Annotated in this window: 115 protein-coding genes and 2 tRNA genes (2 of these 117 only partly in view); 49 read left to right on the forward strand and 68 right to left on the reverse strand. The window is 53.5% G+C overall.

Going from position 1 to position 114451, the window contains the following annotated elements:
* Together FCS97_RS16590 and FCS97_RS00495 are read right to left on the reverse strand one after the other, a co-directional pair.
* Window positions 1-675, reverse strand: partial view of a hypothetical protein gene (locus FCS97_RS16590; protein WP_212746415.1) — the 5' portion only. 216 nt of this gene lie to the left of the window's left edge; the window shows 675 of its 891 coding nt (coding positions 1-675); the start codon lies at window positions 673-675; the stop codon falls past the left edge of the window.
* Window positions 676-681: 6 nt separating this feature from the next.
* The gene (locus FCS97_RS00495; RefSeq protein ID WP_212746416.1) at window positions 682-2307 is read right to left on the reverse strand and encodes a type II secretion system protein GspD; all 1626 of its coding nucleotides are present in this window, start codon (window positions 2305-2307) and stop codon (window positions 682-684) included.
* A gap of 139 nt (window positions 2308-2446) precedes the next feature.
* On the opposite strand from FCS97_RS00495, the gene FCS97_RS00500 reads away from it, so the two are divergent.
* Genes FCS97_RS00500 through FCS97_RS16500 form a run of 3 tightly spaced genes read left to right on the forward strand, consistent with a single transcriptional unit; the run spans window position 2447 to window position 4355 of the window.
* Complete coding sequence (locus FCS97_RS00500) at window positions 2447-2917, forward strand: DsrE family protein (protein ID WP_138515613.1); 471 nt, start codon at window positions 2447-2449, stop codon at window positions 2915-2917.
* A 12-nt stretch (window positions 2918-2929) separates the two neighbouring features.
* Complete coding sequence (locus FCS97_RS00505) at window positions 2930-4216, forward strand: MFS transporter (protein WP_138515615.1); 1287 nt, start codon at window positions 2930-2932, stop codon at window positions 4214-4216.
* Entirely contained in the window at window positions 4191-4355 is a 165-nt protein-coding gene (locus FCS97_RS16500) for a hypothetical protein (protein ID WP_171035103.1), read from the forward strand. Before FCS97_RS00505 ends, FCS97_RS16500 begins: the two co-directional genes overlap by 26 nt.
* 12 nt (window positions 4356-4367) lie before the next feature.
* On the opposite strand, the gene FCS97_RS00510 is transcribed toward FCS97_RS16500, so the two are convergent.
* Together FCS97_RS00510 and FCS97_RS00515 are read right to left on the reverse strand one after the other, a co-directional pair.
* Complete coding sequence (locus FCS97_RS00510) at window positions 4368-5117, reverse strand: LrgB family protein (RefSeq protein ID WP_138515617.1); 750 nt, start codon at window positions 5115-5117, stop codon at window positions 4368-4370.
* Entirely contained in the window at window positions 5110-5484 is a 375-nt protein-coding gene (locus FCS97_RS00515; RefSeq protein ID WP_138515619.1) for a CidA/LrgA family protein, read from the reverse strand. The genes FCS97_RS00510 and FCS97_RS00515 overlap by 8 nt, the downstream gene beginning before the upstream one ends.
* Window positions 5485-5590: 106 nt before the next feature.
* On the opposite strand from FCS97_RS00515, the gene FCS97_RS00520 reads away from it, so the two are divergent.
* Complete coding sequence (locus FCS97_RS00520) at window positions 5591-6259, forward strand: OmpA family protein (RefSeq protein ID WP_138515621.1); 669 nt, start codon at window positions 5591-5593, stop codon at window positions 6257-6259.
* Between the two features lie 64 nt (window positions 6260-6323).
* Here FCS97_RS00520 and FCS97_RS00525 read toward each other — a convergent pair whose 3' ends face one another.
* The 7 genes from FCS97_RS00525 to FCS97_RS00555 form a co-directional block, all read right to left on the reverse strand.
* Window positions 6324-8093 carry an AMP-binding protein gene (locus FCS97_RS00525; protein ID WP_138515623.1) on the reverse strand — a complete coding sequence of 590 codons (1770 nt, stop codon included), beginning with the start codon at window positions 8091-8093 and terminating at the stop codon, window positions 6324-6326.
* 245 nt (window positions 8094-8338) lie between these two features.
* A complete protein-coding gene (locus FCS97_RS00530; RefSeq protein WP_171035104.1) occupies window positions 8339-9340 on the reverse strand; it encodes a CaiB/BaiF CoA transferase family protein in 1002 nt (333 codons plus the stop codon).
* A 284-nt stretch (window positions 9341-9624) separates the two neighbouring features.
* Complete coding sequence (locus FCS97_RS00535; protein ID WP_138515627.1) at window positions 9625-11970, reverse strand: acyl-CoA dehydrogenase; 2346 nt, start codon at window positions 11968-11970, stop codon at window positions 9625-9627.
* A 14-nt stretch (window positions 11971-11984) separates the two neighbouring features.
* Window positions 11985-14129, reverse strand: a complete 2145-nt coding sequence (locus tag FCS97_RS00540; RefSeq protein WP_138515629.1) for a 3-hydroxyacyl-CoA dehydrogenase NAD-binding domain-containing protein — start codon at window positions 14127-14129, stop codon at window positions 11985-11987.
* Window positions 14130-14150: 21 nt separating this feature from the next.
* The gene (locus tag FCS97_RS00545; protein WP_138515631.1) at window positions 14151-15356 is read right to left on the reverse strand and encodes an acetyl-CoA C-acetyltransferase; all 1206 of its coding nucleotides are present in this window, start codon (window positions 15354-15356) and stop codon (window positions 14151-14153) included.
* 147 nt (window positions 15357-15503) lie between these two features.
* Window positions 15504-15938, reverse strand: coding sequence for a type II toxin-antitoxin system VapC family toxin (locus FCS97_RS00550; protein ID WP_212746417.1), 435 nt, complete (start codon window positions 15936-15938; stop codon window positions 15504-15506).
* Entirely contained in the window at window positions 15926-16120 is a 195-nt protein-coding gene (locus tag FCS97_RS00555) for a type II toxin-antitoxin system VapB family antitoxin (protein WP_138515633.1), read from the reverse strand. The genes FCS97_RS00550 and FCS97_RS00555 overlap by 13 nt, the downstream gene beginning before the upstream one ends.
* Before the next feature lie 99 nt (window positions 16121-16219).
* On the opposite strand from FCS97_RS00555, the gene FCS97_RS00560 reads away from it, so the two are divergent.
* From FCS97_RS00560 to FCS97_RS00570, 3 genes are all read left to right on the forward strand, one after another.
* Complete coding sequence (locus FCS97_RS00560) at window positions 16220-16846, forward strand: TetR/AcrR family transcriptional regulator (protein ID WP_138515635.1); 627 nt, start codon at window positions 16220-16222, stop codon at window positions 16844-16846.
* 57 nt (window positions 16847-16903) lie between these two features.
* Complete coding sequence (locus FCS97_RS00565) at window positions 16904-18157, forward strand: hypothetical protein (protein WP_138515637.1); 1254 nt, start codon at window positions 16904-16906, stop codon at window positions 18155-18157.
* A 114-nt stretch (window positions 18158-18271) separates the two neighbouring features.
* On the forward strand, window positions 18272-19477 hold the full coding sequence (locus FCS97_RS00570) for an ammonium transporter (RefSeq protein WP_138515639.1): 1206 nt from the start codon (window positions 18272-18274) through the stop codon (window positions 19475-19477).
* A 13-nt stretch (window positions 19478-19490) separates the two neighbouring features.
* Here FCS97_RS00570 and FCS97_RS00575 read toward each other — a convergent pair whose 3' ends face one another.
* The 4 genes from FCS97_RS00575 to FCS97_RS00590 are packed head-to-tail and all read right to left on the reverse strand — an operon-like array spanning window position 19491 to window position 29269.
* Entirely contained in the window at window positions 19491-20192 is a 702-nt protein-coding gene (locus FCS97_RS00575) for a DUF599 domain-containing protein (protein ID WP_138515641.1), read from the reverse strand.
* Window positions 20193-20207: 15 nt separating this feature from the next.
* On the reverse strand, window positions 20208-23486 hold the full coding sequence (locus FCS97_RS00580; RefSeq protein WP_138515643.1) for a glycosyltransferase: 3279 nt from the start codon (window positions 23484-23486) through the stop codon (window positions 20208-20210).
* A gap of 12 nt (window positions 23487-23498) precedes the next feature.
* Window positions 23499-27542 (reverse strand): translocation/assembly module TamB domain-containing protein, encoded by a 4044-nt coding sequence (locus FCS97_RS00585; protein WP_138515645.1) that lies wholly within the window; start codon window positions 27540-27542, stop codon window positions 23499-23501.
* Window positions 27539-29269 (reverse strand): autotransporter assembly complex protein TamA, encoded by a 1731-nt coding sequence (locus FCS97_RS00590; RefSeq protein WP_171035106.1) that lies wholly within the window; start codon window positions 29267-29269, stop codon window positions 27539-27541. The genes FCS97_RS00585 and FCS97_RS00590 overlap by 4 nt, the downstream gene beginning before the upstream one ends.
* A 572-nt stretch (window positions 29270-29841) precedes the next feature.
* Between FCS97_RS00590 and FCS97_RS16595 the strand changes: the two genes are divergently transcribed.
* Entirely contained in the window at window positions 29842-32928 is a 3087-nt protein-coding gene (locus FCS97_RS16595; RefSeq protein WP_212746418.1) for a hypothetical protein, read from the forward strand.
* Window positions 32929-33044: 116 nt separating this feature from the next.
* Window positions 33045-33872: a hypothetical protein gene (locus FCS97_RS00600; protein ID WP_138515649.1), complete on the forward strand. Its 828-nt coding sequence runs from the start codon at window positions 33045-33047 to the stop codon at window positions 33870-33872.
* A gap of 75 nt (window positions 33873-33947) precedes the next feature.
* On the opposite strand, the gene FCS97_RS00605 is transcribed toward FCS97_RS00600, so the two are convergent.
* The gene (locus tag FCS97_RS00605; protein ID WP_138515651.1) at window positions 33948-35021 is read right to left on the reverse strand and encodes a 2Fe-2S iron-sulfur cluster-binding protein; all 1074 of its coding nucleotides are present in this window, start codon (window positions 35019-35021) and stop codon (window positions 33948-33950) included.
* Between the two features lie 12 nt (window positions 35022-35033).
* The gene (locus FCS97_RS00610; RefSeq protein WP_138515653.1) at window positions 35034-36236 is read right to left on the reverse strand and encodes an alkane 1-monooxygenase; all 1203 of its coding nucleotides are present in this window, start codon (window positions 36234-36236) and stop codon (window positions 35034-35036) included.
* Between the two features lie 179 nt (window positions 36237-36415).
* On the opposite strand from FCS97_RS00610, the gene FCS97_RS00615 reads away from it, so the two are divergent.
* From FCS97_RS00615 to FCS97_RS00645, 7 genes are all read left to right on the forward strand, one after another.
* Window positions 36416-37060: a TetR/AcrR family transcriptional regulator gene (locus tag FCS97_RS00615; RefSeq protein WP_171035107.1), complete on the forward strand. Its 645-nt coding sequence runs from the start codon at window positions 36416-36418 to the stop codon at window positions 37058-37060.
* A gap of 126 nt (window positions 37061-37186) precedes the next feature.
* The gene (locus FCS97_RS00620; RefSeq protein ID WP_138515657.1) at window positions 37187-37930 is read left to right on the forward strand and encodes a response regulator transcription factor; all 744 of its coding nucleotides are present in this window, start codon (window positions 37187-37189) and stop codon (window positions 37928-37930) included.
* Window positions 37931-37984: 54 nt separating this feature from the next.
* Window positions 37985-39253 carry a glutamyl-tRNA reductase gene (gene hemA / locus FCS97_RS00625; RefSeq protein ID WP_138515659.1) on the forward strand — a complete coding sequence of 423 codons (1269 nt, stop codon included), beginning with the start codon at window positions 37985-37987 and terminating at the stop codon, window positions 39251-39253.
* Window positions 39254-40336, forward strand: coding sequence for a peptide chain release factor 1 (gene prfA, locus FCS97_RS00630; RefSeq protein WP_138515661.1), 1083 nt, complete (start codon window positions 39254-39256; stop codon window positions 40334-40336).
* A complete protein-coding gene (gene prmC, locus FCS97_RS00635) occupies window positions 40333-41256 on the forward strand; it encodes a peptide chain release factor N(5)-glutamine methyltransferase (protein WP_138515663.1) in 924 nt (307 codons plus the stop codon). Before prfA ends, prmC begins: the two co-directional genes overlap by 4 nt.
* 12 nt (window positions 41257-41268) lie before the next feature.
* Window positions 41269-41613, forward strand: coding sequence for a Grx4 family monothiol glutaredoxin (grxD, locus tag FCS97_RS00640; protein ID WP_138515664.1), 345 nt, complete (start codon window positions 41269-41271; stop codon window positions 41611-41613).
* A gap of 53 nt (window positions 41614-41666) precedes the next feature.
* Window positions 41667-42269 (forward strand): UbiX family flavin prenyltransferase, encoded by a 603-nt coding sequence (locus FCS97_RS00645; RefSeq protein ID WP_138515666.1) that lies wholly within the window; start codon window positions 41667-41669, stop codon window positions 42267-42269.
* On the opposite strand, the gene FCS97_RS00650 is transcribed toward FCS97_RS00645, so the two are convergent.
* The 8 genes from FCS97_RS00650 to FCS97_RS00685 form a co-directional block, all read right to left on the reverse strand.
* Window positions 42270-43136 (reverse strand): class I SAM-dependent methyltransferase, encoded by an 867-nt coding sequence (locus FCS97_RS00650; RefSeq protein WP_138515671.1) that lies wholly within the window; start codon window positions 43134-43136, stop codon window positions 42270-42272.
* Between the two features lie 633 nt (window positions 43137-43769).
* A tRNA-Thr gene (locus FCS97_RS00655) sits at window positions 43770-43845 on the reverse strand.
* A 14-nt stretch (window positions 43846-43859) separates the two neighbouring features.
* Complete coding sequence (locus tag FCS97_RS00660) at window positions 43860-44402, reverse strand: ClpXP protease specificity-enhancing factor (RefSeq protein ID WP_171035108.1); 543 nt, start codon at window positions 44400-44402, stop codon at window positions 43860-43862.
* A 37-nt stretch (window positions 44403-44439) separates the two neighbouring features.
* Window positions 44440-45042: a glutathione S-transferase N-terminal domain-containing protein gene (locus tag FCS97_RS00665; RefSeq protein ID WP_138515675.1), complete on the reverse strand. Its 603-nt coding sequence runs from the start codon at window positions 45040-45042 to the stop codon at window positions 44440-44442.
* 75 nt (window positions 45043-45117) lie between these two features.
* Window positions 45118-45876, reverse strand: a complete 759-nt coding sequence (locus FCS97_RS00670; RefSeq protein WP_138515677.1) for a cytochrome c1 — start codon at window positions 45874-45876, stop codon at window positions 45118-45120.
* A gap of 26 nt (window positions 45877-45902) precedes the next feature.
* Entirely contained in the window at window positions 45903-47168 is a 1266-nt protein-coding gene (locus tag FCS97_RS00675; RefSeq protein WP_138515679.1) for a cytochrome b, read from the reverse strand.
* A gap of 25 nt (window positions 47169-47193) precedes the next feature.
* Window positions 47194-47799, reverse strand: a complete 606-nt coding sequence (gene petA, locus FCS97_RS00680; RefSeq protein ID WP_138515681.1) for a ubiquinol-cytochrome c reductase iron-sulfur subunit — start codon at window positions 47797-47799, stop codon at window positions 47194-47196.
* 145 nt (window positions 47800-47944) lie between these two features.
* Window positions 47945-48697: a Nif3-like dinuclear metal center hexameric protein gene (locus FCS97_RS00685; RefSeq protein WP_138515683.1), complete on the reverse strand. Its 753-nt coding sequence runs from the start codon at window positions 48695-48697 to the stop codon at window positions 47945-47947.
* Window positions 48698-48729: 32 nt separating this feature from the next.
* Here FCS97_RS00685 and FCS97_RS00690 point away from each other — a divergent pair, with 32 nt between their 5' ends.
* Window positions 48730-49884: a S1C family serine protease gene (locus FCS97_RS00690; RefSeq protein ID WP_138515685.1), complete on the forward strand. Its 1155-nt coding sequence runs from the start codon at window positions 48730-48732 to the stop codon at window positions 49882-49884.
* Between the two features lie 23 nt (window positions 49885-49907).
* On the opposite strand, the gene tatC is transcribed toward FCS97_RS00690, so the two are convergent.
* The 23 genes from tatC to FCS97_RS00805 form a co-directional block, all read right to left on the reverse strand.
* Window positions 49908-50645 carry a twin-arginine translocase subunit TatC gene (tatC, locus tag FCS97_RS00695; RefSeq protein WP_138515687.1) on the reverse strand — a complete coding sequence of 246 codons (738 nt, stop codon included), beginning with the start codon at window positions 50643-50645 and terminating at the stop codon, window positions 49908-49910.
* A 15-nt stretch (window positions 50646-50660) separates the two neighbouring features.
* Entirely contained in the window at window positions 50661-51086 is a 426-nt protein-coding gene (gene tatB / locus FCS97_RS00700; protein ID WP_138515689.1) for a Sec-independent protein translocase protein TatB, read from the reverse strand.
* Between the two features lie 24 nt (window positions 51087-51110).
* On the reverse strand, window positions 51111-51347 hold the full coding sequence (tatA, locus tag FCS97_RS00705) for a Sec-independent protein translocase subunit TatA (protein WP_138515691.1): 237 nt from the start codon (window positions 51345-51347) through the stop codon (window positions 51111-51113).
* A gap of 36 nt (window positions 51348-51383) precedes the next feature.
* Window positions 51384-51740, reverse strand: a complete 357-nt coding sequence (locus FCS97_RS00710; protein ID WP_138515693.1) for a histidine triad nucleotide-binding protein — start codon at window positions 51738-51740, stop codon at window positions 51384-51386.
* Window positions 51737-52072, reverse strand: a complete 336-nt coding sequence (locus FCS97_RS00715; RefSeq protein ID WP_138515695.1) for a phosphoribosyl-ATP diphosphatase — start codon at window positions 52070-52072, stop codon at window positions 51737-51739. Before FCS97_RS00715 ends, FCS97_RS00710 begins: the two co-directional genes overlap by 4 nt.
* A gap of 13 nt (window positions 52073-52085) precedes the next feature.
* Window positions 52086-52511, reverse strand: a complete 426-nt coding sequence (hisI, locus tag FCS97_RS00720; RefSeq protein ID WP_138515697.1) for a phosphoribosyl-AMP cyclohydrolase — start codon at window positions 52509-52511, stop codon at window positions 52086-52088.
* 12 nt (window positions 52512-52523) lie between these two features.
* The gene (gene hisF / locus FCS97_RS00725) at window positions 52524-53288 is read right to left on the reverse strand and encodes an imidazole glycerol phosphate synthase subunit HisF (RefSeq protein WP_138515699.1); all 765 of its coding nucleotides are present in this window, start codon (window positions 53286-53288) and stop codon (window positions 52524-52526) included.
* Window positions 53288-54037, reverse strand: a complete 750-nt coding sequence (gene hisA, locus FCS97_RS00730) for a 1-(5-phosphoribosyl)-5-[(5-phosphoribosylamino)methylideneamino]imidazole-4-carboxamide isomerase (RefSeq protein WP_138515702.1) — start codon at window positions 54035-54037, stop codon at window positions 53288-53290. The genes hisF and hisA overlap by 1 nt, the downstream gene beginning before the upstream one ends.
* 53 nt (window positions 54038-54090) lie before the next feature.
* Entirely contained in the window at window positions 54091-54723 is a 633-nt protein-coding gene (gene hisH, locus FCS97_RS00735) for an imidazole glycerol phosphate synthase subunit HisH (protein ID WP_281283824.1), read from the reverse strand.
* Window positions 54720-55307 carry an imidazoleglycerol-phosphate dehydratase HisB gene (hisB, locus tag FCS97_RS00740; protein WP_171035109.1) on the reverse strand — a complete coding sequence of 196 codons (588 nt, stop codon included), beginning with the start codon at window positions 55305-55307 and terminating at the stop codon, window positions 54720-54722. Before hisB ends, hisH begins: the two co-directional genes overlap by 4 nt.
* A gap of 14 nt (window positions 55308-55321) precedes the next feature.
* Window positions 55322-56422 (reverse strand): histidinol-phosphate transaminase, encoded by a 1101-nt coding sequence (gene hisC / locus FCS97_RS00745; RefSeq protein WP_138515704.1) that lies wholly within the window; start codon window positions 56420-56422, stop codon window positions 55322-55324.
* 7 nt (window positions 56423-56429) lie between these two features.
* Complete coding sequence (hisD, locus tag FCS97_RS00750) at window positions 56430-57752, reverse strand: histidinol dehydrogenase (protein WP_138515706.1); 1323 nt, start codon at window positions 57750-57752, stop codon at window positions 56430-56432.
* A 20-nt stretch (window positions 57753-57772) separates the two neighbouring features.
* Window positions 57773-58426: an ATP phosphoribosyltransferase gene (gene hisG / locus FCS97_RS00755; RefSeq protein ID WP_138515707.1), complete on the reverse strand. Its 654-nt coding sequence runs from the start codon at window positions 58424-58426 to the stop codon at window positions 57773-57775.
* Entirely contained in the window at window positions 58423-59679 is a 1257-nt protein-coding gene (gene murA / locus FCS97_RS00760) for a UDP-N-acetylglucosamine 1-carboxyvinyltransferase (protein WP_138515709.1), read from the reverse strand. The genes hisG and murA overlap by 4 nt, the downstream gene beginning before the upstream one ends.
* 15 nt (window positions 59680-59694) lie before the next feature.
* On the reverse strand, window positions 59695-59937 hold the full coding sequence (locus tag FCS97_RS00765) for a BolA family protein (RefSeq protein ID WP_008247876.1): 243 nt from the start codon (window positions 59935-59937) through the stop codon (window positions 59695-59697).
* A gap of 33 nt (window positions 59938-59970) precedes the next feature.
* Entirely contained in the window at window positions 59971-60726 is a 756-nt protein-coding gene (locus tag FCS97_RS00770; RefSeq protein WP_138515711.1) for an ABC transporter permease, read from the reverse strand.
* Entirely contained in the window at window positions 60723-61631 is a 909-nt protein-coding gene (locus FCS97_RS00775; RefSeq protein ID WP_138515713.1) for an ABC transporter ATP-binding protein, read from the reverse strand. The genes FCS97_RS00770 and FCS97_RS00775 overlap by 4 nt, the downstream gene beginning before the upstream one ends.
* 34 nt (window positions 61632-61665) lie before the next feature.
* On the reverse strand, window positions 61666-61917 hold the full coding sequence (locus FCS97_RS00780; RefSeq protein WP_138515715.1) for an STAS domain-containing protein: 252 nt from the start codon (window positions 61915-61917) through the stop codon (window positions 61666-61668).
* A 1-nt stretch (window position 61918) separates the two neighbouring features.
* On the reverse strand, window positions 61919-62542 hold the full coding sequence (locus FCS97_RS00785; protein ID WP_138515717.1) for an MlaC/ttg2D family ABC transporter substrate-binding protein: 624 nt from the start codon (window positions 62540-62542) through the stop codon (window positions 61919-61921).
* A gap of 72 nt (window positions 62543-62614) precedes the next feature.
* Window positions 62615-63499: an MlaA family lipoprotein gene (locus tag FCS97_RS00790; RefSeq protein WP_246065675.1), complete on the reverse strand. Its 885-nt coding sequence runs from the start codon at window positions 63497-63499 to the stop codon at window positions 62615-62617.
* 15 nt (window positions 63500-63514) lie between these two features.
* Window positions 63515-63988 (reverse strand): outer membrane lipid asymmetry maintenance protein MlaD, encoded by a 474-nt coding sequence (gene mlaD, locus FCS97_RS00795; protein ID WP_138515719.1) that lies wholly within the window; start codon window positions 63986-63988, stop codon window positions 63515-63517.
* A gap of 12 nt (window positions 63989-64000) precedes the next feature.
* A complete protein-coding gene (gene mlaE / locus FCS97_RS00800; protein ID WP_138515721.1) occupies window positions 64001-64786 on the reverse strand; it encodes a lipid asymmetry maintenance ABC transporter permease subunit MlaE in 786 nt (261 codons plus the stop codon).
* The gene (locus FCS97_RS00805) at window positions 64783-65571 is read right to left on the reverse strand and encodes an ABC transporter ATP-binding protein (RefSeq protein WP_138515723.1); all 789 of its coding nucleotides are present in this window, start codon (window positions 65569-65571) and stop codon (window positions 64783-64785) included. The genes mlaE and FCS97_RS00805 overlap by 4 nt, the downstream gene beginning before the upstream one ends.
* 167 nt (window positions 65572-65738) lie before the next feature.
* Here FCS97_RS00805 and FCS97_RS00810 point away from each other — a divergent pair, with 167 nt between their 5' ends.
* The 8 genes from FCS97_RS00810 to FCS97_RS00845 are packed head-to-tail and all read left to right on the forward strand — an operon-like array spanning window position 65739 to window position 73604.
* Complete coding sequence (locus FCS97_RS00810; RefSeq protein ID WP_171035110.1) at window positions 65739-67679, forward strand: type II secretion system protein GspD; 1941 nt, start codon at window positions 65739-65741, stop codon at window positions 67677-67679.
* Complete coding sequence (locus tag FCS97_RS00815; RefSeq protein ID WP_171035111.1) at window positions 67676-68674, forward strand: GspE/PulE family protein; 999 nt, start codon at window positions 67676-67678, stop codon at window positions 68672-68674. The genes FCS97_RS00810 and FCS97_RS00815 overlap by 4 nt, the downstream gene beginning before the upstream one ends.
* Complete coding sequence (locus FCS97_RS00820) at window positions 68658-69701, forward strand: type II secretion system F family protein (RefSeq protein WP_138515729.1); 1044 nt, start codon at window positions 68658-68660, stop codon at window positions 69699-69701. Before FCS97_RS00815 ends, FCS97_RS00820 begins: the two co-directional genes overlap by 17 nt.
* Entirely contained in the window at window positions 69698-70558 is an 861-nt protein-coding gene (locus FCS97_RS00825; protein WP_138515731.1) for a hypothetical protein, read from the forward strand. Before FCS97_RS00820 ends, FCS97_RS00825 begins: the two co-directional genes overlap by 4 nt.
* Window positions 70555-71100: a hypothetical protein gene (locus FCS97_RS00830; RefSeq protein WP_138515734.1), complete on the forward strand. Its 546-nt coding sequence runs from the start codon at window positions 70555-70557 to the stop codon at window positions 71098-71100. The genes FCS97_RS00825 and FCS97_RS00830 overlap by 4 nt, the downstream gene beginning before the upstream one ends.
* Entirely contained in the window at window positions 71097-72212 is a 1116-nt protein-coding gene (locus FCS97_RS00835; protein ID WP_212746420.1) for a hypothetical protein, read from the forward strand. Before FCS97_RS00830 ends, FCS97_RS00835 begins: the two co-directional genes overlap by 4 nt.
* On the forward strand, window positions 72209-72958 hold the full coding sequence (locus FCS97_RS00840) for a type II secretion system protein (protein WP_138515737.1): 750 nt from the start codon (window positions 72209-72211) through the stop codon (window positions 72956-72958). The genes FCS97_RS00835 and FCS97_RS00840 overlap by 4 nt, the downstream gene beginning before the upstream one ends.
* Before the next feature lies 1 nt (window position 72959).
* Window positions 72960-73604, forward strand: a complete 645-nt coding sequence (locus tag FCS97_RS00845) for a prepilin-type N-terminal cleavage/methylation domain-containing protein (RefSeq protein WP_171035112.1) — start codon at window positions 72960-72962, stop codon at window positions 73602-73604.
* Between the two features lie 8 nt (window positions 73605-73612).
* Here FCS97_RS00845 and FCS97_RS00850 read toward each other — a convergent pair whose 3' ends face one another.
* Window positions 73613-75613: a monovalent cation:proton antiporter family protein gene (locus FCS97_RS00850; RefSeq protein WP_138515741.1), complete on the reverse strand. Its 2001-nt coding sequence runs from the start codon at window positions 75611-75613 to the stop codon at window positions 73613-73615.
* 106 nt (window positions 75614-75719) lie between these two features.
* Here FCS97_RS00850 and FCS97_RS00855 point away from each other — a divergent pair, with 106 nt between their 5' ends.
* The 10 genes from FCS97_RS00855 to rapZ all read left to right on the forward strand — a co-directional run bounded on the left by FCS97_RS00855 (window position 75720) and on the right by rapZ (window position 83460).
* Entirely contained in the window at window positions 75720-76712 is a 993-nt protein-coding gene (locus FCS97_RS00855; protein ID WP_138515743.1) for a KpsF/GutQ family sugar-phosphate isomerase, read from the forward strand.
* A complete protein-coding gene (locus FCS97_RS00860) occupies window positions 76712-77251 on the forward strand; it encodes a KdsC family phosphatase (RefSeq protein WP_138515745.1) in 540 nt (179 codons plus the stop codon). The genes FCS97_RS00855 and FCS97_RS00860 overlap by 1 nt, the downstream gene beginning before the upstream one ends.
* Window positions 77248-77835 carry an LPS export ABC transporter periplasmic protein LptC gene (lptC, locus tag FCS97_RS00865; protein ID WP_171035113.1) on the forward strand — a complete coding sequence of 196 codons (588 nt, stop codon included), beginning with the start codon at window positions 77248-77250 and terminating at the stop codon, window positions 77833-77835. Before FCS97_RS00860 ends, lptC begins: the two co-directional genes overlap by 4 nt.
* The gene (gene lptA, locus FCS97_RS00870; protein ID WP_138515749.1) at window positions 77832-78374 is read left to right on the forward strand and encodes a lipopolysaccharide transport periplasmic protein LptA; all 543 of its coding nucleotides are present in this window, start codon (window positions 77832-77834) and stop codon (window positions 78372-78374) included. Before lptC ends, lptA begins: the two co-directional genes overlap by 4 nt.
* Window positions 78371-79126 carry an LPS export ABC transporter ATP-binding protein gene (gene lptB / locus FCS97_RS00875; RefSeq protein WP_138515751.1) on the forward strand — a complete coding sequence of 252 codons (756 nt, stop codon included), beginning with the start codon at window positions 78371-78373 and terminating at the stop codon, window positions 79124-79126. Before lptA ends, lptB begins: the two co-directional genes overlap by 4 nt.
* 12 nt (window positions 79127-79138) lie before the next feature.
* The gene (locus FCS97_RS00880) at window positions 79139-80659 is read left to right on the forward strand and encodes an RNA polymerase factor sigma-54 (protein WP_138515753.1); all 1521 of its coding nucleotides are present in this window, start codon (window positions 79139-79141) and stop codon (window positions 80657-80659) included.
* Window positions 80660-80699: 40 nt separating this feature from the next.
* Window positions 80700-81029 carry a ribosome hibernation-promoting factor, HPF/YfiA family gene (gene hpf / locus FCS97_RS00885; RefSeq protein ID WP_138515755.1) on the forward strand — a complete coding sequence of 110 codons (330 nt, stop codon included), beginning with the start codon at window positions 80700-80702 and terminating at the stop codon, window positions 81027-81029.
* 110 nt (window positions 81030-81139) lie between these two features.
* Window positions 81140-81610: a PTS sugar transporter subunit IIA gene (locus tag FCS97_RS00890; RefSeq protein WP_040512070.1), complete on the forward strand. Its 471-nt coding sequence runs from the start codon at window positions 81140-81142 to the stop codon at window positions 81608-81610.
* A 4-nt stretch (window positions 81611-81614) separates the two neighbouring features.
* Complete coding sequence (gene hprK / locus FCS97_RS00895; RefSeq protein ID WP_138515756.1) at window positions 81615-82598, forward strand: HPr(Ser) kinase/phosphatase; 984 nt, start codon at window positions 81615-81617, stop codon at window positions 82596-82598.
* On the forward strand, window positions 82591-83460 hold the full coding sequence (gene rapZ / locus FCS97_RS00900; RefSeq protein WP_138515757.1) for an RNase adapter RapZ: 870 nt from the start codon (window positions 82591-82593) through the stop codon (window positions 83458-83460). The genes hprK and rapZ overlap by 8 nt, the downstream gene beginning before the upstream one ends.
* On the opposite strand, the gene mutY is transcribed toward rapZ, so the two are convergent.
* Window positions 83413-84534 (reverse strand): A/G-specific adenine glycosylase, encoded by a 1122-nt coding sequence (gene mutY / locus FCS97_RS00905; RefSeq protein WP_138515758.1) that lies wholly within the window; start codon window positions 84532-84534, stop codon window positions 83413-83415. The genes rapZ and mutY overlap by 48 nt on opposite strands.
* On the reverse strand, window positions 84531-85349 hold the full coding sequence (gene mutM, locus FCS97_RS00910) for a bifunctional DNA-formamidopyrimidine glycosylase/DNA-(apurinic or apyrimidinic site) lyase (protein WP_138515759.1): 819 nt from the start codon (window positions 85347-85349) through the stop codon (window positions 84531-84533). The genes mutY and mutM overlap by 4 nt, the downstream gene beginning before the upstream one ends.
* 79 nt (window positions 85350-85428) lie before the next feature.
* Here mutM and FCS97_RS00915 point away from each other — a divergent pair, with 79 nt between their 5' ends.
* The 7 genes from FCS97_RS00915 to FCS97_RS00945 all read left to right on the forward strand — a co-directional run bounded on the left by FCS97_RS00915 (window position 85429) and on the right by FCS97_RS00945 (window position 91250).
* Window positions 85429-87207 carry a tetratricopeptide repeat protein gene (locus FCS97_RS00915; RefSeq protein ID WP_138515760.1) on the forward strand — a complete coding sequence of 593 codons (1779 nt, stop codon included), beginning with the start codon at window positions 85429-85431 and terminating at the stop codon, window positions 87205-87207.
* A gap of 4 nt (window positions 87208-87211) precedes the next feature.
* A complete protein-coding gene (locus FCS97_RS00920) occupies window positions 87212-87781 on the forward strand; it encodes a hypothetical protein (protein WP_138515761.1) in 570 nt (189 codons plus the stop codon).
* A gap of 3 nt (window positions 87782-87784) precedes the next feature.
* Window positions 87785-88702 carry a 4-(cytidine 5'-diphospho)-2-C-methyl-D-erythritol kinase gene (gene ispE / locus FCS97_RS00925; RefSeq protein WP_138515762.1) on the forward strand — a complete coding sequence of 306 codons (918 nt, stop codon included), beginning with the start codon at window positions 87785-87787 and terminating at the stop codon, window positions 88700-88702.
* Between the two features lie 16 nt (window positions 88703-88718).
* Window positions 88719-88795: transfer RNA gene (locus FCS97_RS00930), tRNA-Gln, on the forward strand.
* Between the two features lie 73 nt (window positions 88796-88868).
* Window positions 88869-89822, forward strand: coding sequence for a ribose-phosphate diphosphokinase (locus tag FCS97_RS00935; RefSeq protein WP_138515763.1), 954 nt, complete (start codon window positions 88869-88871; stop codon window positions 89820-89822).
* A gap of 101 nt (window positions 89823-89923) precedes the next feature.
* Window positions 89924-90511, forward strand: a complete 588-nt coding sequence (locus FCS97_RS00940; protein WP_138515764.1) for a 50S ribosomal protein L25/general stress protein Ctc — start codon at window positions 89924-89926, stop codon at window positions 90509-90511.
* A 106-nt stretch (window positions 90512-90617) separates the two neighbouring features.
* Entirely contained in the window at window positions 90618-91250 is a 633-nt protein-coding gene (locus tag FCS97_RS00945; RefSeq protein WP_138515765.1) for an exopolysaccharide biosynthesis protein, read from the forward strand.
* 11 nt (window positions 91251-91261) lie between these two features.
* On the opposite strand, the gene FCS97_RS00950 is transcribed toward FCS97_RS00945, so the two are convergent.
* A complete protein-coding gene (locus tag FCS97_RS00950) occupies window positions 91262-91729 on the reverse strand; it encodes an Lrp/AsnC family transcriptional regulator (RefSeq protein WP_138517740.1) in 468 nt (155 codons plus the stop codon).
* A gap of 140 nt (window positions 91730-91869) precedes the next feature.
* On the opposite strand from FCS97_RS00950, the gene leuA reads away from it, so the two are divergent.
* From leuA to ychF, 5 genes are all read left to right on the forward strand, one after another.
* A complete protein-coding gene (gene leuA / locus FCS97_RS00955) occupies window positions 91870-93540 on the forward strand; it encodes a 2-isopropylmalate synthase (protein ID WP_138515766.1) in 1671 nt (556 codons plus the stop codon).
* A gap of 92 nt (window positions 93541-93632) precedes the next feature.
* Window positions 93633-94316, forward strand: coding sequence for an FkbM family methyltransferase (locus FCS97_RS00960; protein ID WP_138515767.1), 684 nt, complete (start codon window positions 93633-93635; stop codon window positions 94314-94316).
* The gene (pth, locus tag FCS97_RS00965) at window positions 94313-94906 is read left to right on the forward strand and encodes an aminoacyl-tRNA hydrolase (RefSeq protein ID WP_138515769.1); all 594 of its coding nucleotides are present in this window, start codon (window positions 94313-94315) and stop codon (window positions 94904-94906) included. Before FCS97_RS00960 ends, pth begins: the two co-directional genes overlap by 4 nt.
* Entirely contained in the window at window positions 94903-96015 is a 1113-nt protein-coding gene (locus tag FCS97_RS00970; RefSeq protein ID WP_138515771.1) for a patatin-like phospholipase family protein, read from the forward strand. The genes pth and FCS97_RS00970 overlap by 4 nt, the downstream gene beginning before the upstream one ends.
* 46 nt (window positions 96016-96061) lie before the next feature.
* Window positions 96062-97153 (forward strand): redox-regulated ATPase YchF, encoded by a 1092-nt coding sequence (gene ychF, locus FCS97_RS00975; RefSeq protein ID WP_138515773.1) that lies wholly within the window; start codon window positions 96062-96064, stop codon window positions 97151-97153.
* Window positions 97154-97186: 33 nt separating this feature from the next.
* On the opposite strand, the gene FCS97_RS00980 is transcribed toward ychF, so the two are convergent.
* From FCS97_RS00980 to FCS97_RS01030, 11 genes are all read right to left on the reverse strand, one after another.
* Complete coding sequence (locus tag FCS97_RS00980; protein WP_138515775.1) at window positions 97187-97816, reverse strand: OmpA family protein; 630 nt, start codon at window positions 97814-97816, stop codon at window positions 97187-97189.
* Between the two features lie 15 nt (window positions 97817-97831).
* Window positions 97832-98653: a caspase family protein gene (locus tag FCS97_RS00985; protein ID WP_138515778.1), complete on the reverse strand. Its 822-nt coding sequence runs from the start codon at window positions 98651-98653 to the stop codon at window positions 97832-97834.
* A gap of 17 nt (window positions 98654-98670) precedes the next feature.
* Entirely contained in the window at window positions 98671-99330 is a 660-nt protein-coding gene (locus FCS97_RS00990) for a hypothetical protein (RefSeq protein WP_138515780.1), read from the reverse strand.
* Window positions 99327-99893: an RNA polymerase sigma factor gene (locus tag FCS97_RS00995; protein ID WP_138515782.1), complete on the reverse strand. Its 567-nt coding sequence runs from the start codon at window positions 99891-99893 to the stop codon at window positions 99327-99329. Before FCS97_RS00995 ends, FCS97_RS00990 begins: the two co-directional genes overlap by 4 nt.
* Before the next feature lie 95 nt (window positions 99894-99988).
* Complete coding sequence (locus FCS97_RS01000; RefSeq protein WP_138515784.1) at window positions 99989-102928, reverse strand: caspase family protein; 2940 nt, start codon at window positions 102926-102928, stop codon at window positions 99989-99991.
* The gene (locus FCS97_RS01005) at window positions 102925-103836 is read right to left on the reverse strand and encodes a hypothetical protein (protein WP_138515786.1); all 912 of its coding nucleotides are present in this window, start codon (window positions 103834-103836) and stop codon (window positions 102925-102927) included. The genes FCS97_RS01000 and FCS97_RS01005 overlap by 4 nt, the downstream gene beginning before the upstream one ends.
* 31 nt (window positions 103837-103867) lie before the next feature.
* A complete protein-coding gene (locus FCS97_RS01010) occupies window positions 103868-104527 on the reverse strand; it encodes a hypothetical protein (RefSeq protein WP_138515788.1) in 660 nt (219 codons plus the stop codon).
* A gap of 16 nt (window positions 104528-104543) precedes the next feature.
* Window positions 104544-106103 carry a DUF4384 domain-containing protein gene (locus FCS97_RS01015; protein WP_138515790.1) on the reverse strand — a complete coding sequence of 520 codons (1560 nt, stop codon included), beginning with the start codon at window positions 106101-106103 and terminating at the stop codon, window positions 104544-104546.
* A gap of 6 nt (window positions 106104-106109) precedes the next feature.
* Entirely contained in the window at window positions 106110-106430 is a 321-nt protein-coding gene (locus tag FCS97_RS01020; protein WP_138515792.1) for a hypothetical protein, read from the reverse strand.
* Between the two features lie 60 nt (window positions 106431-106490).
* Window positions 106491-106793: a hypothetical protein gene (locus FCS97_RS01025; RefSeq protein ID WP_138515794.1), complete on the reverse strand. Its 303-nt coding sequence runs from the start codon at window positions 106791-106793 to the stop codon at window positions 106491-106493.
* A 66-nt stretch (window positions 106794-106859) separates the two neighbouring features.
* Entirely contained in the window at window positions 106860-107759 is a 900-nt protein-coding gene (locus tag FCS97_RS01030) for a hypothetical protein (RefSeq protein WP_138515796.1), read from the reverse strand.
* A 137-nt stretch (window positions 107760-107896) separates the two neighbouring features.
* On the opposite strand from FCS97_RS01030, the gene FCS97_RS01035 reads away from it, so the two are divergent.
* A complete protein-coding gene (locus tag FCS97_RS01035) occupies window positions 107897-109171 on the forward strand; it encodes an AsmA family protein (RefSeq protein ID WP_138515798.1) in 1275 nt (424 codons plus the stop codon).
* Here the strand turns inward: FCS97_RS01035 and FCS97_RS01040 are convergent.
* The 5 genes from FCS97_RS01040 to FCS97_RS01060 are packed head-to-tail and all read right to left on the reverse strand — an operon-like array spanning window position 109108 to window position 113397.
* A complete protein-coding gene (locus FCS97_RS01040; RefSeq protein WP_138515800.1) occupies window positions 109108-109425 on the reverse strand; it encodes a YfhL family 4Fe-4S dicluster ferredoxin in 318 nt (105 codons plus the stop codon). The two genes, FCS97_RS01035 and FCS97_RS01040, sit on opposite strands and share 64 nt — an antisense overlap.
* Window positions 109426-109434: 9 nt before the next feature.
* On the reverse strand, window positions 109435-109938 hold the full coding sequence (gene coaD / locus FCS97_RS01045; RefSeq protein WP_138515802.1) for a pantetheine-phosphate adenylyltransferase: 504 nt from the start codon (window positions 109936-109938) through the stop codon (window positions 109435-109437).
* Window positions 109939-109997: 59 nt separating this feature from the next.
* A complete protein-coding gene (rsmD, locus tag FCS97_RS01050; protein ID WP_138515804.1) occupies window positions 109998-110603 on the reverse strand; it encodes a 16S rRNA (guanine(966)-N(2))-methyltransferase RsmD in 606 nt (201 codons plus the stop codon).
* A complete protein-coding gene (locus FCS97_RS01055; protein WP_138515806.1) occupies window positions 110596-111945 on the reverse strand; it encodes a M16 family metallopeptidase in 1350 nt (449 codons plus the stop codon). The genes rsmD and FCS97_RS01055 overlap by 8 nt, the downstream gene beginning before the upstream one ends.
* A 39-nt stretch (window positions 111946-111984) precedes the next feature.
* The gene (locus FCS97_RS01060) at window positions 111985-113397 is read right to left on the reverse strand and encodes a M16 family metallopeptidase (protein WP_138515809.1); all 1413 of its coding nucleotides are present in this window, start codon (window positions 113395-113397) and stop codon (window positions 111985-111987) included.
* Between the two features lie 116 nt (window positions 113398-113513).
* Between FCS97_RS01060 and ftsY the strand changes: the two genes are divergently transcribed.
* A protein-coding gene (ftsY, locus tag FCS97_RS01065) for a signal recognition particle-docking protein FtsY (protein ID WP_138515811.1) crosses the window boundary here: on the forward strand, window positions 113514-114451 show its 5' portion. It continues 4 nt past the right edge of the window; only the first 938 of its 942 coding nucleotides appear in the window; it begins with the start codon at window positions 113514-113516; its stop codon lies beyond the right edge, outside the window.

Raw genomic sequence — 114451 nt, forward strand, 5'->3', positions numbered from 1 at the left:
CACCAAGGGAACGCCACCCGCACTGGATTCCAGCGCACCAAAAAATACATTTACCCACACACCGCCGTCACTCAACCAATCCACGGTAATGTCCTGTCCTTCCACCTTGGCACGCAGAAGATAGCCACTGACATTTTCTGTTTTGCCCACTCGCAATCTCAAAGCGGCCGACGAGCGCGAGACAATCCGTGGGGCTGTGGCCACGGACGATGCCCCTTCACCGCCGCGAGCGGCTGAGTTGGCACTGGTCTGTGAAACCTGGACTGACTGTGCAGAAAGCACTTCATTGTCAACCCGTCGCATCACGATCGCACCCTGAAAATGTGCGGTTACCTGCATGTTGGCGAACAGGTTCACCAAGGGAACCGGCAACACCGGAGAATTCAAGGCCTGCTGGCGTATGTTCAAATCTTCCTGCGTAATTCGACGCTCAGCCTGCCTGCGCAACTCCGCAGTATCGCCGGTTGCAGAGGCCTCGGTTTGCTGCCGGGTGCTTGCTGCGGAATTGGCCTCGGTCGAGGTTGCACCCGCAGGCGTACCCTGCATCAAGGCAGGACGAATCAAAGGGTTGGCAATACTTTGCTGAGCCCACGCATTTGCACCGCAGGCAAACAGTGCGATGGCCACAACACCCCAGCGAACGGGATTGATAACGAACAATCGATTAATCAGCATGGATGGCTACTCCTGATACGGTGTCAGCTTGGAGATCATCTGTACTGGCGCGGGCAACACGGCCAAGCTGGTAGACAGACGCAATGGGCGATCAACTCCCATGGCCGCCACAGGCTCCACACCCACAACCGGCTTGGGTTCAATGCGACGTTTGATGGGTGCCGGAGACTCTTGGCTGCTGTTGGTATTTGTTGGGGCTACAGCTGGCTCGTCGACCTTGGCCACTTCCCCGAACAACAACAGGCGCGGTCGAATCGTCACCACCAGTTCAGTTTGCTTGGTACTCTCGGTACGGCTGCGTGTACCCAAGCCACTTTGAAAATCATCTTGAGCTCTCGACACGGTGATACCACCCAGCAAAATGGTGTCTCCCGGTCGACATCGAACCTGGGTTTTCAACTCACGGTCTGCCACTTCGGGCAAATTCAAATCAACACCGAGAGCAGTGAATCTTCTTAACGCCAGCAGCTCGGTAATCGAAATATTGATACGTGTGTAGATCGTAGAGTCGTGCGCCTCGCCCGTAAGCGACACTTCAAGACCTGTACGCAAGTTTTGCGTGTCAGCAGTGGATTGCGCGACACCATTCACAATTTGCGACCCAACGCGCGACACGAATGTGGTGGATTGGCCCACACGAATATTGCCATTCGTGCCATTCATTAATCCAATTTTTGGCTGACTTAAAGTTTTGACATCACCCTGCGATTTCAAAAAATCTATCAAAAAATTGGTGGAAAAATTTTCACCAAAAATGAGTGTTTCGATTCCAGACGCGGTGCGAGTCAACTGGGTAATCCGGTCAGCAGTACTGGAGGTTCCCGCAAGCGCCGAATCAGGTGCGGCGTTAATTCCGTTTCCGGTTTTATACAATTCCCACCGAACGCCCATATTGCTGTTGTCATTCAGATCAACCTGCAACACATTCATGTCGTACACAATCAGGGATCGTGTGGCCCGTGCCCGCTCCAGATAATTCTGAATGTCATTCAAGGCACGACGGTTTGCGCGAAACACCAGGGACCTGTTGATGCGGTCAAGGTACACGTCTCGCGCCCCCAGATACTGCATGGTGTTGGTAATGCCAGCCATGCTGTCCTCATTCAGCACAGGCGGCATGGTCACAACAAACTGTTGCTCGGGCATGATCCTCAGCACACCCGAATCGGTCACTGTCCAGAAAAACCCCATGATCTCGCCCAACTTGTTCATCACTTGTGGCAAAGTGCCGCTCAAGTTGTTTAGCGTGACCACCCCGTATCGGGACGCTGCATCCGCCCCACCCTCAAAACTCAATGGCATGTTGGTGCTTGCAAAAATAATTTGCAGCACATCAAACAAACCGCGCTCCGTCACCGACAAATTATCCACACTGCGATCTGGCAATTCACCCTCGGAAATCCGGGGGCGCACCCAGAAAGTGTCAGAAGGCAAACGCTCAATTGGCAAAGTCACCTGGGGGGCCACCTGATTGGCGCCCGTAATTTCCGGTGCTTTCAACTTGGCCCGAAATTCGTCTTCCTGCTCAAACGGCCTGAGTGATGAGCAAGCCACGACACTAAAGGCGACAGCCGCGTAAACACCAATTTTGCTCACTGCCAAAGCGGTGTTTAATACGGTGTTGTGTTTCATGATGTTGCTCATCCATTCCAATTCGGTACAGTTCAGTATCCGGACGGAGGATGGGTTAAACATCCCTCTAAGGAGTCACCTCACCGACCCCACCTTTCCGTGGGATAAGGCAGGGTTAACCGACACTCAAGGAGCAAAAATGACTTGGCTTTTGATCAGAAATACTCTGGCAGCATTTGCCGCAGGCTTGTTGTTCTCGGGCCCCTTGCATGCGCAAGAATCGGCACCCGTAAAACGGATGAACACGCAGGACATTACTTCGAAGGTGGTTTATCACATTGATGGCGCAGAGCAACCATTGAAGGCCCTTCGCAACATTCGCAACCACCTGGATGTGTCACCGAAAACCACCATCATCGTAGTAACCCATGCCAATGGTGTGGACTTTTTGCTTGAAGGCGCCAAACACGCGGAAACGGGCACTCAATACGCCCCGCTGGTGAGCGCACTCACTGCTCGCGGCGTGGTGTTTGAAATTTGTGAAATCACCCTGAAAAACCGAAAGTTGAACAAAGACCAATTTGTACTGGATGCCACATTCACGCCATCTGGCGTGGTGCGCGTGGCCGACCTGCAAACCCAACAGGGCTTTGCCTACATCAAACCTTAATTAGCGCACACCATGCAATTGACCTCCCGCAAGGCAGTTTCCCCCCTCACCGTGCTGTGGTGCGGGGCTTTCATCATGACCATTGCGCTGGGCATACGCCATTCATTCGGGCTTTTTTTACAGCCCATGAGCCTGAGCAATGAGTGGGGGCGTGAGGTATTTGCCTTTTCAATTGCCATGCAGAACCTGGTGTGGGGGGTTGCACAACCTTTTGTAGGCAGAATGGCAGATCGCTTGGGATCAGCCATCACCATGATTCTTGGTGGCGCACTGTATGCACTGGGTTTGTTTTTAATGGCCACCGTTGAAAGCCCCGGCATGCTGACCTTGAGCGCTGGCGTTCTGATTGGCCTGGGTTTAAGCGGCACCACATTCCCGGTGGTGTTTGGTGCGGTCAGCCGCGCCATGCCACCAGAAAAACGAAGCATGGCCATGGGCATTTCCATGGCCTTGGGCTCACTGGGACAGTTCGCATTTTTACCCGGGGGGTTGTTTCTGATCAACCAGGTAGGTTGGTCTTCGGCACTCACCATTCTCGCGTGTATTGCAGTAATTATCCTGGCACTGGCCTGGCAATTGATTGAACCCAAAGCCAAGCCCCTGAAAACCGACGACGCACCTTGCAGTGCCGAATGCCCGAACACGGCTGCCAATCATCAGGAAGCACCAACAGGCAAAGAACCGGGCATGTGGGCCTCGCTTGGGCAAGCCATTCGGCACCGCGCCTTTCTCATGTTGAGCGTGGGCTATTTTGTGTGCGGCTTTCAAATTTTGTTCATCAGCGTGCACCTTCCCAGCTATTTACAGGATAGCGGCATACCCGCCAGTGCGGGCAGTACAGCGTTGGCCCTGATTGGTTTGTTTAATATTCTGGGCAGCTACCTTGCTGGTCTGTGGGGTAGCAAATTCAGAAAGCCCATGCTGCTGACCGGCATTTATGGCCTGCGCGGTGTGCTCATCGTGGCTTTTGTGCTGGCACCTTTAAGCACTTGGAGTGTGTATTTATTTGCTGCGGGCATGGGAATACTGTGGTTGTCGACTGTGCCTTTGACCACAGGCACTGTATCGGCCATGTTTGGCGTGAAAAATCTTTCCATGCTGGGTGGTCTGGTATTCATGTTTCACCAAATTGGCGCCTTTGTGGGAGGCTGGCTTGGGGGCTTGTTGTTCGATGCCACCGGCAGCTACACACTGGTGTGGTGGATTTGCGTGGCTTTAAGTGCAATTGCCGCTGCGGTAAACTGGCCTATCAAGGAACAAAGCGCGACCCCGAATGAACCCACAGCACAAGCCGCCTGAGCCAACAAAAACCAACACCCCACTCATGCCACGCTGGGCAAAAGTGCTGTTGGTGGTGTTTGCCCTGCTGGTAATGCTGGGCTACGCCAGCCCCGACATGCGGGCTGTGTATGTGGCAGCCTGGGCGGCCTGTTTTTGATTACGCTTGCCCTTAACTGAAAAAACCAAACGCCCACGGAATTAACAGCGCACCAAAAATGCCATGCAAACCCATACCCAGGCTGGCGTAGCGCCCAGCTTCGGGGTGAACAGAAAATGCACGGGCAGTGCCAATGCCGTGTGCTGCAAGGCCCATGGTGAAGCCGCGCACCCACCAACGCTTCATGCCCATTGAATTGAACAACCAGGTGCCCACTGCGGCACCCAAAATTCCGGTGACAATTGCAAACAAGGCAGTCAGAGTGGGAGAAGCACCAATGCGTTCACTAACGCCCATGGCGATCGGTGCCGTAACCGATTTCGCCCACAGGCTTTGAAGAATATCCAGGTTGGCCCCCAACAAGTAGGCAGTGCCGAGGGCACTGGCAATTGAGACAGCACCACCCACCAGCAATGCCACACTAAGCAATGCCAATGTACGAAGAGTTTGCCCCTTCACGGCGGTGAGCCCTTGGTAAATGGGCACTGCCAAAGCCACAGTGGCGGTGCCCAATAAAAAGTGAACAAACTGGGCACCTTCAAAATACTGCTGGTAACTTAAACCCGTGATTTGCAAGAATGCTGCCAACAACAACACGGCAATCATGACCGGGTTGGTGAAGGGATGCTGCCCGCTTTTCCTGTAGCACCACAAACCAATTTGATAGGCCAGTAAAGTCAAAAACAGAGCGCTGAGTGGATTGCCACTGAGATACACCCATATTTCAGGAAGCTCCAGCACGCGGCGGGCTGATTCACTCATGCTTGCCCTCTTCGCTGACTTCACCAGGCATGAATCGCGCTGCCAGCCTGTCCAGCAAAAAAGCGGTGCTGACCAAAGTAAGCCCCACGCTGACCAGCAAGGTCAGCAGGATCACCACCCCGAATTCGGCCAAGATCGGCCAAAAAACGACTACCCCCACCGCTGCGGGCACAAACAGCAAACCCAGGTTGGCTGTAAACACATTGGCCGTGGATTGAATATCGGCAGGCACACCGCCCTTGATGAAGAAAAATGCCAGCAAGGCGATCAAACCCAGAACAGGCCCGGGAATGGATGGAAACAGGGCGAAACTGAGCAACTCGCCCAAAGCCTGAAAAGCAAGAAGTATCGTTAATGATTTAAGCATGTTGGAGTGTAGCGCCATGAAATTTTTATAGTCAACCTGTAATGGGGTAAGGCGTTAAAATGAAACAGACGGAAGACCGGTCAAAACAAAATTCAAGGAATACACCATGAACAAATTCAAACTTTCAGCAATCGCCCTTACCTTGTTTGCCGCAGGCTGCGCCAGCAATGGTGGCGGTGTTTTTCAACAACCGCAAGCGCCGCAACAACCAGCCCCCGGTTCACCCGTGGCTGTTGCTGGCTGCCCCGTAGCGCCTGAGCGCAAAGTAGACAACACCAAAACTGCAATTGGTACTGCAGTGGGTGCCATTGGCGGTGCCATTGTGGGCAACAGCATTGACGGCAAAGACACCGTGCGTGGTGCCGCCTTGGGTGGCCTGTTCGGTTACCTGGTGGGCAGCCAGATTGCAGTGCGTGAGCAGCGCGATGGTTCCGTGATGCTGGACATTCCAGGCGCTGCTTTGTTTGACACCAACAAAACAGCAATCAAACCCCAGTTTGCCGGCACTCTGGATCAAATTGCTGCCACCTTGCGTGACAACCCCAACACCATTGTTTGTGTGATCGGCTACACCGACAGCACCGGCAGCGATCAATACAACCAAGACCTTTCAGTACGCCGTGCACAATCGGTGACCAGCTTCCTGACGGGCAAGGGCATTGATGGTGGTCGTTTGACCGCAGCCGGTTTGGGCGAACGTTTCCCGGTGGCCACCAACGACACTGAAGCTGGCCGCACGCAGAACCGCCGCGTTGAAATGTACGTGCGCAACTAAGCGCAGTAGTAAGGCATAAAAAAAGCCACCTTCGCAGGTGGCTTTTTCATTTCACGAAGAAAACTTATGCAGTTTCTTTCGGTTTGTCGCGAAGTTCGCGGCGCAGAATTTTGCCCACTGGCGTTTTAGGCAAGTCGTCGCGGAACTCTACGAATGACGGAATTTTGTAACCAGTCAGGTTTTGGCGGCAATGTGCGATCAAATCTTCTTTGGTCACACTGGCGTCTTTCTTCACCACCACCAGTTTCACTTTTTCGCCGGTCACAGGGTCGGGCACGCCCACCACGCCACACTCCAAAACGCCAGGGTGCTGGGCAACCACATCCTCAATCTCGTTCGGGAACACATTGAAGCCGCTCACGATAATCATGTCTTTTTTGCGATCTACAATTTTCACGAAACCTTGCTCGTCCATGGTGCCGATGTCACCTGTGGCCAGCCAACCGTCTTTGTCGATGGTCTTGGCTGTTTCTTCAGGGCGGTTCAGGTAACCCAACATCACCTGCGGGCCACGCACGCAAATTTCACCGGGCTCGTTCAAACCACCCCACAAACCATCGTCCCGCTTCAAGCGCACTTCGGTGCCGGGAATCGGCAAACCTACATTGCCACGGAATGCTGGGCGCTCGCCGCCATGCAATGGGGGCACAGTCACCACGGGCGAAGTTTCGGTCATGCCGAAGCCTTCAGAAATTGCGCAGCCGGTTACTTTGTACCAACGCTCAGCGATGGGTTGTTGAAGTGCCATACCGCCGCTCATGGCGAACTTCATGTCGGAGAAATCGCGATTGCAGAATTCTTCGTTGTTCAGGAAGGCATTGAACAGCGTATTCACCGCGGTGATCACATGGAATTTTTCCTTGCGCAACACTTTCATCACAGTGCCTACATCTCGTGGGTTCGCAATCAGAATGTTGCGGGCACCAAAGGTCATGAACAGCATGCAGTTCACGGCCAGCGCATAGATGTGATACAGCGGCAGCATGGTGACCACGCAAATTGGCTCTTTGCCGATTGCTTCGCTCATCCAGGCCAGGCCCTGTTCCATATTGCTCATCAGGTTACGCTGGGTCAGCATGGCACCTTTGGACACGCCAGTGGTACCACCGGTGTATTGCAGCAAGGCCACGTCGTCCAGCTTGGGGCTGGGCTTGGGGAATGAAACACCCTTGCCAGCAGCCAGCGCCTTTTTGATAGGCACGGCCTGGGGCAAATTGTAGGCTGGCACCATCTTCTTGATCTTGCGCATCACGAAGTTGACGATGAAGCCCTTCAAGCCACCCAGCAGGTCGCCCAGCTGAGTAATCACGATGTTCTTGACTTGGGTACCCTCGAGCGATTGCTGCAAGGTATTGGCAAAGTTTTCAAACACCACAATGGTGGTTGCACCCGAGTCTTTCAACTGGTGGTTCAGTTCACGCACAGTGTACAGCGGGTTCACGTTGGTCAGTGTGCAGCCCAACTTCATGGCACCCACGAAACACACCGGGAACTGCACGCAGTTGGGCAACATAATGGCCACAACATCACCCGCTTTCACACCGATGGATTTCAGGTAGCCCGCAAACTGGTCGGACATGTCATCGACCTGTTTGTACGAGAACTCTGTGCCCGCTGAAACGAAAGCTGGGCGGTCAGCGTACTTTTTCAAGCACTCGGCCACCAGTTCCAGCATGCTGGTGTAACGCAGGGGAGGCATGTCGCCTGACACGCCTGGAGGATAACTTTTCGTCCAGTAACGGGACTCAAAAAGCTCCTGCGCTTCTTTGCTGACAAAACCATTGAATTGATCGGGCGACACCTTAGGGGCGGCCTCGTCGGGACGTGCTGACATGTACTGATCTCCTGTAAACCGAGCGAATGCGGCCAAGGAGGTGCCACTTTGGGTGGCTTTTTATGTCTCCCCGGCTGAGCCTGCGTGGGCTCGGTTTTTATAAGTGTTGTATAAGACTTCCGGCAAATTCAACAATACCATTCTTCCCGCGATTTTGGTAAGAATCGCGTAAGTTAACCCAAAGATTTCAGGATTTTAGACGCAGTACTCGATTTACCGGCGCAACTTTCCCGGCCGAAAAAGCATCAAAGTTGCAGCAAATTCCTCTGCTTGATTTCTGCTCGGGTCAGCACAGGCGTAATACAGGCATCCACCTTGCCAAACACCTGCTCCCAATAAGCCAGGGGCTGGGACGCAACCAGAGCCTTCATGTCGGCCAGCATTTGTACAGCCGGTGGGGTGCCGGGCATGGCGCCTCGGCTCCAGTGAATATTCGTCCACTCGGGCTTGCCCATGGCCTCGCAAGCCACTTTCCAGAACTTGTGTTCCAGCGAGCCCACCGCCAAGTGGCGCTGGTCTGCGGTTCTGTAGACGTTGTAACAGGCCAGGCCACCACTGAGCAAGTCATCTTGATGGCGGGCTGGTTTGCCGCTGAGCATGATCCACATTTGCTCCATGCTCTCGGGCATGATGTTTTGCTTCCACAGGTTGTGGGTCATGGACACATCCACAAAAGTGCCCTGCCCTGTGCGCTGCGCTTTCAGCAAAGCCGCCAAGATACCCTGCACAGCAGCCGAAGTGCCACCAAACAAGTCACCAAACTGCACGGCAGGCACTGGAATGTCGCCCTCGGCGGTTTGCAAACCATCGAGTACACCGCTCAAGGCCATGTAATTGATGTCGTGCCCGGCTTTCTCAGCCAGCGCACCTTGTTGCCCGTAACCGGTAATGCAGCACATGACCAGTTTGGGGTTCAAGGCTTTCAGGGTGTCATAGCCACAACCCATGTCTGCCATCACACCAGGGCGAAAACCGTCAATCAGTACGTCGGCCTTGGCTGCATGGTCTTTCAAGGCCTGAATGCCTTCAGGCGTGCGAAAGTCGGCAGTTACAATTTTTTTGCTGCTGTTCAAAGCGGCGTAAAGCATGGGCATGCTTTTGGCATCGTCGCCATGAGGCGGCTCCATCTTGATCACCGTGGCACCCATCTGTTGCAGAATCAACGATGTGGCTGGCCCGGGCAAATTGCGCGACAAATCCAGCACGGTGATGCCTTCGAGCAAGGTGGGGTCTTGAATGGGTGACATGTGTAGCAGCCTCGGTGATTGATTGGTTGTGAATAACTTTGTTGATTTTGGACAGGGGCGACCCTTGCCTGGCTTGAGGCACTGTTCGCTTCGCTCTAAGCAAGGTTTCTCGATCCGGCTTGATGCTTCTGGCTTGGGGCATGCGAAACGCCACGGCGTCTTCGCATCGATTGCTTTCAGCAATCGCCCCGCGCTGCGAATCCGCCGGGAAACCTTGCAAAGCCGGTCGAAGCGAACAGTGCCCCAAGCCAAGCCGGGGCACGTGTTCACATGGACGCCACGTCTTAAGAGTTTACAACCCTCAAGCGCTCGCCCTGCACTGCTGAGCCATGGCCAACATTGGGTACATTGGCACATTCAAAACCTGGCGCATAGGTCACTGATTCATCACCGAAGAATTCCTGCGGTGTGAACTCATCCACCATGATTGCTTCCAGGCTAATGCGGTTGGCACGGTCCAGCAGCTTTTTGTCGGCTGCTGTAATAATGCCTTTGGCCAATGCGGCTTCTGCCATTTCTTGCACAGAACCTTTGTCCACCAACTTGCTGCGGCGCGCCTGAATCACTTTCATTTGCACCACTTCAGCTTCCTGCACGGCCTGGAATGCGGCCATCAAGCGCTTCACGCCTGTGGTTTGGGCCAACACTTCGTCGCTGTCCAGATCGGCCAGGTTGAACTTGGGCATGTACAAATCGCCAGTGATGCGGCCCAGTTGTGCGCCACTCTTGGTGATTGTTTTGGCCACAGTGGGCACCAAACGATCAAGGCCTGAACCCACCAATGGGTTCACGCGCAGGCTGAAGTAACCCACGGTGCGCAGCAAAAAGCCCACTGCGTTGTTGCCGAAGTTGGCATAAATGGATTCGAATGCTTTTTGCACTTTCGCCAAGGCGTATTCGCAAGCGTACTGAACCAGCGGCAAGTCTTCCTTGATTTCACCTTCGGCCACATAGCGACGAATAGTTGAAATTGCCAACAGCTGCCATCCCAACGCATCGGCGAAATGGCCGGTCAGTTGCTGGCGTGCTTTCAGCTTGCCACCCACAGTAATCAAGGCCATGTCGGTCAGGAATGAATAGCGTGAAGACGCCCAGGCCAGCTTGCGCAGGTAAGGTGTAACGCCATCAATTTTCGGCGTGCTGGCCAGATAACCACGGGTCAGCGTGAGGCCAACCAAGCGGCTGGTGTTCACCACCATGTGACCAATCCAACCCTTCAGCGCGCTGCTGAATGTGGGCAAGTCATTGGCTTCCAGTGCGTTCGCAATTTTGAAAGCATAGGGGTGGCAACGCACTGCACCTTGACCAAAGGTAATCAGCGAACGGGTCATGATGTTGGCACCCTCCACGGTAATTGCAACCGGGGCTGAACAATAGCCGCGACCAATCACGTTGTTGGGGCCTTGCATCACGCCAGCGCCGGCCATTACATCCATGGCATTTTTTGCTTGTTCGCGTGAAAGCTCAGTGAGGTAGGCTTTCCAAACAGCCGAAACCACTGGTGGCTGCTCGCCATTGTCCAGCGCGCTCAGTGCATACACACGCGCCCCTTCACTGAGGTAAGCCATGGCTGCAATTTCAGCCAGCTTTTCCTGAATGCCTTCCATTTCAGCAATGGGCATGCCGAACTGCTGACGTACACGGGCATAAGCACCCGAAGCGGCCGCTGCTGCGCGCACACCACCCACTGCACCGGCAGGCAATGAAACCGCGCGACCACCTGCCAGCTGTTCCATCAACATGCGCCAGCCTTGGCCCGCACATTCTGCGCCACCGATAATTTCATCCGCGTCGATCACTACATCGTTACCAATGATTGGACCGTTGTAGAACGCATCACCAATTGGCTGGTGGTGCTTGCCCATTTCCAGGCCAGGCGTGCCACGGTGTACCAGTGCCACGGTAATACCAGCGTCGGTACCTTTACCCAGCAGGTTATCCGGATCGTGCAATTTAAAAGCCAAGGAAATCAAATTGGCCACAGGTGCCAAGGTGATGTAACGCTTGCGGAAGTTCAGCTTGATTTGAACTTTGCCTTCGGCGTTTTTAAACACCACGCCACGCGCCAGAATCGACGCCGCATCGGAACCCGCTGTGGGCTCTGTCAAACCAAAACAAGGCAGGTATTCACCGCTGGCCAAACGTGGCAAGTAGTGCTCTTTCTGCGCTTGTGTGCCGTAGTGCTTGATCAGTTCAGCAGCGCCCAAACTGTTGGGAATCACCACCAAAGTGGACAGCAATGGGCTGTGCGAAGTGATCATTGCCATGATGGTGGAAATCGCATTCGCGGAGAATTCCAGACCACCAAATTTTTGGGGAATCAGGAAAGAATAAAAGCCAGCTGAGGCCAGAAAATCGACTGCTTTTTTCGGAATAACGCGGGTGGTTGCGATTTCATGCGGATCGCACATTTCACACAATTGCTGCACTGGACCGTCGATGAACTCGCGCTCGCGCTGGTTCAACTTTGAATAGGGCTCAGCAAACATTTTTGCAAAGTCGGGCTTGCCGGAAAACACCTGCCCGTCGATCCACACCGTGCCTGCTTCAAGCGCTTGGCGCTCAGTCGGCGAAATTTGGGGCATGGCTTTGGCTTTGATCAAGCCATTCATGATTGCTTTGAATACCATGGTTACTGCTCCTGTTAATTCAGATTGTCTTCCAGCTTTTTGCCTTGAGCGGCCATTTCCAACAGCATGCTGGCAGGCTTGAAACGCTCGCCGTACTTGGCGGCCAGCTCTTCACAACGCTTCACAAACTGGGGCAAGCCCTTGGCGTTGATGAACTGCAACATACCGCCTGTGAATGGGGCAAAGCCCAAACCGAAAATGGAACCGATGTTGCCGTCGGCCACTGAACGCAGCACTTTTTCCTGCAAGCAGCGTGCGGCTTCATTGGCTTGGATGTACATCAAGCGGTCTTGAATTTCCTGTGAACTTGGCTGCTCTTTGGCCAGCGGGAATTCTTCGCTCAAACCTTTCCACAGGGTTTTGCCGGCGGGGGTGTAGTCGTAGAAACCTTTGCCGTCTTTCTTGCCAATGCGGCCATGCTTTTCAGCCACGGTAATCAGCGTTTTGTAGCCTGGGTGCTCTGGGAATGTTTGGCCTGCGGCTTCCATGTCTTTCTTGGTTTGCTTCATGATCAGCAAACTAAGGCTCAATGACACTTCGTCGTACAGCGCCAAAGGTGGCATGGGCATGCCGGCTTCCAGACCCGCCATTTCGATTGAACGTGGGTGAACACCCTCGCCCACCATGGCTGCGGCTTCCATCAGGAATGTGCCGAACACACGGCTTGTAAAGAAGCCGCGGCTGTCGTTCACAACAATTGGTGTTTTACCAATTTGCTGCACGTAGTCGAAGCCCTTGGCCAATGTTTCATCGTCGGTTTTTTCACCCATGATGATTTCAACCAGCGGCATTTTGTCCACCGGGCTGAAGAAGTGCAAACCGATGAACTGGTTGGGGCGCTTGGAGGCTTCGGCCAGGCCAGTGATTGGCAGGGTCGACGTGTTAGATGCGTACACTGCAGTTGCAGGAATAACTGCTTCTGCTTTGGCAGTTACATCAGCTTTCACGGCGCGGTCTTCGAACACGGCTTCGATCACCAAATCTGCGCCTTCCAATTTTGAATAATCGGTGGTGGCAGTAATCAGGTTCAGCAGTGCTTCTTTCTTTTCAGGGGTGCTGCGCTTTTTGGCAATGGCTTTGTCCAGCAGGTTGGTGCTGTAGGCCTTGCCCTTGTCTGCGCCTTCTTGCGTGGCATCGATCAACACCACTTCAATGCCCACTTTCGCAGACACATAGGCAATACCAGCACCCATCATGCCCGCACCCAGCACGCCAATTTTCTTGACCTTGCTTTTCGCGGGTGCGCTTGGGCGGCTTTGGCCTTTCTTGATGCTGTTGAGCTGATACCACAACGTGTTCATCATGTTCTTGCTTTCTTGCGACAACACGCAAGCAGCGAAGTAACGGCTTTCCACTTTCAGGCCAGTGTCGATGTCGGTAATACCGCCTTCGAACACGCAGCTTGCAATGTGGGTTAGTGCTGGGTAATTACCAAATGCCTTGGCGTTGGCCATGCTCGGTGCGATCGCCCAAATTTGCGCAATGGCTGGGTGCTTGGAATCGCCACCGGGAAACTTGAAGCCTTTCACGTCCCATGGCTGCAAGGCTTTGGGGTTGGCCACTGCCCAGGCGCGTGCCTTGGCAATCATGTCTTCAACAGTGTCTGCCGTGTCTTGAACGATGCCTTTCTTCACAACTTGTTCTACACGCAGTTCAGTGCCCTGAGTCATCATTTCCAGCGCGCCCTGAATGCCGATCATGCGGGGCAAACGCTGCGTACCACCGCCGCCGGGCAACAGGCCCAGCTTCACTTCGGGCAAACCGAATTTGGCTTTGGGGTTGTTCAGCGCAATGCGGTGGTTACAAGCCATGGCCAGTTCCAGGCCACCGCCCAATGCGGTGCCGTTCAACGCGCACACGATTGGCTTCTCGCACTTTTCCATGCGGCGCAACAGGGTTTTGAAGGCTTCTGCCAAATCAAAAGCCTGTTGTGGATCGGTAATTTTGTAAACCGTGTCCAGGTCAGCGCCGGCGAGGAATTCTGGCTTGCCGGAAGTCAACACCACGCCTTTTACTGCTGCATCGGTTTCAATGCGGGTCAGGGCTTCCGCAAACGGGCCCATCAATTCTTCATTCAATACGTTCATGGAACGGCCGGGCATGTCGAGCGTGACTACCGCGATGCCATCCTGACCGAGTTCAAATTTCACTGCACTCATTGTTGTTTCTCCTTCGGCCAATTAAATGCGTTCGATGATGGTGGCAATACCCATGCCGCCGCCCACACACAGTGTGGCCAGGCCCAGGGTTTTGTCTTGCCGCTCAAGTTCATCGAGCAATGTGCCCAAAATAATTGCGCCGGTTGCGCCCAGTGGGTGACCCATGGCGATCGATCCGCCGTTCACGTTCACGCGGTCCAGGCTTACGCCCAAATTGCGCGCGGTTTGCATGGGCACTACAGCAAACGCTTCGTTGATTTCCCACAAATCGATGTCGGATGCCTTCAAGCCGGCCTTTTGCAGGGCTTTCAAGCAGGCCGGGGTTGGGCCAGTCAGCATGATGGTGGGCTCGGAACCGATTACCGCTGCGGCGCGAATACGTGCGCGCGGCTTCATGCCTGCCTTGCGGCCAGCTTCCTCACTACCCACCAGCACCAGGGCTGCACCGTCCACGATGCCCGAGCTGTTGCCCGCATGGTGAATGTGATTGATGGTTTCAACCGTGGTGTACTTGCGCAGGGCCGTGGCGTTAAAGCCCATGCTGCCCATCATGGCAAATGAGGGTTGCAGCGTGGCCAGGCTTTCAACCGTGGCATTTCCACGAATGAATTCGTCGTGATCCAGCATGATCAAACCGTTCAGGTCTTTCACGGGCACGCGGCTCTTGTTGAAGCGGCCTTCAGCCTGCGCTTTCGCAGCGCGACGCTGGCTTTCTACCGCGTAGGTGTCCACATCGGTGCGGCTGAAGCCTTCCAGCGTGCCGATCAGGTCAGCAGAAATACCTTGGGGAATGAAACCGAGTTTGTCGTTGATGCGGGGGTCCATGAACCACGCGCCGCCATCACTGCCCATGGTCCAGCGGCTCATGCTTTCCACACCGCCGGCAACCACCATGTCTTCCATGCCGCTGCCCACTTTGGCTGCGGCCAGGTTCACCGATTCCAAACCGGAGGCACAGAAACGTGACTGGGTCACACCTGCCACTGTTTCAGCCCAACCAGCATCCAGAACGGCCGTACGGGCAATGTCGGCACCCTGCTCGCCCACTGGGGTTACGCAACCCAGCACCACGTCGTCCACCAAACTGGTGTCGAGGTCATTGCGCTGCTGCAAAGCGGTCAGCAGGTTGTTGAGCAACCACACTGGTGTGGCCTGGTGCAGGCTACCGTCTTTCTTACCTTTGCCCCGTGGGGTTCTTACTGCGTCAAATATCAGTGCCGATGGCATCTGTGCCTCCTGGATTTTCGGAATTCGGTAATCAAAATTACCGTAGTTCTAGTGAATTCTTCACGATCCAGAATGGCGATGTGCAAACGCACAATCAACCCAAGAAGTTACTTTAGAGTGTCACCTCTATGCATATGGTAATTTGGCTTACCGTTTTTCGTCATTGGTGTAGCTACGGGGCGAGTCGTGCATGAAAAACCTGTCTTGAATGGGCGGCTGCAAGCCCAATTCCTTAACCACCCGCAACAGTTGCATGTCGCGAGTCCATAGCGTAGCCCCGGGCGACAGCAGCACCGAGGCCAACAAGTGTGTGTCCACATAACCCAGGCCCTGTGCATGCAACTTGCGCAACTCAATCAATTCAAGCACCTCGGAGGGCGAAGCCAGTACCGTTGGTTGCAGGTCGGCCAGCCAGTTCAGTATGCGGCGCCGGTCTTGAAGATTGGCCAACGCCATTTCACCCAGTACAAATGGATGACCCAACACGCAACCTTCATTGAGCAGGCGAACCAGCTGAGGCTCGGTCTGATGAAAATGATCAACCCACACCGTGGTGTCCACAAGCACTTTCACAGTTGCCACTGCCTGCGCGGAATATTTTGCAACTCGGGTTGACTGCCCCCCAAAAGGGCAAGCCTGCGCGCACTTTCACGCTGTATCAGCGCGCGAAGGGCTTCGCGCAGAAGTTCATTTCGTTCACCAAGGCCAGACAGCTGCTGGGCTTTGGTTAATAATTCATCATCGAGGTTGACGGTGGTTCTCATTGGGCATGGGCATTCAGTGTTGACCGAACCAACATTAGCACCACATGATTCGCCTTTTGATTCACCCCATTGAACTCACAACAAGTGGGTCCGGTCACTATGAACCCAAGCGCAAGCAACACCAAATCCGATGTGAATGCCAACCCCGCCACCATGCGAAAAGCCACGCTGGACCGCATTGAAAATGCCGTGCTGGAGCTGTTCACCAACGACGATTTCAACAGCGTGCCGCTGATTGAAGTTGCCCGTACGGCCAATGTTTCACTGCAAACCATTTACAAATACTTCGGCAGCAAAGAACAACTGGTGGCCTATGTGCTGGACTCCACGCTTAGCCGGTTGGCCAACCGCATGATCGACCACCTGGAGGGCATTGAGGATTACCGTGAGCGCCTGCGCAAAACCCTGTGGGTGATGCTGGACTATTTTGACAAACACCCCAAAGTCATTTTGCTGCTGACCGTGTCCATACCCGCCAGCCGCTATCAAGACTTGCCCGTGTATGAAAGCCCGGATTTGATGGGCGCATTTCTGGGCATGCTGAAAGAAGGCCAGCACAAAGGAGTGTTCAATGACACGGTTTCCAGCAAGATGTTGCTCGACGTGTTCATGGGCGTCTTCGGCCGCGTGGCGCAAATGCATTTTTTGCGCAAGGAAAGCCACAAGCTGATCGACCAGTTTGACGACTTGTTTGGAATTTTGTGGGGGGCACTGAAGGCACCCTGACATGGAACCTGCGGTTCGTTCACGCCACTCAATGAAGATCCATCCAACATTGAGCGCATGTCGAACTCTGTCGAAGGTTTTAACTCCACAGGCTGGAACAATCTTGCCACGCAGGCTGCACAACCCCTGCCCACTGAATGCGCAAGTGCAGACCTGCCATCGATTGCACCAAACAGCGCTGCCTGGGCTGCCTTCAAGCAATCCCCGGAAACCCGGCTGGCCTACACCACTCAACTAAACACGTCGATCAAAACCATTCAGCAATTCCTGGGGGAGCATGCCAATGTGGGCATTGAACGGCAACAGGCCTTGGGCAATCTGAACGAATTTCTGCACGCCCGGGTCAATTGCAGTGCCAAGCAACTTTCCCCCCTCGTCATCAACGAATCCAGGCGCAACCTGAACCTGTTTGCGCAGCAACTGAACAACCCCAATATACCTGCAGACAAAAAACTGTCTTGTGCACTGGCGCTTGCGCAAGGTTTGGGGGTGTGCAACGAAGGTGAGACACTGAACATTCTTGAGTGCACACAACAATTGTGCAGCCAACAAACCGGGCTGGCTGGTGTGCTGACCCGCACCAAAAACAGCTTGGTGGAACAACACCTGCAACAACTGGTCAAGCATGAGGACCAACCCAGATTGAATGAAAATCTGGCCCAACAGCTGGAAATTCACCATGTTCAGGCGTTGAAGAACCATGTGGCAGGACAATGGGGATTAAGCGTTGTTGAAGACCGTTATGCCACGGCAGACTATCAAGCCCGGGCTGGACAAATGGCCGATGAGTTGCTGCGGCAAACCATTACGCCTGCCGTGTTGGCCAACACGGTGGCCGAGCAAATTGCGCAAGCTCTCTGTAGCCACTCGAACAATGGCCTAAGCGAAGGCATGGCCACAGACCAATTGAAAACCGAACCGTTGCGACGAGCCATTGAAGCAGAATTTGGTCCGGGAATTGAACTGGAACACTGCCTTGAATTCAACGAGGATTATTCAATGGTGCGTTTGAAACCCCAACGCGACATTGCGTTGCATGTACTGCACAATTGCCAGAAAATCGGATTGATTCACCCCCATGCGGATCTGGAAAGTTTGCTGAAACAAGCAGTGGCCAACCTGAAGGACTGCATCGAGAAGGTGAGTTCACTGCGTGGGGCTGTGGCTCTCCGACCAACCACGTCATACTTCTTGCCAAACTTCTGGAGCGGTTGCACCAATTTGCTGATCCCGGAACACAAATGCCGGCAGGAAGAAAACCAGTCCAAAGCACTTTTGGCAGCACTTCGACGCCTCGACATTCGGGCCTAAGCCACCACACCCGAAACAACTTGCACCACAAGTGTGCAAAATCAGCTTCAAAAGCGGGCATTGTTTTTGCAACTAATGCCCCACTTTCAACCATAAACCTGAAAATTCACCAAAATGGAACAAATTACTCTCGCACTGGACACTCTTTTTGTGCTTCTAGGCGCCATCATGGTGCTTGCAATGCACGCTGGTTTTGCATTTCTGGAAGTGGGCACGGTGCGCCACAAAAACCAGGTTAATGCGCTTGTCAAAATTCTGGCCGATTTTTCGGTCAGCACCATCAGTTATTTTTTCATCGGTTACGCAATTGCCTACGGCGTGGGTTTTTACGAACCCGCCACTGTACTCAACGAGGGCAACGGCTACTCACTGGTGAAGTTCTTCTTCCTGCTCACCTTCGCAGCCGCCATTCCCGCCATTGTGTCAGGCGGCATTGCTGAACGCGCGCGCTTTGTGCCCCAGCTGGTGGCCACAGCCGCTTTGGTGGGTCTGGTTTACCCCATATTCGAGGGCATGGTCTGGAACGGCAACTATGGCTTTCAGGAATGGTTGACCGCCAGCTTTGGCGCGCCTTTTATGGACTTCGCCGGCAGTGTGGTGGTTCATGCGGTGGGTGGCTGGATTGCACTGGCTGCCGTGCTGCTGCTGGGCTCACGCCGTGGCCGCTACACCAAGGACGGTCGCATCAGCTCGCACCCGCCTTCCTCCATTCCTTTCTTGGCCTTGGGCAGCTGGGTATTGGCCGTGGGCTGGTTTGGCTTTAATGTGATGAGCGCCCAGAAAATTGAAGGCATCTCAGGGCTGGTCGCCGTGAACAGCCTGATGGCCATGGTGGGCGGCACGCTGGGCGCCTTGGCCGCAGGTCGCAATGACCCAGGCTTTGCCTACAACGGCCCCTTGGCTGGCCTGGTGGCCGTGTGTGCCGGCAGCAATATCATGCACCCCTTGGGTTCGCTGGCTGTGGGCTCTATTGCAGGTGTGCTGTTTGTGTACATGTTCACGCTGACCCAAAACCGCTTGAAAATCGACGATGTGTTGGGTGTGTGGCCATTGCATGGCATTTGTGGCGCCTTTGGTGGCATTGCAGCAGGCGTGTTTGGTCAGCAAGCCCTGGGCGGCATGGGTGGCGTTTCGTTCATGAGCCAACTGATTGGTACTGTGGCGGGTGTGGGCTTCGCACTGGTGGGCGGCTTCGTGGTCTACGGCTTGCTGAAAATGACTGTGGGCATTCGCTTGAGTGACGAAGAAGAATTCAACGGTGCCGACCTGACCATTCACAAAGTCAGTGCCAGCCCCGAGCGCGAAACCAGCAGCTGGTAATTCGCGGCAAGGTTTATTTCGACATGATCTCCAGGGCTTCTGAGTAGAAGTCCCTGCGGATCAACACCAATACGATCAAGGCACTGAAGGCCATCAGCAAGCCTGGGTGAATCATCCAGGTCACTGATGCAATTCCAAAATAGTAACTCCGCAAGCCCCGGTTGAATTCGTCCCCTGCCAGGCTGTTAATTCTCGCCATGCGCGACACATAGGACTCGTTGTACTCTTTGTCGGGGTTTCCATCGGGCGCAGCACCGACCAAAATAGTAAGCAGGTTGAACTGCCGCAAGCTCCAGGTGAATTTGAAATAGGCCACCACAAACACAGTGAGCACCAACAGCACTTTGATTTCCATCAAACCACGGCTTACCTCGCGGCTAAATGGCAGGTCGCTGGTGATGTTCACCAGTTGATCCAGCGTACCCAGCAAGGCAAACAAACCCGCAATAATGTAAATGGTGGTGTTGGCATAAAAAGTAACGCTATTGACCAGGTTGCCGATCAGCGCCGTGTCGCCCACCCGGTTGCTGCGGCCGAGCATTTCACGAGCCCACAGCTTTCGAAATTCATGCGTTTTTTGCGACAGGCCATGTCGACCAAAACGGCTGCGGCCGTCAAATACGTAGTTGTAACCACGAAAGCAAATGACGAAGAACCCCACGGCGATCCAGTCAAATACTGTGAGTAAGGAAATTGCGTTTTGAACTGCAGTCATGATGCCCTTTGTTGATCACTCAAGCGATGTTTTTACGGAGCTTACCTCACCTACCCCCAATGAGGACAACAGGCCTCGCCAGTGTGTTGCCACTTCAGCCTGTTTAAAACGATTCGAGTCCAGCAAGGCCTGTGCGCTTAACTGGGCATGATAAACAGGATCTGCAAAAATCGAGTCAATTGCCTTCGCCAAAGCATCGACATCGCCAAAGGGAACCAACATGCCGGTGCCTGCGTGTTGGATTAATTGTGAAGGGCCGTAGGGTACATCGAAGGCAACAGGTGGGCAGGCGTGGCAAAGACTTTCCATGATGGTCAGGGAAAATGCCTCTGCCTGACTGGTCAACAATGACAATCCGGCAGATCGATACTGAACTGCGGGATCATCCACCCAGCCATTCAGACGAACCTTCTGCACAAGCCCCAGCGTCTGAATTTGCTCGCGCAGGGCCATCACCAGCTGATTGGTGGGCGACAAAGGAAAGCCATAGAAGTCCAGCCTTGCTTGCGGATAACGCTCAGTAAGCCTGGCAAATGCGGCAATCGCCAACTGGTGATTTTTCTCTGGACTGTAACGCGCCATGCAAACAATTCGAAATCGATCACGCTGATCAAATGACGGTACAGACCGATCCGGCTCATAGGCGTGACCAATCGAAAATATTCGTCCTTCACCAAATCGGGACTGGATATCGATTTTCTGGCTGTTCGTCAAAGTGACGATTGCGTCGGGTTGCTGCACATCGGCCAGAATGTCTTTGAAGTTTGAATTGACAGGGCTGACATGCAAATCCCGCACGGTCTGAGTGTGCAGTGCATGAATCACAGGCACCACCGCAATGCTGTGTGGTGTTGTTTGATGAACCACATCTCTTGCCGCGATCGCCGGTTTGTACCAATAGCGGTTTTTATCGACCACCAACACATGCTTGCCCCCCGCTTGCTTCAACATGGAGGTCAATGCATGGGTAATCAGTGCCTCCTCGCTTGAGAATGAGGCCTTTAACTCGCCACGTTCACCACACACGCGAATGTTCTGCAGCGTCATCTTGCCCTTGTGCGTCCGATAAATCTTGACCAAGGCCACGGTTCCGTTGGGTCGCAAATAATGCTCGATAGTTGGTGCACCTTTGTCATTGAGGTATTGGATGCAGCTGAGATGCCCGCGAGAGTCAAAAATTTCCTTGCAAAGCTTTAGGCCATCACCAAAATGATTGATGTGCAGAATTGCATCGCTTGTCGGGTGACGAACAACGTACATCAACAAATGCCCATCGGGACCTGCCACTCTGAAGTCGCGTCGCCCCTCCACATGGCTTATTTTCCACAAGGGGTTCCGCTCAATTGACTGCCCTGTATTCAGCGCAACTGGCGCTGTTTCGGCATCCTGCAAATAATCGTAGATCGACCTGCACGCCACCTTCAAACCCTGAATGGATTCGTGCAACCGCGGATTAAAGCGACTGGTTACCAAAACCGGGGCTTTGTTCAATTCTTCAACAAACAAACGACTGCGAAGTAAAGCCGCATTTTCAACGCCTGATCGTTGAAAACCCATGTCTTGATTCAAGAACCAGAATTGGGTGTTTTCGATACTTGAATTCAGCCTGCCAGGTTCCCGAATGCTTGAGACACTCAATTGCTTCACTGGCTTGAGCAAAAACTTCCGGTAAGCCACCAAACCCGAGACGTAATGTTCAACATCATCAATACGTACGCGGTAAGCATGGTGGCGAATAAAAAATGCACCATTTAAAGTGTCTGGTTTTGCAAAGTACATGGCCCATTCCGGCCAAAAATACCCGGTTAACAGGTAGTTCGCACGCCAGTGCATGGCACGGTAAAACTTCTCGACATCCACTTGTGCATACAGATCAGCGAACTCTGGCATGCCCTGCAAACGCGAGAGCATTTGTTCGGCTGCCATCATCAATTCCAGCAAGGTTGGAAAGGTGGTAATGCGGTCTAAGACAAAATCCAGGTGATTCGAAAAGTTACGAATGCCGAACTCGAAGTACACGCGTTTAGGCCGGTACAGGGTGAGCTCGTTGACGCAATAGCTCATCCAGTGATCGTTTGCTTTCCAGTGGCGCGCTTCAATGAAATATTCAAAAGCAAGTTCTACAGCCTGAAGCCACATAGGGCGGCGCGTAATTTTGTACAAGCGCATCAAGGCGAATGCGGCCTCGCCATCGTAATAAATAATCCGGAACTGTTCTTTAACGGAAAGATCGGGATAATTCAGCACATGTACAAATTGACGGGTAGTTGGGTTGAGCATGGCCACTATGCCTTGGGCCAGTTGTTCCATTAACTCAATGTACCGGGTGTCGCCGGTCAGCTCGGTGTATTTGGCCAAGGCCAATATGCACACCGCATTGCCACCCAGCTTGATCTCATTGCCGGTGTCAACCAGAAACGCGGCTTGAATGCCGCCACTCAGTGTTACGTGCTTAATGAGATCATTCGTCAAACAATGCAGCGAACGATCAATTGCAGACTTCAACAAGGCACTTTGGGTCAGCTCCCAGGCCTCAATCATTGCGTAAGTTGAACTGGCATGACGCAAGGTGTTGTAGGTTGGAATTTCCTTGTTGAAACACGGAAACATGCCATACACAAACACACCACTGTCCTTGACCTGACGCGCCAGAAATTCACTGGCATTGAATACCAGTTGCTGGCACGACTCCGCATCCAGATTGGGCAACTTGCGCCGCCCAACCGCAACACCAGCCGGCTCCAGGGTGTGCACCACCCCATCGGTGCCCACATAAGCACCTTGGGTTGAAAACAGGTACACGGGCTGCGCATCGTCGTGATTCAGTACAAACGACTTGCCATATTTTTTGCGGGCGTACTTTTCAAAGTTTCCGACACTGAGTTTGGCAAACTCTTCCTCGGAGCCACCGTACAACATGGCATTGCCGTTAAGTTCACCCCACAAAAAGGCATGCCTGAATTGCGGATCCAGCGCAATGCCGTGGCTGAAGTAATTTCGTTTCGTGTTTGAAAGCAGTTTTTTCAACTCGGCCCATGTCATTGCCTGGATGTCACAAACCCAGTCCACTCGCACATGTTCAGCATCGACTATACTTTTTCGAAACGACTCGGAAACATGGGCGTGCAAGGCTCGCCAGCTGGCCTCAAAAGACTGCCCAACGAACACCTCGACAGTGGCACGCTCTATTCCATTCGAATGCGACAACATCAATACACTGTTGCCCTTCCTCTCGACGGAGCACAATGCTTCAAGGTGTTTGCCGAGTTTTTCAAGCCTGCCAGAATTCATCATGTTGTTGTGCTGTCAGTCAAAAGAGAATTGATAAAGTGCATCCACCGCGTTGTCCGCACCGGCCCGTGCAATAAAACTCAACCGTCGAGAATATTGATAATTCAATTTAATGATGCTGGCTGCCGTGGTCACTGACTGATCGAAGCTTAAATACACGCGGTCACTGAACCGTTTGCCCAAGGACACAATCCGCTGTGACAACAAAGGATCATCGGAACCGATCACATTGGCAGACGCATCTGCCCCCGGTGCAATTGCAACCTGGCTGCCCACGGCGCGAGAGTCTGCCGCGGTTAAAGAACCCGTGCTCAAACTGAGATCATCAATACCAATCGACTTTGCAATTTTACGGGTGGTGCTTTCGTCATCATCTCCAAAAATGGCAGCGGCGGCAGTCAGCAACAATGTTGAATCACGGTCTGCAGAGCCACTGCCGCGACCAAGAATCATCCATGACAATTTTTCGGAATCGGGTACTGCTGGTTCGCTGACCAACCTTACACTGGGTCGTTGCGCGGTCCCTGTGACTTCTACACCCGCCTCAACCGCCACACCCTTACGCACGGCGCGCACATTCAAACCCGGGTTATCAAGGGGCCCCTGGAAGTTGACCACACCTCGATCAATTGTAAGGTCCTGTCCATAGGCACGGTAGGTGCCGTCAACTGTTTGAATGGTGCCAGTGGCACTCAAGCGTCTGCCCGATCGGCGCTGACCACTTCCGCCAACACCTTCCAGCATCACCAGTCGCACCCCACCTTCCAGCCTGCTTCTCAAACCTTCGGCATTGATGTAAAACCGTTCGCCCAAATTGGCCCGAAGTTGCAAATTAATGGGCAGCCCTTGCCCAGCCAACTCGCTGCGCCCTTGAATAAACACATCGTCGCCCAGCGTTTGAGGGCCACTTTCAGGCATTTCGAAATAAGCACCCAGGGTGTCAACTTCACCACGAATCTTCAAGGGCTCGCCGTCAACAGCAGGCTGTTGAACAGTCACTTTCGAATTCAACATCATCCATCGGTCCGGGCGTTGAAGCAGGGGCACGCGGTCCATCGACAACCTTATTTCACCGTTCAATCCGGTCAAATTCCAGACCCCCTCAACCTTCACTTTTCCGTTGCCCTGAATCAGCGGGCCCAATTGTTCGATGTAACGGCGAGGTGGGCGGCGGTTGTAGACCGTGAACTCAAAGGCATCGATGCTGGCCTTGTCAGTGGTGAAATCAACAATCACATTGCCGTCTTCCAGGCGAACGCCTTGATCAAGCTGAAACACATCAAGATCCATGGCGAACAAACGGCCCTGAACATCCGGATTGTTCGCAGTGCCCGCAATGGCCATGGCCACCTGCCCGGTCCCGCTGGTTCGCACACCGCCGCTGATCATGGGGCCAAGCCAATTCAACTCGGTAAAACCTGCAGCCACGGAGCCCTGCATGGGCTCATCACCGGCAATTGCCCAAGCCTTGGTTTGCAGGTTTTGTTGAACTGGCAGCCTCAGGTTGGCAGAAACCGCGCCGAAATCATCGGCCAGAATGTTGACATCAACACTTGCCGCCTCACGATTAAAATCCAGACTTGCAACCATGGTGCGAATGTCCACATCCACCTGCGAGTCTTCCAATATCTGTAAGCCACCAGACACATGCTGAATGTCAACATGACCATCCACCTTGTTTGGATTGGCCAGGTAGTTCCAGCGCACACTTGCTATCAAATTCCTCGGTTCCACGGTCAATTGCTTTCGCAAGATTGGCGACATTCGGGGAAACGAAAATTGCGGCATTTCACCCTCAACCCGCACCTCCCGATTTGCAATGCGAAGAATCCTGTTGTTGATGACCGACGTGTCTTCCCCCTTGATCACCAGGTCCTGTAATTCAATGTATCCGGGGGCCAAGGTGAGGGGTGCGGGGGCTTGCAAAGCCAGGCTGCGTGCAGGAATCCACATGCCCTCCACTTTCAGTTGGGTTAGTTGACCCTTCCAGCCAGAAGTCGACTTTGGAATTTTCAACTCCCCCACGCCGCCATTAAACGCAAACTCTCCTTTCAATTGACGCTGACGACTAAAAGGCTGCAGCCCACTTGAAAAAACACCCTTTAATTCATGCCGGCTGCGCACACCACGCAATGTTAAAGTCAAGTCATTCAAGGCACTGGCCTGCTCGCCCGGTACCTTGACATTACTCGCCACAATGTCGCCTACCCAGGCCGCATTCGGTGCCGATCCCAGCTTGAACTGGCCAGACACTTTTTCGATTTGCAAGCTGTTGTCCAGCTTCAATTGCTTTACATCAATATTGCCTTCACCCGAAAAATTGCCGTTGAACCCACGCACCTGGCCTTGCAGTCTTGCAGTCCCGGACAAGTCCATGCGAATCAGCTTGCCCAGTCTCGGCAGTTCATCCAGATTCAGATCCAGATCCACAAAGTCAGCCTGGGTTCCGTAGCTGCCGCTTGCTCGAAGGGTGTTGCCCACCACATCAAGATCGAGCATCAAATCGGTTAAGCGCGACAGGCCACCATTGGCCTTGGCGATCAGGGTCAAGGGGGCATTGGCCAATCGGGAGTTGCTCAAATCAAGATTGAGTTCGCCAACCGGATCAAATGTGTTCCCGGCTTGCGCCAAGACCCCACGAAAAGCAGCCTTTCCATTCAAATCGCCTTGCAGGAGTGGACTGGCATTGGGCACGTAATTGGCCGGGTTGATTTTTGACAGGTCCAGTTGAATATTGGCGGGCATTTTCCCGGACAAGTCCACAGAAACCTGGCCCTGAAGGGCAGCCTCACGATCGCGCAAAATCAGCTTGCTCAACCGCAAACGCTGACCAGTTTTTGCACCTTGAATATTGGCATTTAACGCCAACCGTTGAGGCAGTTGCGCCAGCACCGACGCATCAACATTATTCGCATCAAGCCCAAAACTGATGTCGCCAGCCAAAAAATCTACAACAACATTTTCATCGCCCGCAACGGGCGCGCGCCACTGAAGAACGGCTTTGGCCTGCCCGGCGCGGCGTTTTCCATCCGCAAACTGAAGTTCATCAACCCAAACATCCAACTGCTGTGGAAGTTGATCACGCAACGCCAATTTGAAACGGGTTTGCACAACGGAAATGGGTACCCCACCTGCTTGCACGGTTGCGGGTTGCGCATTGCGAACAGATATATCACCCACGGTTTCAGAAAAATCATCATTGGGCTGAACATTTGCAGCAATCGTGAGCGCCGCACGGGGGGCACCATTGAACCAATGTGCAGGGTTGAAATTTCGGGCGTCCAATTGAACGGTTTCAACAGGCGTTGAACGAAATGGCGTGATCACCCCCTGAGCCTGCGCACTTTGGCTTTGATCGGCCCTGCCGGGGTTCTCTCCTTTGGCATCTATGGTCAATTCAAGACGCTCCAGAGAACCTGTTGCCGCAACATGCGCATCCAGCAACAGGTCATCAAAACCACGCTGTGCATTCACCGAACCGTCGATTTGGTAAGGCCGCTCGAGTGTCAAATCAAACCGGGATGTAATCTGCGTGTCCTGTACATTGACCGAGAAATTACCAACACTCAATTGGCCTGACTGCACCGCCGCAGAGGCTTGTAGTTGCTTGATCACTTCTCCATTGACCAGCAACTGCGCCACATCAAATTGATTCAGTTCAATGTCAACAGGCACGGTCACGCGCTCGGGCAACATGAACGGCTCTTCATCTTCAGAAGGCGGCGCGTCAACGCGAACCACCGCGGCAGACAAACGGTTGATTCGAATCAGCCGGTACCACAGTTCAGACCAGTCCACAGTCAACTGGACTTGCTCAGCCTCCACGGTTGTTTCATTTTGTCGCCATTGAACAGATTCAACATGAAACCCGGTCCACAAATTACCGCGGATTTCACCGAGCTCAAGCCTTGATTCTTCGCTGGAATTGATCAGGTTTTGAACTGTTCCCGCTGCAAATTGCAAACCCCTTTCCGAATGAATCACCCAGGCTATGCCTGTCAAGCCTGCAGCAGCGATCAGAATCAACATAAAAAACAAGGTCAGAACACCGCGCTTCAAAATGCCACCCCCAGCGCAAAATGTATTCTTAAATTGTCTTGGTCAGCGGCCTTGGCCACATCAAACGCAATCGGGCCTGCCGGGGTTTTGTATCGAACACCCACACCAATCGCCGGTTTGGGATCAAAGTCACCCCAGTTGTCCGACACATCACCCACGTCCGTAAATACTGCGGCACCCAACGGTCCACCATCAAACCACCGTGTGTACTCCAGGCTGCCAATCATCAAACGTCGGCCACCCACCAAAACCCCTTGATCGATTACGCCCAAGTCAAGAAAATCGAATCCACGCAAACTGTTTGTGCCGCCCGCGCGAAACAGATAATCCTGGGGAATGTCGCGCCGGGCACTGGCCACTACCGTACCCACTTCGAACCTTGCAGAAAAAAGATTCTCCCGGGATGGCGACCAGAATTTTTGTGCCCTTGAGTACAAGCGAACAAAATCCTGATCAGAGGCAAACTGCTCAGAAGCCACCGCCAACTGGCTAAAAACGATATAACCCTCCGTTGGATTCAAGCGGTTATCAACCGCGTTTCTCGTCCAGGATGTGCTTGCAACAAGCGCTTGGGTTTGTCCAAAGTTAACGCCCAGTGCTCTGCGTTCTTCAAGCTGAAAGTTCAAGCCCAGCCGGTAATCATTGATGCCTTTGTTGAACTCCCGAATGGCACCGATTGACGAACGATCCACCTCGAGGTTTGATATTTCCTGGTGATCGAAAGCCACCCCGACAGAATCTGTAACGCCACGCTTTGACGGGGGTAAAAACACATCGGCATAGGCGGATTGACGTTTTTGCTCCAGCCGAACACCAGTGACCAGCGAATAGGCCCGATCAAACAAATTGTTGTATTGATAAGTTGCCTCGGTTCTAAACCCTGTGTTGGAACTGTAACCTGCACCAAAACCGAGTCGCTTGCTGTCACTTTCCATCACGGTGACCTCAATGGGCACATTACTTGGCTGGCGATCATCCGCATCAATTTTCACATCCACCGCTGAAAAATAGCTTGTGCCCTGGAGATCGGCCAACAGCCGCAACAAACGCTCCTGTTCGTATCGATCACCCGGACGAATCGTGTTGTAGCGGGAAACCAGGTCCTGAGGATATTTGCTCAACCCTTCAATTTGCAGTTCTCCGAAGGTGAACACCGGCCCGCTGTCATAAACCACGCTCAGGGCGACCGTGTTGTTTTCCGGATCCACATTGGCCAGGCTTTCTGAAAGGGTGGCTGCTGCGAAGTCCTTGGCCAGCAGATCACGTAGAAGGCTGTCTTTGCTTGCACTCCAGTCCGCCTGATTAAAGGGCTGATTAACACCCAGCAACCATAAAGTTTTCAAACGCTCACGGCGTTGCGCAAATTCATCTTGGTTGATTTCACCATCGAATTGGATATCCACCGAGACAATTTTACTTTGCACTCCCGGCTCAATCTTGATGTTCAGCGGAGGTGCCACATCCTCAGGAACTGTTTCATCAACAATTCGCTGAATGGAGGGGGAAAAGTAACCCTCAGTGCCTAACGCATCTCGAATGGCGGGTCGCAACCTTCTGAACAATTGCCACGCATCCCCGTTGTCGTTGACCTGGGCAGTCAACTGAATTTGTTGTGTGGCCCGCTCAACCAAAGCCTTGAATTCATCTGGAATCTGATAGTTGACCACCGGGGGCTCAAACTCCGTGACAATGTCCTGCGCCTGCACAGTGCCAAGCTGCAGAGTCATTGAACTGAATGCGACACAAACCCATCGCACAGCCGCAAGTTTGTGCTTACTCAAAAACTTCCTCATGCTTTCCTGTACAGATTGTTCAATGCTTCCCGAATGAATACTTTGACACCCCAAAAAGGTATCCAGAAATAGGCAGACTCAAATAATCGATAAAAATGCAGAAATTTACGCTTGTCGTGAACAAATTTCCCAGTCAAACAACGTAACGCCGCAATTTGTTATCGGAATAATTCTAAGAACCCCCACCCAAATGAGTCCCCCATAACCATCTTCATGGTCAGACACCTGCGCAAAAAAGCGTCCTCATTCAGGATTTCAAACTAAAAGCGGTCTTTATTTAAACAGAGCAAGGATCGCCGCAAAATCTTCCGCAAACCCCGATAGAAAACAATCTTTTCATAAAAACTAGAAACTTGATTAACAATCAGATTATCCCTTCCACAAGGGGAAAACATATTCTGGTGGATATTTTCACTTTCCTGAATCCAATCGAAACTGCTGTGAGTAAAACGCTTATAGCAGTGAACTTGCCTAACAAACTCTCTAGCGCCAAGGAAATTAAAATCATGGAAAACCCAAATCCCAATGTGGGCATTATTAAAACAGCAGGTGGCCTGCAAGTTGAACGTGGTGGTCAAATCATCAATCTCAGCCAAGGTGACGCCCTGAAATGGAACGATGTAGTTACCAACACAGGAACCCAAACAGCTGAGGTGTTGATGCCCGCAGTATCCGCCGGACACGGCGATACCTTGCTGCAACTAGCCCCCAATGCCTCTGCCAAACTGGAAGAAATTTCCTCAACCGTTGCAGACGGTGCCACACGTACTGAAGTGGTTGCGCTTAGCGAAGGCGTTGAGCTGTATGACATCGACAACGATGTGAGTTCCGCCATTTTGACCCCCTACGAAGGAACTATGTCTGGCCTGGTCGGCGCCGGTTTGTTGGCAGGCGGCAGCGCAGGTGCTGGCGTTGGCGCAGCAATTGGTGGCGCAGCCTTGGGCGCGATTGCCTTGAGTGATGATGGCGACGACACTGTAACAACAGTAGACCCCAGCGACGACAGCGATTCTGACTCTGACAGCGATTCTGACTCCGACAGCGATTCTGACTCCGACAGCGATTCTGACTCCGACAGCGATTCTGACTCTGACAGCGATTCTGACTCCGACAGCGATTCCGACTCCGACAGCGATTCCGACTCCGACAGCGATTCCGACTCCGACAGCGACTCTGACTCCGACAGCGATTCCGACTCCGACAGCGACTCTGACTCCGACAGCGACTCTGACTCCGACAGCGATTCCGACTCCGACAGCGACTCCGACAGCGACTCCGACAGCGACTCTGACTCCGACAGCGACTCCGACAGCGACTCCGACAGCGACTCCGACAGCGATTCTGACTCCGACAGCGATGCTGAAGGTGATACATCTGGTTTGATCGGTGGTGTTGAATCACTCAACGATGGCTTGGAACAGACTCCACTCGCGCCAATCACCGCAGTGACAGGCGCAGTGAACGACGGCCTGACGACCGTATCCGACGGCATTGCCAGTGTGGCCGACCAAGACCCCACAGGCGTTGCCAACCTGCTGGCTGAAACTGTTGGTCAGCCTCAAGAAGGCTACACCAACGAGCAAGAAGGCCTTGCCGGTACAGTGAGCAACCTGTCTCAAGGCCTTGCTGAAGGCGCAGAGCCAACACCGCTAGACCCAGTGGTAGACCCCTTGGCACAAACCTTGGGTTACAGCGAGAACGAGCCAGCAGCGCAGGAAGGCATGCTCTCGGCGGCCGCGGCCAACCCAAGGGCAAGAAACCGAGGTGAAGTCGACGGTGTTGCCCAAGGCTTGACGAAGGCAGGGAACGTTTTGGCCTCAGATGAGAGCCCACTGAGCCCATTGACTGCCGGCATCTTGGCGCCAGTCAATGGCACAAAGGAAGACAACACAGGCTCACCCGGCGTACCAGGCACTTTGCAAGAAGTAGCTGAAGGCTTGACCGACTTGACCAACCCGAACAGCGCTTTTGCGCCTTTGGCTCCGCTTACCAGTGGTTTGGCCTTCGTGGTAGCCGGTGGAGAAGACCCAACCGGCGGACAACTTCCTGAGCAACTATCAGGTGGCTTGGCCGGTGGTGTGGCCATGCTTGGTGAACAGGCAACTGGCAATGCCGGCTCTGCCGGTCCGGGCGAACCACTTGTTGAAACCGTGGGCAACCTGCTCGGCGGCGAGCGCGCAGAAGATGATGGCGGCGAACCCGGCGAAGGTGAAGAGCCTGGAGAAGGCGGCACAACCGGTACACCACTGGACGTGATCCTTGACCCGGTCGCTGACGCAATTGGCGGTGGCGCTCCATCACTGCCAGGCTTGCCTGGTGGCGGTGAAGGTGGCATTCCAGAAACTCCGCTGTCACCCTTGACAGACGCGTTGATGGAAAATGCAGACCCAGCCGTTTTCGCTGAAAGCCTGGCTGGTGTAATCGAAGACATCGGCACCAACACTCCACTGGAGGCTGTGACTGATCCACTGGTTGAGGCACTTCGTTCCGGTGGTCTGCCAGACATGGGCGGCGGTGACGATGGCGAAGAGCCTGGAGAGCCTAACCCAACTGCCGGTCCAATCGAAAGTGCGGCCCAGCAATTTGTGGATGTAGCCCCAATCGAGATGATCCCTGCAATTGGCCAGCCAATTGAAGACGGTATCGTGACTGGTGCTGCCGCACTGGACGGCCTGCTGGCCGGTGGCATCCCAGGCGCACCTGCAATCCCAGGCCTGCCTGGTGGTGACGAAGGTGAGCCAGGTGAAGGCCCAACAGGAACACCACTGGATGCAGTATTGGCTCCATTGGTTGGTTTGACCGAAGGTGGCTTGCCAGAACTTCCAGGTCTGCCTGGTGGTGATACCGGTGGTGAAACACCCGCACCTAATCCAGATGCAGGTCCGATTGAAAGCGCGGCCCAGCAATTTGTGGATGTAGCCCCAATCGAGATGATCCCTGCAATTGGCCAGCCAATTGAAGACGGTATCGTGACTGGTGCTGCCGCACTGGACGGCCTGCTGGCCGGTGGCATCCCAGGCGCACCTGCAATCCCCGGTTTGCCCGGTGGTGACGAAGGTGAGCCAGGTGAAGGCCCAACAGGAACGCCTCTGGACGCAGTATTGGCTCCATTGACTGACCTTGCTGGTGGTGGTTTGCCAGAAATCCCAGGCCTGCCTGGTGGTGATACCGGTGGTGAAACACCCGCACCTAATCCAGATGCAGGTCCGATTGAAAGCGCAGCCCAGCAGTTCGTGGACGTTGCTCCAATCGAAATGATCCCTGTAATTGGCCAGCCAATTGAAGACGGCATCATCACTGGCGCCATGACACTGGACGGCCTGCTGGCCGGTGGTATCCCAGGTGCGCCTGCAATCCCAGGCCTGCCTGGTGGCGGTGAAGGTGGTACCGACGGCCCAACAGGAACGCCTCTGGACGCAGTATTGGCTCCATTGGCTGACCTGGCGGGTGGTGGTTTGCCAGATGCTGGTGCACTGCCAATCCCGACCGATCCGTCTGCTCTGACAGATCTGCTCGGTGGCACAGGCTCACCCCTGGGTTCACTGCCAGGTGCTGACGACCTGCCGACAATCCCAGGCCTGCCAACTGCCTAATCCGCAGAAGGTCCTGATAAAACCCCTCTTCGGAGGGGTTTTTTTTTGAATCCAAATTGCTGCGCCTGGCAGTAAAAATAATAACTTTACCGACAACTCAACGGACACATCACCTCATGAGCACGGCACCCCAAATTGGCACCATTGCCTCTAAAACCGACAAGCTTTTGGTTCAACGCCAAGGCGAGCAACTCACCTTGCGCCAAGGCGATGCAATTTTGGCAGGCGATGTTTTACAGAACAAAGACCTGGTCGCCGTGGATATTGAGCTGCCCGGGCAAGCCGCCGGTCAGGCCGATTCACTGGTTACCTTAGCCCCTGAATCCGCAGCTCAAATTGCCACAAACTCGGCAGCGGAAGGCGGCATGATTGAAGTGACTTCGTTGACAGAAGGCGTCGAACTCTTTGCAGTCAGCGAAGGCACAGATGGTGCCATCTTGCTGGCCGATGCGGGGACGGGCTTCAGCGGACTAGTCGGTGCGGGTCTACTTTCAGCAGGCGGCGCAGGTAGTGTCAGCGGCATTGCAACCGCAATCGGTGGTGGTGTGGGCGTTGCGGCACTCGCGGCCTCGTCTGGTGACGATACAAACCTGGAAGGTTCTGCATTCACGGATGTGCGGGTGGACAACGGCGACGACACAACCTCACCTGTCGACAATCCGGAGAATCCCGACGAAAGCGAGAATCCAGACGAAGAGAACCCTGATAATCCCGAAGACCCTGTTGATAACCCAGAGGAACCCACTGATCCTGTGGATGAAGGAACTACAGGTACGCCATTGGATGCCGTTCTGGATCCCTTGGCCGATGCACTCGGCGGCACACCATTGTCGGTGATCTCCGACCCACTGTTTGATGCCCTGGGGTCTTTGCCTATTGGCTCGGCACCCAACCCAGCCGATGCGCTTCCACTGGATGCAATCACCGGCAATCTGCCAGTCTGATTAAAAAGCTTCAGCTCCAACAAAAAGCCACCTTCTCGGTGGCTTTTTTATTGTCTACAAATACTCTGTAGCAACTTATTCAAATTTGTCGTATCGAATGTTCTCCGCCTTCACACCCAGCCTGGAGAACTTGGAGATTGCGGCATCAATCATGGCCGGTGGCCCACATAAATAAGCCTGCACCTCGGGCCAGTCCAGTTGTAACTTGTCCAACTCGTCAGTCACATAACCGCGTGCGCCGGTCCAGTTTGAATTGGCAGGCTCTTCCGACAACACCTGCTTGAAGTTCAATGAACCACGCCAGCCTTGCTGAATACGACCGATTTCTTCGTCTGCATACAAATCACGCTGCGTGCGCGCGCCAAACAAATAAACCGCATCGCGCGTTTCTCCCGCCCACTTGGCCTGCTCCAGCAAACTCAAAATGGGTGCCATGCCACTGCCACCGGCCACGCACACAATCGGCGCAGGCTTTTCACCTTCAGCTGGGCGCAAGTAAAAATCGCCAAACGGCCCGCTCATGCTCAAGCGGGTTTCCTGTCTGTTTGCAGCAAACAGCCATTCAGTGAACTTGCCTCCCGGCACCTTTCGCACATGAAATACCAGTTCATTGGCTTCCTGGCCTTTCGGTGCCATGGCAAAGCTGTAATTGCGCGACAGGCTGAACTCCTCAAGCCGAATTTCAGCATACTGCCCCGCCTTGAACGGCATGGGGTCATCCAGCGCCACACGCAATTCCACGATGTCGTGGGTCAAATCTTTTTGGCCCACAATCGTGCCGCGGGTTTCAACCAAACGGTCACCACCGGAAGTCAACTCCACTTCAATTTCCAGATCCGTTTCTGGAATGGACTGACAGGCCAATATCATTCCAGCTTTCAAATCCTCGGCACTCAACACATAACTGGAGTCAGTCAGCTCACGCACTTTGCCGCTTTTCAACTTGCATTTGCATTGGGTACAACTTCCCACCCGGCAATTGTGCGGAAACCCCAAACCAGCAGACAAGGCCGAGTTCAAAATCACCTTGCGGCCTTTCTCCACCTCGAAGCTTTGCCCACCTGGGGCCACACTCACCTTGTGGGTCACCTTGCCTTTCTTGGCAGCTGCCGCACCGCCCTGCAATCCAAACCATTCAAGCAATTTCATGGCCCTCTCCTTTTACGCGGCAGCGCGGTTGAATTGTTGCTTGGCTTGCTGCCCCAACTGGGCTGATTTCAAACCTTTCATGCCGCTTTTCACACTGGCTTCAATGGCCAGCTTTTTCTCTTCCGGCGTAGCGAATGTTTCATCCCAGTGGTTCAACAAAGGCGTCATTACCTTCTTGTATAGCGGGGGCACCAAGGCCAACAAAATCGTACCCAGATAACCCGTTGGCAGCATGGGGGCATGGCGATAACTGCGCAGGTTCCAGTATTCTTGGTCGGCCTCGGCATGGTGGTGTGAATGACGGGTTAGCGCGTACAGCAAAGCTGTCGACACAGAGGCATTGGTATTCCAGCTGTGGCGGGGCTCTACCTTGTCCTCAGGGCGGCGAACAATGCCGTAATGCTCCATGTAGTTCACGATTTCAAGCAAGGTTTTACCACCTGCACTCATGATCCAGAACATCACGACACCCGCCCAACCACCAATGTAATACGAGGCAACAAACAAGCTCAGGCTCATCAAATTACCGCGCATCATGCGGCTGTGAACAGGGTTCCAAACCGACTGGTTGAACTTCGCCAACCGCTGCTTCTCCAGCTTCGAGGCCGACTTGTAACCACCAATCGTACTTTTCAGCACAAAGCCATATACATTCTCACCGCGCTGCGCTGTGGCGGGGTCTGCGGGCGTACCCAGGTTTTTGTGGTGACCGTACACATGCTCAATCGCAAAAGAAGCGTCACACGTAAACGCCAGCATCCAGCGCCCCAAAATCATGTCGCGCATGCTGTAAGTTCGGTGGGTCAGCTCATGGCCCACATTGGTGCCACCGGCGCCAAACAAAAAGGCACCGGCCACAGCACCTACAAACCACTGATACCACGTAGTGTCTGCTTGCAGCTGCAAGCGGTCATAGCCAAAGGTACTCTTCATAAAAGCATCAATGCCCAGCACATCAACCGGTGCCACCGCCCAGGTGAAGCAAAGCGTCACCCACATCAAAATCGGCAGTGTCAACCACAACATCAGGTTCAGGAAAAACTCGCCCTCCATCCGTGGTTCACTGCGGTCATCTGGCAACAAAACATCGCCCAAGGCCACAACAAGCACCAAAGCAGCAATGCCGGTGTACATCCACGCACCGCCCTGCATCATGGCGTGCATCACGCCAATCGCAATCAGCGGAAAAGTGGTGAATTTAAGGTAGTGCAACATAGGTGGTCTCCCGTTGTGGATGCCCAATAGTTGTTGTTGGAAGGGCAAGGTCTATCCCGATGTGAATGATGTTAACGATTGTAAACATGCTCGTCAATACCCTTTGTCATCAATTGGATAAAACTTCTAAATCACGGATTCATAACAGCTGTTCGGGTTTTGGTTATAATCAGTCGCTTATGACCTCCACTGCATCAACCATCCATGGCCGCACCCGGCTTATTGAAGCTGCCCTGAACCTGAGCTATCACCGGCGAAGTTTCTCCAGCCTCGGCATTCGCGAAATTACACGCGAGGCCAAGCTGTCTGCGCCCGCATTCTATCGGCACTTCGAAGACCTGGCCGACCTCGGCACAGCGGTTATTCTGGAAGTAGAAAAAGCTGTACTCGACGCCTTCACTGAAGTACGCATGAGTACCGCCAAAGAAGCGGACCTCGATATTCGCCCCATGCTGGTCAAACGGTTTTTTGACTGGGCAGCCGACAATCCAAAACCCGTGGTGGTGGGCGCCTCCGAAGCATTCGGTGCCTTGGAACGTATGCGTGACGGGCTCAAGAAAACAATTCGGGCGATCAGCGAAGACATCTGCAGCGACGACCGCATTGCAGCCCTGCTGCCCGGTTTGCCCAAAGAAGAAATGATTGAAGTACTGGAAGTACTGGCTCAAAACGTTCTGTTCATGGCCGTGGAGTATGTCGAAAAGCCCGATCAGCGACAGGCCATCTACGACAAAGCGCTTCGCATTGTCGCCGTGATCTTTGCAGGCGCCCATGCCACTCACGCCATGAAGCTGGAACAGGAAGGCATTCAGACAGCTGATTGATAAATCAGCACCCAGCCCAATTTAACAAAAAAGCAACATTGTGTTTCACAGTCTGTTTAAAGGATTAAACTGTCAACACACAAATTAACATTGTGGTAACAAAATCCCAAAGCAGGAGCCACACCCATGCGCATCGCCATTCTCGAAGACGATCTGACCCAAAGCGAAATGCTGCGCTGGGTGCTTGAATCGGTCAATCACAAATGCCATTGTTTCGCCACCTTCAAAAGCTTTCAAACCGCGCTGTACCGCGACAGCTTTGACCTGGTGTTGCTCGACTGGGTGTTGCCCGACAGCTCTGGCCCCAAAGTCATGCACTGGATCCGTGAAACCCTGCACATCAAGGTACCCGTGCTGTTCATCACCTCCAAAACCGACGAAGAAAACATTGTTGAAGCGCTCAATGCAGGGGCCGACGACTACATGATCAAGCCCATACGCCGGGGAGAACTGATTGCCCGCGCAAACGCCCTGCTGCGCCGAGCCTACCCGGAACTGACCGCCCCGGAAGTCTTTGAAATCGCCGACCTGGAATTTCATCCTAAGTTTTCCACCATCGTGCGCCACACCAAGCGCGTGGTCATGACCCAGAAGGAATTCGACTTGGCACTTCTGCTATTTCGCAATTTGGGCAAGCCACTCTCTCGCTCACACATCCAGGAAAGCGTGTGGGGGCGCGACACCGATCTGCCCTCTCGAACCATGGACACGCACATATCCCGTGTTCGTTCCAAGCTGGCTTTGCGGCCCGAGCAAGGTTTCCGCCTGACCCCCGTATACGGTTTTGGCTACAAGCTGGAACAAGTTGACCACGAAGGCAAATCTGCTGACCTCGAAAAAATCAAACGCCAACTCGCCGAGAACGATTGAAGGCGTATTCGCCATAGCGGGTTATAATGAAGGGTTTTCCGCCCAGTAGGTATTATGGAGCTTTTCGCAGTCGGCCTGAATTATCAATCCGCACCGCTCGCACTTCGCGAGCGTTTGGCGTTTCCGGCCGAGCAATTGCAAGAAGCATTGCGCGCGCTGGCCCAGCGTGTTCAAGCCCCTGAGGCAGCCATTCTCTCCACCTGCAACCGCACTGAAGTGTATTGCGCAGCCAGCAACATTGAACAACTCAAAACCGATTTGCTCGAATGGCTGGCAGTCAACCGCAACATTCCCACCACTGAACTTGGCCCCCACTTGTACATACTTCCGCAGCAGGAAGTGGTGCGCCATGCATTCCGTGTGGCCAGCGGACTCGACTCCATGGTGCTGGGCGAAGCCCAAATTCTGGGCCAAATGAAGCAGGCCGCCCGCACTGCTGAAGAAGCGGGCACGCTGGGCCAAATGCTGCACCAACTGTTTCAGCGCACGTTCTCTGTGGCCAAAGAAGTACGCTCGCACACCGAAATTGGCGCTCATTCCGTTTCAATGGCCTCTGCCGCCGTGAAACTGGCCAGCCGTATTTTCGGTGACCTCAGCAAACGCCATGTGCTGTTTATTGGCGCAGGCGAAATGATCCAGCTGTGCGCCACGCACTTCGCTGCCCAAAACCCGAAAAGCATCACCATCGCCAACCGCAGTGCAGACCGCGCCAATCAACTTGCTCAAACCCATGGCGCCAAAGTCATTGGCCTGGCTCAAGTGCCAGAGCAACTGGCGAAAAGCGACATCGTGATTTCATGCACCGCCAGCACACTGCCCATCATTGGCTTGGGCATGGTTGAAGCGGCCTGCAAAAAACGCAAACACGAACCCATCTTCATGCTCGACCTTGCAGTGCCACGCGACATCGAAGCCCAAGTCAGCAAGCTCGACGATGTATTCCTGTATTCCGTCGACGACCTCAGTCAAATTGTTCAGGAAGGCCGGGAGCAACGCGCCGCTGCCGTGGAACAAGCCGAGGCCATTATCGAATCACAGGTGCAGGGCTTCATGCGCTGGATGAGCGAACGCTCCCTGGTGCCCACCATTCAAGACATTCACCAGAAAGCCGACGACATCGCCCAACTTGAACTGGAGCATGCCCGCAAACAACTGGCCAAAGGCACGCCCGCCGACGAAGTGCTGCAACTGATGGCCCACCGCATGAGCGCCAAATTCATGCACGGCCCCATGCAAGCCCTGCACCAGGCCAGTCCGGCTGAACGGGAAGCCCTGCTGAAGTGGCTACCCCAGCTATTCAACATTAAAAACACCGACAAATAGATGAAAGACAGCATGCGGAACCGGCTCACGCGCCTTAGCGAGCGCCTTGCCGACCTTGAAGATTTTTTGTCGTCCCAGAACGCCGCCAACGACATGGTGCAGTTCAAAGCCATCACACGCGAACGCTCCGAGTTGCTGCCTGCCACCGAGCGTTTTGCGGAATATCAAAGCCTGGAAGCCGACCTGAACACCGCTCGCGAATGGCTTTCAGACCCCGACATGCGTGACATGGCCCGCGAAGAAATTGCGCAGAACGAAGCAAAACTTGCGCAACTCGAAGCAGACCTTCAACGCTTGCTGCTGCCCAAAGACCCCAACGACCACCGCAACGCCATGCTTGAAATTCGAGCAGGCACGGGTGGCGATGAATCAGCCCTGTTTGCAGGCGACCTGTTTCGCATGTACACCCGCTACGCCGAACGCCAGGGTTGGCAAATTGAAATCATGAGTGCCAGCGAATCCGAACTGGGCGGCTACAAAGAAGTCATCATCCGCTTGGCTGGAGAAAACGTGTACAAACACCTGAAATTCGAGTCGGGTGGCCACCGTGTTCAGCGCGTGCCCGCCACCGAAAGCCAGGGTCGCATACACACCTCTGCCTGTACCGTCGCGGTAATGGCCGAGCCCGATGAAGCCGAGGAAATCGAAATCAATCCCGCTGATTTGCGCATCGACACCTACCGCGCCAGCGGTGCGGGTGGCCAGCACATCAACAAAACCGACTCCGCCGTGCGCATCACCCACCTGCCTACAGGCTTGGTGGTGGAATGCCAGGATGAACGCAGCCAGCACAAAAACAAAGCCAAAGCCATGAAGGTGTTGAATGTTCGCCTTCAGGACAAAATTGACCGTGAACGCCAAGCCGCTGAAGCCAGCGAACGGCGCAGCTTGGTCGGCTCTGGCGACCGCTCAGAACGCATTCGCACCTACAACTTCCCGCAGGGGCGAATGACAGACCACCGGATCAACTTGACCCTGTACAAACTCGACTACATCATGGATGGCGACTTAACCGACCTGATGAACGGCCTGACCGCTTTCCACGAAGCCGAACTGCTGGCCGAAATCACCGCCAAAGAATGAGCACACTGCCCCAACCCACTGTTGATTCAGTACTGCAACAAACCCGGCAAGAAACCGGCCTGCCCGCCAGTGAACTTCGCATTCTCATGACCCACATTACCGGTCTTGATCGTGTAAACCTGGTCACCAAAGGCAACCGGGAATTGCCCATGGACCAGCTCAGCGCCTTCAAGTCACTGGCCGCCAGAAGGCAACAAGGCGAACCCATCGCTTATTTGGTGCAACAGAAAGAATTCTATTCACGCCCGTTTTTTGTGGACCCACGGGTGCTGATACCCCGCCCGGAAACTGAAGAGCTGGTGGAACATGCACTCGGCTTTTTGCAAAACAAATCCACGGAAAACCTGCTCACCCGCGTACTCGACATTGGCTGCGGCAGCGGTGCCATTGCTGTGTCATTGGCGCTTGAAAACCCGATACTTGAAGTAACCGCCACCGACATTTCAGCCGACGCCCTGTGGGTGGCCCAGTACAACGCCAATGAATTGGGCGCGAAAAACATTCGCTTTGTTCAATCCGATCTGTTCGAGAATTTGCTGAATCAAACACCCCCTTTGGCCTTTGACCTTATTTGCAGCAATCCACCCTACATTGAACGCGGCGACGAGCACCTTTCTCAAGGCGACCTTCGGTTCGAGCCCCAACAAGCCCTGACAGATGGAGGCGACGGCCTGCGCTTTTACCGCGAAATTGCCCAGCACAGCCCAAGCCTGCTGCGGGCGGGTGGCGGCGTATTGGTTGAACATGGCCACATGCAACAAGAGGCCGTGAAAGCCTTGTTTTCCCAAGCCCCCTATGTGCATGTTCAAGGCCTGCCCGACTTGGCCGGCACCCCGCGCTTTGTGTTTGCCCGCATTGAAAACGAGCGTTTTATACCCATATCCAGTACACTACAGGGTTGTAGCAATTCATCCAATTGAAAGGAAGTTTTTATGAGCGTTCGCGATTCCATTCACGAAACCGTCACCAGCCACCCCGTGGTTTTGTTCATGAAAGGAACAGCCCAGTTCCCCATGTGCGGGTTTTCTGGTCGCGCCATTCAAATCCTGAAAGCCTGCGAAGCTGAAAAAGTGGTCACAGTGAACGTGCTGGACGACCCTGAAATTCGCCAAGGCATCAAAGACTACGCCAACTGGCCCACCATTCCGCAACTGTATGTGAACGGTGAGTTTCTGGGCGGCTGCGACATCATGATCGAGATGTACCAAAGCGGCGAGCTGCAAGCACTGATTGCTGCCGCCAATGCGTCCACAGATGCAGCCAGCAAGTCCGAGTAAATTGTGAAACCGGCCGCACCAATTACCGTGCGGCCATTTCCAGGCACCTTATCTTGAGCAGCACCCTTCCCACCCAGTTCAAACAATCCATCACCGTGGCCATTACCGGTGCCAGTGGTGCTTTGTATGGCTTGAAAATTCTCGACCTGCTGCGCGCCCGCGGCGACACGGAAGTTCATTTGGTGGTGTCGTCTTCCGGCTGGCTCACACTGGCCAGCGAAAGCGATTTGAGCAAAGAAGAAATCGAAGCCAAAGCCCATGTGGTGCACTCGCCCAAGCAAGTGGGCAACTGCATCGCCAGTGGTTCCTATCCGTCCATGGGCATGGTCATTGCGCCCTGCTCCATGCACACCCTGGCTGCCGTGGCACACGGCCTGTCGAACAATTTGATTACACGCGCAGCCGATGTGGTGCTGAAAGAACGCCGCCGCCTGGTATTGTTGCCTCGCGAAACACCGCTGAACCTGGCCCACCTGCGCAACATGGTCAGCGTGACTGAAATGGGCGGCATTGTCATGCCACCCGTACCTGCGCTTTACCAACGCCCTGCCAGTATCGACGCCATGGTGACCGACACCGCCCAGCACGCCCTGCAACTGCTGGGTTTACCCAATGTGCAACGCACTGAATGGCAAGGCCTGAAAAACAGCGTTTAATTACGTGGGCACCTGAAAACGCTGCTGCAAACCTTCGTCTCCATCCAAACCCAATTCAGCCAGCATGTCGCGCAGCCGTTGTGCCGCCTTGGGGTTTGAACGCTGGTGCTTTTTTGCAATGATCAACTCGTTTTTCATCGAATGCTCCCACCCCACCAACTCGGTCACCGTCACTTGGTAACCATGCGCCTCCAATTGCAAGCAGCGCAACACATTCGTCAGCTGGCTTCCAAATTCGCGCGTGTGCAAGGGGTGGCGCCACATCTCAACCAAACTGGTTTTACCGAGTTGGCTCGCCTTGTTCTTGCGCAAGTACGACGCCACCTCGGCCTGGCAACATGGTACCAATGCCATAAACTTCGCCTGCTTTTTAAGGCCAAATGAAATTGCATCATCAGTCGCTGTATTACACGCATGTAGCGCCGTAACAATGTCGACTGTTTCAGGCAAATCAGGGTTATCAGTGGCCTGTGCCACAGGCAAATTAATAAACTGCATGCCTGCATCAAAGCCAAGTTGCTTGGCCAAGGTGTTCGACTTGTCCACCAACTCCTGTCGGGTTTCTACCCCTGCCACCACAGCGCCTTCTGGTGCCTGTTTGATGTAAAGGTCGTACAGAATGAATCCCAAATACGACTTGCCTGCCCCATGGTCCACCAGGTACAAACCACCGTCATTGGCTTTGCGCACCTCTTCTATCAAAGGCTCAATAAAATGGGTCAGGTGGTACACCTGCTTCAGTTTTCTTCTGCTGTCTTGGTTAATGCCACCTTCGCGCGTCACAATGTGCAGCGCCTTCAGCAGTTCAACTGACTGACCTGGCTTTAGCTCAAGTGTATCGAGGGGGTTCTTTTTGGGTTTGGGCATCGCTGTGGGCTGCTGCGGTGAATACAATGCGCACAGTGTAAAGGGTTTAAGCATGATCGGCTTGGGTTGTTGCTCACTCAACTGCTGGTTAAATGCCCCAACCGGCTTGGGTTTCAATCTCTCGCCTGAAAACCTGTCTATCCCTTGCTGAGCCTTTCGATGCCTGAGAACGACCCTCCTAAAAAGCGGGTCGGGTGCGTTCTCTGTCGCCCATGCTGGGCAACACCGGCCCTGCTCGGCACGCAAGGGCAGGTTTTCTTGAAGGCGAGGCGATCGAAACACCGCCGCCGATTGGGCGGTGAACCCTGCGGTGACTCAGGAGCTGAACTTGCAAGTGGTCGCACGATGACCAGTCAGAAAACTTGCCGGCTTGACGCGCCGAGACTAGCGATCGCGCCTTGGCGCGAAAGCCAAGACCCGACCGTTACTTTTGGAGGGCTTGGCTTAGTGCAGGCTCAAGCTGACAAGCCGATATGCCAAGTTTTCGGGCAGCGGCGACCCTTCAAGTTCGGCGAAAAAGTCGCCAATGAGATTCGAAACAAGTAACCCACGCCGAGTTGACAAGAGATCCGAATGTGGCACATTCAAAACAAAAACAGACTAGGATGATTTCCCGAGATACCGGGAGAAGAATGGTGCCGCTTGTCGGATTCGAACTGACGACCTACCGCTTACAAGGCGGTTGCTCTACCAACTGAGCTAAAGCGGCACTTAAGAGAAGCGCTATTTTACTCGAGTCAGATGATTTTTTTTCTTCTGCCCGGGTTTTTTTGGTGTTTTTTCATCAGATTTCTCTGATTTAGCCACAGACAATGGCTGAGAGTCCTCTGACGCACCCGAGACAGAACGCAAACCCGCCGGTTTGTCATCCAGATCGGTTGAAACAGGTTCATCGTCCTCATCAAGAACAAACTGAACCGCCTCGTTTCCGTCACCCTCAATCTCGGCCAATGGCTTGAGCACTTCAAATGCCATGCCGTGGCCGTTCTCACGGGCATAAATTGCACTGATTTGTTCAATCGGGACAAAAATTTCGCGAACAACACCGCCGAAGCGGGCTTCGAATTCAATCGCAGTGTTACCCAAGTTCAATTTGTTGGTGGCCAAGGGAGAGGTGTTCAACACAATCTCCCCGGCTTTCACAAACTCTTTGGGCACTTGGGTTTTCTCATTCACAGCCACGGCAAGGTAAGGCGTGTAGCCGTTGTCGACGCACCATTCATGAATGGCTCGGATCAAATATGGCTTTGTGGATACTTCAGTCACTGCTTTTCCCTCGACGTTTCTGGACAACCACCCAAAATCAACGACGCATCACCTTCTCGGAAGGGGTCAACGCATCAATGAATGCAGGCTTGGCAAAAATACGCTCAGCGTACTTCATCAGTGGCGCAGCCGACTTCGGCAGTTCAATGCCGTAATGTTCCAAACGCCACAACAAAGGGGCCAGCGCAACATCCAGCATAGAAAACTCTTCGCCCAACATGTATTTGCTTTTCAGGAACACAGGTGCCAACTGGGTCAGTTGCTCACGAATGGCCGACTTGGCTTTGTCCATTGCCTTCGGGTTGCCCGCTTTTTCCAGCACGCTAACATGTTGAAACAATTCACGCTCAAAATTGAACAGGAACAAGCGGGTGCGCGCACGCATCACTGGGTCTGCCGGCATCAACTGGGGATGCGGGAAACGCTCGTCAATGTATTCGTTGATGATATTTGATTCGTACAAAATCAAATCGCGCTCGACCAGAATTGGAACCTGGCTATAGGGGTTCATCACACTGATGTCATCAGGCCGATTGAACAAGTCAATGTCCTTGATCTCGAAATCCATGCCTTTTTCATGCAAAACGAACCGGCAACGCTGAGAAAACGGGCAGGTCGTTCCAGAGTAAAGAACCATCATAATGTTGTCATCCCAAAACAAAAAATGGCCGGGGCGAGCAAACACCCCAGCCTGTACATGATTAAGCCAAAAAGCTTACTTGATGTCTTTCCAGTAAGCGGCGTTCAAGCGCCACGCAAAAATGGTAAACACGCCGAAGAACAACAGCACAATAACGCCCAACTTGAAACGGTCTTCGCGCACTGGTTCAGCCATAAACACCAGGAAACTGGTGAGGTCGGCCATCGCCTGATCGTATTCCACCTGGGTCATGGTGCCTGGCTTTGTCATTTCAAAGCCAACAAACTGCTTGACTGTGCCTTCCTTGCCGTAGCCTGCGGGCACTTCTTCGTACTTGGCCACTTGTTCACCCTGCAGTTCCCACAACACATGCGGCATACCCACGTTCGGGAAAGCCATGTTGTTCCAGCCCGTGGGCTTGGAAGGGTCGCGGTAGTAGGTGCGCAAGTAGGTGTAGATGTAATCAGCACCGGGACCGTTGGCCGAAGCACGTGAACGTGCAATCAGCGACAAATCGGGAGGTGCCGCACCAAACCACTTCTTGGCATCCTTGGGATCCATAGCAATGGTCATGGTGTCGCCCACGTTGTCGGTGGCAAACATCAGGTTTTCCTTGATCTGCTCATCGGTCAAACCGATATCGCGCAGGCGGTTGTAACGCATGCTTTCTGCAGAGTGGCAATTCAAACAGTAGTTGGAGAACAACTTGGCGCCGCGCTGAAGCGCAGCCAGGTCGTTCGTCAAGTCAGGCGCCTTGTCCAGTGGGTAATTACTGCCCGCACCGAAAACCAGTGAAGGAACAAGCGCCAACAATGCCAGTATTTTTTTCATCATTTAATCCTTGTCTTGTCCAGTCAGGCTCAGTGCGGTTGAAACACAACACGGTCAGGCACGGGCTTGAAAGTGCCCAGCTTTGACCACCATGGCATGGCCAGGAAGAACAGGAAGTAATACAGGGTACCGATCTGTGACACGATTTGACCAATGTCTGATGGTGGCTTCACACCCAGGTAACCCAAGACGATGAAGTTGATCACGAACACAGCGTAAATCCACTTGTGCAACGCTGGGCGATAACGGATTGACTTCACTGGGCTCTTGTCCAGCCATGGCAGGAAGAACAGAATTACCACCGCGCCACCCATGGCCACCACACCCCAGAACTTGGCATCCAGACCCAGGAACGGGAATGTAATTGCACGCAGAATGGAATAGAACGGTGTGAAGTACCAGACAGGCGCAATGTGCGCTGGTGTCTTCAATGGGTCTGCCGGAATAAAGTTGTTGTACTCCAGGAAGTAACCACCCATTTCAGGCGCGAAGAACACAATGGCTGAAAACACCATCAGGAACACGCCCACACCCAGAATGTCGTGCACGGTGTAGTAGGGGTGGAAAGGAATGCCGTCCAAGGGCTTGCCGTTGGCGTCCTTCTTTTCCTTGATTTCAACACCATCGGGGTTGTTTGAACCCACTTCGTGCAAGGCCACCAGGTGTGCAGCCACCAAGCCCAGCAATACCAGCGGGATTGCGATCACGTGGAATGAGAAGAAACGGTTCAGGGTTGCGTCGGACACCACATAGTCACCGCGAATCCAGATGGCCAAATCAGGGCCAATCACAGGAATGGCAGAGAACAGGTTCACGATCACCTGTGCGCCCCAGTAGCTCATTTGACCCCATGGCAGCAAATAACCAAAGAAAGCCTCAGCCATCAGGCACAGGAAAATGGCAACACCGAAAATCCAGATCAATTCACGGGGTTTGCGATAAGAACCATACAACAGGCCACGCATCATGTGCAGGTAAACCACCACGAAGAACATGGAAGCGCCTGTAGAGTGCATGTAACGCACCAGCCAGCCCCAAGGCACATCGCGCATGATGTACTCAACAGACTGGAATGCCTTGGCCGCATCGGGTTTGTAATGCATGACCAGGAAAATGCCGGTCACAATCTGGATGACCAACACCAGCAAAGCCAGCGAGCCAAAGAAGTACCAGAAGTTGAAGTTTTTGGGCGCATAGTACTCGGACAAATGCGCTTTGTAGGTCGAGGTCAGGGGAAAGCGCTGGTCAATCCAGCCCAACACACCCGTTGTTTCGACTTTTTTGTCTGCCGCCATAATTACTACTCCTCGCTCTCAGATGTCAGGCGTTGTTCTCGTCTACACCGATCAACAACTTGGTGTCTGACAAATATTTGTGGGGGGGCACTTCCAGATTGTCCGGAGCGGGCTTGCCGGCGTACACGCGGCCAGCCAGGTCAAATGTTGAACCGTGACAGGGGCAGAAGAAACCACCTTGCCAGTCATCGGGAAGGCTTGGCTGGGGGCCAGGTTCAAAACGGGCAGAAGGTGAGCAGCCCAGGTGCGAACAAATGCCTACAGCCACCAGGTATTCAGGCTTGATGGAGCGGTGAATGTTGCGCGCGTATTCGGGGGTCAACTGGTCGGGGCTACGCTCGGAATTGGGATCAGCCAGCTGATCATTCAACTTGGGCAGCGCTTCAACAGCCTCGGTGTCACGACGAACAACCCAAACAGGCTTGCCACGCCACTCGACAGTTTTCATGTCGCCGGGCTGCATGCCGGAAATATCAAGCTCAACGGGCGCACCGGCTGCTTTCGCGCGCTCGGAAGGTGCCATTGAGGTTAGAAACGCGCCACCAGTTGCCGCAGCCGCTACACCACCCGCTGCGCCGCAAGCGATCATCCATACGCGACGTTCTTTGTCTACAGGTTGATTATTGCTCATCAAAATAACCCCGAAAGTAAAATCCAGTGATCCATGCAACCGGAGATTGTACCCCACCAAGCTTAAAACTAGGAACAGTTTTAGGGAGATTTTCCATCAAATGCTGAATGTACGGAAACTTTAGCAGCCATACATTAGAAAACATCTAAACTGCCACAAACAAATCCCGGAACATCACTTCGATGCCATAACGCTGCGCAATCCATTCGCCCAAGGCTTTCACACCACACCGTTCTGTGGCGTGGTGGCCCGCCCCCAACAGGCTGACATTGCATTCGCGGGCCACATGCACTGCGGGCTCGGACAGTTCACCGGTCAGGTACAGGTCTGCCCCCTGCAAAGCGGCCTCCTCCACATAGCCAGGCGCACCGCCAGTACACCAGGCCACGGTATCGACCAACCGTTCCGGGTCGTTGTTTCCCTCAACTTGAACACGGTGCCCAAGCACTGTACCCACCTGCTTTACCAAATCACCCAAAGGCACAGGCTGCACCAGTTCGCCCACATGAATCAACCCTTTCTCGCCGGCCACGCGGGTACTGGGCCAACCCAGCATTTTTCCCAGCTGGGCGTTGTTGCCAAGCTCTGGGTGTTTGTCCAGCGGCAAATGATATGCAAATACATTGAGATCATGGGCCAAGGCCAATTGCAGCCGCTCTTTTCGAAAACCGGTGATCACTTGCGGATCACCTTTCCACATCAAGCCATGGTGCACCAAAACCGCGTCCGCATTCAATTCAACTGCCAGTTCAAGTAGCGCCTTGGATGCAGTCACCCCCGTCAATAGCCGTTGGATCTGGGGCCTGCCTTCCAACTGAAGGCCATTTGGGCAATAATCTGACATGCGAGCCTGATCCAGCAATTCCCGCAAATCATGTTCCAGTACATTCCGATCCACTGAAGCCAACGGCGCACCCCCACACTCTTGATATGTTGAAAAAACTCTGGCTGACCTTTGCACAGGCTCTCACCGTACTTCTTGCATTGTATTTCATCACTGAAGTGCTGCGCCCAGAGTGGGTACCCAACTGGCTGCAAAAGCCGGCCCATCAAACCGCCCAACCCGAAGGCGTGGCCGGCTACAGGCTAGCGGTGGACAAAGCCATGCCTGCTGTGGTGAATATTTTCACCAGCAAGCGCGCCAACAACATGCCCAAACACCCGTTCTTCGAAGACCCGGAAATCCGGAAGTTTTTCGGAGATGAACTTGAGGAACAATTCGAGGAGCAAGAACAGGCGTCCAGCCTCGGTTCTGGCGTGATCGTCAACAGTGACGGGCTGATTGTGACCAACCAGCACGTGGTAGAGGCCGCCGATGAAATTGAGGTCAGCCTGAACGACGGACGTACCACCAAAGCCGAACTGGTGGGCACCGACCCGGAAACCGACCTGGCCGTGCTTCGCATCAAGCTTGACAAGCTGCCCAGCCTGAAATTCGCGGCGGAGGAAACTGTGCGGGTAGGCGACGTGGTGCTGGCCATGGGCAACCCCTTCGGTGTTGGGCAAACCGTGACCATGGGTATTGTAAGTGCACTGGGTCGCAACCATGTGGGCATCAATACTTTCGAAAACTTCATTCAAACCGATGCGGCCATTAACCCCGGCAACTCCGGTGGCGCGCTTGTGGACACTGCAGGCAATCTGCTGGGCATCAACACCGCCATTTACAGCCGTTCCGGTGGCTCGTTGGGCATCGGCTTTGCCATTCCGGCCAAAACCGTCCAAGGGGTGCTGAACCAGATTGTGCGCACCGGCACGGTGACCCGTGGTTACATTGGTGTAGAACAACAAAACATCACTGAAGAACTGGCTTCAGCGTTCGACCTTCCACAAAAAGATGGCGTGATCATCGCTGGCATTGTGAAAGACGGCCCCGCCGACAAAGCGGGCCTGAAGGTAGGCGATATTTTGTTGAAGCTGGATGACAAAAACATCACCGACACCACCCAGATGCTCAATCAAATTGCGGCTTACGCGCCTGGCGAGAAGAAATCGGTGGAATTGCTGCGAGATGGCAAACAAGAAACCGTGACAATTGAAATTGGCGTGCGCCCAAAACCTGGCGACTTCCTGAAGCGGCCTTGACAAACCAAGGCCGGCGAAATCGATTATTCCAGAATTTGTTGCCGCTGCTTGCCGATTACTTTGGCAAACAAAATACCCACTTCGTACAAAATACAAATGGGTATGGCCAGGAATAGCTGGGACATCACATCGGGCGGAGTCACAATTGCGGCAATCACAAACGCACCCACGATCACATAGCCTCGAATTTCCGCAAGCTTTTCAACCGTTACCACACCCAGATAAACCAGCACCACCACCACAATCGGCACCTCGAAAGTCATGCCGAACGCCATGAACATCGTCAACACAAAACTCATGTAAGCCTCAATGTCAGGAGCTGGCGTAATGCTTTGCGGCGCAAAATCGTTGATGAAGGCAAACACTTTTCCGAACACAATGAAGTGACAAAAAGCGATGCCCAACAAGAAGAGCACAGTGCTTGAAAAAATAATGGGCAGGGCCATTTTCTTTTCATGCTGGTACAGGCCAGGCGCAATAAAAGCCCAGGCCTGATAAAGCAGTACCGGCAAGGAAATGACAAATGCAACCATGGCGGTCAACTTGACTGGCACCATAAAAGGCGTAACCACACCAGTGGCAATCATCTTGGTGCCCTCGGGCAAAGCGCTTTGAATGGGAAGGGCCAACAAATCAAAAATGTAAGCTGCACCTGGATAGGCCATCAATGCCACAAAGATGATCAAAAAACCAACCACAGCACGCAATAGACGATCGCGCAATTCGACGAGGTGGCTGACAAAGTTTTCTTGCTGACTCATTACCCATGCACCTTGTTATTTGGCCTCAACCTTGGGGGAAGGCCCCACGGTTTGCTCTGGCGCTGGATCTTCCGCCTTGGGCGAAGACTGTGTTGTGGATGCAGCAGCAGGCGTGGTCGCTGGCTTGCTGCTCTCAAGCTCGGCGATATCATCTTCGATTGACTTGACGGATTTGTTCAAATCCGCCTCGGTGTCCCGAAGCGTGGTTTGTACATCACCTTCAACCTTGCGGGCTGCGGTCTGCATTTCTGCCTGCAGCTTGCGCAGTTCGTCAATTTCCATTTCCCGATTGATTTCAGACTTCACATCACTCACGTAACGTTGAGCCTTACCCAACAAATGACCAACGGTTTTGGCCACTTTGGGAAGTTTTTCTGGACCTATCACCAACAGCGCGATCACTGCGATGATAAGCATTTCCGAGAAAGCAATGTCGAACATGCTGCGCGCCGCAAATAGGGAAAATTAGCTGGAAGATTTCTCTTTGGCTTCAACATCGATGGTGTCGGACTTCTTGGCATTCCCATCGGCCAGTTTCGCGGCGTTTTGCTCGCCTTCCGAACCACCCTCTTTCATGCCGTCTTTGAAACCCTTCACTGCGCCACCCAAATCGGATCCGATGTTGCGCAATTTCTTGGTGCCAAACACCAACATCACGATAACCAGCACAATCACCCAGTGCCAAATGCTAAATGAACCCATGACTTACTCCTGATATGTTTTTCGTGTCTCGTTGCGTTACAAGGCTGGCATGCCGAGCATCACACCCAATGGTTTGTCACCACCAAGAATGTGCACATGAATATGATACACCTCTTGGCAGCCTACCCTTCCAGTGTTCACAATGGTTCGAAAACCATCATGACACCCTTCTTGCTTGGCCAATTGCCCGGCAATGGTCATTATTTTTCCCATCACAGGAATGTCTTCTTCAGTGGCATCGGCCAGCGTGGGAATGTGCTTTTTCGGAATAATCAGAAAATGCACTGGCGCAGCTGGCTTGATGTCGTGAAACGCGAGGATATCCTCGTCTTCATATACTTTTCTGCTAGGGATTTCCCCAGCGATGATTTTGCAAAAGATGCAATCGCTCATTTTCTGTTCGCCTTTTCAACCAAACCCGACAAGCCCATGCGGCGATCCAGTTCCGCCAACACATCGGCAGCAGTCAAACCATGCCAGCCCAGCAGCACCAAACTGTGAAACCACAGATCAGCAGTTTCAGCGACCACTTTGCTGGGGTCTTGATCTTTGGACGCCATCACCAGCTCGCAAGACTCTTCACCAATCTTCTTGAGGATTGCATCTTGTCCCTTGTGGTGCAACTTCGCCACATACGATTGCTCAGGGTTGCCCTGCTTGCGCGCCTCAAGCACCTGCGTCAAACGCTCGAGCAAATCTCCAGACGCTTTTTCAAGGTCAGCCATGCCTGTCCATTCCTTATTTTTTGCCGTACATGTCAGAAGGGTCTTTCAGTACCGGGTCTTTTGCAACCCATTTGGGCCTTTCGCCCTGCACACCTTCCAGCGCATAGTAAAAGCAGCTTTCACGGCCCGTGTGGCAGGCAATTCCGCCGACCTGTTCCACCATGAGCACCAGCACATCGCCATCGCAGTCCAGGCGAATTTCTTTCACCTTCTGCTGGTTGCCCGATTCTTCACCTTTGTGCCACAGTTTACCGCGCGAACGTGAAAAATACGTTGCAAAACCGGTGCTGGCCGTAATTTCAAGGGCCTCTCGATTCATCCAGGCGACCATCAGCACGCGCTTGCTGAGGTGGTCTTGTGCAACCACATTCACCAAACCCTTGTCATCGAAACTGACGCTGTCCAGCCAGTTCTCCGTGATCACAACATCTTTGCTCATTGACTGGCCCCCTCAGAGCCGAACTGTAATGCCAGCCTTGGCCATGTGGGCCTTGGCCTGCTGCACCGTGTACTCACCGTAGTGAAAGATGCTGGCCGCCAGCACTGCACTGGCTTTGCCTTTGATGACCCCATCCACCAAATGGTCAAGATTGCCCACGCCACCACTGGCAATGACAGGAATAGTGACCGCATCCGACACGGCGCGTGTCAATTCAAGATTGAATCCAATCTTTGTGCCGTCGCGGTCCATGCTGGTCAACAACAACTCGCCTGCGCCCAAAGCCTGCATTTTGCGCGCCCATTCAACGGCATCGATCCCTGTGGGCTTTCGGCCACCGTGGGTATACACCTCCCAGCCGGGTTCGCCATTGCTTTTTGCCTTGGCATCAATGGCCACCACGATGCATTGCGAACCGTACTTGGTCGCCGCTTCGCCCACCAACTCAGGATTGGTTACTGCAGAGGTGTTGATGCTGATTTTGTCGGCACCTGCATTCAGCAAACGGCGCACATCTTCCACCTTGCGCACACCGCCACCCACAGTCAGGGGAATGAACACCTGACTGGCCACGGCTTCGATCACATGCAGAATCAGGTCGCGATCATCGGATGATGCGGTGATATCAAGAAAAGTCAGTTCGTCAGCGCCCTGCTCATCGTAGCGACGCGCAATTTCAACCGGGTCGCCTGCATCACGCAGTTCCACAAAATTGACGCCCTTGACCACCCGGCCTGCGGTTACATCCAGGCAGGGAATAATGCGGCTTGCAAGCATTAGTAAGACTTTCCGTTCAATTCATCGGCCAGGGCCTGGCCTTTTGCGAAATCCAGTGTGCCTTCGTAGATGGAACGCCCACAAATGGCGCCCATCACACCTTCGTGCTCCACCTCGCACAGCTGCTTCACATCATCAAGGTTGGTGATACCGCCACTGGCAATCACCGGTATGGTCAATGCATTGGCCAAGCGCACGGTGGCTTCAATGTTCACACCACCCAACATGCCATCTCGACCAATGTCAGTGTAAATAATGGCCTCTACCCCATAGCCTTCGTATTTCTTGGCCAGGTCAACCACATCATGGCCGGAAATTTTGCTCCAGCCGTCGGTGGCCACTTTGCCGTCTTTGGCATCCAGACCCACAATAATTTGCCCGGGAAATGCGCCGCAAGCATCGTGCAGAAAGCCTGGGTTTTTCACCGCAGCCGTGCCGATGATTACATAGCTCAGGCCATCGTCCAGATAACGCTCAATGGTGTCGAGGTCGCGAATGCCACCGCCCAATTGCACCGGAATGGCACCACCCACAGCATCCAGAATGTCAATGATGACGCCTTCGTTCACGGGTTTGCCCGCAATCGCGCCATTCAAATCGACCAGGTGCAAGCGGCGCGCGCCACTTTCAACCCATTTCATGGCCATTTCGACCGGGTCTGCCGAGAAAATGGTGGCATCGTCCATATTGCCTTGCTTCAGGCGAACACACTGACCGTCTTTCAGGTCGATTGCTGGAATGAGTAACATGAGACTGTGTTGTTAACTATTCAAGTGGGTGGAAAAAATTAATCTGTAAAAACTCAGGGGTTCCATCTTAAAAAGTTGGAATACAGCCTTAGGCCGTCTTCCGCACTTTTTTCAGGATGAAACTGTGTTGCAAAGATGTTATCCCGTGCAATGGCACAGGTAAAGCGCACGCCGTAGTCTGTTTCGCCCGCAACGTGTTCTGGATTCACTGGGTTGACGTGGTAACTGTGCACAAAATAGAACCATGCGCCATTTTCAATGCCCGACCACATGGGGTGTTTTGTGCGCTGATTGACCTGGTTCCAGCCCATGTGGGGCACCTTCAGGCCGCACTCCACGGTCAAGCGGGCGTCGAACTTCACCACATCGCCCGGGAACAGGGAAAGGCATTCGGCGGGCCCTTCAGCGCTGCGTTCCATCATCATTTGCTCGCCAACGCACACGCCGAACATCGGTTTTGATTCAGCGGCACGGTACACGGCTTCCATCAAACCCGATTCCCGAAGCGCTTTCATGCAATCGGGCATGGCACCCTGACCTGGCAACACAACGCGACTGGCCCTGTCGATTACGGTGGGGTCATCGGTGATCTGGATTTCCTGATTTTCAAGCTTTACATGCTGCAAGGCCTGGGCCACCGAACGCAGGTTGCCCATGCCGTAATCAACAACGGCAACTAGACTCACAAAGCACCTTTGGTACTGGGAATGGCACCCTGTTGACGTTCGTCAATGGCCACCGCCATGCGCAGCGCACGACCAAAAGCCTTGAACACGGTTTCACACTGGTGGTGGGAATTCACGCCCTTCAGGTTGTCGATGTGCAAGGTGCACAAGGCGTGGTTGACGAAGCCCTGGAAAAACTCGAACACCAAGTCGACATCAAACGCACCAATGCTGGCACGCGTGAAGGGAATGTCCTGGTGCAAACCGGGGCGACCGGAAAGGTCGATCACCACGCGCGACAAGGCTTCGTCCAGCGGCACATAGCTGTGACCGTAACGCACAATCCCCTTCTTGTCGCCCAAGGCTTTGGTGAATGCCATGCCCAGCGTAATGCCTGTGTCTTCAACGGTGTGGTGGGCGTCGATGTGCAGGTCACCCTTGGCCACAATGTGAAGGTCGAACAGTCCGTGGCGCGAAATTTGTTCCAGCATGTGGTCCAAAAACGGCACACCGGTGTCAAGGTGACGTTCGCCTGTGCCGTCCAGATTGATTTTCACGGTGATCTGGGTTTCCAGGGTATTGCGGGTAACTTCTGCGGTTCTCATGATTGTCTAAAAAGTTATGCGGCCTTGGCGGCCACTTCGTCGATGGATTGTTGCACAGCCACCAAAAACTGCTGATTCTCTTGCGCTGTGCTCACGGTAACGCGCAAGCAGTTTTGCAACAAGGGGTGGGCCTTGCCCACGTACTTCACCAAGATACCCTTGTTTTTCAGGGCGTCAAAGACTTCAAGCGCATTCGGGACGCGGAAAAGCACAAAATTGGCGTAAGAATCAAACACTTCAACGTCGCCATTGGGTGTTTTCAGGTTTTTCAATGCTTCAGTCAGCACATCGCGCTGATCGCGCAGCAGCTTGGCCTGTACTTCAAACGCGTCGAAATGTTCCAGCGCAAACTGCACGGCAATGCGTGTCAGCACATTCACGTTGTAAGGCGGTCGCACTTTGTCGATTTGCTCAACCCAGGCAGGGCTGGCCACGGCGTAGCCCAATCGGGCACCGGCCAGGCCCAGCTTGGAGAAAGTGCGCAGCACCAACACATTTGGAAACTCAAGCACCCGGGCCATGAACGATGCATCGGCAAAAGCCTCGTAGGCTTCATCCACCACCACCAAGCCTGGCGTGGCTTCAATGATTTGCACAATTTCAGCTTCGCGCAGCGCCACACCTGTGGGGTTGTTGGGGTAGGCCAAGAACACCACTTTGGGCTGGTTGGTGGCAATGGCTTTCAACATGGCAGGCATGTTGAGGCTGAAATCAGCATTCAGGTCGATACCCACAAAACGTGCGTGGCTCCATTGGCTGTACACCGCATACATCACAAAGGTGGGTACTGGCGACAACACCGCATCGCCGGGCATGCAGCAAGCGCGAATAATGAGGTCGATCAACTCGTCTGAGCCATTGCCAAACAGCACATGTGCCGCTTTGGGAATGGCAGTGCAGGCGCGCAAGGCTGCTTCGAGTTCCAGCGCTTTGGGTGCGGGGTAACGGTTTAACTCGGCAGTTTTTAACTGCTGCGCAAGTTCATCCAGCAAGTCTGCAGGCATGCCTTGCGGATTTTCCATGGCATCCAGTTTCAACATGCCGGCAGACGGGGCGACCACGTAGGCTTGCGTGGCCTGCACATCGGCACGAATGGTTTTTTGAAGAAGGCTCATGGCGTACTCAGTCTGCCTTTTTAAATTTTGGGCCGACGCGGTACTCGGCTGAACGGGCGTGTGCTGGCAAACCTTCGCCATAAGCCAATTCAGCGGCGACCTCGCCCAATGTGCTGGCGCCCTCGCGGCTGGCAAAAATAATGCTGCTGCGTTTCTGGAAATCGTACACACCCAAAGGTGAACTGAAGCGCGCAGTGCCGGCTGTGGGCAGCACGTGGTTGGGGCCTGCACAGTAATCGCCCAGCGACTCGCTGCTGTAAGGGCCCATGAAAATGGCACCCGCGTGGCGCAATTTTCCAACCCAGGCATCAGGGTTTTGCACACTCAACTCCAGGTGTTCAGGTGCAATCTGGTTGCTCAGCTCGCAGGCTTCGTCCATGTCGCGTACCTGAATCAGGGCACCGCGATTTTTAAGCGACGTGGCAATGACGGTGGCGCGGGGCATGGTGTCCATCAGGCGCTTGATGCTGGCCTGCACATTGTCCAGGAATTCTTTGCTGGGACTCAACAAAATGGATTGCGCCATTTCATCGTGCTCAGCCTGGCTGAACAAGTCCATGGCGATCCAGTCGGCATTCGTGCTGCCATCGCAAATCACCAGAATTTCAGAGGGGCCTGCAATCATGTCAATGCCCACCGCGCCAAACACGCGGCGCTTCGCTTCAGCCACATAGGCATTGCCAGGGCCCACAATTTTGTCCACGCGCGGCACTGTTTGAGTGCCATAAGCCAATGCGGCCACAGCTTGCGCCCCACCAATGGTGAACACACGGTCTACGCCTGCCAGGTGGGCTGCTGCCAACACCATTTGGTTTTTCACGCCACTGGGCGTGGGCACCACCATGATCACTTCTTTCACGCCCGCCACTTTGGCAGGCACTGCATTCATGAGCACTGAAGACGGATACGCCGCTTTGCCACCGGGCACATACAGGCCCGCACGGTCCAGGGGTGTTACACGCTGGCCCAACCGGGTGCCATCCGACTCAGTGAATTCCCAGCTTTCTGCAACCTGGCGCTCGTGAAAGGCACGCACCCGCAGGGCAGCCACTTTCAAAGCCTCGCGCTGGGCAGAAACGAGCGTATCGAAAGCATGCTTCAGTTCGTCTTGCCCAATTTCAAGCTCGGCGGCGCTTTCAGCCTTTACACGATCAAACTTTTCGGTGAATTCAAGCAGGGCTTCATCACCACGCTTGCGCACTGCATGAATGATGTCGGCCACTGCGCCTTCCACATGGGGATCGCGTTGTTCTTCATAGGCGAGCAATGCACGAAACTGCTCGGCAAAGTTGGCATCTTCTGTAGACAATCGACGAATTTGGGAAGACATTTTTTACTACCTTTTAAATTTCACGCAACTACATTGTTACCCGCAACTGCTTGGGTGAACACGTCCAGAATTGGCTGCAAAGCCTCGTACTTCATTTTCAATGCCGCCTGGTTCACCACCAAACGGGAGGAGATTTCGCAAATTTCCTCAACCTCGACCAGTTTGTTGGCACGCAACGTTGAACCGGTGCTGACCAAATCGACAATGGCGTCGGCCAGGCCCACCAGCGGTGCCAGTTCCATGGAACCGTACAACTTGATCAAATCCACATGCACACCGCGATTGGCGAAGTGCTCGCGCGCACTGTTCACGTACTTGGTGGCAATGCGCAAACGGGCACCCTGCTTTACGGCACTGGCGTAATCAAAGCCCTCGGGAGCAGCCACACACAGGCGGCACTTGGCAATGTTCAAATCCAGTGGTTGGTACAGGCCGGCACCAGAATGCTCGATCAACACGTCCTTTCCAGCCACACCCAGATCGGCCGCACCGTGCTGAACATAGGTGGGTACATCCGTAGCGCGCACAATGATGATTTGTACATCGGCACGGTTGGTACCAATAATCAGCTTGCGCGATTTCTCAGGATCTTCAGACGGCACAATGCCCGCTTTTTCCAGCAAGGGCAGTGTTTCTTCAAAAATGCGTCCCTTGGACAGGGCCAATGTAATCATTCTGCGACTCGCCTCACATCTGCGCCCAGTTTGCGCAGCTTCTCTTCCATTTTGTCATACCCACGGTCCAGGTGATAAATGCGGTCTATCCGCGTTTCATCACTGGCCGCAAGCCCTGCAATCACCAGACCAGCAGAGGCGCGCAGGTCGGTCGCCATTACAGTGGCGCCGTCCAGGCGTTCAACGCCCTTGATAATCGCCGTGTGGCCTTCGATTTCAATGTTGGCACCCAAGCGCACCATTTCCTGAACGTGCATGAAGCGGTTCTCGAAAATAGTTTCATTCACCACCGCTGTACCCTCGGCCACACAATTCACGGCCATTAACTGGGCCTGCATGTCGGTGGCAAAGCCGGGGAAAGGGGCAGTGCGCGCACCCACGGCCTTGGGGCGTGTGTTCATGCTGGCGTGAATTTTTGTGCCATCCACCTCGATTTTCACACCCGCTGTACGCAACTTTTCAATGGTCGCGTCCATGCTGTCGGCATCGGTGTTGTTCAGGGTGATGTTGCCACCACACGCGGCCACGGCGCACAGGAAAGTACCCGCCTCAATGCGATCGGGCATCACTTGATATTCGCAGCCATTCAGCTTTTCTACGCCATGCACGGTAATGGTGTCGGTGCCAATGCCTTCAATTTTTGCACCCATTTTTACGAGCATTTTAGCCAGGTCGACCACTTCGGGTTCACGGGCTGCGTTCTCAATAATGGTGGTGCCTTCAGCCAAAGCGGCCGCCATCATCAGGTTCTCGGTACCGGTCACCGTGACCATGTCAGTCACAATGCGTGCGCCTTTCAAGCGCTTCGCTTTGGCGTGAATGTAACCTTTCTCGATTGTAATTTCTGCACCCATGGCCTGCAGGCCTTTGATGTGCTGGTCGACCGGGCGTTGGCCGATGGCGCAACCGCCGGGCAAACTTACGCTGGCTTCACCAAAGCGGGCCACCAAGGGGCCGAGCACCAGAATACTGGCACGCATGGTTTTCACCAGATCGTAGCTGGCGATGGGTTCGGAAATTTCTTCGGCACGCAAGGCCAACTGGTTCTCGCCGTGCCAAAAACACTGAACGCCCATGGAGCCCAGCAAGCGCAGACAGGTGTTGATGTCGCGCAGGCGCGGCACATTGGTAATGGTGACCGGCTCGGCGGTCAACAAACTGGCACACAGAATGGGCAAAGCCGCATTCTTTGCGCCAGAAATTGACACTTCTCCGTGAAGCGGCTTTCCGCCACGAACCAAAAATGAATCCATCGAAGGGCAGTCCTTTTACGCTTGTTGTTGAGCCCACTCTGCGGGCGTCAATGTTTTCATCGACAGCGCGTGAATCTCGGCACGCATTCTGTCACCCAGTACTGCATACACTTTTTGATGGCGTTGAATGGCGCGCAGTCCTTCAAACGCACTGGCCACGATGACCGCCTCAAAATGCTGACCGTCACCAGACACAGTGAGGTGCTCACATTCCAAGCCCTGCGCAATATAGCCGCGAACGGTTTCAGGCAACAACATGATTTTTCCTATCCTTTTGATTCAACAGCACTATTATCCCCTCAATTTGTAACCAGAGGTCACCATGCGCATCGCAATCACGGTCAAAACAACCCAGGCAGACAGGCCAACGGCCAGGCTAAACCAAGGGCTTACGTCGCTCACGCCAAAAAAGCCGTAACGAAAACCGTCGATGAGGTAGAAAAAGGGATTGAAGTGCGACACGGTTTGCCACACAGCCGGCAAGGAGTGAATGGAGTAGAACACACCCGACAAAAAGGTGGCCGGCATAATGATGAAGTTTTGAAACGCCGCCAGCTGGTCGAACTTTTCAGCCCAAATGCCTGCAATTACACCCATGGTACCCAGCAAGGCCGAGCCCACCAAGGCATGCACGAGAATCCACACCGGGTTGTACACATGCAACCCCACAAAGGCCACAGTAACCAACAACACGCCGAGACCCACTGCAATGCCGCGGGCCATGGAGGCCAGCACATAGGCCGAGAAAAACTCGAAATGGGACAAAGGCGGCAACAGCACAAATACCAGATTGCCGGTAATTTTGGATTGAATCAGGCTGGACGAGGAATTGGCAAATGCGTTTTGCAACACCGACATCATCACCAAACCAGGCACCAGAAAGGCGGCGTAGCTAACGCCGGGATACGGCTCTACCTTGCCATCCAGCACATGAGAGAAGATCATGAGATACAGCAATGCCGTGATCACAGGGGCCAGCACGGTTTGAAAACTGACTTTCCAGAAACGCAGAATTTCTTTCTTGAACAGGGTTTGCCAACCAGTCATTTGGAACCCCCGCTCATCAGTTGAACAAATACCTCTTCAAGATCGGGCTTTTCTATACTGCACTCCAATACATCAAGATGTTCGATTCGGCACTGGGCCAGAATTTGTTCAATTTCAGCTGGTCCGTTCAATGCCAGGGTGTAGCGCCCGTCGGTCACATTGGCTTTCAACACGCGGGCCGCCAAACTGACTGGCAACACACCGTTGAGCTGCAGGTTCAATGTTTGGCTGGCATGCTTCTTCAACAAATTGGGGGTGGTGTCCACGGTGAGCACCTCGCCTTTTTTCAGCATGGCGATGCGATTGCACAGCGTTTCAGCCTCTTCCAGATAGTGGGTGGTCAGCAAAATGGTGTGGCCCTTCTGATTCAGGTCAGCAATGAATTTCCAGAGGGTTTGTCGAAGCTCTACGTCTACACCTGCCGTGGGCTCGTCCAGCACAATTACCGGGGGCTTGTGAACCAAAGCCTGGGCCACCATAACCCTTCGCTTCATGCCGCCCGACAAGGTGCGCATATTGCTGTTGGCCTTGTCCATGAGGCTGAGCGAGTTCAAAAGCTCATCAATCCAGTCGTCGTTGTTCTTCAAGCCGAAGTAGCCTGACTGAAAACGCAGCGTTTCCCGCACCGAGAAGAAGGGGTCAAACACCAATTCTTGAGGCACAATGCCGATGCTTCGGCGGGCATCGCGAAACTGATCCACCACATCAAAACCCATCACCTTGGCCGTTCCGGCGCTGGCGCGGCTTAAACCGGCAATGATGTTGATCAGGGTGGTTTTGCCAGCACCGTTGGGGCCGAGCAAGGCAAAAAACTCCCCTTCCTGAACTGTGAGCGACACATTGTTCAAGGAACGGAACTCGCCAAAAAACTTGGATACTGAGCTTAGCTCTAGTGCAAAAGACATGACTTCTCGCACCCAGCAAGGGTGCTACAGGTTTTTATGAGAAGAGAGATTGTACTCCGTAGGCAGCGATCAAACTGTCCAGCTGCGCGGGAGGATGTTGGAGTTCAAGGGTTTTGTCTGATTTAAGCACTCGCTTGGCCGCCAGAATAACGGCCAAGGCGGTTGAGTCCACATGTTTGACGGCTGAAAAGTCGATGACATGATCGCCCTGCGAGAATGCCTTGGCAACCTCGGCAATCACTTCATCTCCGTTGCGAACGGTAATCTGATCAGCCGAGATCTTCATGTCAGCCCTTGGCGTTCAGGGTTTTCAACGTCTGGATCAAACCATCCACACCGGAATTGGCCAAGACTGGACCGAACTGGGCTTTGTAAGAATCCACCAACCACAGACCCAACACGCTCAAGTCGTAAATCAGCCATTTGCCGTCTTTCTTCTCAACGCGATAGGCCAGGTCTACGGGCGGAGCACCTTTCTGAATAACGCGGCTGTTCACAATCACATCCGTGTCCTCAGGGCGGGCACGCAAACGATCAACCTGCAAGGTTTGATCACCCACCTGAGACAAGGCACCCGAATAGGTTTTCACCAAAAGGGTACGGAACTCCTTGGTAATTTGCTCACGCTGCTCAGGCGTGGCCTCGCGCCACGGGCGGCCCACCACCAGCTGAGTCATTTTCCGAAAGTTGACGTTCGGCATGACCTTTTCATCAATCAGCGCATCAAGCTTCTTGGGATCCGAAATGAGTTCCTGCTTGCGGGCCTTGATTTCAGCCAGCACCTGCGTGCTGAATTTTTCAACAAACTCGTTGGCGGGCACATCTTGGGCCAATGCTGGCTGCACCGCCAAGCCAAAACCCAGTGTTGCCGCAGCAACCCATTGAAATACCTTGTTTACTGCACTGTTCATGATTTTTCCAAAACGTTCATCATTCGTATAAAAACGCAATACCTACCGGGTGGTTGACCACACTGACGCCAATCAGTTCAACAAGCCAAGACCAGACTTGGCCCGTTCACTTTGCTGCAAATCGACAGGCAGGTTTGCATCGGGCTGCACATTCCAAGGTGTGCTGGCTGGTTCAAGCTGCACCAAGGCGGCCTTGAAGGGCGGAAAGTGCTGGGGAACCTCGCTGCGCGACTCTTCCTCAAAATCCTCATAACCCTGATCAGCGGGATCTGGCGCTCCGTCTCGTACCAGGCTGGCACGGCGCTTCAAATAAGCGTCACGGACAAAAGCGTATTGATCCAGCGCCACGCGCTCGACCAGGTCGGTTGCTGGCAACAGGCGCGCACGTGCGCTGACCGCGCTCAGCAACACCAAGCTATTGCGAGCCCTTACATTGTCGTAGTGGTAAAGCGGATCAAGTGACGCACTAACAAACCGAGCCGAGCCGTCTCGCAAGGTGCTGGGGCCCAAAAAGGGCAAGATCAGATAAGGCCCTTGGCCCACGCCCCAAACCCCCAGAGTTTGACCAAAGTCTTCATCGTTCTTCTGGAAACCAAGCTCGGTGGCCACATCGGCGAAACCCACGATACCAATTGTGGTGTTCAATGCAAAACGCGTGATATCGCTGCCCGCATCTTTGGGCTTACCCTGCAACAGATTGTTCACCGCTACCCGAACATCGTCGAGATTGGAGAAAAAATTCCTGACCACCATTTTAACTTCCGGTGGAGTAACCCGGTCATAACCTTGAGCAACGGGTTTGACCACGGCTTTGTCTACAGCCTGATTGAACCCGTCAACGGAGCGGTTGAATCCTTCCAGCGGGTCGGCTTCAGAAGGGGCGCGCATGCTGGTGCATGCCGTGGACAAGCCAAGCACGCTGAGCAGCAAGATCACTTTTCGAATGGACACTAGCACTTCAAATCCCCTTCATCACTTTTCAGAGTTGCCTTCGCTGGCTTTGCTGAACAAAAACTGGCTTATCAAGTTTTCAAGCACCACAGCGGATTGCGTGCGAGCAAACTTTTCTCCGCCTGCCAAATTTTCAAGGTCACCACCCACCTCAATACCCACGTATTGTTCACCCAGCAGGCCCGAGGTAAGAATTCTAGCTGAAGAGTCCTTGGGAAACTCGAACCCTTCCTCCAAATCCAGGGCGACTACCGCACGAAATGTAACCGGATCAAGATTGATGTTGGCCACGCGGCCCACCGTAACCCCTGCACTTTTAACCGGTGCGCGCGGCTTTAACCCACCAATGTTGTCAAATTCCGCGATTACCCGATATTGGTCACCAGTGGTGAAAGAACTCAAATTACCGGCCTTCAAGGCCAGAAACACGAGGGCCAGTGCACCAATCAGCACAAACAGACCCACCCAAAAATCCACTGCCGTGTTCTTTTTCATACCTTCAATCCATTAAATACTGAACATGAGTGCTGTAAGCACAAAATCGAGACCCAAAATTGTCAGGGAAGAAATAACAACTGTCCGCGTGGTGGCTCTGGAAACGCCCTCGGGGGTGGGCTGACATGCGTAGCCCTGAAACAGGGCAATTGAACTGACAGCCACGCCGAACACCACACTTTTAATCACGCCATTGAGAATGTCGTCGCGCACATCTACGCCAGCCTGCATTTGGGACCAAAATGCACCCGCATCCACGCCAATCAGCAACACGCCCACCACATAACCACCAAAAATACCCACGGCACTGAACAAACCCGCCAGCAACGGCAAGGAGATCAAGCCCGCTATCCAGCGCGGTGAAACAATGCGCGCCTTGGGGTCTACCGCCATCATTTCCATGGCGGTCAGCTGCTCACCTGCCTTCATCAAACCAATTTCGGCGGTCAGCGAGGTACCGGCCCGACCCGCGAACAGCAGGGCCGACACCACCGGGCCCAATTCGCGCACCAATGACAAAGCCACCAACAAACCCAAAGCCTGCTCAGCACCGTATCGGTTCAAGGTGTAATAACCTTGCAAGCCCAGCACGAAACCCACAAAAAGTCCGGAAACCACGATGATGACCAGGGAGTAGTTGCCGATGAAATGGATCTGATCGATGATCAGGCGCGGACGCAGCAGCGCCTTGGGAAGCAACACGCACAAGGTGGCCACAAACCGCGCAAAAACGCCTAGCCCGGCAATGGTGGCAATTACGCCAGCACCCAGACGGGAAACCAAGATAGCCGGGTTCATGCAAAGTCCTCCTGCAAATTGCGGGCGGGGTAATGGAACTTCACGGGCCCCTCCGGCAAACCTTGGATGAACTGCTGAACGTACGGATCCTGATTGGCCTCCACTTCCGCGGGAGAACCTTGGGCCAGCACCTTTCCGTTTGCAATCACGATGACATGGTCGCTGATTGCGAAAGACTCGTGTATGTCGTGAGTCACCACCACAGAGGTGGCCCCAAGGGCATCGTTCAGGGTGCGAATCAAATTGGCGGTAATACCCAGCGAAATGGGATCAAGCCCGGCAAAAGGCTCATCATAGAAAATCAGTTCTGGATCAAGCGCGATGGCCCGGGCCAAAGCCACTCGCCTGCTCATGCCACCCGATATTTCGGACGGAAAAAGATTGCTCGCACCTCGAAGCCCCACGGCATGCAACTTCAGCAACACCAAATCACGAATGGCTGCCTCGGACAAATTGGTGTGTTCGCGCAGCGGAAAAGCCACATTCTCGAACACATTCAAATCGGTAAAAAGAGCACCAAACTGAAAGAGAACACCAATTTTCTTGCGAAAGGCATAAAGCTGTTGGGTGCTTGCAGTGACCACGTTTTGGCCAAGCACCTCCACTTCTCCGCGATTGACCGGGTACTGACCACACATCAAACGCAGCAGTGTGGTTTTCCCTGAACCGGACCCGCCCATGACCGAAACCACTTTGCCCTTTGGAATGTCCAGGGAAATGTTCTCGAGAATCAGTCGATCGCCATAACCGAAGTCCACGTTTTTTAACTGTGCAACAAAGCCCATTGGGGCTCCTTAATAAACGAATACAAGTTTGGGAGGTATTGTACCCCGAAGGACAGGCACTCACCATCCATATGGTGACAGGCTCACTCACAAGGCATGACCTTGAAGCGTGGAAATGGTTTCAGCGAATTATGATTTGCACCACTTCACCCCTGAGAATGCTTCCCGTGATCCGATTGCGCGTCTTTTTAATCTGCCTGGCCATGGCCCTGTCGGCCTGCATGGCCACACCACCGCAACACGGCACCTCAATCTCCAACCCCGAAGTTGGGCACTCACTTGAATTAAGCGCGGTTTTCTGGGCTGACAAAATTCAACACCGCAGCAACGCCTGGCAAAGACATCAACAGACATTTACATTCAGGCTTGAAAACATTCCTGCCAGCCAGGTGCTTGAACTGATCTCGCGCGAACTGCAACTGGGCTACGAAATGGATGGCTGCGGCGCTTCGCCAGTCAGCCTGGTGGGAAAGGACATGCCGCTTCAACAGGTGATTGAAAGCCTGGAATTCCAGGCCGGGGCCAGCGTTGAGTTTGAAGGAAAACAACTGTCCATGCGATGCGAAGTCGACCAGCTTCGCATCTACACCCTTGATTACCTGTCGATCGCCCGACAAATGAACGACTCCTCAAGCCTGAGTTCGGCAATCGCTGGTGGCCCACGCGAATTGACCGATCGCCGAGAAACAGGCAACCGCTCTGAACTTGTTCTTAACAATGCACAGCAACACGACTTGTGGCAAGACATCTCCAGTCAAATCGACCAGATCATTCAGACGCAAGTGAAACCGATTGAACTTTCAACACGGGAGCGGGTGGTTGATGAAGATGAAGACCGCGCTTATGCCAGTACAAGAAACGGCGTGGCGCGCCGAACGCAGCCCAACTTGAGAAGTTCCACTGCGGTGTCCACCGAGAAACGAGACATCACGACCACGCGCAAGGAAACGCGCTCCGGGCGTGTTATTGCCAATCCGGAATCCGGCACTGTGTCGGTGATTGCAAAACCCAGCCAGCACCGCAGGGTGGCTCAGTGGCTGGAACAGGTTCAACGTCGGGTTGACCGGCAAATTGTGATTGAAGCCGTGATTACCGAAATATCGTTGAACGACCGCTACGAGCGTGGAATTGACTGGAACGTGCTTCGGCAAAATGGCATTACGGCTGGCCTTGCAGTACAAGGACTCAATTTGGGCAATCCCGCATTCACCTTGAATGCGATTCGAAACACCAACAGCACTGACACCAGTGTCGCCCTGCGCCTGCTTGAGGAGTTCGGAAAAACGGAAGTGCTGTCCTCTCCGCGCGTGGTTACCATGAACCAACAGGCCGCTGTGCTGAAGGTCATCGACAACCGGGTGTATTTCACAACCGATGTTCAAACCAGCGCGCCCACTCAGAACAGCCCGGCCTTTTCAACTTTTACCACCCAGGTTCAAACCGTACCAGTGGGTTTCTTGATGACGGTGACGCCGCAAATCGCGGACAACAATGCAATTCAACTGCGGGTTCGACCCACACTCAGCCGCATCGTCGGTTTTGTTCAAGACCCAAACCCCGCACTGGAACAACTCAATATTATTAGCCGGGTGCCTGAAGTACAAACCCGTGAACTTGAATCCATCTTGCGTTTGAAAAGCGGCGAAATGGCACTTTTGGGCGGGCTTCGGCAAAAAGAAAACAGCAGTTTGAGGCGTGGCATTCCGGGCGTGCCCAAATCCATTGACTTGATCGCCGAGAGCCAAACACAAGGAGAAACCCACATTGAACTGGTGGTGCTGCTGAAGGCCACTGTGCTGGAGAGTGCTACGGCACAACAGGCCGAGGCCAACAAAGCCCTCGGGGAACTCGACAAGGCGCTGGCTTCCAGCCTGACCATGTACCAGGCCAATCAAACGAAAGCCCTGAACACCCTGCTTGGCTTGTTGATGGAACGCTACCCGGAAACACCTGAACCGTTTTACAACATGGCAATTCATCTAAGCAAACAAGGACAGTTCAAGGAAGCGCTTGCCAACCTTGCGCTGGCTGAAGCCCAATGCAAGCGCAACGATTGCTCGCTTCCACTGCTGACAGTGCGTTCATTGATCCTGGCCAATCTGCAATGACACAGCAACCCAAACCAGACAGCGCTTTTAAAAGCATCGACAACACGATTGCTTATGCTGGTGCATTGAATGCCTCCGACATTCACATCACACCAACCCCCGTTAATTTTCACGTGCGCTTGCGCATCAACGGCTCTCTCGGCCATGCGCTAGACCTCCCTAGCGACACCGGCAGGTCACTGATTCAGGCATTCAAGGCAGAAAGCAAAATGAATATTGCTGAAACGCGCCGGCCTCAAGACGCGCGGCTCACGCGAAACAACATTGACCTTCGACTGGCCACGCATCCCAGCCTGCATGGCGAAAACATGGTGATCCGGCTGCTGAATGGGCACAGGCACATGACACTGAATGGCTTGGGCTTAAGCCCTGCTGCATTGGTGCACATTCATCAACTGCTTACTGAGGTGAACGGATTAACGCTGATTGCAGGCGCCACCGGCAGCGGAAAAACAACCACGCTGCACGCCATGCTCAAGAGCCTGGGTGCGCAGGCCGGTCGAATCGCCACGCTAGAAGACCCAGTGGAAATCATCAATCCCGATGCGGTTCAAACCGACCTTTCGCGGTTGCCGCACATGAATTTTGCCTCGGGCTTGCGTTCGCTCATGCGTCAAGACCCCGACACGATTCTTGTGGGTGAGATCAGGGACGAAGAGACAGCGGAACTCACCCTGAATGCCGCACTTACAGGTCACCGGGTTTTTGCGTCAGTGCATGCACCCGATTGCCTTGGTGCAATCAGCCGACTGACCGAACTGAATGTGCGCTTTGGAAGTTTAATGAACTGCCTGAACGGCATCGTTACCCTGAGGCTAAAACCAGCCGATCAAACCGGGCAGCGCCGATTGTGGACCGAAGCCCTTAATCTTAAAAACATCCCCCGCAGGGAACTGCTCGACTGCAAAGCCATTGGCGAGCTTGCGCACCTTCTATCGCCTTTGAACTACCTTCCTTTTCCAACCCCGGAAAATATCCATGCGCATGAAATCTAAGCCTCTTGGCGAAAAAATCAAGCCATCCACCTGGCGCAACTGGCTGGGACAGTGGGCCGAACTGTTGCAGTCAGGCATGCCAGCACTTGATGCATTGGCTTTGAGCAGCGAACTGCAACACGCGCACTCGCAGGCAGAACTGCTGCGCCTCGGCCTGTCCCGAACTTCCAGGTTCTTGCAGGAGGGACAAAGCCTTCAAACCGCGTTTCGCGCCTCGTTTACCAAAATACCCATGCATCTGGAAATCGCTTTGGTGTGCGCACAGGCCAGCGGCGATCTCGGCACAGCACTGCAAACACAACTGGACCGCTGGAAAATCACCAGCGATGGGCAAGATGCCTTGGGCAAAAGCCTTGTTTATCCGCTGCTGGTATTGACACTGGCCGTCGCATGCTGGGTGCTGCTGCACCAGGTGAGCGCGCCACATTTCACTCAAACCACAGCGTCATCAAGAAACGCAATCAAATGGTCTGATGCTTTGCTTATTGCTGGCGTATTTCTCTTGTTGTTCGCCGGTTACTGCAGAATGCGACAACACAAAGCCAAACCGGAACTGCAAGCGCTGCTGCCACACAATGCCTGGCTGTCCTCGAACTTTTACCACGTGATTGCTTGTGAACTGCATGCCGGGCTGGACCTGATGCACTGTTTGCGCCACCGTACACTGCCTTCAACAAAATGGCTGGGCGTGCTTCAACTGTCTACGGGCACCCTGCTTTCCCTCAACAGTTTGATGCACCGCATTCAACAGCAGTTAAAGCAGGGTATGTCGCTTGGCCAGTCCATGAGTGTCGCGGGTGCCCCGGGCTTTCTGGTGCGCCAAAGCCAACTTGCCGAGCAAACCGGCAACCTGGCCTACTGCTTTTTTCTGGCCGCCAAGGTGTATGAAATGCAGGCGCGAGAAACACAACAACGCTTGCAAAGCACATTGCCAACCATCGCATTGGCCATTGCAGCACTGACACTAGCCCTGGCCTATCAATTCACGCTTGCACCGCTTTACGACAACCTCACGGGTTTGCAATGAACTTGATCCCGATGCATGCCGACGTGTGGGTAATTGAACAGGAACATGTATTCCTGTTCCGTCAAAAAAACCAGCAATGGACAGAAGAACTCAAACTTCCCTACGAAGAATTCAGCGGAAGCGCTGTTGCACTTTCCAGTTTCAGCCTGCTGGACACAGCTGTGTACCTCAACGTTTTTCAGCAGACAAGTACCAGTAAATTTTGGTCAGAGAATCGCTGGGCGGGCATTGCAGAAGACCCGCTCAGAATTGTCGACTCAACAGCCACCGCCTTTCATCAACAGGTGCTGGCTGAATTGAACAGCATTGGAAAAACCGTTCGGGTGATTGCTGCACCAAAACCATCGCAATTCAATCATGGTACTGCAATGGCGTTGCTTGATCGGCAAGAGTTGAAGCTGCTGAAACGTTTCACTGATGCAAGCAAAACAGGCAAGGGTCATTTTCGAAGCAAGCTTCTTCTTTACTTCGGCCTGTGGATGAAGCCAGGCCGAAATTACCAAGCCATTCGCGCGGCGGCGCTCGCCTGCACAGTCTGTACTGTTCTCGTGATGAATTGGCACACCCAACAACAGCAGGCCAAATACGAGAAAATCAGTTTGCAGCGATTTCAAAATTCAGTGAGTGCAGCCACGCGCGATGTCAAAGCGGTTCCATTTGTCGATTGGCTGGAACAAATTCGCAAGTTTGGTCAGGGTCAACGCGCAAACCTCGTATCGCTGAAAATGTCGTGGAATGAACAGGGCGAGATCCTGACTACCGCAGATTTGGCGCGCGATCGAAAACGAGTTCCCAGGGCTTGCACACTCAACCATTCAAAGCAGGCCAAATGTTCAATTGGGGCAATACGCCAATGAGCAGATTCAATCGCACCACCCGGCAAATGGTTCGCTTTCGCATGGTTCGCCCTCTGATTGATCTTCTTTTGCTGCTCGCTGCAATGTACGCATTCATTCAGCTGAATCATCTGGATTTTGAACAGAAGATCAAGCAGAAAACAAACCTGCGAATTCAATCGAAACCAGCCCCAACAAAAGCACTTTACGTTGAAGAAAAGTTCGACACAGAGGCCAACCTTTGGCTGAGCTGGAGTGAATGGATACAAACAAACCAACCAGGCTCTGGACAATGCCTGATCGAGACAAAAGCCAATTCGATTGAGCAACCATTTTACCTGCTGTGTTTCGGAAACCATACTTCGGGCGACCACGCGACTCTGCCCAAAAACTACAATGGACCAGAGCAAAACCTGTTGATTGTTCGCCAAGTTTCAAACACACCTAAGGTGAAAAAAACGCCACCAATCACTGCGGCACCTGAACACAAGATCCAGGGTTGGATGATTACCGGTGAAGGTCAAAAAACATTTGATCCAGCCCAAGGCAAATGGCTGCCATGAAAGCGCGCACCAACCACCAAGGCTACTCCTTACTCGCATTGTTGATCCTGGTCATCATGTTTGGTTTTGCTTCACTTGAATTTCGCAACATGGAAACTTTCAAGCAAAACCTGCTACTTCAACAACAAGCGCGAGAAACACAGACACTCGAACAAATCCGCGCAAGCTTGCTGGGTTTCGCGGCCAATCAGGGCTTACACAGTCAAAGCCATTTGGGTCACCTGCCCTGCCCTGCGCTGTTGCCAGGGGAGCATGCGCAAACGGCATGTTTAAACAAAGCATGGGGCTACCTGCCCATTCAAAGCAAGATTGCAATCAACTACCTGAATGCCGGAATTGATGCACGCGTCAATGATCTGGAATTGTCCAGCAACTCGCAATGGCAATACGCCGTTTCAAGCCAATTGATTCAACCCAATGCCTTGGGTTGGGGGCGTTGGGTCGACTACTCACAACCAGCCATTCAAGTTCGAATTCCTGCCGAAGAAAACCTGATCAAAACAAATCTTGCAGCCGTGGTTGCCAAAACAATTACGCCGATTGCAGAACATCAATACGACATTTCGCCGCCCTACGCTCTGATTCATGTCACCGAGCTTCAGAGGCACATGAAAAAGACACAATCACATCAAATCAAAGCCACACTGCGCGCCTGGCAACAGCTTAATCCGCAATTCAGCATCAACACCGGCATGCCTGAAAACATGGTGCTGAGGACCCAAACTGATACCTACCAGCCGGTTGATTCCGCTTGCCAATGCCGCTGTACCAAAACGCGTTGCAATTGCCATTGCAACAACTCAGGCCAATGGACATCGCCGGCCTCTTGCGCAGACAACAACCCCAACTGTGCAAGCAGTAATATGCAAACCGATTGCACCAGCACAGCCAATTCCGCGTGTCTGTTCGCCGGCCCGGCTGGTTTGAAAAGCGGTTGGCCAGTCAGTCACTTCGAACCCATCGCTGCAATCAACAAATCGTGTCGCCCAACGCTAAGCAATCAGTGCCCCCTCAGCCAGAACAACACGGCCTGTATCTGCCATTTTTCATGGCCAAACAATACCCTGCCCAGCCTTGATCAATTCAGCTTCACATTACCAAGCACACCATGATCCGCCCTCCACAATTCCCTACCTTTCATGCGCGTGGTTTCATGCTGATCGAGGTCGCGCTGGTTGTTGTGCTCATGGCAATTATTCTTGGGCCTGTGCTGCACCTTCTGGCCAGTCAGCGAGAGAAAGAAAAGGTGCTTGCTCACCTGGAGTCACGACAGCGCATACTTGAATCAGTCGAAGGTTTTGTGCTAGCCACCGGCAGGTTGCCCTGCCCAGCCGCGCAAGCCAATGGCGCTGAATCACGCAGCGGTGATAGCTGCACCTACAAGGAAGGCTGGCTACCCATTGCAACACTGGCAAGCTGGGGGCTAGGTGGCCACTGGAAAATGGCAGTGGCCACGCTGGAACAAGCAGGAGAGCCTGCACAAAACGCCCTGGTGTCGGCACAGCCCTTTGCGCAACTCAGCCCACAACAGTTGACTGAAATTGTGATGGCGCCCTACACCGCCAGCTACTCAGTGGGCACAGGGCCATTGCCAGCCATTCACCTTTGCCAGGTGGTGCAAGGCCATGCTTTGCCACACAACCTGAACGCGGGCTGCGGCGCACACACCTTGCTCAATGCGAGCACCGTGTGGCTCGCCTACCCATCTAGCGACCCAATCAATCAAAACCGGTATCAACAGTTTTTCATCAATCCCGATCAACCCGCAGCGAACCCTGTCTGGCTCTCATTTGAACGCCTGAACTGGCTTTGGATGAAACGCGGTGCGCTCGACACACCACACATTCAGGAGAATTAAATTGAAACAGACAAGTAAAAATGGCCAACACGGATTTTCTCTGTTGGAACTGGCGATTGCCCTGGCTGTGCTGGCCATTCTGGCTGGCGGAGTACTGAAGGGGCGAGAGCTGTTGAACAGTGCGCGCGTGCAAGCCACCCTCACCGACATCGCCAATCTTGAAACCGCCTTGTCTGCATTCCAGGCTCGCTACTCTGCCTTGCCCGGCGACTTTATCGCTGCAAGTGCGGCGGGTCTGTCCAACAGCGGTGGCGACGGTAATGGTTTGATTGAAAACGAGGAGGCATGCCAGGTTTTCACACACCTTCAATTGTCTGGTTTCATCCAAGGCGACTTTGCCGGTGGCAGTGACGAAAATGGAAACTGCAACCCAGGCAGCACCATGAACAATCAATTCAGCGGTCAATATTTGCTGAACAACACCATGCAAGGCCCCAACTCCAGAGCAAACGCCATGGCCCTGCTGATTGGCGAAGCTGTACCTGTTGCCCAGCTTGCAGAAATTGATCGTAAACTCGACGATGGCAACGCCCTTCGCGGTGCGGTGCAGGTGCTGAGCGGCGAAGAAGAATTGTGCACCACCGAGACTGGCCAATGGGATGAAGCGCAAGGCTCAAACTGTGCTGCGCTTTACATCATTCGTTGATTGCAGGCCTACCGCCCCATGGATTTGCGGCCGAGAATAATGGCCTCGGCCAGGCTTAATGAATCGGGCTGCCCCTTCAGTACCAAAATATCGCCCGACTCCAGTTGCGTGTCGGGGGAAGGATCTCCCCCGCGAATACCGCGCCTGCGAATGGCACTCACTTCAATGTCGAGGTCGAGAATGCCCAATTCAGCCAAACTTTTGCCCACGCCACTTGCACCCGGCTCCACGAACACAGAATGCAGGCGAATCCATTGGTTCTCGGGCGTGTCTGCCTCATCATCTACACCACGAAATACACCGCGAAACATTTGATAGCGCGATTCGCGAATAGCCCGAATCTGCTTGACCACCCGGGAAACCGGCACACCCAACAACATCAAGGCCTGTGAACCCAACATCAAACTGCCCTCGAGAATTTCGGGCACCACTTCGGTGGCGCCTGCCGCGGTCAGTTTCTCCAAATCACTTTCATCGTAGGTGCGAACCACCACTGGCACATTCGGCGCCAGGGCACGGACTGCGGTCAACACCTTCTCGGCCGATTTGAATTCTGCAAAAGTAACCACCACACAAGAGGCACGCAGCAAACCTGCAGCCACCAGTGTTTCACGCTTGGCTGCATCGCCAAACACCACCGAATCACCCGCGGCCGTCGCCTCACGAATACGGTCTGGGTCCAGGTCCAAGGCCACATAGTCGAGGTCTTCACGGTCCAGCAATCGGGCAAGGTGTTGGCCACTGCGCCCGAAGCCACAAATGAGTACATGCTTGGTCGTGGAAAGACTCTTCTGGGCAATTTGGTGCAGTTCAAGCGACTTTTGCAACCACTCCTGGCTGGAAAATCGCAACACAATTCGATCGGCATGCTGAATCATGAACGGCGCGGCCAACATGGAAAGCACCATGCTTGCCGTGATGGTTTGCAGCCAGGGATCGGGCACCAAACCAAAACCTGCCGAGCCGGTGTTGGCCAGCAACACAAAGCCAAACTCGCCCGCCTGTGCAAGGTAAATGCCGGTTCGCATGGCTGTGCCTGTATTCGCGCCGAATATACGGGCAAGCACAGCAATCAACACCAGCTTGGCCAGCACCGGAAAAACCGCCAACAAGAGAACCCAATACCAGTTCTCCATCACCACTTGCGGGTTCAGCAACATGCCTGTGGTCACGAAGAACAGGCCAAGCAACACATCGCGGAAAGGCTTGATGTCTTCTTCCACCTGATGCTTGTATTGGGTTTCAGCAATCAGAATGCCTGCCAGAAATGCGCCAAGTGCCAGCGACAGTTCGGCAAGCTCGGTCAGCCAGGCCAAACCCAAAGTAATCAGCAGCACATTCAGCACAAACAATTCCTGTGACTTGCTGCGGGCCACAAACGTCATCCACCAATTCATCATGCGTTGGCCGAACACCAGCATCAGCCCCAACACCAGCGCGGCCTTCACCACCGCCAGGCTCAGGGTGACCGTGAGGTTCTCGGCTCCCTGCCCCAGCGCGGGAATAATGATGAGCAGAGGAACCACCGCCAAATCCTGAAACAGCAGAATGCCCATGATTTGTCGGCCATGGGGAGAATCCAGCTCAAGTCGCTCCGAGAGCAATTTGCTGACAATTGCAGTCGACGACATGGCGGCCGCCCCCGCCAATACAAAAGAGGTCGCCAGTGGCACATTAAGGAAATAACCTGCCAACAAACCCAGACCCATCACACCCAGCATGGTCAGCCCTACTTGCGCGAACCCCAACCCAAACACCACGCGGCGCATGGCATGCAATTTGGGCAGGCTGAATTCCAGACCGATTGAAAACATCAGAAAAACAACGCCAAACTCGGCGAGGTGCCGGGTTTCGGGTGTGTCGGGCACGATACCCAAGGAATACGGGCCGATCAACGTGCCCGCGAACAGGTAGCCCAGCATGGCGGGCAGCTTCCAGTGACGGAAAAGCGAGACCGCCAACACGGCGGCCAGCATGAGAATCAAAGACAGCTCTAGAGCGTTAGGCACGTTTAATGCTTAAGAAGTGGAGAGAATTGGCACGCGCTTTGCTATACTGCCCTGAAAAGAGCACAGCCTCAAGCACCTTTGTGGCTTAAGTCTATCAGGGTCCACCATGTCAACAACACCGTCAAATAATGACAAGCACGATTTTCTGGCCATGGCCAGAGAAGCGCTGGCCATTGAAGCCCACGCAGTTTCTGCATTGTCCGAGCGCTTGAATGACCAGTTCAGCCAAGCCACCACGGCCATATTGAACTGCAAGGGCCGGGTCATTTTGATTGGCGTGGGCAAGTCGGGCCTGATTGCAAAAAAAATCGCAGCCACCTTTGCCAGTACAGGCACCCCCTCTTTTTTCGTTCATGCCACCGAAGCCTCCCATGGCGACTTGGGCATGATCACCCAAGAAGACGTGGTGATTGCCCTGTCCAATTCGGGCAACACCGAAGAACTGGTGGCTGTGCTGCCGGCCATTGCACGCCGGGGCGCAAAAATAGTTGCCATGACCGGCAAACTCGACTCTGCACTGGCCCGCCAGGCCGATTTGGTACTGGATTGCGGCGTTGAAAAAGAAGCCTGCCCCCTGAACCTAGCCCCAACAGCGAGCACAACAGCTGCTTTGGCCTTGGGCGACGCCCTTGCGGTGGTGGTTTTGAAAGCAAGGGGCTTCAGCGAAGAAGACTTCGCCTTGTCCCACCCGGGCGGCAGCCTTGGGCGCAAACTGCTGACCCATGTCAGTGATGTCATGCGCAAAGGCGACCGAATCCCCACAGTACCGCCCTCGGCCAGCATTTCCAACGCCATTCTGGAAATTACCAAAAAGGGCTTGGGCATGACTGCGGTTGTGGGTGGCAACAACAAATTGTTGGGCGTTTTTACCGACGGCGATTTGCGTCGCCTGATCGAACAAGGGCTTGATTTGCGGGGCTTGCTGGTCAGCGAGGTCATGAACAGCGCGCCAAAATGCATTTCGCCCGACAAGCTTGCCGTGGAGGCTGTTCGAATGATGGAAGTCAGTCACATTAGTCAAGTGGTGGTCACCGACGAGCAAGGGCATATTGTCGGCGCCCTGAATTTCCATGACCTGTTTGAAGCCAAGGTGGTGTGATGGATCAATTTGCCGAGCGCCAACCCACCGCAGCCCAAGCCGCAGCGCAAATCAAACTGATGGGTTTTGATGTGGATGGAACCCTGACCGATGGTGGCCTGTACTTTGGCAATGAAGGTGAGGTCATGAAACGCTTTAGCGTGTTCGATGGCCAAGGCCTTCGATTGCTGATGGACCACGGCATCAAGGTGATCTGGATTACCGCGCGCTCAAGCACCATTGTTGAAAAACGCGCCAAAGACCTTGGCATTTACCAACTGGTTCAAGGCTGTAAAACCAAGTTGCAGGCCTACGATGAAATTCGCCAATTGCTGGGCCTGGACTGGAGCGAGTGCGGCTTTTTCGGTGACGACTGGCCCGATTATCCCGTGCTTCAACAAGTTGCCCTGGCGGCCACCACCCAACACTCCCCTGCTGCCATGAAGAATGCAGCCAACTGGATCAACACGCGCCCGCCTGGCGATGGCGCCGCCCGCGAATTGTGCGATTTTATTTTGAGCCATCAGGCTGGCTATCAAAACCCGTGGGAAGCATCGTGAAACCGGTGAGTGCTTTTTTCAATCTGATTTCGCAGTTCATTCCGCTGCTGCTCACATTTGTGCTGGCAGCAAGCTCGTATTGGTTCGCAATTCAATCCGAACTCAGCCTGTTCAGTGCGAGCGGAAAAAGCGACCCCACCAGCAGCGACTATTACCTGCGCAATTTCTCGGTACAAAGCCATGATTTGGGCGAGAACAAATATTCCATCATTCGCAGCTCGGCGGCCGAACACATTCCTCAAGGCAATGTCTGGAATATTACCGAGCCCGAACTTGAACAATTTGAAACCGGCAATGGCATGGTGAAAGGCAATGCCCAGAAAGGCGTTTACCTGCTCGACACGGACGAAATTTTCCTGCGCGACAATGTTGTGGTGACCAGTCAAAACGAAGGGCTGTTGACCACCATGAAATCGGAGGAAATTCGAATCGACAACATCACCAACGAAATTTCGACCGACAAGAATGTGCTGGTCACCCGCCCAGGCCAGCGGTTTGAGGCCCAGGGTGCCACGCTGAACAACGACACTGGTGAATTGACGGCCCAAGGGTCTGTCAAGTTTCGCCTAGAGGCAACACGATGAAACGCTCCAACTGGATTTCTATTGCACTGGCTGCGCCCACCCTGGCTTTTGGAATTGGCGTGTACGCGCTTGAGGCGGACAAACGGCAACCCACCACCATTGATGCCAACCAGATGACTTACAACGAGAAGTCCAATGTGAATGTATTCACTGGCAATGTGCTGTTAACGCGCGGAAGCCTCGTAATTCGGGGCGACAAACTGACGCTGACCGAACGCAGCGACGGCACCCAGTTCGCCACGGTGGAAGGAAAACCAGCCCGCTTCAAGCAGCAACGCGATTCCGAGAAACCCAATGAAGTGTTGTTGATCAACGGCACAGGAAACACAATTGAATTCGACGGCAACAAATCGGTTGTGACACTGACCGGCGCCGCGAGCATTCAGAAAAGCACCAATGGCCAACTGACCGAGTCCATTTCGGGCAGCAAAATTACGTACGAACAGAACACGGAATTCCTGAATGTGGTGGGTTCACCCAACAGCAGCGGATCCTCTCGCGTGCAGGCAGTCATCAAACCCAAAGGGGAGAGCAAGTGAGCAACACCCCTGCACACACCTTGACAGGCCAAGGTCGCCTTCAAGCACTAAGCCTGCGCAAAGCCTACCGCAGCAAACGCGTCATTGAAGATGTTTCTTTGCATGTGGACACCGGTGAAGTGGTGGGCCTGCTAGGCCCCAACGGTGCTGGTAAAACCACCTGCTTTTACATGATTGTGGGTTTGGTGAGTGCCGATGAAGGCAATATTTGCCTGGAAGGCAATGACATCACCTTGCAACCCATTCACGAACGCGCCCGGGCGGGACTGTCCTATCTTCCCCAAGAGGCATCGGTGTTTCGCAAGCTGACCGTGGAAGAAAACATTCGCGCCGTGCTTGAAATTAATCCACCCAAAGACAAAACGGTGGACCAAGCAGTCGAAGACCTGCTCAACGACCTGCAAATTTCACACATTCGAACCTCACTGGCTGCATCCCTGTCGGGTGGCGAACGTCGCCGTCTTGAAATTGCCCGCGCACTGGGCAGCCAACCCCGCTTTATTTTGCTAGACGAGCCCTTCGCAGGCGTCGACCCAATCGCAGTGCTGGAAATTCAACGCATTGTGGCCTTTCTGAAATCGAAGGGCATTGGTGTGTTGATCACCGATCACAATGTGCGTGAAACACTGGGCATTTGCGATCGCGCCTACATTATCAGCGCGGGCCGTGTGCTGGCCTCGGGCAGCCCAGACCAAATTGTGAAGAACGACGATGTACGCCGTGTGTACCTCGGCGAACATTTCCGGATGTAAAGCTGAAACCTCATGAAACAATCCCTTCAGCTTAAAGTCTCCCAGAACCTCACGCTCACGCCGCAGCTTCAGCAATCCATTCGATTGCTGCAACTGTCCACGCTCGAGTTGCAGCAGGAAATTCAACAGGCGTTGGCCGAAAACCCGCTACTCGAACTGGCCGATGAAGAGGCCGTGGAAGGCGAACGCACCTTGAGCCTGGACAGCAGCAACGGCGAGCTACACGAGCCACAGGGCGACAGCTTCGAAGCTGAACCGGATCCACGCAAAACCAGTGAACCCGTGAGCGACCAGCAAGCTGAGCAAGACAACCAGAGCGAAGAAATTGTTCAGCGCGAAACCATCGACTCCATTCAGGACAACTGGGAAGGCGACTGGCGTGACAACAGTGGCGCAGGTGCCGATGGCGACGAAGAAAAACCCGGCCTGCAACTGGCCGCGCCCGACAGCAGCCTGCACCAGCACCTGATTGACCAGTTGCGAATGACACAGGCCAGTGAGCGCGACAAAAACCTGGTGCTGTGGCTAATCGACTATCTCAGCGACGATGGCTACCTGACCGTTGAACTTGAAGACCTGTGGGAAACCCTGCAAGACGAACCCGACCTGGAGTTTGAAGAACTGAGTGCAGCGCTACGCCTGCTTCAAAGTTTTGACCCGCCCGGCGTAGGCGCACGCAATGCATCCGAGTGCCTGTTGCTGCAACTGGCCCAACGACGGGACATTACCTGCCAGACAAGCCTGTACAACAACTGCCAACACATTATTCGCGACCATTTGGGTTTGCTCGCCCAGCGAGACTTCACCAAACTGAAAAAAGCGTTGAATGTGGATGAAGACACACTCAAACTTTGCCATCAAATTATTCGATCGCTCGAGCCATTCCCGGGTGCACGTTTTAGACGCATTGACGACGACCATGTCGTGCCCGATGTCATTGTGAAAAAACTCAGTGGCCAGTGGCATGTACAGCTGAACCCCGATGTCATGCCAAAAATTCGCATCAATGAAATGTATGCATCCATTTTGCGGTCACACCGTGGTCAAAGTGCGCAACTCAGTGCCCAGTTGCAAGAGGCTCGCTGGTTGTTAAAAAACGTTCAACAGCGATTTGACACTATTTTACGGGTGAGCCAAGCGATCGTTGAACGCCAAATCGGCTACTTCAATCACGGCGAAATCGCAATGCAGCCCTTGGTTCTGCGTGAAATTGCCGACCTTTTGGGCCTGCATGAATCGACCGTGTCAAGGGTGACCACGCAAAAATATATGTTGACGCCCTATGGGTTGGTTGAGCTAAAGTATTTCTTCGGAAGTCATGTTTCCACCGACTCAGGTGGTCAGGCTTCCAGCACAGCAATACGTGCACTCATCAAGCAACTGATTTCTGCGGAGGACGCCAAGCAGCCGATATCTGACAGCCAAATCGCCGACCTACTCGGTCAACAGGGCATCGTGGTCGCAAGACGCACGGTCGCTAAATACCGGGAATCACTGAAAATACCCCCGGTGAACATGCGCAAGTCGCTTTAAAGTTAAAGCTTCCCCCCGCAGCAACGAAAGGAGATACCTTATGAACTTGAACATCAATGGTCATCATCTGGAAGTTACCCCAGCAATTCGAAACTACGTCATCGAAAAACTGGATCGGGTGAAAAGGCATTTTGATCACGTCATTGATGCATCGGTGACCATCTCGGTGGTCAAGCTGGTTCAAAGGGCAGATGTTACGCTGCACGTTCGCGGCAAAGACATACACGCTGAAGCAACTCATGAAAACCTCTACGCAGCGATTGACGCGCTGGCCGACAAACTGGATCGTCAGGTATTGCGTCACAAAGACAAGCTGACCAACCACAACCACACCCCCATCAAACATCAGGTGGTCGAAGAAGCTGAATAAACCTCTGTAATTTCAGGGAAAATCAAAAGGCGGACTTCAATCCGCCTTTTCTGTTTTTATGGCGTATAATCGGCCCCACGATTAGAAGCGGGTCTCAGGAATCAACAGCGATGAACTTGATCGCAAATCTACTTCCACCATCCAACATCTTGTTGGACACACAGGTCACCAGCAAAAAGCGCGTGTTTGAACAAGCCGGTTTGGTGTTCGAGAATAACCAAGGCATCGCAAGGTCCAAGGTGTTCGACAGCCTGTTTGCGCGTGAACGTTTGGGCTCCACTGGCCTTGGCCAGCAGGTGGCCGTGCCGCATGGCCGCATCAAGGGCCTGCGCGAACCTATTGCCTCGCTGGTGCGGGTGCAAGACCCCATTCCTTTCGATGCCCCTGACGGTCAACCCGTCAAGCTGCTCATGTTTTTGCTGGTGCCGGAAAGCGCAAACCAGCATCATCTGGATATACTGTCAGAACTGGCTCAAATGCTGTCTGACAAAGATTTCCGTGAGAAACTCATGACAGAATCCGATCCTGGCGCCACTCACCAACTGATCGCCAACTGGGAGCCCTACCAACCCGCGAGTTAAGCCTGTGAAGCAACTGAAAGAACTGATCGAAGCCAACCGCAACAAACTCAAGCTTGACTGGCTGGCCGGTTTAAATGGTGGTGACCGCCACCTGGATCTTCAGTGTTTTGCATCTTCCGATCTCGTAGGTCACCTCAACACCATTCACCCAGGCCGTATTCAGGTGTTTGGTCGTCAGGAAATCGAATACTTCGCCCGCATCAGTGACGAACGCAAAAAACACCAAATTGACAAACTGATTGAAGGCGATCCACCTGCAATCATCGTGGCCGAGTCATTTCAGCCGCATGCCCTGTTAAAAGCCGCCTGCGACGAATCCAATATCCCCTTGCTGGCCACGCCGCTTTCTGCCGCCGAAATCATCGACTTTTTGCGCGTGTACATCAACAAATGGCTGGCCCCCACCACCATGATGCACGGCGTATTCATGGACGTACTGGGCATGGGGGTGCTTATTTGCGGCGAATCGGGCTTGGGCAAAAGCGAGCTAGGCTTGGAATTGATTTCGCGTGGGCACGGCCTGGTGGCCGACGACGTGGTTGAATTCTCACGCATGGCCCCCAACCTGATTGAAGGGCGCTGCCCGGAACTGATTCGCAACCTGATGGAAGTGCGCGGCGTGGGCCTGCTCGACATCAAGGCCATTTTTGGTGAAACCGCAGTGCGCCGCAAAATGCGACTGAAACTAATCGTTCACCTAGTGCGCAAAGCCTCGCTTGAATTGCACCAAGAACGCTTGGTGACTGAACAGCAATTCCAGGAAGTGCTGGGCTTGCCCATTCGCAAAGCCATTTTGCCAGTGGCCGCAGGCCGCAACCTGGCCGTGCTTCTGGAAGCCGCGGTGCGCAACACCATTTTGCAAATGCGAGGCATCAACACACTCGACGAGTTCATGGTGCGCCAACAAAAAGCCATGCTCAGTGAACTGGGGGGCATTGACCACCTGCAGGTGGACCCCGACACAGAAGCGGACATGGGTCATGATTAACATGAAAGTGGTTTTGGTCACCGGCCTTTCTGGCTCGGGTAAATCAGTTGCAATTCGCGCGCTCGAGGATTCGCACTTCTACTGTGTCGACAACCTGCCCCCCTCCTTCATACCGCAAGTCATCCAGCGGCTGTCCGCCGAAGGCATCACGCAAATTGCGATTGCGGCCGACGCCCGCACAGGGCGCGACATTGTGGATGTGCCCCAAATTGTTCAAACCCTGAAAGCCAACGGCACCGATGTGCGCATTCTGTTTCTGGATGCCGATGATGAAACCCTGATTACCCGTTACTCGGAAAGCCGCAGACGCCACCCCATGAGCGCACGTCTGGGTGAACAAGCCACCGTGCAAGAATGCGTGGATGCGGAACGTGAAGCACTCGAGCCACTGAGAAACATTGCCAGTTGTATCGACACTTCAGCGCTACAGCCCAATGTGTTGCGAAGGTGGGTGCTTGAAACCGTGGAGGAAGAATCGGCCAAGCTTACTCTGGTGTTCGAAACCTTCGGTTTTAAAAAAGGCCTGCCCAGCGATGCCGACCTGGTGTTCGATGTGCGCTGCCTGAGCAACCCCTACTACGACAAAAACCTTCGCCCGCTGACCGGGAAAGACACGGAAGTTCAGCGCTACATTCAGGCCGACAATCGCAGTGACCCGCTAATCAGCGACATTGAAACCTATCTGAGAAAATGGTTGCCATCGTATCTGAATGAACAACGCAGCTATGTGACCGTGGCCATTGGTTGCACTGGCGGGCAGCACCGCTCGGTGTATGTGGCCGAGACGCTGGCCAAGCGCTTTACCAGCGAACCCTTACCCGAGATCGAGAGTGTTTTGTTGCGGCACCGAACCCTGGGCTAGAACCCGCACCTGATCCAGCAGCTTGTGCACAATTTTGGGCACAGGCTTGTCGCCAACCGCATGGCAGCCCGGCCATACGCCAGGCACCTTCACAAGCAACACCTTGAAATGCATTTTGCGATGGGTTAATTCATGCACCAGCCAGGGCTGGTCAGGCAGCCCAGCCAACTGCTGTTCAATCTCGGTGCTCAGCGCCTGCAAGCCGAATTGCTCAATCCAGGCAGTCGCGATACGGCTTAAATCGGCCAGGTCTGCCTGGCTACTGCAAGCCTTAAAAGGCATGGCCCACAAGCCCTGCCAAACACCTTTCTCGGTTTGAGGCTCCAACAGCAAGGCACCACGCGCATCCTCCAGAAGCAAACTGATGAAGTGCAATTCAGGCCGTGCTTTTTTGGGTTTCGGTGTGGGCCACAAACCCACCGTGCCCTTTCGCAAAGCCACACAAGTGTGCATCACGGGGCAAGCCGAGCATGCCGGGTTGCGTGGCATGCAGCAGGTGGCCCCAAGGTCCATCAAGGCCTGGTTGTAAACACCGGGCTGTTCTTTGGGCACGTTGGCCTCTGCAATGTCCCACAGGCTTTTCTTGATCGCCGTTTGTTCCGGGTAGCCCTCAATACCGTAGTACCTGCAAAACACGCGTTTCACATTGCCATCCAGAATTGGGGCCTGCACACCATAAGCCAGTGACGCAATTGCACCTGCAGTGGACTGGCCTATGCCAGGCAAACTTTCAAGCTCGGCCACGGTGCGCGGAAATTGCCCGCCAAAACGGGCCACCACTTGTTTGGCGCAGGCGTGCAAATTGCGCGCACGGGTGTAGTAGCCCAAGCCAGCCCACAACTGCATTACATCTTGCTCCGGTGCGGCGGCCAAATCGGACACGGTGGGGTAGGCCTGCAAAAAACGGGCGTAATACGCCAGCACGGTTCTCACCTGGGTTTGTTGCAACATCACTTCGCTCAGCCACACTTTGTAGGCATCGCCTGTGTGCTGCCAGGGCAAGGTTTGCCGGCCATGTTGCTTTTGCCAATTCACCAGTACCTGGGCAAAAGTTTCGCCTGTTAAAGGGTTCATTGCTGGCACCCGGCGCAATAAAACGTACTTCGCTGGTTCATCACTCGGCGCTTCACGGTGGCGCCGCAGCGCTTGCAAGGCTGCCCCTCGCGACCGTACACATCACAATGCAACTGAAAATGTCCCAACTCGCCGTCAATGGCCTGAAAATTACGCAGCGTTGAACCACCACGCTCAATCGCCTCGGTCAACACCGCCACAACAGCCGCATGCAACGCCTGCACATTGGCTTTGCTCAAGCGCCCCGCTGCCTTGCCAGGTCGAATTGCACTGCGAAACAGGGCCTCGCAGGCGTAAATATTGCCCACGCCCACCACCGCAAGACCGCTTAACAACAGGGCTTTGATCGGCACCTTCTTGCCGCGTGTTGCTTTAAAAAAAGCCTCGGGCGTGAATGCAGCACTAAATGGCTCGGGCCCCAGTTTTGTAAACCGAACGAAACTGTTTTCCCAGCCTGGCGCTTTTTCAACATACTCCACACTGCCGAAGCGGCGCGGGTCGTTGTAGCGCAGCACCTTGTCGCCAAAATTCCATTCAATGTGATCGTGTTTGTCCCAGGGGGTGCTGGCGTTCACAATTTTCATGGAACCCGACATGCCCAAATGCACCACCAACACCTGCCCACCAAAATCCATCAACATGTATTTCGAGCGGCGCTCAACACCCTGCAATATCTGCTTTACACAACTTTGCACTTCTGCAGGCACGGGCCAGCGCAAACGCGGTTGTCGCACAGTGCAAGCCAGCAGGCGTTGCCCTGTGAAATGAAGGTCTACGCCTCTTTTGGTGATTTCTACCTCGGGTAATTCAGGCATAAGCTAAAGCGCGCACGCGCATCTGTTAATGTGATAAAAATAAAAGTGGATTCACCAGTTTTTCATTGGGTTCAACAGTATGACTTGTTTTAAATGGACCATCACAGGCCCGGTCTTCATTCTGGCTGCCAGCCTGACCACCGGTTGCGCCACCGTGCCCGCCGAACAGGGCGAACCGGCACAACAGCAAATGTCTGCCGAGCAAAAAGCCTACGAAGCCCGCGTGGCCGAGATGGTCAAGCAAGATCCCCTGTTTGCCCTGCTGACCGCTGAAATTGCCAGTCAGCGCGGCGACACGTATTCTGCCACGCTGGCCTACACCGAAGCCGCCAAACAACAGCGCGACCCCGACCTTGCAAAACGTGCCGTAGAAATCAGCCTGGCCGAGGGCCAATTGGACCTGGCCTTGAATGCAGCCCAGGTGTGGTCTGAACTTTCGCCCGATGACAAACAAGCCAGCCGGTCCATCATGCTGCTGCAACTGGGCACCAACCGCGTCGACGAAGCCATGCCCGCACTCAAGGCATTTCTGGCCGACGTAAAAGCCGCTGAGACCGCCAACCCGGGGCTGGGCGCTTCCGGCACCGAGAAAGTGGCGTTGGACATGCTGCAACGCATTCCCGACAAAAACAAGGCCTACCAAACCGGCATTGATCTGTTTGGCAACAATGCAGACGACCTTGAAGCACAAACCCTGTTGGCGCAACTCGCCAACAACTCCGAGCTGTACCCGCAAGCTGTGGGGCACATGGAAAATGTGTTGCGCCAGTCGCCACAAGAACGTTTTTATGTGTTGACCGCCCAGTTCATGGAAAAACGGGATGGCAACGCGGATGCGGCCATGCAACTGGTGAACGAGCAAGCCCAATTGCACCCCAACTGGTTTGGTGCTCGCCTGTACCTGGCCCGCAACCACACCCAGCTTGGTCAATGGCCGCAGGCGCGACAGCGTTTTGCGGAAATGATCGAACTTCAACCCGACAACATTCCTTTGTACTCTAGCCAGGGCTTTGTGCTTACCCAACTGAAGGACTACAAAGCAGCCGAACAGCACTTCAAAATTTACCTGGACAAAACTGCACCAGCCGAGCGCCAGAACGAGTCGTTGATTCACGCCACACTGTCAGACATGGCGCTAGAACGAAAAGACTATGTGGCCGCCCTGAAGTGGCTGGACACCACACCAAATGCGGCAGACAACCTGGATGTTCAGTTGAAAAAATCAGCCTTGTTCGAAAAACAGGGCAATGCCCTTTCGGCCAAGCGGGTACTGAACCAGTTCAAACCCAAAAACGAAGATGAGTCTGTGCGCCTGGCACTGGCGAAATCACAACTGGCTGAATCGCAAAAGGCACCTGCCGAGGCAGCCACCGAACTCGAATTGGCTTTGCTAAGCTTTCCGGACCAACCCGACCTGCTTTACGAGCGCGCCATGGTGGCTGAACGCCAGGACGACCTGCCCCGCGTTGAGCAGTTCCTCAAGCGCCTGATTGCGGTTCGGCCTGACAACCCGCATGGCTACAACGCTCTGGGCTACACTTGGGCCGAGAACAATGTTCGGCTGGAAGAAGCCTATGAGTTGATTAAAAAGGCTGTTGAACTTGCCCCAAACGACCCCTTCATTCTCGATTCACTGGGTTGGGTACATTACCGCCTGGGCAAAATGGACAGTGCAGAAGCAACCCTGAAAAAAGCATACGACTTGCGCCAAGACGAGGAAATTGGCCTGCACTTGCTGGAAGTGTTGCTTAAATCGGGCAAGAAAGAAGAGGCACGTCAACTGGGCAAGCAGCTAACCGTTCGTTATCCTGACAGCAAAACATTGAAACAACTGCTTTTACAGGTTGAGGAAATTTAAGTTCATGGCTTTTCCAACATTGCGCCTGGCTTGCATCGCTTTGATCAGCGCCAGCCTGGGCGCTTGCAGCACCGTGGGCCAAGACCCGTCCACAGAAGTGGATTGCAAGTCCATTCAATCAAGCTGCCATTACGGGCGTTTCGGGCTGATCTGGAAAGTTGAACAGGCCGACGGCAAAGTTGAGGCAGATTCCATTTCAGGCACTTATGAATGGCGCTCCGGCCGCACCGGTCCCAGCCAGGCTCCAAAAATTGCCTATCTGGAAGTGAATTCCACACTTGGCCCTTCACTGGGCAGCGCAAAACGCTTGGGTAATTTTTATGAAGTGCGGGCAGCCGATGGCCGCGTGTATTTGGCCAAAGACTGGCAAAGCCTGTTTGACCTGATGTTTCCAGTTGAACTGCCTGCCGAAGCCTTGGTGCAATGGATGGAAAATCCAAACCCCAATGAATTGCCCACACTGCCGGCCAACTGGGCCTGGGAAAACCAGAACGGCCGTTACCGCGTGGTGTTTGTCGAAAACAGCACTTCGGGCCGCATCGACCTGATCCCGCAAGGCACCTTGGGCAAATAAAGCGTGAACGCCTCTGACGCGGTGAAGCTGTCCGCCTTCTCTCCGGCAAAAATCAACCTGTTCCTGCACATCACCGGCCGCAGGGCCGATGGTTATCATCTGCTTCAAAGTGTGTTCTGCCCAATTACCTTGGGTGACGAACTTTCAATGTCGGTGCAAGCCAATTCAAGCAAGGAGTTGACAGTTCACCGAAGCGGCGACCTTGTTCACATTCCTGAAGATGTCGACCTCACTGTTCGCGCCTGCAAGGCTTTCTATGCCAATGCCGGGGTGGGTATGGCGTATCAAGTGTCTGTCCATGTCAACAAAAAGGTGCCCGAGCAGGCAGGCCTGGGTGGCGGCAGCAGCAATGCCGCCACGGTGCTGCGCCTGCTGCAACATCACCACCAACACCCGCTTAGCGCTGGGCAATTGGCTGCAATTGGCCTTGCACTCGGTGCTGATGTGCCCTTTTTTCTTCAAGACAACAGTGCATTTGTGGAGGGCATTGGCGAGGTCATCACCCCGATTCATGGTATTTCAGGGCATTTAATTGTCTACAAACCGCCACTTTCGTGTCCCACACCCAAAATATTTAGCGATCCGCAATTGACACGCAACTCAAGTGACGTCAAAATAGCGGTCTTCGATTCGGCCCGCCGAATGAATAGTGAGTTGATGGCTTGCCTGCAAGCCAACACACAGAATGCTTTGCAAGCTGTTGTGTCTCGCAACTACCCCGATTGGGAACAGCAGTTTGGTGTTTTTTCAAACTGTGTTGCAAAGTTCAACCCGCAATTGATTCGAATGTCAGGTTCCGGCTCCGCCATGTTTGCTTTGTTTGCCAGCCCAAGCCAGCTTAGCAATGCAGTGGTAGCAGTCGCCGATGCGCCTGAATTACAGCGTGGGCAGTGGTTTGAATGCAAAATCAAATCAAGCTGAATCGATAAAAGTTTTTAGGGGAGTCGCCAAGTTGGTTAAGGCACCGGATTTTGATTCCGGCATGCGAGGGTTCGAGTCCTTCCTCCCCTGCCAAAACCAAAGGGCCAGCCACAGGTTGGCCCTTTTTTTATTTCGCCAACGCACACGTCAAGCCCTGGGGTAAACAATGGCAACCGACAGCAGTCTAATGATCTTCACCGGCAATGCGAACCCTGCATTGGCCGAATCAGTGGCCAAGCAGCTGAATATTCCGCTGGGCAAAGCCACCGTAGGTCGTTTCTCAGACGGTGAAGTCATGGTCGAGATCAACGAAAACGTGCGCGGCAAAGACGTGTTTGTGCTGCAGTCCACTTGCGCACCTACCAACGACAACCTCATGGAAATGATGGTCATGATCGACGCGCTCAAGCGCGCATCAGCAGGCCGCATTACCGCAGCGATCCCCTACTTCGGCTATGCCCGTCAAGACCGCCGAGTGCGTTCCTCTCGAGTGGCCATTACCGCCAAAGTAGTCGCCAATATGCTTCAGGTTGTGGGCGTTGACCGCGTGTTGACCATGGACCTGCACGCCGACCAAATTCAGGGTTTCTTCGACATTCCCGTGGACAACATTTATGCATCGCCCGTGTTGTTGGGCGACGTGTGGAAACAAAACCTGGACAACCTGATGGTTGTTTCACCCGACGTGGGTGGTGTGGTTCGAGCCCGTGCGCTGGCCAAGCGCCTGAATTGCGATTTGGCGATTATCGACAAACGTCGCCCCCGCGCCAACGTAGCGGAAGTGATGAACATCATCGGCGACGTGAAAGACCGCACTTGCGTGATCATGGACGACATGGTCGACACCGCCAACACACTGTGCAAAGCCGCTGCAGCCCTGAAAGCAAACGGTGCGAAGAAAGTGGTGGCGTACTGTACCCACCCCGTGTTGTCGGGCGGTGCCATTCAGCGCGTTGAAGAATCGGATCTGGATGAATTGGTGGTTACCGACACCATCCCTTTGTCTGAAGAAGCACACAACAGCAACACCATTCGTGTACTGAGTGTTGATGAACTGCTGGCTGAAACCATTCGCCGCATTGTTCGTTCCGACTCAGTCAGTTCGCTGTTCATTGACTAAGATTTAGGTAACAAGTTGTTTTGGGCTTTTTTGCGGTCGCCCTTAAGTGCCGCATAACTTGGTTTCACTGGTCGCGGTGAAGTCAAATTTGGAGAATCAACATGAAAGTAGTTGCAACATCCCGCACAGAGCAGGGTTCCGGAGCGAGCCGCCGCCTGCGTCGTGCTGGCCAGGTACCTGGCATTGTTTATGGCGCAAATCAGGAAGCTCAGGCTGTGTCAATTGAACACAACCCCCTGTGGCACGCCCTGCAAAAAGAAAAATTCCACTCCAGCATTCTGGATCTGGAAATTGATGGCAAGTCTGAGCAGGTTTTGCTGCGCGACTTCCAGTCACACCCTTACAAGCCACAGTTGCTGCACATCGATTTTCAGCGCATCGACGGTAACCAGAAAATTCACATGAACGTGCCTTTGCACTACTCTGGTCACCTGGAAAGCCCAGCAGTCAAGTTGTATGCAGGCCAGGTTACCTTTGTTGCAAACCAGATCGAAATCGAGTGTTTGCCCAAAGACCTGCCAGAATTCATCGCCGTAGATTGCAGCGTGCTGGACGTAACCAAGCGCTCAATCCACGTGACTGATCTGCAGTTCCCTGAAGGCGTCAGCATCCCCAACCACGGTCAGCAAGACCTTTCACTGGTTACAGTGAAGATCAAGGCTGGTGCTGCGAAGGGCGGCGACGAGTAAATTCTCGAAGTCCAATTAGTTCTGAAAAAGCCGCTGCGCTCAGGTTCAGCGGCTTTTTTTATGGGCACAATGTGGGCTCATTGACCAATCACGCACCCTGCTCGAAGTGAACAACACCCAAAATTTTGATGAATTGCCCTTGGGCGATCAAATTAAACACGTCATCGCCCAACTGCCTGCAAACACGGTCAGCCTTGGTGAAATTCTTGATTTGGTGGGCCGCGATGGCATGTTGCTGCTGGTGGCATTTCTCACATTGGTGTTCATGGTGCCGGTGTCCATTCCGGGTGTGAGTACCATTTTTGGTGCTGCCATTTTGTTGATTGGAATCAGCCGTGTTTTCGGGCGCACTTTGTGGCTGCCCAAGCGTTTCAAAGAACGCGCCCTGCCCGCTGACAAATTGCGCAATGCACTGGAAAAAGGCCTGGTGTGGATTCCACGTCTGGAGAAAATCAGCAAACCACACCGCATGGCCTGGCTTACCACGGGCCGCGGCATGAACATCATCAACGATGGCGGTTTGATACTGGGCGCCATCTTGCTCATGGCACCGTTTGGCTTTATCCCGTTTTCCAACACCGTGCCCGGAATTGCCTTGCTGTTTCTGGCAGTGGGGTTAATTCAACGCGACGGCGCTGCAGTGCTGCTGGGCCATTTGGCCAATTTGGCCTCGATCGTGTACTTCGGCGTGCTGATCGGTGGTGGCGGAATGATGATTCAAAACATGCTGCAAAACTAAGTGCCGCCAGGTCAATCGACTGGCACCTCGGTTTTGTCGACCACCCTGCGCAACACAAAACTGGTGTGCACACCAGTAACCCCTTTGATGCGGGTAATTTTATTCAGCAGCAAATTCTGGTAGCCGTCCATGTCGGCCACAATCACCTTCAGCTGGTAATCGGCCTGCTGCCCGGTAATCAGCAGGCATTCCAGCACCTCCGGTATTGCACCAATGGCACCCTCAAAACTGGCGAAACGTTCAGGCGTGTGCTGGTCCATTGAAATGTAAATCAGCGCCATCAGGCTGTAGCCCAGCTTTTTGGCATCCACCAAGGCCCGGTAGCCAGTAATCAAGCCCGCTTCTTCAAGCGCTTTTACACGGCGCAAACAGGGTGAAGGCGACAAACCAATCGCATCGGCCAAATCCTGGTTGCTCATTCGCCCATCGGTTTGCAACAGGGTCAAAATTCGCTTGTCATAGCGGTCAAGTTCCTGCATTTCGTATTTCATGCCTATCAATAAATTATTTACGCAATTATCTGCCAATAAATACAAAATTCAAAGCAATAATCGCAATCAAATGCCGCAACAAACCACTTACACTGGTCTTCATCGATAAACGTTCAGGCCAAAGCAGCATGTTGAAGAACCCCGCCACCAAATATCGCCCCGCTTACAAAGTGGACCTGCCCGACAGAACATGGCCCAACAAGGCCATTGAGAATGCGCCAATCTGGTTAAGCACCGATTTGCGCGACGGCAACCAAGCGATTTTCGAACCCATGAGTGTGGCCACCAAACTGGACTTCTTCAAAGAACTTGTGCGCATTGGCTTTAAAGAGATCGAGGTGGGCTTTCCCGCCGCCTCGCAAATCGACTTCGACGTGGTTCGGCATTTGATCGACAACGATCTGATTCCGAACGACGTGACCCCCATGGTCATGACCCAGGCTCGTGATGATCTTATCGAGCGAACAGTGGAATCGGTGATTGGCGCCAAAAGCGCAATCGTCCACATCTACAACTCCACCGCACCCGTGTGGAGAAATACGGTGTTCCGCATGACTGTGCCCGAAGTCATCGACATGGTGAAAAACCGCGTACAGAAAGTGAAAGACCTGACTGATGCGCACCCCGAGACACAGTGGGTTTTGCAGTACTCGCCCGAGTGTTTCAACATGACTGAACTGGATGTGGCTTTGCAGGCCTGCAACACTGCCATTGAAACCTGGGAAGCCGGCCCCAATCGCAAGATCATCATCAACCTGCCCACCACCGTGGAGTGGAGTTCGCCCAATGTATTCGCCGACCAAATTGAATGGATGAACAGGCACTTGGCGCGCCGCGAGCATGTGGTGCTTTCCGTGCACCCACACAATGATCGCGGCACCGGCGTGGCCACCGCTGAATTGGCAATGATGGCGGGCGCACAACGTGTAGAGGGTTGTTTGTTTGGCAACGGCGAACGATGCGGCAATGTGGACATTGTTACGCTCGCCTTGAACATGTACACCCAGGGCGTGCACCCCAATCTTGATTTTTCTGACATCAACGCCGTGGCCCGCGTGGTGGAAAGTTGCACGCAGCTGCCCATTCACCCCCGCCACCCGTATGTGGGCGATTTGGTGTACACCGCGTTTTCAGGTTCGCATCAGGATGCAATCAAAAAAGGTTTCGACATTCAAAAGCCCGATGCCATTTGGGAAGTGCCTTACCTGCCCATCGACCCGGTCGATGTAGGCCGCACCTATGACAGCGTGATCCGCGTGAACAGCCAATCGGGCAAAGGTGGAATCGCTTACATTCTTGAACGCGAGCACGGTGTGGTGATGCCACGCCGCATGCAAGTGGAGTTTTCAGGCGTGGTGCAAAAGGTGAGTGACAACACGGCTGCGGAAATGACATCGCCTGCCCTGTGGGCTTTGTTTGAACAAACCTATTTGCAGAACGACGACAGTCAACCGCGCTACATCAGCCACAAGGTATTTGATGCAGAAGGTGGACAGGGTATTGAAATTACCGTGCAGCAACACGGCGAAATCACAAGGCTTGAAGGCGTGGGCAACGGCCCACTGGATGCCGCAGTACAAGCCCTTGGTGTACCCATGGACATTGTTGGGTTTGAAGAACGCAGTGTAGGCCAAGGTGCCAAATCAAAGGCCATGGCCATTATTGAAGTGAGTGTGCCCAACATGCCCGGCAGCAAATTTGGTGTGGGTTTTCACGACAACATCACCACCGCCAGTTTGATGGCCTTGGTGAGTGCGTGGCGACGGGTGGATAATCAAATTTCAGCTTCCGTCGTGTAAACCATGCTTTATCAAAAAGTGAGGTCGACAAGTCAAACATAGAAAGCATAAACTCGCGGTTTATCTTTTTAAAAATAATAAACGGCGAAACTATGAGACGTGTTTTAAATAAATGGCTTTACAAGAAAGGATATAAGATTCAAAAGATTGGGAAAACACCCTATTTGCTGGAAGACTTAATCAAAAAACGTGGCCCACTGACATTCCTTCAAATTGGCGCAAACGACGGAATAAGTTTCGATAATCTATATCCGATCGTTACAAAACATAGATGCAAGGGAGTGGTAGTGGAACCCTTGCCTGATATGTTTGAACGGCTAAGCCTAAACTTCAAGCATCACGCACAGATTAAACCGGTGAGAGTCGCTGTCCATCCATCTGAAACAACGGCCTTTATCTATCGCGTTTCGAAAAATCGACTTGATCAATATGACGACTGGTGTTCCGGCATAGCGTCCTTCAGCAAGGATCATCTGTTGAAACACAACATCAAGTTAGAGGACATCGAATACGAAGTGGTTCCATGTCAACCCTTAATGACTTTGATACAAGAACAAGGCCTTACAAATATTGACTACCTTCAGATCGATACAGAAGGCTTCGATCACGAGGTTTTAAATATGTTGGATCTAGAACAGGTAAAACCAGCAATAATCAAATTTGAGAAAGTTCATACTCCAGCTAATGAATTTAAGAAAATTCAGAGAAAACTGGAACATCATGGCTATGAGATCATTGACGACACTCGCGATGCAATCGCAGTTTTAGAATCGTGAACACCCCAGTCAAACTGATCGTAGGCTTGGGTAACCCCGGCCCCCAGTATGCAGACACGCGCCACAATGCAGGCGTGTGGTATCTGGAAGCACTGGCCCGCAAGCACAATGTGTTTTTGCAAAGCGATAAGCGTTTCTTTGGCGACATGGCGCGCATTAAATTTGCGGGTGAAGACGTGTGGCTGTTGTTCCCCACCACGTTCATGAACAGGTCCGGGCAAGCGGTGGGCGCACTCGCCAAATTCTTCAAAATCAAGCCCGAAGAAATTCTGGTTGCGCACGATGAACTGGATTTGCTGCCCGGCCAAATCAAAATGAAAAAGGGTGGCGGGCACGCAGGCCACAATGGCTTGAAAGACATTCACGCCCACATGGGCAGCAATGAATTCTGGCGCGCACGCATTGGTATTGGGCACCCGCGTAGTCTGAACTTGCAGCAAGGCGTGGCTGATTTTGTGCTGCATCGCCCCGGCCATGAACACCAGCAAGCGATCGACAAGTCAATCGACGTATTATTGAACAACACCGAGCTGATTTTAAAAGGTCAAATTGGCCAGGCCACCACGCACATTCACACGGAGTGCGCATGAGAAGCAGCATACAAATTATTTTGGGCGATCGCGCCAAAGCGCACATTGCCAACAAGGGCTTAAAGCCTGAAGACATTTGCGCCATCCCTGCGGCGGCAGGTGGCCCAAAAGGTTTGATTCTGCATGGGCTTGACCAGTATTTGTTCAACGACTGGCTGGGCGCTGATCATTTAAAAACACGCGCTGAACTGGGCGTGAAGCCCCTGCAATTGATCGGCGCATCGATTGGTGCATGGCGCATGGCCGCGGCAGCCAGCAGCAACCCATCAGCTACGCTGAAGCGGCTCGCCCAGCAATATGTTGAAGCGCAAGACTACAGCAAAGGTGTCGATCGCCACGAAATAAGCCGAGTGTGTCAATCCATGGTGCAGGCCGTGGTGGCGGAAGAAGCCCAGCACATGGTAAAACCGGCAGGAAAAGAATTGCTGGTGTGGGTGAACAAGGGTCTAACACCGCTGCACCATGCCCAGCAGCAACGAGCACGCAAACGCGGCTTTGCCAGTGCCGTGCTGGCCAACAGCGTGAACCGCAACAAACTTTCCAGCTACTTCGAGCGCTGGGTGTTTCAAAGCCCAGGCGCACACACGGACTGGCTTAAAAAACCCTTTGACCGCATTCCAACCCGAATCGAAGCGCTGGATGCCCTGAACATTCACGATGCCCTGCTGGCCAGCGGCAGCATTCCATTTGTGCTGAACCCTGTGCACAAAATTGCGCAGGCTTTGCGTGAAGATCACCCGGAGGTCAAATACCACGAGGGCCCCTTCTGGGACGGTGGCCTCACCGACTACCACCTTGCCCTGCCCTACCACCGCCTGGACGGCCTGGTGCTTTACCCGCACTTTGCCCCCACAGTCACCCCGGGTTGGCTGGATAAATTTTTAAAGGTTCGCAAAGCCAACCCGGAATGGATGAGCAATGTCATTTTGGTGTGCCCTTCACCAGAATTTGTGAAACGACTACCCGCCAAAAAAATCCCGGACCGAAGCGACTTTAAACGGTACAACTTTGATCACCGTATTCGCATACCGCTTTGGCAGGCAGCAATTCGCGAAAGCGAACGCATGGCAGAGGACTTTTCAACCTGGCTTGCCAACGTGAATCGCTAGGCGCGGTACAATTCACCCCATTCTATTAAGCACTTAGCGAATTCTCATGACCCTCAAATGCGGCATCGTTGGCCTTCCCAACGTCGGTAAATCCACCCTGTTCAACGCGCTGACCAAAGCGGGCATTGCTGCTGAAAACTATCCCTTCTGCACCATCGAGCCCAATGTGGGCGTGGTTGAAGTTCCTGACGAGCGTCTGCAGAAACTGGCCGATATTGTGAAGCCGGAAAGAATTTTGCCAGCCACCGTCGAGTTTGTTGACATTGCGGGCTTGGTAGCCGGCGCATCGAAAGGTGAAGGCTTGGGCAACCAGTTTTTGGCCCACATCCGCGAAACCGATGCCATCGTGAACGTGGTTCGGTGTTTTGAAGACGACAATGTGATCCACGTGAACGGCAAAGTCGATCCACTTTCCGACATTGAAACCATTGAAACCGAGCTGTGCCTGGCCGACATGGGTACGGTTGAAAAAGCGGTGCACCGCTATGCCAAACAAGCCCGTGCGAACGACAAAGAGGCTGCCAAGCTTCTGGCCATTTTGCAGCGTTGCGAAGCGCAGTTGAACGAGGCCAAACCCGTGCGTGCACTGGGTCTGGACGAAGAAGAATTGTTCGCCATCAAAAGCTTCGGATTGATCACCGCAAAACCAGCCATGTATGTGGCCAACGTGGCTGAAGACGGCTTTGAGAACAACCCCTTGGTTGAACGCCTGGAAGCATATGCCGCCAAGCAAAATGCACCTGTGGTGGCAGTGTGCGCTGCCATTGAAGCGGAAGTTGCTGATCTGGACGACGCCGATAAAATGGAGTTTCTGGAAAGCATCGGCATGAAGGAGCCCGGCCTGAACCGTGTCATTCGTGCCGGCTTCAAGCTGTTGGGCCTGCAAACTTACTTCACTGCGGGCCCGAAAGAAGTGCGCGCCTGGACCATTCACATCGGTGACACAGCCCCTCAGGCGGCCGGTGTTATTCACACCGACTTCGAGCGCGGCTTTATTCGCGCTCAAACCATTGCGTTCGAAGACTACGTTCAGTTCAAAGGCGAAAACGGTGCCAAAGAGGCAGGTAAAATGCGTGCCGAGGGCAAGGAATACGTGGTGAAAGACGGCGACGTACTCAACTTCTTGTTCAACGTTTAATTGGGTGGTAGCAGCTGATGCTACAAATACCACTTAGAACGCCACAAAAACCACTCGCCGGTTGTCGCCACTCTCTGGTTCAGCCAAATTCAACAGCTGTGATTCGCCTTTACCGATGGTGTAAAGGCGACTTGCAGGTACCTTCAGTTGTTTAACCAAAGCAAGTTTTACTGCCTCCGCCCTTCTCTTGGACAGCTCTAGATTGTAGCTATCTGTGCCCTTTGCATCGGTATGCCCTTCGATTGTGAACTTTTGTCCCTCAAGCGCCGCAGATTGCATTGCTTTTGATACTTGTATTAAAACCGACCAAGCTTCGGGCTTGATTTGGTCCGAATCAAATTCGAATTCAATCATGTCCAGGCTGGCCTTGGATAAATTAACATCAGCCGGCTTTGCAGGAAGGTCCAATCCACGTTCTTCCAGGCTGTCACTGTACTGTGCAAGCTGCTGACGGTCTTCTTCACTTAGAAGCGACAAATCGAGCGAACGGGTTTTTGTTCGGCCAACAGGCCGAGGGGACAAAGCCTTGATCAATTCGTCAACAGTTGGCTCCTTTCCCGAAAATACGGTGGTGTCACTCTCATTACTGTCCGCGATTGCCGGGCGCAGCACCCCTATTGCACCCAAGCCACACAGCATTAAAAGCAGGTATTTCGCAATCATGATCTCTCCGTTCGATTAAAGACAACGGCCCCGGTGGCCTGGAGTGAAGCAAAAATCACCAATGAGGTTGTTACTCTCCCAAGGTGTTTGGGCACCATCGGTGGCCTTCAATACATCCACACGAATTCGCTTGAACATTTGTTCCACATGCAAACCAGGCGTTTGAATGTGTTTGCTTAAGGCCTGAGCATAGGGGCTGACGGCTTCTTTTCCGTCAAAAGCCAACTCGCCAGGCGCGGTGGAATAGGCGATCAGCGTGCCTTGAGGTGCTGTTTGGGCAGCCAAACCGCCAGGCTTGTCGAACAGTGAACGCTTTTTCGTTCCGCCAATTCGTCCCAATCCGGGGTCTATGTTTTTCGGTATGGGATACGCCCGGCATGCATCCACCATCAAGATATTGACCCCGGTTTTGTAGCTGCCCAGGCGTTGCAAGAGGTCGTCTACCGAAACCGATCTGGGAGATATTTCATGTTCGTAATTGATGACTGCATCCACGGGAATGAGGTAATTTTTTCCGTGATATTGCAGGCCATGGCCTGCGAAGAAAAACACACGTACATCTGCATCGCGACCCATGCGCCAGAAGTCCTCCATACCCACGATCATTTCACGCTGGTTCTTGTTCTCCAGCAACTTGACCTGATAGCCCAGGCTTTGCAGCGAACTGGCAATTAACCGTGCATCTTGCAAGGCATTGCGCAAGGGTGCGGACGCATACTGCGAATTGCCAATCACCAGTGCAACCTTACGCTCGGAGGCCTCTGCATTGCCGTTGACAGCAAACCAAACCAACACGGCCAGGCAACACTTGAATACCACGCCTTTCACGCTGTTCATGGATATCGTCCTGCCTGTTAATGTGGGTACTGAATCGACGAAACCGACTCAATTACATCCAGTGAATTCAACAGGTCTGCGTTGCTTTCCAGCATGCGGCGAGGAACCTTCACGGTGTACTCGCCCATGTGCGTCGGGCCCGCTACAATCGAGATATTGTTTTGTATCAAGACAAGCCGAATTTGCTGCTCGCCAATATTCGGCTTGAAACCGACCTGGAAGTATGCGTAGTCACGGTCTTCGGAAAAAACACCGCAACTTCTAAAATCGGAATACGGTGCAGACATTTCCGGCTGGACCATGTACCCCATCAGAACTGCGGTACCTGCCGCAAAAAGTACCAACGATGTTGCAAATGAGCCAACACGCACGGGTGTGGAAAACCACGCCATGAAACGTGCATAGGTCTCCTTGAAAAATGACAGCGAATCAGACTTGGCCAAGTGCTCTTGAATATCAGCCCACCCAAGGTCTGCGGGTGCCTGCAATTGCGCGTTTTCCTCTTGAAGTACAACTTCCCTCATCAAGGCTTGGTGCCAGCGCAGCTGTTCATGCAACTCGGGGTTCGCACCCAAGGTAAAGTGCATCCAGCGTTGCTGCTCGGTATCCAACGTGCCGCTTACAAAAAAAGGCAATTGCTCGGCAAAGCGCCTTAAATCCAGTTCATTGACGGTCATAGCAAACCTTTCAGTTTATTGACGCAGTTTTTCAGCTTCTGCTTGGCATGAAAAAGGCGTGTTTTGATCGTGCCCTCTGGCACCCCGGTGACTTCCGAAGCTTGCGCCACGGTCAGCTGGTCGAAATAGACCAGTGTCAACGACTCACGGTGCTGAATTCCCAGTTTGTCCATGCACAACCTGACGCCCTCGCCAAGGTCTTGCCGCATGCGCTCCTGCTCGCAGTCATCACAACTACCCAACAATGACTGCCAGTCGCCCAGGTCTTCGAGATAGTCCGCTTGATGGCGACGTTCCTTGTCCAAGCGGTCCAGCAATTTGTTGTGAGCAATACCCAACAACCAAACCTCGGGCTTGGAACGCCCACCAAAGGTACCGGCTGAACGCCACACTGCAAGCATGGTGTCCACCACCACCTCCTTGGCCATTTCATCGCAATGCAAATGGTTTTTCACAAAAGAAAAAATGCGTCGGGAAAACGCGGTGTACAGGCTCTGAAAAGCATCCTGGTCTTGCAAAGCAATTTTCTGAATCAAGTCAGCAATGGATTCGCGGGTGGTCATGGCGCAATCAGCACGAAAAAAATCAGCATGAAAATTTGTGAATCAATTGAATACAACAGGTGAGTCGGCGCGCAGGCATTTCCGGTTCAATAAATTTATTGCCCCAGAATTTGCCAGTTGCGCATTTCAGACGTGGCAATTAGCTGCGGCGTTTGCTGCCCAATGGTTTGGTCGCGCAACTGGGTAACCAAGGGCACCGCTTGATCAAACCAGCTTTGCACGGTCAAGGTGCGCCCACTGGCAGTGGTTTGCTGCAGCCCCTCAAGCAACCCATGTGTAAACAGGCCGCGACCTGCTGGCGCATATTCCTGTGAATCCTCATCTTTGGCGGAAGCCAGCAACATGGGAAACAATGAGGAAACCGAGCGTTTGATCAAGGAGGCCGGGTTCAAACGCCCCTCAATGCCCTGCGCGTGGCAAGTGTCCACAATCAGTATTCGACGCCCCGCCGTGTTGCGCAAGGCTTCGAAAAACACCTCCCAGGAAATCAGGCTTTCTCGTTTGGTGCGTGAATTGGGACTCAGATCGTTCAGGCTTTTCAGGTCGGCCACAGTAACATCGGCGGGCACAAAGTAATAATTTTTGTGCACGTCCTGCACGGCATGGGAAGCTAGAAACATCATCACCGTGTCTTGCGCGCGGGCTTGAGAAAGAAACTTCAAGGCATCTTCAATATTGTTCTTGGTGGGGCCTTGCTCAGCCTGATCGGCCAGCAAACGAATATTCACCTTGCGATAATTGGAACTGCCAAACTGTTGCATGGCCTGCGAAAACTGCACGGCATCACTGGCTGCGAAATCAAGTTGGTGTTCAGCTGACAGGTTTTTAAACCCGCTAACGCCCACAGCAAATACGTACAGGTTACCTAGATCCCGTTGCTGACGTATAGGGCTGGAATTTTTCTCTGGCAAAGGAATTGTGGTCTGCGCAAGCCCAAGGGAATGATCAGTCATGGCCTCAACCCGAAGCTCATTGAAACGGTCGCGCAGCACAAGTTGAATTTCACGCTCAAAACCACTTCTGTCTCGCCAACCCAAACGCCGCTCGGAAGGTGCAGTAACAGGAATCTGATTCACAAATACAATAAAGTCGTTTGGCCTTGGGCCCAGGGTTTCACCCTTGATCCGCAATGTAAGCGCCCATTCCCCCGAGGCGCGTTGAACCAGTTTTTCAGTGCGAATGCTAACCCGTGGTGGCAACACATTTTGTAAAACAAGGTTGTCGGGCGTGGCACTGTTTTCCAACAAAGTTTTTTGAACCCGCTCGGGTTTGTACAAGGTTCTCTCGAACTGGGCTGCCAGAAAAAAGTCGGGAGCTTGGTTCATGCCTCTGTTAATGTGCCAACCTAGAAATTGATCACCCGCCGGAGAAGACATGTACAAACCATTGGGCTGCCAGGCTATCCAGTCACTGCGGTTAGCATGTTGAAAATAAGCGAGGTGCTCACGCCCTGTTGCGGTGGAAAACCAGCGAATGGTGCCATCAGACAATGCGGCCACAGCCCATTTTCCATCTTCACTTAAGTTAACTGCCCATGCTGAGGCAGACAGTCGAGCGATCCAGTGTTGCTTGCCCTGATGATCGAGGTGCCGCAAAGCCCAGCTAGTGCCCAGCAACAAAGCATTGCCATCTGTAGACCAGGCATGGCTTTCAACTCGCTCAAACGCCTCCAGCTGCAAAGCCTGCTGATTCAATGTGGGCTTGTAGCGGTCGGCCAGGTCGAACTGCTGGCCTGGCACAGTTTGCCGAGGGGGTATCAGCTTCACACCACGTTGAGAGACACTTTTCTTTTTGGTATCCAGTTGCCCATGCGCCACGTCGAACAACATGGGCTCAAGCAATTCGCCAGCCCCGTTGTCAGCAGTGAACTGAACACGTTGCGCATCATCAGACAACGCAAGAAGCTTCGATGTACCCTCAAAATTCAACACGGATGAACGGGCTGAATATTCAATTTTCCCGGCCTTGTTCATCACATGCAAAGCGGGCTCGCCAGTCAACAGTACAAGCCAGTCATTCTTCCAGCGCACAATGCCATTGATGCTGGAGTGTGCTACTGAATAACTTTGCGCGTCGCTGATTTGAACAGAATTATTTGCCCCATGCGTAACCTGAAAACAGGCTGTTTTCACCAGCTTTGCTTTCAAGGCCTCGCCGGCAACACACAGCCTGTCTATGGTTTGCTCGGCACGGTGATCGCCCTTCAACCATTCAAGTGAATGAACATTTTTACCCAAGGTCAGGTGGTTTGCCTTGATTTTCAAATCCACCTGTAAGGTGTCAGAGTTCAACAAATGAACGTCAGCATGCTCGAAATAACCCACAGCAAGCTGGCGATTGTTTGGTGAATACCTAACAGTGAGGGGCGTTGCATTTGGATCGGGCTTGACTCGACCCAGCAAGGTGTAATCAGCGCCATACAAACGAACAAATTTATCAAGGCTGGCCACCGCAAGTTCACCCTGCTTGTTCATCACAATGTCTCGAATATCGGCCCCGTATTCAGTGTCCTCCAGCAACACCTGTTGAGTACGTACATCAACAACCCGTAAACCTGCATTGCCCATTAATCCAATGGCCAAGTAATTCGAAGTACCCAAAAAGCGAAGCGCAGAAACACCTTGCGGCAAATTCTTGATGCGCCCCAGAAATGCACCGCTTTGCGCATCAATCAAGAATACCGATGCAGTGCGTTCCTTGTCCCAGCCTGTCCAGCCCGCAGCGGCAATTACTGTGCCATCTACAGACAACGCCAAACCAAACAGCTGCCCTTCATGACCAGCAGAAACAGGCACCCGAAACACTTTGAGTGATTTCAATTCAGGCAACTGCCAAACGCGAATGGTTTTGTCGTCGGCTGCGGTGTACAGTAAATCTCGCGACTGATCCACCTCTGCGCGTCGAATCAAGCTGGTGTGCTGCGCAACCTCAATTCGGGGAAAAGGGTTTGTATCAATTAAACCGGGTTTTGCAAGAGCACTGCCTGCAAAAAACAAGGCAGTCAAAAAAACCCAGGGCAAGGCCAACAATTTCATTTGTCGGAATCACTTTGAAAACTGGAAACAATACGCACCACCCCATCGGGCAACTTGACCAGGCCCACGCCTTCATCTGCCTTCGCAATGGCTTGCGAGGAAGTAGCCATCAATTCCTGATGAAGGTTGGGTGACATGGAAACACCCACCAGAGTATCTGGCTGAACATTCAGTAATTGAAACCCGGCCACCCGTTCAAACTCCTCGGCTGGCAGCGCCCTGAACAACAAACCTTCATTGAGTTGTTGATCAACAAGGTAAAACGCTTTTCCTTGCGCTTGCTGAAGTATCAAGTAAACGGTGGGGTCAGCAAGGGGCTCGGCAGGTGTCTCAATATCGCCTGTATTCAGGGCCAACAGGCTGCTTAAGGAAACTCGCGTTTCAGAATCGATACCGGCATTTGCGGGTGAAGCAATTGAACTGATTGCGCTGGCTGGTTCGGTTTGCTGGGGCAAGGACGGTGCTGAAAATGATTGCACCGAAAGCATGGGCTGCTGCACAGGTGCCGACAAAGAAGTTGCCGAGCTTGATGCTGACACGCGAGCGGCCATGGGGGCAGCAACTACAGGCACCGCAGCAACAGCAGGTGCAGCCACTGGCACCACCTTGCTGGGCGCAATTCGGGCTGCTGGTGCGGGTGTTGAAGCGCGGGAAGTGCGAGCCGGGGCACGGGGTGCCCGTGTCGGCTGTGGGTTTAGCTCCCGGATGAATACTGCCTGAGCGCCAGCGGACGAGGCTGTAGTAGGACCAATTTCATTTCCTTTACCAATATGACTTTCTGCTGCTGCAGCCACGTTATTTCGAACGATCTCACGCAACCGATCCAGTGGTGCAGTTTGAGCATACACGGCACCAACCGCAACAACACATGCAACACCAAAAGCCACCTGTTGATAAATTTTACTCATCTGATTCCCGATTAATTAAGTTTGAAGAGATTTATTTCGACTCAAGCGTGGTGACTACTCGGACCCCGCCATCTGATGAATTTTCAAGTCCTGTTGGCAATTCAATTTGAAACAGTGAGCCAGCAAACGACTGTTTCAACGCAAAATGTAATTCAGGCCGAATCGGCACCTGGGTTAACAAGCCGGGCTCAAGTTCAGGCAACACCATCTTTGTAATTCGCTGAAACTCTTGGACGGGTACCGAGAAAAAAACAAGTCCCTCGCGGCTGCGTTCATCAATCAGGTAAACCGGGCTTCCCTGCGCATATCCAAACTTCAGGAACACCATATTTGCCGCTTCCGTGGCTGCGTTTTCCGCGTTACTTGAATTGCTGGAGCCCAGCAAACTGCTCAGCGAAGGTTGCACCGCGGAACTCGAATTCCCTTTTGCAGCCACCCCGGGCACACCGGCAGGGGGAGGCAAAGCTGTTGGGCTAATTTCCGGAATATCAAAAGACGAAGGATCGGGCACTGCTCCTTCCCTGCCCGTAGACGGAGAGGGAGGGCCACTTCCCGGCCTGGCATCAATCGTTGACGGAGACACCCTGCCACTGTGAGGAGGAACAGTCACCGAACCGTTTTGCGCAACCGCCTGGCCGAGAAAGCCTGCACAGTAAATACCCATGCAAACAAAATGTGTAAACCATTTCATGTTGATTCCGCTTCAATTAATTGTTACCAAGCACGGTCCAGCGCAGTACCTGTACATCGGCCTCATCAGGACCAAATATTGAAAACGCCCGCTGAATCTCTGCCATGCTGTCAACATGTTGCATGGGCAAAAGCGGTTTTGCTTTTAATGCCGGTGGAAAACGACTGGCCAACTGATTAGGTGACGCCGCACACAACAAAGTTTCAACACCTGGTCGGTTCAGGGTGATCAAAAAGTTTTTTTCGAGGGTTTGGTCAGGAATGACAATCGCCTTGTTGCCTGCCACGGGTTGCAGGTTCTGAAACATATTGGGATAAACCTGCGAAATTACACCTGCTGAGTCCTGGTAATAACAGTACACATAGGCACGCCGACTGGTATTGAAAGTCCAGGTTAAATTCTCGCCAGGGTAGTACACCCTGTCGTCCTTGTTCAGCCGAACGGTCAAGGTCGGCTTGGCTGGTGCTGCCGGTTTTGCAGTGGCTGGCCAGCCAATTTGGGTCAAATTGCCGGCCTCATCGAACACCACCAGCTTTCTCATGAATTGGGCGTAGGTTTCGAAATTGATTCGCCCCGTTTCAATCAGGTTTTGGTCTGCCTGGTAAGCCAAAATAGCCTTTTCAAGCGTAGCGCTCGGTTTGCCGTCTAGCTGCCCAGCGAAATAGCCCTGCTTGCTCAAACTGGTTTGAAAAAATCGCACCCGCTGTTCTGTGGTCATTTTCTCCCACCACGCCAGCATTTGGGCCATGTACTCGGGGTGGCTTGAATCAAGCGCCAAGCACTGCCAATAAGGCAATTGTGCCCATTTGCCAATCAACTCGATCATGCCCAGGTCAACCAACGACCTTACAGCGGGGCCAACACCCTGAGACACTTCTGCACCCAAGTTGAATTGCACCCCGGTTTTGTTAATTCGCCCACCAGCATCCGTACCCATACCCGCATTGGCCACTACAATTTCATTGGCGGATGCAATGCCCTGAATCAGCGTGCGGGTTGTAAAATCGCCCAAGTGCAGGTCCATGCCGAACACACTGGAATTTTTATCCCGGCTTGCACCGAAATCGAACAAAGGTGTTGCCAGCCCGGCACCCTGGCGCTCACTGCGAATGTTCTGGTCCATAAAACTGATGGACCCCGATACATAAATTCTGGGCATTTGCAATTGCACATAACCTTTGCTCATGGCCCAATTGGTCATGCCCTGCACAGAATCCTGAGAAAGCTGGTTCAACTCAAAATCGACAAACCGAAAAGCATTGCTGGTTCTGGACATGGCATGTAAAGCAGTTACAACCATGTCTTTGGTGCCCACAAACAGGCGCCCCGAGGCATCGGGAATTGCTTTGCTGGTGACCAAGGTGGGCCCGCGCCCTGAATCAGCAAGAAGCTTGTCCATGCAAGCCAGTGCCTCGTTGAAATTGGACACAGATCGTATGGGCGCAACAACTGGCTTGTTGTAGGTGTATGCTGACTCGTAAAAATCGGCATCATTGCGGGGATTGACTGCACATCCCGAGATCGCAATCAGAAGCATGGCACCCAAGCCACTCCATCGCTGTTGAACTTTGTTCATTTTTTCTCAGTTACACACATTAATTACACTGCCTGTTACCACCACCATTTGAGGCGTTTGGCGCGGGCCGTACTTTGGCGCGTCATTCACTGGCGGGCTGGGTTGCCCAACTTGGGTCACGCAACTTTTTTGCCCAGGTTTGTTGCCACTTTCGGTTCGGGCTATTTGTTGCGCTTGCCCAAATGTGGTCCAGCGTTTGGCCTGAATACTTGTCACCGTAGCTGCATCCTTGGGGCTCATTTCCCGCCGGGGTGTGGGGTCTTCCTGTTTGGCTTGCACAGAAAAACTGCATAAAAAAATCAAGGCACTGCACATCAACTTGTTCATCAAACCGCTCCTGAAAAAACAAATGCCCCGTGGTTAAATACCCAGGGGCCACATGAAAAATCAAAGGCTGCGGTTGGAAGATATGTTTTGCATGGCCTTGGATTTGCTGCCAATTGCAATATTGGTTACCGCCCCCTCAATCTCAGTGACCTGCTTGTTGTCACCACCGATAGAAACGGTACCCACATTCGACGACAGGTTTTGCTCGGCCTCGGTTTCAGAACCAATTGCAATATTGGTAACCGCGCCATCAACACGCGTTTGCTGATCATTCTTACCTTTGATTGTGATTTCAGCAGATGCGGTACCTGCAATTGCAAAAGACATCAACAAAGCAACTGCACAAGAAACAGACTTCAACATAATTTTCTCCAGAATTTAAAAACGTTCGTCTTTGTAAAACCTGAAAGCGGGCCGAACGCATGCCCACTAATTTCCAATTTCAACCGTTGAGCTTTGGCCATATGCAGCAACATTCACCACGCCACCACCCACAAATGCCGACTGCGCATTGCCCCCCACACTGCCGGGCCTGGAAGCCACCAACACAGATGCTTTTGCAGCCAATGCGGCCAGGTTCACAATGCCACCAGCAACCACTGCGCTTTGTGAATTTGCACCATTTACCGAGCCGCCCACTGAAGCCACACGCACATCTGCCAATGCAGCTGCACCTGCCAAATTCACAATGGCACCACGCATTACAACCACTTGCGTATTTGCGCCTTTGACGTTCTTGCCAACCGAAGCCAACTGGGTATCTGCTTTCGCAACCAGTGCTGCACCATTGACAACCGCACCTTTTACATCGGCTATTTGCAGGTTTGATCCTTTTGAATTGCCACCCACACTGGCAATTTGAACCGTCGATTTCGCGGCCAGCGCAGCTGCATTCACCACAGCCCCACTTACATTTGCAATTTGCGTATTGCTTCCACTGACATCGCCTGCCACACTCGCAACTTGCACACTGGCCTTGGCCACCAGTGCCGAGCCATTCACTAGCGCACCCTTAAATGAACTCAATTGAATATTGCTACCGCGCACCTTGTGAGCGGACGAGAGAAAAACCGAAGAATGACTTCCCGGGCCTATGGCACCATTGATTACTACGCCAGTGACATATGAAGACTGTGTAGAGTTGCCTTGCTGTAATCCCGCTCCGCTCGACATGCTGGAAACTGCCTCGCCACCCATGACAGCCACGTTGGACGCAACACCGCGGATGGAAGTGCGCTGCTGCACCTCAGCAGTTGCCAAAGCAGGCAGGCTTGACAGCAAGGCCACCAGTGCCAGCCACTTGCATGTTTCCGGGGTATAAACGGCCATGTTGTTTACCTTCAAAGTCAATCAGTGAGAGGTAAGTCGGCGTCATTCAAAAACCGGTTCAAATTATTTTCAAAATTTTCAATACCGCAGCGGCGTTGTGATACGGTATTGCTTTGCACAAACCACGTTGACTCTTTATGTACCGAGCATTAACGGGTGTTGCAGCAGTTTTGCTGTTACTTTCACTGGTTTTTATCTTGGCCCATGGCGTTGTGGTGCCACGCTTCATTTGGGAACCCAAGCTGAACAGTGTTCGCAACCAGTATCCCGACCAGCGCATTGACGTCAAACGCGTGGTACTTGCCCTTTCCCTGAAGCCGCAACTCATCATTTCTGAAATAGAAATTGACGACCCCACCCGCAAGGAAAACCTGCAATTGGCCTTGATCAGGCTGGGCATGAATGCCTTTGAGTCCATCAAGCAAGGGAGAATTCAGCTTGAGTCGCTGACCTTAAAAGGCTTGGCTGTTCAGGCTGAAAAGGAAGCCGATTGCACGCAAATTAGCCTGGACTGCACACCGGTTCTTCCAGTGGCGCTGGCCGCTCGTGCCTGGCAAAGTACGCAGGTGGCCAATCCCGGTTTTTTCACGCCAAACCTGAACCTGAAAAAACTGGAACTGGAACAGGCGCTATTCACCGTGCGCAACACCGCAGCACAACAAGAAATCAGCGGGAAAATTGAACAACTTAAATTTCAACTGGGCGGCAACAGCACAGAAAACCAATTCAACCTTGGCTGGCGCTTGAGCATAAAAAGCCCACAGGAGAATAACCAGTTGTATTTGGCCATGAACGCGCAAACCGAAGCGGGTGCCATGCGCGAGATCATTCTGAACAAACTGAAAATTGATTTGGATGGTCAGTGGAGCGGATTCCCTTGGACAGGAACGGCGGAGCAGGACTTTCTCGCGCTTCGAATTCTGCAAGCCAACAATGGCGAAGGCGCGCCATTCATCAAACTCAACGGGGACAATCTTCGCACTTACCTTCGCCGCGATGATTTGCCTGAAACACACCAGGCTGCATTTTCTGCGCAGCAGTTCGAAGGTGGCCTACCCGCCCAAGACTGGACACTGAAAAAAGCAGAATGGACCTACACCCATGAAGACGCCCAGGCGTGGACGTTCAACATGAACTTCACCGCATCAAAAAGTGTGCTTGAATTGCAACCCGCAACCATTCAAGGCAGTGAAGGCATTCCCGCCGAAGCACAGCTTCGTGAATTGAATTGTGAAGCCGATAAAACCAAAATTCGGGAAGACAAACCCTACTGGGCCTGGCAGGAAGGCTGGTTCAGGGTGTTGAACCAACACCCGCTGGAGAACTCAAGCCTGGTGCTGTGTCCTGTTCAACAACCCTCAGTAGGGGCTGGTTTGGATGCTGTCGCTGAATCCCCTTCTGCTGGCAAATAAGGTGTTTTGTCGGGGTGCAGTTTGAAAAATTTGCCCAGCAATTGTTGCTGCGTGTCGGGGTGGGCCGGGTCTTTGGGAATGCATTCAACCGGGCACACCACCACGCATTGCGGTTCATCGAAATGCCCCACACACTCGGTGCATTTTCCAGGGTCGATTTCGTAAATTTCTTCACCCATACTAATTGCGCCGTTCGGGCACTCGGGCTCGCACACGTCGCAATTAATACACTCATCGGTGATGATTAAAGCCATACGCTCACTTTACTTGTTGATCACCTGCTGCGGGGTCAGGCCCAGCTTCTGGTTCAACCAATGTTCAACTGAAGGAAATACAAACTTGCTGACATCGCCGCCCAGGGAAGCAATTTCCCGAACAATGGTGCCGGAAATAAACTGGTACTGGTCAGAAGGTGTCAGGAACATGGTTTCCACGTCGGGCAGTAAATAACGGTTCATGCCCGCCATTTGAAATTCATATTCAAAATCGCTCACCGCACGCAGGCCACGAATAATCACATTGGCATTGTTGTCGCGCACAAAGTCTTTCAACAAACCGCGAAACCCTTTCACTTCAACATTCGGGTAGTGGCTTAGCACTTCACGTGCAATTTGCACGCGCTCGTCCATGGAGAAGAAAGGCTTCTTGTTGGGGCTGTCGGCCACACCCACCACCAATTTGTCGAAAATCTTCGCGCCGCGGCGCACCAAATCTTCATGACCACGGGTTAACGGGTCGAATGTTCCGGGATATACAGCAATGCGCATCGCTGATCTCCATATCAAAGGGTTTTGTTCGCGTGATACTGCTCTATCCCCGCTTTGTATCACACAGCAGGCAGGGCGAACAAATGTGCATGCACTTGGCCCGCTTTTAAATGACGCAAAGCATCAATTTCTTGAACATTCAACGCCTTGCACAGTGCAGGCTCGTCGGCCAGCAGGTTTTCATGCCATTCGGCATACACCAGCCCAGCGGGTTTTAGCACCGCCTTGATCAAGGGCAAAGTGGCTTGCATCAACTCGCTTCGAAAGGGTGGGTCGAGTGCGACCAGGTCAAACTGCTTGCCCGCACTGGCCAGGCGTTTCAGGCAGGCCAACACATCACTGGCGTCAACTTGAATGGAGGGCGGGCTGCCCTCTTCTGCTGGCCACTTCGACAACAGGTAGGCCTTGTTCTCCTGCATCTGGGCAGCCACTTGGCGGTTTTGTTCTACCAATACTACGGTGCTGGCCCCGCGCGAGGCCGCCTCGAAACCCAATGCCCCAGTGCCGGCATACAAATCGAGCACTGCCATGCCGGTGCAGTCTTGCCCCAGCCAGTTGAACACGGTTTCACGAACCCGGTCAGGTGTGGGCCGCAAGCCCTCCACCGGGGCAATCGGCAGCATGTGCCTGCGCCAAGCGCCGCCAATAATTCGAAGCTTACTCAACCTTTCCGCCAACCACCACGGTCACCAACTTGTCAGCGTTCACATGTTTGGCAAAAGCTTCGCGGGCACTTTGTACCGTCACCTTGTCAATTTCAGCGGTCCAGTTGTCAAGGTAATCCAGCGGCAAACCATGCAAACCCATCATGGAAATATTGCCCAGCAACTTGCCATTGCTGTCGATCCGCAATGGGAAGCCACCAATCAGATTTTGCTTGGCTGCATTCAGTTCAGCCTGTGTGGGGCCTTTCTCGATAAAGTCCAAAATGGTTTTGCGCATAATTTGCACGGCTTCTGCGGTGGACTCTTTCTTGGTTTGCACACCCGCCTGGAACGGACCGGCATCGCCGGCTGGCATGAAGTAAGAATAGGCACTGTAAGCAAGCCCGCGCTTTTCGCGAATTTCATCCATGAGGCGGGACACAAAACCACCTCCCCCAAGAATGTGATTGGCTACGAGCAAGTCAAAGTAATCCGGTGCGCCACGGCGCATGGCGGGCAAGCCCATCAAAATATGGCTTTGCGCAGCCGGGTGATCAATTTGAATGGTTTGGCCTGTCATGGCCGCCTGCAATTCCTGAAAATCAGTGCCGCCCAAGGGGTTGCCTTGCAGCTCTCCTTTCGGCAAGCCAGCCGTTAATTCATTGGCCAGTTGTTCTGCCTGTGCGCGGGTAATATTGCCCACCAGCGACACCACCGCTTTGTTGCCCAGGTAGCGGGTTTTGTAAAACTGCTCTACATCAGCCAATGTTATTGCCTTCAGGCTGGCTTCGGTTGTGTGCGTGCCATAAGGGTGATTGGGGTACAAGGCACTGGCAAATGCACGGTCGGCCAGGGTGTCGGGTTTGGTCAAAGCCTCTTTCAGGCCAGCCACACTGCGAGCCATTTCACGCGACAATATATCGCCATTGAACACCGGCTTTTGAAGCACGGTTTTCATCAATGCAATTGCTTTGGAAAACTCGGGCTCGGACGTGAGCGTGCGCAATTGTACACCTGCGGAATCGCTGCTGGCACCCCCTGAAAACTGTGCGCCAGTGTCAGCAAAACCATCGGCAATGTCGTTTTCAGACAAGCCCTCAGCCCCGCGACCAATCATGTCGCCTGTGGCACTGGCCAAGCCCTCTTTGCCCTTGGGGTCAGCGCGGCTGCCTGCGGGAAAGTCCACACGTACATCCAGCATGGGCAATGCTTCGGCGCGCATGAACATCACTTTCGCACCACTGGCTGCAGTCCAGCTTTCAATGGGCAATGCGGCGTTGGCGGGCGCGGCAAACACTGCAGCAGCCGTGGCACCTGCGGCAAACAGGCCGCGAATAAATACTTTGTTCTTGCTACTCAACATGGTTGTAAATCCCTGCATAACTTGTTGGTGCTCAATTGCTTAATGAGTCAAACCCTTGGGCGGCGCGTCTTTCTTGTTCGGGTCAATTGGCAAGGGGAACAAGGTGCCCACAGTCAATTGATCCTGGTCGAAAAATGTTTGCGCGGCATACTGCACTTCCTGCGCGGTCACGGTTTTAATCTGCTCAATCATTCGGTCGATGTCACCCACTTCAAAGCCAATGGTCAGGTTCTGGCCAATTTCAACAGCCTGCCCGTACACGGAATCGCGCTTGTACACCTGGCTGGCAATCAGCTGCGCTTTCACGCGGGCCAGTTCAGCCTCGCTAACACCTTCATCAGCCACCTTCTTCACTTGGGCCAGCAAAGCTTTTTCCAGGGCCTCTACGGTTAGGCCCGGGGCCGGTGCACCGTCCAAGTAAAACAGCGAAGGGCCACGGCCTGTCATGTCGTAACTGGCACCCGCTTGCAAAGCCACTTTCTGGTTTTGTACCAGCTCGCGATTCAAACGCGCACCGGAATATCCATCGAGCACAGCGCTCAGCACAGCGAGAGAATAGGCATCGCGGTCTTTCAACACATCCACCAACTTGGGCACCTTGAAACCCATAATCAGGTAGGGGTTTTCTGCCGGGGCTTTCACCTGCACGCGGCGTATGCCTTCCTGCTTGGGCTCCTCCTGCGGCTTGCGCTCTTCCAGCTTCTTGGGTTTCACCTTGCCGTAGGTTTTTTCAGCCATGGCCTTCACTTGGGCGGGCTGCACATCGCCCACCACCACCAAAACCGCATTTTGTGGGGTGTACCAGGTGTCGTACCACTTACGCGCGTCCTTGTAGGTCATGGCTTCAAGGTCGCTCATCCAGCCGATGACCGGGGTGCGCGTGGGGTTGGCCTGAAAAGCCGTGGCCATGAAAGCCTCGTACAGCTTGCCAGTGGCCTGGTCGTCGGTGCGGTAACGGCGCTCCTCCATCACCACTTTGATCTCCTTCTCAAACTCGCTTTCACTGAGAATCAAATTGGCCATGCGGTCGGCTTCGAGGGCCATCACCTTGCCAAGGTCTTTGGCCTGCAACTGCTGAAAATAAGCCGTGTAGTCGCGGCTGGTGAATGCATTGTCGCGCCCACCCAAAGCAGCCACGGTTTCGGAAAACTCGCCAACCTTCAGGTTTTTGGTTTCCTTGAACATCATGTGCTCAAGCACGTGGGCCACACCTGTGGTGCCGTTGTACTCGTCGATCGAGCCGGCCTTGTACCACACCATGTGCGCCACGGTGGGCGAACGGTGGTCTTCCTTCACCACCACACGCAAACCGTTGTTCAGCGTGTATTCAGTCACATCGCCATCGGCGGCCTGGGCCGCGCTGGTCATCAGCAATTGAGAACTTGCAATCAGCAAAGCGCCCGCAGCCGAAGCCGCCCAACGCCAATTCAGTTGAAAACCTGTTTTTATCATTCAAGACACCTTTTACAGCAAACGTCCGTTTTAAGCTCAATGGTAGAATAAGTCATTCAACATCTCGCTGTGTGACAGTCGTTCACACCGCTTAGTTTCCTCAATTGGAGTTTTACATGCAGATTCCTGGGCAGAGACAGGACTGGCTAGGTCGTTTGAAATCGGGCTTGACCAAAACCCGTTCCGGCCTTTCCTCCATGTTCACTGGCGAAAAGGTCGACGAAGCCTTTTTCGAAGAAATGGAAGAACGCCTGTTGCTGGCCGATTGCGGCTTGCCCGCCACTGAACTGCTGATGCAAAAGGTGCGCGACACGGTGTACCAAAAGGGCCTGACCAGCCCTGAGCAAGTTCGCCTGGTGCTGCGCGATGCGGTGTTTGATTTGCTGCGCCCGCTTGAAACCAGCATGGGTGTAGACCGTGCCCGCCCCCTGGTCATGATGGTGGTGGGTGTGAATGGTGCCGGCAAAACCACCAGCATTGGCAAACTGGCCAACCACTATGCTGAAATTGGCTACTCCGTTCTGTTGGCCGCTGGCGACACCTTTCGTGCGGCCGCGCGCGAGCAGCTGGATGTGTGGGCCAACCGCAGCAGCGTGGATGTCATTTCCGCACAGGGTGGCGACCCCGCAGCCGTGGCATTTGATTCAGTACAGTCGGGCATTTCCCGCAACAGTCACATTGTGATCGTAGACACCGCAGGCCGCCTGCCCACGCAAATTCACCTGATGGAAGAGTTGAAAAAAGTGAAGAAAGTGCTGGGCAAAGCCAAGATGGATGCACCGCATGAAATTGTGTTGGTGGTCGATGCCACCAATGGTCAAAACGCCCTGCAACAAATCAAGGCTTTCAACGATGCACTTACACTGACCGCACTGGTGGTCACCAAGCTGGATGGCACCGCCAAAGGTGGCATTCTGGCGGCCATGAGCATGAGCACACGCGTGCCTGTCGCCTTTATTGGCGTGGGTGAAAAAATGGGCGACTTGCGCCCCTTCAGCCCCCGAGAATTTGCCAACGCGTTGGTTGGCATCGACACCGACGGAAATCAAACCGC

The sequence above is a fragment of the Limnobacter alexandrii genome (genome assembly GCF_005871185.1).
GTDB lineage: Bacteria > Pseudomonadota > Gammaproteobacteria > Burkholderiales > Burkholderiaceae_B > Limnobacter > Limnobacter alexandrii.

Bases quoted from the DNA above. Each gene is read 5' to 3' on its own strand.
- FCS97_RS00590 (WP_171035106.1), bottom strand. From the start codon at position 29,269: ATGACTCTGCAGCTTGGCACTGTGCAGGCGCAGGACATTGTCACGGAG.
- tatC (WP_138515687.1), bottom strand. From the start codon at position 50,645: ATGAGTCAGCAAGAAAACTTTGTCAGCCACCTCGTCGAATTGCGCGAT.
- FCS97_RS00980 (WP_138515775.1), bottom strand. From the start codon at position 97,816: ATGATTGCGAAATACCTGCTTTTAATGCTGTGTGGCTTGGGTGCAATA.
- FCS97_RS00565 (WP_138515637.1), top strand. From the start codon at position 16,904: ATGTCGAACTCTGTCGAAGGTTTTAACTCCACAGGCTGGAACAATCTT.
- FCS97_RS00520 (WP_138515621.1), top strand. From the start codon at position 5,591: ATGAACAAATTCAAACTTTCAGCAATCGCCCTTACCTTGTTTGCCGCA.
- FCS97_RS00785 (WP_138515717.1), bottom strand. From the start codon at position 62,542: ATGAACAGTGCAGTAAACAAGGTATTTCAATGGGTTGCTGCGGCAACA.
- FCS97_RS00675 (WP_138515679.1), bottom strand. From the start codon at position 47,168: ATGGCGGCAGACAAAAAAGTCGAAACAACGGGTGTGTTGGGCTGGATT.
- FCS97_RS00780 (WP_138515715.1), bottom strand. From the start codon at position 61,917: ATGAAGATCTCGGCTGATCAGATTACCGTTCGCAACGGAGATGAAGTG.
- FCS97_RS00995 (WP_138515782.1), bottom strand. From the start codon at position 99,893: ATGACCACCCGCGAATCCATTGCTGACTTGATTCAGAAAATTGCTTTG.
- FCS97_RS16595 (WP_212746418.1), top strand. From the start codon at position 29,842: ATGGAAAACCCAAATCCCAATGTGGGCATTATTAAAACAGCAGGTGGC.
- prfA (WP_138515661.1), top strand. From the start codon at position 39,254: ATGAAAGACAGCATGCGGAACCGGCTCACGCGCCTTAGCGAGCGCCTT.
- FCS97_RS00890 (WP_040512070.1), top strand. From the start codon at position 81,140: ATGAACTTGATCGCAAATCTACTTCCACCATCCAACATCTTGTTGGAC.
- FCS97_RS00990 (WP_138515780.1), bottom strand. From the start codon at position 99,330: ATGACCGTCAATGAACTGGATTTAAGGCGCTTTGCCGAGCAATTGCCT.
- FCS97_RS00915 (WP_138515760.1), top strand. From the start codon at position 85,429: ATGACTTGTTTTAAATGGACCATCACAGGCCCGGTCTTCATTCTGGCT.
- FCS97_RS01010 (WP_138515788.1), bottom strand. From the start codon at position 104,527: ATGAAATGGTTTACACATTTTGTTTGCATGGGTATTTACTGTGCAGGC.
- FCS97_RS00610 (WP_138515653.1), bottom strand. From the start codon at position 36,236: ATGTTGCACTACCTTAAATTCACCACTTTTCCGCTGATTGCGATTGGC.
- FCS97_RS00690 (WP_138515685.1), top strand. From the start codon at position 48,730: ATGTTGAAAAAACTCTGGCTGACCTTTGCACAGGCTCTCACCGTACTT.
- FCS97_RS01060 (WP_138515809.1), bottom strand. From the start codon at position 113,397: ATGATAAAAACAGGTTTTCAACTGAATTGGCGTTGGGCGGCTTCGGCT.
- FCS97_RS00510 (WP_138515617.1), bottom strand. From the start codon at position 5,117: ATGAGTGAATCAGCCCGCCGCGTGCTGGAGCTTCCTGAAATATGGGTG.
- mlaD (WP_138515719.1), bottom strand. From the start codon at position 63,988: ATGAAAAAGAACACGGCAGTGGATTTTTGGGTGGGTCTGTTTGTGCTG.
- FCS97_RS01000 (WP_138515784.1), bottom strand. From the start codon at position 102,928: ATGAAATTGTTGGCCTTGCCCTGGGTTTTTTTGACTGCCTTGTTTTTT.
- FCS97_RS00815 (WP_171035111.1), top strand. From the start codon at position 67,676: ATGACACAGCAACCCAAACCAGACAGCGCTTTTAAAAGCATCGACAAC.
- FCS97_RS01015 (WP_138515790.1), bottom strand. From the start codon at position 106,103: ATGAACAAAGTTCAACAGCGATGGAGTGGCTTGGGTGCCATGCTTCTG.
- FCS97_RS00970 (WP_138515771.1), top strand. From the start codon at position 94,903: ATGAGAAGCAGCATACAAATTATTTTGGGCGATCGCGCCAAAGCGCAC.
- FCS97_RS01040 (WP_138515800.1), bottom strand. From the start codon at position 109,425: ATGGCTTTAATCATCACCGATGAGTGTATTAATTGCGACGTGTGCGAG.
- FCS97_RS00540 (WP_138515629.1), bottom strand. From the start codon at position 14,129: ATGAGTGCAGTGAAATTTGAACTCGGTCAGGATGGCATCGCGGTAGTC.
- FCS97_RS00650 (WP_138515671.1), bottom strand. From the start codon at position 43,136: ATGCCCAAACCCAAAAAGAACCCCCTCGATACACTTGAGCTAAAGCCA.
- FCS97_RS00620 (WP_138515657.1), top strand. From the start codon at position 37,187: ATGCGCATCGCCATTCTCGAAGACGATCTGACCCAAAGCGAAATGCTG.
- tatB (WP_138515689.1), bottom strand. From the start codon at position 51,086: ATGTTCGACATTGCTTTCTCGGAAATGCTTATCATCGCAGTGATCGCG.
- hisB (WP_171035109.1), bottom strand. From the start codon at position 55,307: ATGAGAACCGCAGAAGTTACCCGCAATACCCTGGAAACCCAGATCACC.
- FCS97_RS00580 (WP_138515643.1), bottom strand. From the start codon at position 23,486: ATGATGAATTCTGGCAGGCTTGAAAAACTCGGCAAACACCTTGAAGCA.
- hisI (WP_138515697.1), bottom strand. From the start codon at position 52,511: ATGAGCAAAGATGTTGTGATCACGGAGAACTGGCTGGACAGCGTCAGT.
- FCS97_RS00665 (WP_138515675.1), bottom strand. From the start codon at position 45,042: ATGATGGTTCTTTACTCTGGAACGACCTGCCCGTTTTCTCAGCGTTGC.
- mutY (WP_138515758.1), bottom strand. From the start codon at position 84,534: ATGAACCCTTTAACAGGCGAAACTTTTGCCCAGGTACTGGTGAATTGG.
- FCS97_RS01030 (WP_138515796.1), bottom strand. From the start codon at position 107,759: ATGGCCGTTTATACCCCGGAAACATGCAAGTGGCTGGCACTGGTGGCC.
- FCS97_RS00940 (WP_138515764.1), top strand. From the start codon at position 89,924: ATGAAAGTAGTTGCAACATCCCGCACAGAGCAGGGTTCCGGAGCGAGC.
- FCS97_RS00535 (WP_138515627.1), bottom strand. From the start codon at position 11,970: ATGGTATTCAAAGCAATCATGAATGGCTTGATCAAAGCCAAAGCCATG.
- leuA (WP_138515766.1), top strand. From the start codon at position 91,870: ATGTTGAAGAACCCCGCCACCAAATATCGCCCCGCTTACAAAGTGGAC.
- FCS97_RS00960 (WP_138515767.1), top strand. From the start codon at position 93,633: ATGAGACGTGTTTTAAATAAATGGCTTTACAAGAAAGGATATAAGATT.
- FCS97_RS00950 (WP_138517740.1), bottom strand. From the start codon at position 91,729: ATGCAGGAACTTGACCGCTATGACAAGCGAATTTTGACCCTGTTGCAA.
- hisF (WP_138515699.1), bottom strand. From the start codon at position 53,288: ATGCTTGCAAGCCGCATTATTCCCTGCCTGGATGTAACCGCAGGCCGG.
- FCS97_RS01020 (WP_138515792.1), bottom strand. From the start codon at position 106,430: ATGAACAAGTTGATGTGCAGTGCCTTGATTTTTTTATGCAGTTTTTCT.
- FCS97_RS00530 (WP_171035104.1), bottom strand. From the start codon at position 9,340: ATGTCACCCATTCAAGACCCCACCTTGCTCGAAGGCATCACCGTGCTG.
- FCS97_RS00715 (WP_138515695.1), bottom strand. From the start codon at position 52,072: ATGGCTGACCTTGAAAAAGCGTCTGGAGATTTGCTCGAGCGTTTGACG.
- FCS97_RS00830 (WP_138515734.1), top strand. From the start codon at position 70,555: ATGAGCAGATTCAATCGCACCACCCGGCAAATGGTTCGCTTTCGCATG.
- FCS97_RS00505 (WP_138515615.1), top strand. From the start codon at position 2,930: ATGCAATTGACCTCCCGCAAGGCAGTTTCCCCCCTCACCGTGCTGTGG.
- FCS97_RS01025 (WP_138515794.1), bottom strand. From the start codon at position 106,793: ATGTTGAAGTCTGTTTCTTGTGCAGTTGCTTTGTTGATGTCTTTTGCA.
- FCS97_RS01055 (WP_138515806.1), bottom strand. From the start codon at position 111,945: ATGTTGAGTAGCAAGAACAAAGTATTTATTCGCGGCCTGTTTGCCGCA.
- hemA (WP_138515659.1), top strand. From the start codon at position 37,985: ATGGAGCTTTTCGCAGTCGGCCTGAATTATCAATCCGCACCGCTCGCA.
- ychF (WP_138515773.1), top strand. From the start codon at position 96,062: ATGACCCTCAAATGCGGCATCGTTGGCCTTCCCAACGTCGGTAAATCC.
- FCS97_RS00525 (WP_138515623.1), bottom strand. From the start codon at position 8,093: ATGTCAGCACGTCCCGACGAGGCCGCCCCTAAGGTGTCGCCCGATCAA.
- FCS97_RS00710 (WP_138515693.1), bottom strand. From the start codon at position 51,740: ATGAGCGATTGCATCTTTTGCAAAATCATCGCTGGGGAAATCCCTAGC.
- mutM (WP_138515759.1), bottom strand. From the start codon at position 85,349: ATGCCTGAATTACCCGAGGTAGAAATCACCAAAAGAGGCGTAGACCTT.
- hisA (WP_138515702.1), bottom strand. From the start codon at position 54,037: ATGTTACTCATTCCAGCAATCGACCTGAAAGACGGTCAGTGTGTTCGC.
- FCS97_RS00615 (WP_171035107.1), top strand. From the start codon at position 36,416: ATGACCTCCACTGCATCAACCATCCATGGCCGCACCCGGCTTATTGAA.
- FCS97_RS00935 (WP_138515763.1), top strand. From the start codon at position 88,869: ATGGCAACCGACAGCAGTCTAATGATCTTCACCGGCAATGCGAACCCT.
- FCS97_RS00575 (WP_138515641.1), bottom strand. From the start codon at position 20,192: ATGACTGCAGTTCAAAACGCAATTTCCTTACTCACAGTATTTGACTGG.
- FCS97_RS00600 (WP_138515649.1), top strand. From the start codon at position 33,045: ATGAGCACGGCACCCCAAATTGGCACCATTGCCTCTAAAACCGACAAG.
- FCS97_RS00555 (WP_138515633.1), bottom strand. From the start codon at position 16,120: ATGAGAACCACCGTCAACCTCGATGATGAATTATTAACCAAAGCCCAG.
- FCS97_RS00985 (WP_138515778.1), bottom strand. From the start codon at position 98,653: ATGAACAGCGTGAAAGGCGTGGTATTCAAGTGTTGCCTGGCCGTGTTG.
- mlaE (WP_138515721.1), bottom strand. From the start codon at position 64,786: ATGAACCCGGCTATCTTGGTTTCCCGTCTGGGTGCTGGCGTAATTGCC.
- petA (WP_138515681.1), bottom strand. From the start codon at position 47,799: ATGAGCAATAATCAACCTGTAGACAAAGAACGTCGCGTATGGATGATC.
- FCS97_RS00500 (WP_138515613.1), top strand. From the start codon at position 2,447: ATGACTTGGCTTTTGATCAGAAATACTCTGGCAGCATTTGCCGCAGGC.
- FCS97_RS00775 (WP_138515713.1), bottom strand. From the start codon at position 61,631: ATGTCTTTTGCACTAGAGCTAAGCTCAGTATCCAAGTTTTTTGGCGAG.
- FCS97_RS00825 (WP_138515731.1), top strand. From the start codon at position 69,698: ATGAACTTGATCCCGATGCATGCCGACGTGTGGGTAATTGAACAGGAA.
- FCS97_RS00545 (WP_138515631.1), bottom strand. From the start codon at position 15,356: ATGCCATCGGCACTGATATTTGACGCAGTAAGAACCCCACGGGGCAAA.
- coaD (WP_138515802.1), bottom strand. From the start codon at position 109,938: ATGCGCATTGCTGTATATCCCGGAACATTCGACCCGTTAACCCGTGGT.
- tatA (WP_138515691.1), bottom strand. From the start codon at position 51,347: ATGGGTTCATTTAGCATTTGGCACTGGGTGATTGTGCTGGTTATCGTG.
- hisD (WP_138515706.1), bottom strand. From the start codon at position 57,752: ATGTCTTCCCAAATTCGTCGATTGTCTACAGAAGATGCCAACTTTGCC.
- FCS97_RS01035 (WP_138515798.1), top strand. From the start codon at position 107,897: ATGTACCGAGCATTAACGGGTGTTGCAGCAGTTTTGCTGTTACTTTCA.
- FCS97_RS00860 (WP_138515745.1), top strand. From the start codon at position 76,712: ATGGATCAATTTGCCGAGCGCCAACCCACCGCAGCCCAAGCCGCAGCG.
- FCS97_RS00840 (WP_138515737.1), top strand. From the start codon at position 72,209: ATGATCCGCCCTCCACAATTCCCTACCTTTCATGCGCGTGGTTTCATG.
- FCS97_RS00570 (WP_138515639.1), top strand. From the start codon at position 18,272: ATGGAACAAATTACTCTCGCACTGGACACTCTTTTTGTGCTTCTAGGC.
- FCS97_RS00560 (WP_138515635.1), top strand. From the start codon at position 16,220: ATGAACCCAAGCGCAAGCAACACCAAATCCGATGTGAATGCCAACCCC.
- murA (WP_138515709.1), bottom strand. From the start codon at position 59,679: ATGGATTCATTTTTGGTTCGTGGCGGAAAGCCGCTTCACGGAGAAGTG.
- grxD (WP_138515664.1), top strand. From the start codon at position 41,269: ATGAGCGTTCGCGATTCCATTCACGAAACCGTCACCAGCCACCCCGTG.
- FCS97_RS00515 (WP_138515619.1), bottom strand. From the start codon at position 5,484: ATGCTTAAATCATTAACGATACTTCTTGCTTTTCAGGCTTTGGGCGAG.
- rapZ (WP_138515757.1), top strand. From the start codon at position 82,591: ATGATTAACATGAAAGTGGTTTTGGTCACCGGCCTTTCTGGCTCGGGT.
- prmC (WP_138515663.1), top strand. From the start codon at position 40,333: ATGAGCACACTGCCCCAACCCACTGTTGATTCAGTACTGCAACAAACC.
- lptA (WP_138515749.1), top strand. From the start codon at position 77,832: ATGAAACGCTCCAACTGGATTTCTATTGCACTGGCTGCGCCCACCCTG.
- FCS97_RS00855 (WP_138515743.1), top strand. From the start codon at position 75,720: ATGTCAACAACACCGTCAAATAATGACAAGCACGATTTTCTGGCCATG.
- FCS97_RS00495 (WP_212746416.1), bottom strand. From the start codon at position 2,307: ATGAAACACAACACCGTATTAAACACCGCTTTGGCAGTGAGCAAAATT.
- FCS97_RS00670 (WP_138515677.1), bottom strand. From the start codon at position 45,876: ATGATGAAAAAAATACTGGCATTGTTGGCGCTTGTTCCTTCACTGGTT.
- hpf (WP_138515755.1), top strand. From the start codon at position 80,700: ATGAACTTGAACATCAATGGTCATCATCTGGAAGTTACCCCAGCAATT.
- hisG (WP_138515707.1), bottom strand. From the start codon at position 58,426: ATGATTACATTGGCCCTGTCCAAGGGACGCATTTTTGAAGAAACACTG.
- FCS97_RS00770 (WP_138515711.1), bottom strand. From the start codon at position 60,726: ATGACTGGTTGGCAAACCCTGTTCAAGAAAGAAATTCTGCGTTTCTGG.
- FCS97_RS00920 (WP_138515761.1), top strand. From the start codon at position 87,212: ATGGCTTTTCCAACATTGCGCCTGGCTTGCATCGCTTTGATCAGCGCC.
- FCS97_RS00805 (WP_138515723.1), bottom strand. From the start codon at position 65,571: ATGGGCTTTGTTGCACAGTTAAAAAACGTGGACTTCGGTTATGGCGAT.
- FCS97_RS01005 (WP_138515786.1), bottom strand. From the start codon at position 103,836: ATGAGTAAAATTTATCAACAGGTGGCTTTTGGTGTTGCATGTGTTGTT.
- FCS97_RS00605 (WP_138515651.1), bottom strand. From the start codon at position 35,021: ATGAAATTGCTTGAATGGTTTGGATTGCAGGGCGGTGCGGCAGCTGCC.
- FCS97_RS16500 (WP_171035103.1), top strand. From the start codon at position 4,191: ATGAACCCACAGCACAAGCCGCCTGAGCCAACAAAAACCAACACCCCA.
- FCS97_RS00820 (WP_138515729.1), top strand. From the start codon at position 68,658: ATGCGCATGAAATCTAAGCCTCTTGGCGAAAAAATCAAGCCATCCACC.
- FCS97_RS00880 (WP_138515753.1), top strand. From the start codon at position 79,139: ATGAAACAATCCCTTCAGCTTAAAGTCTCCCAGAACCTCACGCTCACG.
- FCS97_RS00835 (WP_212746420.1), top strand. From the start codon at position 71,097: ATGAAAGCGCGCACCAACCACCAAGGCTACTCCTTACTCGCATTGTTG.
- hisC (WP_138515704.1), bottom strand. From the start codon at position 56,422: ATGAGCCTTCTTCAAAAAACCATTCGTGCCGATGTGCAGGCCACGCAA.
- FCS97_RS00765 (WP_008247876.1), bottom strand. From the start codon at position 59,937: ATGTTGTTGCCTGAAACCGTTCGCGGCTATATTGCGCAGGGCTTGGAA.